The 112,906-nt window shown below is 58.8% G+C and carries 106 protein-coding genes, 1 tRNA gene and 1 pseudogene (1 of these 108 running past the window's edge); 61 read left to right on the plus strand and 47 right to left on the minus strand.

Annotated features, from left to right (window positions below; all coding sequences use genetic code 11):
- The 4 genes in view from ACR0L1_RS13870 to dnaQ are tightly spaced (each overlapping or abutting the next) and all read left to right on the plus strand, a layout consistent with a single transcriptional unit that may run on beyond the window.
- Positions 1-490 carry the 3' portion of a Maf family protein gene (locus ACR0L1_RS13870; RefSeq protein ID WP_480505381.1) on the plus strand. 110 nt of this gene lie to the left of the window's left edge, so the window shows 490 of its 600 coding nt (coding positions 111-600); its start codon lies off the left edge, out of view; it ends in the stop codon at positions 488-490.
- On the plus strand, positions 487-1,320 hold the full coding sequence (locus tag ACR0L1_RS13875) for a shikimate dehydrogenase (RefSeq protein ID WP_480859437.1): 834 nt from the start codon (positions 487-489) through the stop codon (positions 1,318-1,320). The genes ACR0L1_RS13870 and ACR0L1_RS13875 overlap by 4 nt, the downstream gene beginning before the upstream one ends.
- The gene (gene coaE / locus ACR0L1_RS13880) at positions 1,317-1,910 is read left to right on the plus strand and encodes a dephospho-CoA kinase (RefSeq protein WP_170786191.1); all 594 of its coding nucleotides are present in this window, start codon (positions 1,317-1,319) and stop codon (positions 1,908-1,910) included. The genes ACR0L1_RS13875 and coaE overlap by 4 nt, the downstream gene beginning before the upstream one ends.
- Positions 1,903-2,625, plus strand: coding sequence for a DNA polymerase III subunit epsilon (dnaQ, locus tag ACR0L1_RS13885; RefSeq protein ID WP_170790198.1), 723 nt, complete (start codon positions 1,903-1,905; stop codon positions 2,623-2,625). Before coaE ends, dnaQ begins: the two co-directional genes overlap by 8 nt.
- Before the next feature lie 27 nt (positions 2,626-2,652).
- On the opposite strand, the gene secB is transcribed toward dnaQ, so the two are convergent.
- Together secB and ACR0L1_RS13895 are read right to left on the minus strand one after the other, a co-directional pair.
- Positions 2,653-3,156, minus strand: a complete 504-nt coding sequence (gene secB / locus ACR0L1_RS13890; RefSeq protein ID WP_170771325.1) for a protein-export chaperone SecB — start codon at positions 3,154-3,156, stop codon at positions 2,653-2,655.
- A 64-nt stretch (positions 3,157-3,220) separates the two neighbouring features.
- Positions 3,221-3,712: an FxsA family protein gene (locus ACR0L1_RS13895; RefSeq protein WP_170771323.1), complete on the minus strand. Its 492-nt coding sequence runs from the start codon at positions 3,710-3,712 to the stop codon at positions 3,221-3,223.
- A 108-nt stretch (positions 3,713-3,820) separates the two neighbouring features.
- Here ACR0L1_RS13895 and ACR0L1_RS13900 point away from each other — a divergent pair, with 108 nt between their 5' ends.
- The 3 genes from ACR0L1_RS13900 to ACR0L1_RS13910 are packed head-to-tail and all read left to right on the plus strand — an operon-like array spanning position 3,821 to position 6,098.
- Positions 3,821-4,480, plus strand: a complete 660-nt coding sequence (locus ACR0L1_RS13900; RefSeq protein WP_170771321.1) for a Tim44/TimA family putative adaptor protein — start codon at positions 3,821-3,823, stop codon at positions 4,478-4,480.
- Entirely contained in the window at positions 4,477-5,511 is a 1,035-nt protein-coding gene (gene mltA / locus ACR0L1_RS13905) for a murein transglycosylase A (protein WP_480859440.1), read from the plus strand. The genes ACR0L1_RS13900 and mltA overlap by 4 nt, the downstream gene beginning before the upstream one ends.
- Positions 5,511-6,098, plus strand: coding sequence for a Smr/MutS family protein (locus tag ACR0L1_RS13910; RefSeq protein ID WP_170771317.1), 588 nt, complete (start codon positions 5,511-5,513; stop codon positions 6,096-6,098). Before mltA ends, ACR0L1_RS13910 begins: the two co-directional genes overlap by 1 nt.
- Here the strand turns inward: ACR0L1_RS13910 and ACR0L1_RS13915 are convergent.
- The 3 genes from ACR0L1_RS13915 to hslU all read right to left on the minus strand — a co-directional run bounded on the left by ACR0L1_RS13915 (position 6,095) and on the right by hslU (position 9,816).
- A complete protein-coding gene (locus tag ACR0L1_RS13915) occupies positions 6,095-7,312 on the minus strand; it encodes an MFS transporter (RefSeq protein WP_480859442.1) in 1,218 nt (405 codons plus the stop codon). The two genes, ACR0L1_RS13910 and ACR0L1_RS13915, sit on opposite strands and share 4 nt — an antisense overlap.
- Positions 7,312-8,436 (minus strand): alpha/beta hydrolase, encoded by a 1,125-nt coding sequence (locus ACR0L1_RS13920; RefSeq protein ID WP_480859444.1) that lies wholly within the window; start codon positions 8,434-8,436, stop codon positions 7,312-7,314. Before ACR0L1_RS13920 ends, ACR0L1_RS13915 begins: the two co-directional genes overlap by 1 nt.
- 72 nt (positions 8,437-8,508) lie before the next feature.
- Positions 8,509-9,816: an ATP-dependent protease ATPase subunit HslU gene (hslU, locus tag ACR0L1_RS13925; RefSeq protein ID WP_480859446.1), complete on the minus strand. Its 1,308-nt coding sequence runs from the start codon at positions 9,814-9,816 to the stop codon at positions 8,509-8,511.
- A gap of 172 nt (positions 9,817-9,988) precedes the next feature.
- Here hslU and ACR0L1_RS13930 point away from each other — a divergent pair, with 172 nt between their 5' ends.
- Positions 9,989-11,230: an MFS transporter gene (locus tag ACR0L1_RS13930; RefSeq protein WP_480859448.1), complete on the plus strand. Its 1,242-nt coding sequence runs from the start codon at positions 9,989-9,991 to the stop codon at positions 11,228-11,230.
- Here ACR0L1_RS13930 and hslV read toward each other — a convergent pair.
- Positions 11,219-11,779, minus strand: coding sequence for an ATP-dependent protease subunit HslV (hslV, locus tag ACR0L1_RS13935; RefSeq protein ID WP_170771306.1), 561 nt, complete (start codon positions 11,777-11,779; stop codon positions 11,219-11,221). The genes ACR0L1_RS13930 and hslV overlap by 12 nt on opposite strands.
- Before the next feature lie 197 nt (positions 11,780-11,976).
- On the opposite strand from hslV, the gene ACR0L1_RS13940 reads away from it, so the two are divergent.
- Complete coding sequence (locus tag ACR0L1_RS13940) at positions 11,977-12,171, plus strand: DUF1127 domain-containing protein (RefSeq protein ID WP_170771304.1); 195 nt, start codon at positions 11,977-11,979, stop codon at positions 12,169-12,171.
- 136 nt (positions 12,172-12,307) lie between these two features.
- Here ACR0L1_RS13940 and trxA read toward each other — a convergent pair whose 3' ends face one another.
- The 8 genes from trxA to regB all read right to left on the minus strand — a co-directional run bounded on the left by trxA (position 12,308) and on the right by regB (position 24,134).
- Positions 12,308-12,628 carry a thioredoxin gene (gene trxA / locus ACR0L1_RS13945; protein ID WP_170771302.1) on the minus strand — a complete coding sequence of 107 codons (321 nt, stop codon included), beginning with the start codon at positions 12,626-12,628 and terminating at the stop codon, positions 12,308-12,310.
- Between the two features lie 60 nt (positions 12,629-12,688).
- On the minus strand, positions 12,689-16,048 hold the full coding sequence (addA, locus tag ACR0L1_RS13950; protein ID WP_480859450.1) for a double-strand break repair helicase AddA: 3,360 nt from the start codon (positions 16,046-16,048) through the stop codon (positions 12,689-12,691).
- On the minus strand, positions 16,045-18,972 hold the full coding sequence (gene addB, locus ACR0L1_RS13955; RefSeq protein ID WP_480505363.1) for a double-strand break repair protein AddB: 2,928 nt from the start codon (positions 18,970-18,972) through the stop codon (positions 16,045-16,047). Before addB ends, addA begins: the two co-directional genes overlap by 4 nt.
- Positions 18,965-19,651, minus strand: coding sequence for a nucleotidyltransferase family protein (locus ACR0L1_RS13960; RefSeq protein ID WP_480859452.1), 687 nt, complete (start codon positions 19,649-19,651; stop codon positions 18,965-18,967). The genes addB and ACR0L1_RS13960 overlap by 8 nt, the downstream gene beginning before the upstream one ends.
- Complete coding sequence (locus ACR0L1_RS13965) at positions 19,648-20,652, minus strand: aminoglycoside phosphotransferase family protein (protein ID WP_480859454.1); 1,005 nt, start codon at positions 20,650-20,652, stop codon at positions 19,648-19,650. The genes ACR0L1_RS13960 and ACR0L1_RS13965 overlap by 4 nt, the downstream gene beginning before the upstream one ends.
- Positions 20,649-21,122: a tRNA (adenosine(37)-N6)-threonylcarbamoyltransferase complex ATPase subunit type 1 TsaE gene (gene tsaE / locus ACR0L1_RS13970; RefSeq protein ID WP_480859456.1), complete on the minus strand. Its 474-nt coding sequence runs from the start codon at positions 21,120-21,122 to the stop codon at positions 20,649-20,651. Before tsaE ends, ACR0L1_RS13965 begins: the two co-directional genes overlap by 4 nt.
- Before the next feature lie 41 nt (positions 21,123-21,163).
- A complete protein-coding gene (locus ACR0L1_RS13975) occupies positions 21,164-22,672 on the minus strand; it encodes a PAS-domain containing protein (RefSeq protein WP_480859458.1) in 1,509 nt (502 codons plus the stop codon).
- A gap of 64 nt (positions 22,673-22,736) precedes the next feature.
- Positions 22,737-24,134 carry a sensor histidine kinase RegB gene (gene regB / locus ACR0L1_RS13980; RefSeq protein ID WP_170790184.1) on the minus strand — a complete coding sequence of 466 codons (1,398 nt, stop codon included), beginning with the start codon at positions 24,132-24,134 and terminating at the stop codon, positions 22,737-22,739.
- Between the two features lie 93 nt (positions 24,135-24,227).
- On the opposite strand from regB, the gene ACR0L1_RS13985 reads away from it, so the two are divergent.
- The 4 genes and pseudogenes from ACR0L1_RS13985 to ACR0L1_RS14000 all read left to right on the plus strand — a co-directional run bounded on the left by ACR0L1_RS13985 (position 24,228) and on the right by ACR0L1_RS14000 (position 26,484).
- A complete protein-coding gene (locus ACR0L1_RS13985) occupies positions 24,228-24,848 on the plus strand; it encodes an SCO family protein (protein WP_480859459.1) in 621 nt (206 codons plus the stop codon).
- A gap of 86 nt (positions 24,849-24,934) precedes the next feature.
- Positions 24,935-25,489 carry an ActR/PrrA/RegA family redox response regulator transcription factor gene (locus ACR0L1_RS13990; protein ID WP_170771283.1) on the plus strand — a complete coding sequence of 185 codons (555 nt, stop codon included), beginning with the start codon at positions 24,935-24,937 and terminating at the stop codon, positions 25,487-25,489.
- A 91-nt stretch (positions 25,490-25,580) separates the two neighbouring features.
- Positions 25,581-26,011 (plus strand): annotated as a pseudogene (locus ACR0L1_RS13995) (DUF2199 domain-containing protein); the annotation flags it as partial.
- Positions 26,012-26,112: 101 nt separating this feature from the next.
- Positions 26,113-26,484: a VOC family protein gene (locus ACR0L1_RS14000; RefSeq protein ID WP_170771279.1), complete on the plus strand. Its 372-nt coding sequence runs from the start codon at positions 26,113-26,115 to the stop codon at positions 26,482-26,484.
- Here ACR0L1_RS14000 and ACR0L1_RS14005 read toward each other — a convergent pair.
- On the minus strand, positions 26,481-27,074 hold the full coding sequence (locus ACR0L1_RS14005; protein WP_170771277.1) for an HD domain-containing protein: 594 nt from the start codon (positions 27,072-27,074) through the stop codon (positions 26,481-26,483). The two genes, ACR0L1_RS14000 and ACR0L1_RS14005, sit on opposite strands and share 4 nt — an antisense overlap.
- Before the next feature lie 205 nt (positions 27,075-27,279).
- Between ACR0L1_RS14005 and ACR0L1_RS14010 the strand changes: the two genes are divergently transcribed.
- From ACR0L1_RS14010 to ACR0L1_RS14020, 3 genes are all read left to right on the plus strand, one after another.
- Positions 27,280-27,600 carry a hypothetical protein gene (locus ACR0L1_RS14010; RefSeq protein ID WP_170771275.1) on the plus strand — a complete coding sequence of 107 codons (321 nt, stop codon included), beginning with the start codon at positions 27,280-27,282 and terminating at the stop codon, positions 27,598-27,600.
- A 101-nt stretch (positions 27,601-27,701) separates the two neighbouring features.
- Positions 27,702-29,090 carry an adenosylhomocysteinase gene (gene ahcY, locus ACR0L1_RS14015; protein WP_170771582.1) on the plus strand — a complete coding sequence of 463 codons (1,389 nt, stop codon included), beginning with the start codon at positions 27,702-27,704 and terminating at the stop codon, positions 29,088-29,090.
- A 13-nt stretch (positions 29,091-29,103) separates the two neighbouring features.
- The gene (locus tag ACR0L1_RS14020; RefSeq protein ID WP_480859462.1) at positions 29,104-29,850 is read left to right on the plus strand and encodes an extensin-like domain-containing protein; all 747 of its coding nucleotides are present in this window, start codon (positions 29,104-29,106) and stop codon (positions 29,848-29,850) included.
- Between the two features lie 32 nt (positions 29,851-29,882).
- Here ACR0L1_RS14020 and ACR0L1_RS14025 read toward each other — a convergent pair whose 3' ends face one another.
- Positions 29,883-30,959 carry an L-dopachrome tautomerase-related protein gene (locus ACR0L1_RS14025; RefSeq protein ID WP_480859464.1) on the minus strand — a complete coding sequence of 359 codons (1,077 nt, stop codon included), beginning with the start codon at positions 30,957-30,959 and terminating at the stop codon, positions 29,883-29,885.
- 92 nt (positions 30,960-31,051) lie between these two features.
- On the opposite strand from ACR0L1_RS14025, the gene ACR0L1_RS14030 reads away from it, so the two are divergent.
- Both ACR0L1_RS14030 and ACR0L1_RS14035 read left to right on the plus strand, forming a co-directional pair.
- Entirely contained in the window at positions 31,052-31,927 is an 876-nt protein-coding gene (locus ACR0L1_RS14030; protein WP_480505345.1) for a LysR family transcriptional regulator, read from the plus strand.
- Positions 31,928-32,051: 124 nt separating this feature from the next.
- On the plus strand, positions 32,052-32,393 hold the full coding sequence (locus tag ACR0L1_RS14035) for a DUF2853 family protein (protein WP_170771266.1): 342 nt from the start codon (positions 32,052-32,054) through the stop codon (positions 32,391-32,393).
- A gap of 204 nt (positions 32,394-32,597) precedes the next feature.
- Here the strand turns inward: ACR0L1_RS14035 and ACR0L1_RS14040 are convergent, their stop codons facing one another.
- The 4 genes from ACR0L1_RS14040 to tsaD are packed head-to-tail and all read right to left on the minus strand — an operon-like array spanning position 32,598 to position 35,338.
- Complete coding sequence (locus tag ACR0L1_RS14040) at positions 32,598-33,020, minus strand: EVE domain-containing protein (RefSeq protein WP_170771264.1); 423 nt, start codon at positions 33,018-33,020, stop codon at positions 32,598-32,600.
- Positions 33,020-33,289, minus strand: coding sequence for a YciI family protein (locus ACR0L1_RS14045; protein WP_480859466.1), 270 nt, complete (start codon positions 33,287-33,289; stop codon positions 33,020-33,022). The genes ACR0L1_RS14040 and ACR0L1_RS14045 overlap by 1 nt, the downstream gene beginning before the upstream one ends.
- A gap of 1 nt (position 33,290) precedes the next feature.
- The gene (locus tag ACR0L1_RS14050; RefSeq protein WP_480859468.1) at positions 33,291-34,247 is read right to left on the minus strand and encodes an NAD(P)H-dependent glycerol-3-phosphate dehydrogenase; all 957 of its coding nucleotides are present in this window, start codon (positions 34,245-34,247) and stop codon (positions 33,291-33,293) included.
- Positions 34,244-35,338 carry a tRNA (adenosine(37)-N6)-threonylcarbamoyltransferase complex transferase subunit TsaD gene (tsaD, locus tag ACR0L1_RS14055; protein ID WP_480859470.1) on the minus strand — a complete coding sequence of 365 codons (1,095 nt, stop codon included), beginning with the start codon at positions 35,336-35,338 and terminating at the stop codon, positions 34,244-34,246. The genes ACR0L1_RS14050 and tsaD overlap by 4 nt, the downstream gene beginning before the upstream one ends.
- A gap of 97 nt (positions 35,339-35,435) precedes the next feature.
- Between tsaD and ACR0L1_RS14060 the strand changes: the two genes are divergently transcribed.
- From ACR0L1_RS14060 to ACR0L1_RS14070, 3 genes are read left to right on the plus strand one after another with little or no spacing between them, the layout of a single operon-like run.
- Positions 35,436-36,149, plus strand: a complete 714-nt coding sequence (locus ACR0L1_RS14060) for a uroporphyrinogen-III synthase (protein WP_480859472.1) — start codon at positions 35,436-35,438, stop codon at positions 36,147-36,149.
- A gap of 54 nt (positions 36,150-36,203) precedes the next feature.
- A complete protein-coding gene (locus ACR0L1_RS14065; protein WP_480859473.1) occupies positions 36,204-37,424 on the plus strand; it encodes a COG4223 family protein in 1,221 nt (406 codons plus the stop codon).
- Between the two features lie 10 nt (positions 37,425-37,434).
- Entirely contained in the window at positions 37,435-38,931 is a 1,497-nt protein-coding gene (locus ACR0L1_RS14070; RefSeq protein WP_480859475.1) for a heme biosynthesis HemY N-terminal domain-containing protein, read from the plus strand.
- 39 nt (positions 38,932-38,970) lie between these two features.
- On the opposite strand, the gene ACR0L1_RS14075 is transcribed toward ACR0L1_RS14070, so the two are convergent.
- The 5 genes from ACR0L1_RS14075 to ACR0L1_RS14095 all read right to left on the minus strand — a co-directional run bounded on the left by ACR0L1_RS14075 (position 38,971) and on the right by ACR0L1_RS14095 (position 43,960).
- Entirely contained in the window at positions 38,971-39,744 is a 774-nt protein-coding gene (locus ACR0L1_RS14075; RefSeq protein ID WP_480859477.1) for a citryl-CoA lyase, read from the minus strand.
- The gene (locus ACR0L1_RS14080; protein ID WP_480859479.1) at positions 39,741-40,928 is read right to left on the minus strand and encodes a CaiB/BaiF CoA transferase family protein; all 1,188 of its coding nucleotides are present in this window, start codon (positions 40,926-40,928) and stop codon (positions 39,741-39,743) included. The genes ACR0L1_RS14075 and ACR0L1_RS14080 overlap by 4 nt, the downstream gene beginning before the upstream one ends.
- On the minus strand, positions 40,918-42,429 hold the full coding sequence (locus tag ACR0L1_RS14085; RefSeq protein ID WP_170355570.1) for a tripartite tricarboxylate transporter permease: 1,512 nt from the start codon (positions 42,427-42,429) through the stop codon (positions 40,918-40,920). The genes ACR0L1_RS14080 and ACR0L1_RS14085 overlap by 11 nt, the downstream gene beginning before the upstream one ends.
- A 1-nt stretch (position 42,430) precedes the next feature.
- Positions 42,431-42,913, minus strand: a complete 483-nt coding sequence (locus ACR0L1_RS14090) for a tripartite tricarboxylate transporter TctB family protein (protein ID WP_480859481.1) — start codon at positions 42,911-42,913, stop codon at positions 42,431-42,433.
- Between the two features lie 66 nt (positions 42,914-42,979).
- A complete protein-coding gene (locus ACR0L1_RS14095) occupies positions 42,980-43,960 on the minus strand; it encodes a Bug family tripartite tricarboxylate transporter substrate binding protein (protein ID WP_170355568.1) in 981 nt (326 codons plus the stop codon).
- Positions 43,961-44,068: 108 nt separating this feature from the next.
- Between ACR0L1_RS14095 and ACR0L1_RS14100 the strand changes: the two genes are divergently transcribed.
- The 12 genes from ACR0L1_RS14100 (at position 44,069) to ACR0L1_RS14155 (ending at position 56,243) form a co-directional block, all read left to right on the plus strand.
- A complete protein-coding gene (locus ACR0L1_RS14100; protein ID WP_170771245.1) occupies positions 44,069-44,737 on the plus strand; it encodes a response regulator transcription factor in 669 nt (222 codons plus the stop codon).
- Positions 44,727-46,094, plus strand: coding sequence for a sensor histidine kinase (locus tag ACR0L1_RS14105; RefSeq protein ID WP_170790171.1), 1,368 nt, complete (start codon positions 44,727-44,729; stop codon positions 46,092-46,094). Before ACR0L1_RS14100 ends, ACR0L1_RS14105 begins: the two co-directional genes overlap by 11 nt.
- Positions 46,073-47,077 carry an ABC transporter substrate-binding protein gene (locus ACR0L1_RS14110; RefSeq protein ID WP_480859483.1) on the plus strand — a complete coding sequence of 335 codons (1,005 nt, stop codon included), beginning with the start codon at positions 46,073-46,075 and terminating at the stop codon, positions 47,075-47,077. The genes ACR0L1_RS14105 and ACR0L1_RS14110 overlap by 22 nt, the downstream gene beginning before the upstream one ends.
- 188 nt (positions 47,078-47,265) lie before the next feature.
- Positions 47,266-48,351 (plus strand): MHYT domain-containing protein, encoded by a 1,086-nt coding sequence (locus ACR0L1_RS14115; protein ID WP_170786549.1) that lies wholly within the window; start codon positions 47,266-47,268, stop codon positions 48,349-48,351.
- A 140-nt stretch (positions 48,352-48,491) separates the two neighbouring features.
- Entirely contained in the window at positions 48,492-49,325 is an 834-nt protein-coding gene (locus tag ACR0L1_RS14120) for an FAD binding domain-containing protein (RefSeq protein WP_480859485.1), read from the plus strand.
- A 14-nt stretch (positions 49,326-49,339) separates the two neighbouring features.
- The gene (locus tag ACR0L1_RS14125; protein ID WP_170355562.1) at positions 49,340-49,834 is read left to right on the plus strand and encodes a (2Fe-2S)-binding protein; all 495 of its coding nucleotides are present in this window, start codon (positions 49,340-49,342) and stop codon (positions 49,832-49,834) included.
- Positions 49,831-52,248: an aerobic carbon-monoxide dehydrogenase large subunit gene (locus ACR0L1_RS14130; protein WP_170786254.1), complete on the plus strand. Its 2,418-nt coding sequence runs from the start codon at positions 49,831-49,833 to the stop codon at positions 52,246-52,248. Before ACR0L1_RS14125 ends, ACR0L1_RS14130 begins: the two co-directional genes overlap by 4 nt.
- Before the next feature lie 100 nt (positions 52,249-52,348).
- The gene (locus ACR0L1_RS14135) at positions 52,349-53,215 is read left to right on the plus strand and encodes an AAA family ATPase (RefSeq protein WP_480859488.1); all 867 of its coding nucleotides are present in this window, start codon (positions 52,349-52,351) and stop codon (positions 53,213-53,215) included.
- On the plus strand, positions 53,215-54,402 hold the full coding sequence (locus ACR0L1_RS14140; protein ID WP_480859489.1) for a vWA domain-containing protein: 1,188 nt from the start codon (positions 53,215-53,217) through the stop codon (positions 54,400-54,402). Before ACR0L1_RS14135 ends, ACR0L1_RS14140 begins: the two co-directional genes overlap by 1 nt.
- A gap of 12 nt (positions 54,403-54,414) precedes the next feature.
- Positions 54,415-55,191, plus strand: a complete 777-nt coding sequence (locus ACR0L1_RS14145; RefSeq protein ID WP_480859491.1) for an XdhC family protein — start codon at positions 54,415-54,417, stop codon at positions 55,189-55,191.
- 97 nt (positions 55,192-55,288) lie between these two features.
- Positions 55,289-55,741 carry an SRPBCC family protein gene (locus tag ACR0L1_RS14150; protein WP_480504260.1) on the plus strand — a complete coding sequence of 151 codons (453 nt, stop codon included), beginning with the start codon at positions 55,289-55,291 and terminating at the stop codon, positions 55,739-55,741.
- Between the two features lie 148 nt (positions 55,742-55,889).
- Positions 55,890-56,243: a hypothetical protein gene (locus tag ACR0L1_RS14155; RefSeq protein ID WP_480859494.1), complete on the plus strand. Its 354-nt coding sequence runs from the start codon at positions 55,890-55,892 to the stop codon at positions 56,241-56,243.
- 410 nt (positions 56,244-56,653) lie between these two features.
- Here ACR0L1_RS14155 and ACR0L1_RS14160 read toward each other — a convergent pair whose 3' ends face one another.
- The 3 genes from ACR0L1_RS14160 to ACR0L1_RS14170 all read right to left on the minus strand — a co-directional run bounded on the left by ACR0L1_RS14160 (position 56,654) and on the right by ACR0L1_RS14170 (position 60,018).
- The gene (locus tag ACR0L1_RS14160) at positions 56,654-57,676 is read right to left on the minus strand and encodes an aspartate-semialdehyde dehydrogenase (RefSeq protein WP_170771216.1); all 1,023 of its coding nucleotides are present in this window, start codon (positions 57,674-57,676) and stop codon (positions 56,654-56,656) included.
- A 111-nt stretch (positions 57,677-57,787) separates the two neighbouring features.
- On the minus strand, positions 57,788-58,822 hold the full coding sequence (locus ACR0L1_RS14165; RefSeq protein ID WP_480859495.1) for a glycosyltransferase family 4 protein: 1,035 nt from the start codon (positions 58,820-58,822) through the stop codon (positions 57,788-57,790).
- 23 nt (positions 58,823-58,845) lie between these two features.
- On the minus strand, positions 58,846-60,018 hold the full coding sequence (locus ACR0L1_RS14170; protein ID WP_170790163.1) for an MFS transporter: 1,173 nt from the start codon (positions 60,016-60,018) through the stop codon (positions 58,846-58,848).
- A 141-nt stretch (positions 60,019-60,159) separates the two neighbouring features.
- Here ACR0L1_RS14170 and ACR0L1_RS14175 point away from each other — a divergent pair, with 141 nt between their 5' ends.
- Positions 60,160-61,302 carry a DUF3095 domain-containing protein gene (locus ACR0L1_RS14175; RefSeq protein WP_480859497.1) on the plus strand — a complete coding sequence of 381 codons (1,143 nt, stop codon included), beginning with the start codon at positions 60,160-60,162 and terminating at the stop codon, positions 61,300-61,302.
- A gap of 4 nt (positions 61,303-61,306) precedes the next feature.
- Here ACR0L1_RS14175 and ACR0L1_RS14180 read toward each other — a convergent pair whose 3' ends face one another.
- Positions 61,307-62,077 (minus strand): HpcH/HpaI aldolase family protein, encoded by a 771-nt coding sequence (locus ACR0L1_RS14180; protein WP_170786270.1) that lies wholly within the window; start codon positions 62,075-62,077, stop codon positions 61,307-61,309.
- Between the two features lie 10 nt (positions 62,078-62,087).
- The gene (locus ACR0L1_RS14185; protein WP_480504272.1) at positions 62,088-63,500 is read right to left on the minus strand and encodes a pyridoxal phosphate-dependent decarboxylase family protein; all 1,413 of its coding nucleotides are present in this window, start codon (positions 63,498-63,500) and stop codon (positions 62,088-62,090) included.
- Positions 63,501-63,705: 205 nt separating this feature from the next.
- Between ACR0L1_RS14185 and hpaR the strand changes: the two genes are divergently transcribed.
- On the plus strand, positions 63,706-64,140 hold the full coding sequence (gene hpaR / locus ACR0L1_RS14190; RefSeq protein WP_480504255.1) for a homoprotocatechuate degradation operon regulator HpaR: 435 nt from the start codon (positions 63,706-63,708) through the stop codon (positions 64,138-64,140).
- 458 nt (positions 64,141-64,598) lie between these two features.
- A complete protein-coding gene (locus ACR0L1_RS14195) occupies positions 64,599-65,297 on the plus strand; it encodes a fumarylacetoacetate hydrolase family protein (RefSeq protein WP_480859498.1) in 699 nt (232 codons plus the stop codon).
- Between the two features lie 3 nt (positions 65,298-65,300).
- Here the strand turns inward: ACR0L1_RS14195 and ACR0L1_RS14200 are convergent, their stop codons facing one another.
- Complete coding sequence (locus tag ACR0L1_RS14200) at positions 65,301-66,512, minus strand: winged helix-turn-helix domain-containing protein (RefSeq protein ID WP_480859500.1); 1,212 nt, start codon at positions 66,510-66,512, stop codon at positions 65,301-65,303.
- A 4-nt stretch (positions 66,513-66,516) separates the two neighbouring features.
- Complete coding sequence (locus ACR0L1_RS14205; RefSeq protein ID WP_170790159.1) at positions 66,517-67,542, minus strand: LacI family DNA-binding transcriptional regulator; 1,026 nt, start codon at positions 67,540-67,542, stop codon at positions 66,517-66,519.
- Between the two features lie 114 nt (positions 67,543-67,656).
- On the opposite strand from ACR0L1_RS14205, the gene ACR0L1_RS14210 reads away from it, so the two are divergent.
- The 6 genes from ACR0L1_RS14210 to ACR0L1_RS14235 all read left to right on the plus strand — a co-directional run bounded on the left by ACR0L1_RS14210 (position 67,657) and on the right by ACR0L1_RS14235 (position 71,608).
- Positions 67,657-67,733: transfer RNA gene (locus tag ACR0L1_RS14210), tRNA-Arg, on the plus strand.
- 417 nt (positions 67,734-68,150) lie between these two features.
- Positions 68,151-68,639: a hypothetical protein gene (locus ACR0L1_RS14215; RefSeq protein ID WP_480859501.1), complete on the plus strand. Its 489-nt coding sequence runs from the start codon at positions 68,151-68,153 to the stop codon at positions 68,637-68,639.
- Between the two features lie 103 nt (positions 68,640-68,742).
- Complete coding sequence (locus tag ACR0L1_RS14220; protein ID WP_480859502.1) at positions 68,743-69,474, plus strand: metallophosphoesterase; 732 nt, start codon at positions 68,743-68,745, stop codon at positions 69,472-69,474.
- A 266-nt stretch (positions 69,475-69,740) separates the two neighbouring features.
- Positions 69,741-70,835 carry a glycosyltransferase gene (locus tag ACR0L1_RS14225; protein ID WP_480504250.1) on the plus strand — a complete coding sequence of 365 codons (1,095 nt, stop codon included), beginning with the start codon at positions 69,741-69,743 and terminating at the stop codon, positions 70,833-70,835.
- Between the two features lie 90 nt (positions 70,836-70,925).
- Positions 70,926-71,195 carry a spike base protein, RCAP_Rcc01079 family gene (locus ACR0L1_RS14230; protein WP_170771188.1) on the plus strand — a complete coding sequence of 90 codons (270 nt, stop codon included), beginning with the start codon at positions 70,926-70,928 and terminating at the stop codon, positions 71,193-71,195.
- The gene (locus tag ACR0L1_RS14235; protein WP_480859504.1) at positions 71,192-71,608 is read left to right on the plus strand and encodes a phage head spike fiber domain-containing protein; all 417 of its coding nucleotides are present in this window, start codon (positions 71,192-71,194) and stop codon (positions 71,606-71,608) included. The genes ACR0L1_RS14230 and ACR0L1_RS14235 overlap by 4 nt, the downstream gene beginning before the upstream one ends.
- Before the next feature lie 45 nt (positions 71,609-71,653).
- On the opposite strand, the gene ACR0L1_RS14240 is transcribed toward ACR0L1_RS14235, so the two are convergent.
- From ACR0L1_RS14240 to ACR0L1_RS14260, 5 genes are read right to left on the minus strand one after another with little or no spacing between them, the layout of a single operon-like run.
- The gene (locus tag ACR0L1_RS14240) at positions 71,654-71,944 is read right to left on the minus strand and encodes a hypothetical protein (RefSeq protein ID WP_170771156.1); all 291 of its coding nucleotides are present in this window, start codon (positions 71,942-71,944) and stop codon (positions 71,654-71,656) included.
- Positions 71,934-72,980: a hypothetical protein gene (locus tag ACR0L1_RS14245; protein ID WP_480859506.1), complete on the minus strand. Its 1,047-nt coding sequence runs from the start codon at positions 72,978-72,980 to the stop codon at positions 71,934-71,936. Before ACR0L1_RS14245 ends, ACR0L1_RS14240 begins: the two co-directional genes overlap by 11 nt.
- A complete protein-coding gene (locus tag ACR0L1_RS14250; RefSeq protein WP_480504236.1) occupies positions 72,977-73,387 on the minus strand; it encodes a hypothetical protein in 411 nt (136 codons plus the stop codon). The genes ACR0L1_RS14245 and ACR0L1_RS14250 overlap by 4 nt, the downstream gene beginning before the upstream one ends.
- Positions 73,384-74,871 (minus strand): FAD-binding oxidoreductase, encoded by a 1,488-nt coding sequence (locus ACR0L1_RS14255; RefSeq protein ID WP_480859508.1) that lies wholly within the window; start codon positions 74,869-74,871, stop codon positions 73,384-73,386. Before ACR0L1_RS14255 ends, ACR0L1_RS14250 begins: the two co-directional genes overlap by 4 nt.
- Entirely contained in the window at positions 74,868-75,860 is a 993-nt protein-coding gene (locus ACR0L1_RS14260) for an alpha/beta fold hydrolase (protein WP_480859510.1), read from the minus strand. Before ACR0L1_RS14260 ends, ACR0L1_RS14255 begins: the two co-directional genes overlap by 4 nt.
- Before the next feature lie 321 nt (positions 75,861-76,181).
- Here ACR0L1_RS14260 and ACR0L1_RS14265 point away from each other — a divergent pair, with 321 nt between their 5' ends.
- The 8 genes from ACR0L1_RS14265 to ACR0L1_RS14300 all read left to right on the plus strand — a co-directional run bounded on the left by ACR0L1_RS14265 (position 76,182) and on the right by ACR0L1_RS14300 (position 88,654).
- Positions 76,182-77,762, plus strand: a complete 1,581-nt coding sequence (locus tag ACR0L1_RS14265; protein WP_170790142.1) for an ABC transporter substrate-binding protein — start codon at positions 76,182-76,184, stop codon at positions 77,760-77,762.
- Between the two features lie 127 nt (positions 77,763-77,889).
- Positions 77,890-79,455 carry an ABC transporter substrate-binding protein gene (locus ACR0L1_RS14270; protein ID WP_480859512.1) on the plus strand — a complete coding sequence of 522 codons (1,566 nt, stop codon included), beginning with the start codon at positions 77,890-77,892 and terminating at the stop codon, positions 79,453-79,455.
- Positions 79,456-79,459: 4 nt separating this feature from the next.
- The gene (locus ACR0L1_RS14275; protein ID WP_480859513.1) at positions 79,460-80,407 is read left to right on the plus strand and encodes a glutathione S-transferase family protein; all 948 of its coding nucleotides are present in this window, start codon (positions 79,460-79,462) and stop codon (positions 80,405-80,407) included.
- Positions 80,408-80,455: 48 nt separating this feature from the next.
- Positions 80,456-81,433: an ABC transporter permease gene (locus ACR0L1_RS14280; protein ID WP_480504231.1), complete on the plus strand. Its 978-nt coding sequence runs from the start codon at positions 80,456-80,458 to the stop codon at positions 81,431-81,433.
- Positions 81,430-82,380 (plus strand): ABC transporter permease, encoded by a 951-nt coding sequence (locus tag ACR0L1_RS14285; RefSeq protein ID WP_480504230.1) that lies wholly within the window; start codon positions 81,430-81,432, stop codon positions 82,378-82,380. Before ACR0L1_RS14280 ends, ACR0L1_RS14285 begins: the two co-directional genes overlap by 4 nt.
- A gap of 4 nt (positions 82,381-82,384) precedes the next feature.
- Positions 82,385-84,094, plus strand: a complete 1,710-nt coding sequence (locus ACR0L1_RS14290; protein ID WP_480859515.1) for an ABC transporter ATP-binding protein — start codon at positions 82,385-82,387, stop codon at positions 84,092-84,094.
- A gap of 117 nt (positions 84,095-84,211) precedes the next feature.
- A complete protein-coding gene (locus ACR0L1_RS14295; RefSeq protein ID WP_480859517.1) occupies positions 84,212-87,478 on the plus strand; it encodes an adenylate/guanylate cyclase domain-containing protein in 3,267 nt (1,088 codons plus the stop codon).
- A gap of 12 nt (positions 87,479-87,490) precedes the next feature.
- Entirely contained in the window at positions 87,491-88,654 is a 1,164-nt protein-coding gene (locus ACR0L1_RS14300; RefSeq protein WP_170771131.1) for a hypothetical protein, read from the plus strand.
- Here ACR0L1_RS14300 and ACR0L1_RS14305 read toward each other — a convergent pair.
- On the minus strand, positions 88,647-92,432 hold the full coding sequence (locus ACR0L1_RS14305) for a flavoprotein (RefSeq protein ID WP_480859519.1): 3,786 nt from the start codon (positions 92,430-92,432) through the stop codon (positions 88,647-88,649). The genes ACR0L1_RS14300 and ACR0L1_RS14305 overlap by 8 nt on opposite strands.
- A 202-nt stretch (positions 92,433-92,634) precedes the next feature.
- On the opposite strand from ACR0L1_RS14305, the gene ACR0L1_RS14310 reads away from it, so the two are divergent.
- Positions 92,635-93,741 carry a saccharopine dehydrogenase family protein gene (locus ACR0L1_RS14310; RefSeq protein WP_480504226.1) on the plus strand — a complete coding sequence of 369 codons (1,107 nt, stop codon included), beginning with the start codon at positions 92,635-92,637 and terminating at the stop codon, positions 93,739-93,741.
- Positions 93,742-93,759: 18 nt separating this feature from the next.
- Positions 93,760-95,256: an L-piperidine-6-carboxylate dehydrogenase gene (gene amaB / locus ACR0L1_RS14315; RefSeq protein WP_480504271.1), complete on the plus strand. Its 1,497-nt coding sequence runs from the start codon at positions 93,760-93,762 to the stop codon at positions 95,254-95,256.
- A 37-nt stretch (positions 95,257-95,293) separates the two neighbouring features.
- Here the strand turns inward: amaB and ACR0L1_RS14320 are convergent, their stop codons facing one another.
- A complete protein-coding gene (locus tag ACR0L1_RS14320; protein WP_480859521.1) occupies positions 95,294-96,871 on the minus strand; it encodes a DUF5928 domain-containing protein in 1,578 nt (525 codons plus the stop codon).
- Positions 96,872-97,012: 141 nt separating this feature from the next.
- Between ACR0L1_RS14320 and ACR0L1_RS14325 the strand changes: the two genes are divergently transcribed.
- Together ACR0L1_RS14325 and ACR0L1_RS14330 are read left to right on the plus strand one after the other, a co-directional pair.
- Entirely contained in the window at positions 97,013-97,831 is an 819-nt protein-coding gene (locus tag ACR0L1_RS14325) for a sulfotransferase family protein (RefSeq protein ID WP_170790131.1), read from the plus strand.
- A gap of 130 nt (positions 97,832-97,961) precedes the next feature.
- On the plus strand, positions 97,962-98,384 hold the full coding sequence (locus ACR0L1_RS14330) for a DUF7684 family protein (protein ID WP_480859523.1): 423 nt from the start codon (positions 97,962-97,964) through the stop codon (positions 98,382-98,384).
- A gap of 107 nt (positions 98,385-98,491) precedes the next feature.
- Here ACR0L1_RS14330 and ilvD read toward each other — a convergent pair whose 3' ends face one another.
- Entirely contained in the window at positions 98,492-100,324 is a 1,833-nt protein-coding gene (gene ilvD, locus ACR0L1_RS14335; RefSeq protein ID WP_170353840.1) for a dihydroxy-acid dehydratase, read from the minus strand.
- A gap of 108 nt (positions 100,325-100,432) precedes the next feature.
- Between ilvD and ACR0L1_RS14340 the strand changes: the two genes are divergently transcribed.
- From ACR0L1_RS14340 to ACR0L1_RS14355, 4 genes are all read left to right on the plus strand, one after another.
- Positions 100,433-100,984, plus strand: coding sequence for a helix-turn-helix domain-containing protein (locus tag ACR0L1_RS14340; protein ID WP_170771112.1), 552 nt, complete (start codon positions 100,433-100,435; stop codon positions 100,982-100,984).
- Between the two features lie 22 nt (positions 100,985-101,006).
- Positions 101,007-101,276 carry a CBU_0592 family membrane protein gene (locus ACR0L1_RS14345; protein WP_170786337.1) on the plus strand — a complete coding sequence of 90 codons (270 nt, stop codon included), beginning with the start codon at positions 101,007-101,009 and terminating at the stop codon, positions 101,274-101,276.
- Between the two features lie 80 nt (positions 101,277-101,356).
- Positions 101,357-102,211 (plus strand): 3-mercaptopyruvate sulfurtransferase, encoded by an 855-nt coding sequence (sseA, locus tag ACR0L1_RS14350; protein WP_480859525.1) that lies wholly within the window; start codon positions 101,357-101,359, stop codon positions 102,209-102,211.
- Positions 102,211-103,395: an amino acid aminotransferase gene (locus tag ACR0L1_RS14355; protein WP_480859527.1), complete on the plus strand. Its 1,185-nt coding sequence runs from the start codon at positions 102,211-102,213 to the stop codon at positions 103,393-103,395. The genes sseA and ACR0L1_RS14355 overlap by 1 nt, the downstream gene beginning before the upstream one ends.
- 108 nt (positions 103,396-103,503) lie before the next feature.
- On the opposite strand, the gene ACR0L1_RS14360 is transcribed toward ACR0L1_RS14355, so the two are convergent.
- Complete coding sequence (locus tag ACR0L1_RS14360) at positions 103,504-104,808, minus strand: ammonium transporter (RefSeq protein WP_170771102.1); 1,305 nt, start codon at positions 104,806-104,808, stop codon at positions 103,504-103,506.
- 32 nt (positions 104,809-104,840) lie between these two features.
- Positions 104,841-105,179, minus strand: coding sequence for a P-II family nitrogen regulator (locus ACR0L1_RS14365; protein ID WP_058273036.1), 339 nt, complete (start codon positions 105,177-105,179; stop codon positions 104,841-104,843).
- A gap of 258 nt (positions 105,180-105,437) precedes the next feature.
- On the opposite strand from ACR0L1_RS14365, the gene ACR0L1_RS14370 reads away from it, so the two are divergent.
- Positions 105,438-107,624, plus strand: coding sequence for a transglycosylase domain-containing protein (locus ACR0L1_RS14370; protein WP_480859529.1), 2,187 nt, complete (start codon positions 105,438-105,440; stop codon positions 107,622-107,624).
- A 57-nt stretch (positions 107,625-107,681) separates the two neighbouring features.
- On the opposite strand, the gene leuB is transcribed toward ACR0L1_RS14370, so the two are convergent.
- A complete protein-coding gene (gene leuB, locus ACR0L1_RS14375) occupies positions 107,682-108,785 on the minus strand; it encodes a 3-isopropylmalate dehydrogenase (protein WP_480859531.1) in 1,104 nt (367 codons plus the stop codon).
- 91 nt (positions 108,786-108,876) lie between these two features.
- Between leuB and ACR0L1_RS14380 the strand changes: the two genes are divergently transcribed.
- A complete protein-coding gene (locus ACR0L1_RS14380) occupies positions 108,877-109,404 on the plus strand; it encodes a redoxin domain-containing protein (RefSeq protein ID WP_170786347.1) in 528 nt (175 codons plus the stop codon).
- Positions 109,405-109,428: 24 nt separating this feature from the next.
- Here ACR0L1_RS14380 and ACR0L1_RS14385 read toward each other — a convergent pair whose 3' ends face one another.
- Complete coding sequence (locus tag ACR0L1_RS14385; protein ID WP_480859532.1) at positions 109,429-110,052, minus strand: LysR substrate-binding domain-containing protein; 624 nt, start codon at positions 110,050-110,052, stop codon at positions 109,429-109,431.
- Between the two features lie 54 nt (positions 110,053-110,106).
- Positions 110,107-110,283 carry a helix-turn-helix domain-containing protein gene (locus ACR0L1_RS14390; protein ID WP_480859534.1) on the minus strand — a complete coding sequence of 59 codons (177 nt, stop codon included), beginning with the start codon at positions 110,281-110,283 and terminating at the stop codon, positions 110,107-110,109.
- A gap of 182 nt (positions 110,284-110,465) precedes the next feature.
- On the opposite strand from ACR0L1_RS14390, the gene ACR0L1_RS14395 reads away from it, so the two are divergent.
- Positions 110,466-110,864, plus strand: coding sequence for a hypothetical protein (locus ACR0L1_RS14395; protein ID WP_170771090.1), 399 nt, complete (start codon positions 110,466-110,468; stop codon positions 110,862-110,864).
- 97 nt (positions 110,865-110,961) lie between these two features.
- Here ACR0L1_RS14395 and ACR0L1_RS14400 read toward each other — a convergent pair whose 3' ends face one another.
- Together ACR0L1_RS14400 and ACR0L1_RS14405 are read right to left on the minus strand one after the other, a co-directional pair.
- Complete coding sequence (locus tag ACR0L1_RS14400; RefSeq protein ID WP_480859536.1) at positions 110,962-111,990, minus strand: endonuclease/exonuclease/phosphatase family protein; 1,029 nt, start codon at positions 111,988-111,990, stop codon at positions 110,962-110,964.
- A complete protein-coding gene (locus tag ACR0L1_RS14405; RefSeq protein ID WP_480859537.1) occupies positions 111,987-112,817 on the minus strand; it encodes a hypothetical protein in 831 nt (276 codons plus the stop codon). Before ACR0L1_RS14405 ends, ACR0L1_RS14400 begins: the two co-directional genes overlap by 4 nt.
- Positions 112,818-112,906: the final 89 nt, after the last annotated feature.

A 112,906-nucleotide genomic window follows, 5' to 3' on the forward strand; every position in this document is an offset into this window, starting at 1 on the left:
CAAACGCGCCCTTCTGGCCGAAGGTGCCTCGCCCCGTGATGTTGCGGATGCTCTGGCCGAAATGAAGGCCCGCAAGGTCAGCGACAAACATCCCGGCGCGATGGTGTTGGGATGCGATCAAGTGCTGGACTTCGACGGTCAGCTTTTATCGAAACCACAAACGCCTGACGACGCGCTGGCGCAGCTTAGGACCATGCGGGGGAAACGGCATATGCTGCTATCGGCGGCCGTGATCTATCAGGATGGCGAGCCAATCTGGCGGCATGTGGGTCAGGTTCGCTTGCGGATGCGGATGAGCTCGGACGCATATCTGCGGGGCTACGTGGATCGAAGCTGGGACAGTATCCGTCACGCTGTTGGGGCCTATAAGCTGGAAGAAGAAGGTGTGCGCCTGTTCGCCACCATTGACGGAGACTATTTTAACGTCTTGGGTATGCCCTTATTGGAGCTGTTGAATTTTCTGGCCGTCAAAGGGGTGATTGATCAATGAGCAAGGCAAAGATTCCTCTGGCCGGGGTGATCGGGCACCCAGTGGCGCATTCGAAATCACCTCAGTTGCATGGGCATTGGTTAAAGACCTATGGGTTGTCGGGTCACTACGTGCCGATGGATGTGTCCCCGGACGATTTACAGGATGTGTTGCGCGCTTTGCCCAAGGCTGGGTTCGTGGGAGCCAATGTCACCGTTCCGCATAAAGAGGCTGCGCTACGTCTAGCCGATGAGGTCACGGACCGAGCGCGCAAGATTGGCGCGGCGAATACGCTGGTGTTTCAGGACGATGGCCGAATTCACGCCGACAATACCGATGGCTATGGATTTCTCGAGAACCTGCGCAGCGGCGCGCCGGATTGGTCCCCGACGGACGGACCTGCGGTTGTGTTCGGGGCAGGCGGTGCCGCGCGAGCGGTGCTTCAGGCTTTGGTCGAGGCAGATGTGCCCGAGATTTTGCTAACCAACCGTACCCGGGAGCGGGCCGAGACATTGCGAGATGAATTTGGGCCCAGCATCACGGTTGTCGATTGGGTTCAGGCCGGAAATGTGATCGAGGATGCCGAATTGGTGGTCAACACCAGCTCTTTGGGGATGCAGGGGCAGCCCGAGTTACGCGTGCCGCTGGACGGGTTGCAGCCCGGTGCGGTTGTGACGGACCTGGTCTACGCACCGCTGAAAACGCATCTGCTGAAAACCGCCGAAGAGGCCGGCTGCACCACCGTCGATGGTTTGGGCATGTTGCTGCACCAGGCTGTGCCGGGTTTCGAAAGCTGGTTCGGTGTCCGCCCTGAAGTCAATGTAGACCTGCGCGCGGCTGTTTTGTCATGAGTTTCGCGCTTGGCCTGACGGGCTCGATCGGAATGGGCAAAAGCACCACAGCGCAAATGTTTGTCGATGAAGGCTGCGTGTTATGGGATGCTGATGCAGCAGTGCATAGACTCTATTCAAGGGGCGGTGCTGCAGTTGAACCGATGCAAGCTACTTTTCCCGCCGCAATCGTTGACGACGCGGTCAGCCGCGATGCGCTGAAACAGATCATCACAAATGACCCGGCTGCGCTCAAGCAGATCGAAGGCATCGTGCACCCCTTGGTTGCCGCAGACCGCGCTGCGTTTCGAGCAAACGCTACCGCGGATATTCTGGTTTTCGACATTCCCTTGCTATTCGAAACCGGTGGAGATGCTGCGATGGATGCCGTGGCTTGCGTGTCGATCCCGGCGGATGAACAAAAACGCCGCGTCATGGCGCGGGGAACGATGTCTGAGGCGCAGTTCGAGCAGATCCGCGCCCAACAGATGCCGAATGACGAAAAATGCGCACGATCTGATTTCGTGATCGTGACGGACAGTCTGGACCATGCCCGCGCGCAGGTGCAGGATGTGGTCAGGCAGATACGGGCGGGTTTGGCAGATGCGTGAAATTGTACTGGATACCGAAACCACGGGGTTCGATCCCGAAAGTGGCGACCGCATCGTGGAAATCGGCGCGGTCGAGCTTTGGAACCACGTGGCCACGGGCGAGACCTATCACGTCTATATCAACCCCGAACGTTCGATGCCGGAAGAGGCGTTTGGCGTTCACGGTATCGGCCCGGACCTGCTGGAAACTCCGCGACCACCGGAAAAAGGTGAAGTAACACTGAAGGACAAGCCGGTTTTTGCCAAGGTCGGTCAGGGATTTCGCGACTTCATCAAGGATTCGAAACTGGTCATCCACAACGCCTCGTTCGACATGAAGTTCCTGAACGCCGAGTTGAAATGGATGGGCCTGCCGCAGATTCCGATGGATCAGGCGCTCGATACGCTGGCCATCGCGCGCAAACGCTTTCCGGGTTCACCCGCCTCGTTGGATGCGCTGTGCCGGCGGTTCAATATCGACAACTCGAACCGAACGCTGCACGGAGCGCTGCTGGACTCTGAGATTTTGGCCGAGGTCTATCTGGAGCTGATTGGTGGACGGCAGCCGGATTTCGGCCTTTCGACTGTCGCCTCTGCGGCAGGTGCGGGCGGCGAAGAGTGGCGACCCACGGCACGACCGACACCCTTGGCGTCAAAGATCACCGATGAAGAACGCACAGCACATGAAATATTTGTGGAAAAACTGGGCGAAAACGCCCTGTGGACCCGCGCCTGAGGGATTATCCGGCGCGGGTCGAATGGCTTAGGCTTCGGCTTTTTGTGCTTCGGCCTGACGACGCATCAACTCGTTGCGGTACAGGGCGACAAAGTCGATATTGTCCAGGTTCACCGGCGGATAACCACCGTCGCGGGTTACGTCGCTGACGATGCGGCGCAGGAACGGGAACAACATCCGCGGGCATTCGATCATCAGGAACGGATGCAGTTGGTCATCGGCCACACCTTCAACGTGGAACAAGCCGCAATAATCCAGCTCGCACAGGAACAGGATATCTTCCATGCCCTTGGCTTTGGATTTGAGGTTCAGTTTGACCGAAACCTCATACTGATGCTCAGTCGGGCGCTTTTTTGCATCAAGATTGACCTGAACGGAAATCTCGGGCTGCACGTCGCCGGATACGCCCTTTTGGGCCATCACGTTTTCAAACGACAGATCACGAATGAATTGTCCCAGAACGCGCATCTGGATCTGCGGTGCCGCCTGGGCTGCGGCGGCTGTGTTTTCTTTGGCGTCTTCTTCGGCCATTTATCTACTCCGAAACTAAAATTTGCCTTTGCTTAGCAAGTTGGGCGCGGCACCTCAATGCAGGTCACGGACCTTCGACCCATTTCGATGGTTTTGATGGGTCACGGCGGGGGTGAACCTCGGTGTATTCCCCGTCGATCACGTCGTCTTGCGGTGCAGGGTCAGGACCGGTGCGGAACTGCGCGCCACCACCCATCTGAAACTGGGTGATGGTTACCCTGGACTTAAGAAAATTGAAAACGGCCACCCGAACTCCGGGAATAAGCAAAGCAAAACCAATGGCATCGGTGAAAAACCCCGGTGTCAGCAGCAATACGCCAGACAAGAGGATCATGGCGCCATGGGCCAGCGGCTCGGTCGGGTCGTCCAGTTCGGCAAAGGATCGCTGCAGATTGGCCAATGCCATGCGACCTTGTGTCCGTACCAAAGCCGTGCCCAAAACAGCCGTCAGAACGACAATCGCAAGTGTTGGCCACAGGCCGATCAGGCCGCCGACCTGAATGAACAGTCCGATCTCGATGATCGGGACCAGCAAAAAAGCGAGGAACAGATACATATGCGTTATCCTTTAACCAGGCTCGGGCAGTAGACTTGTCCCGAACTGTCACCTACATAGTGGCAAGAGGCTGCGTATACAAAGTCGCGGTCCGATAAAGAGGATGAAATGAACGAACCGATGATCCAGTTGCTGGTCCTGGCCGGAATTGCCGTTTTCCTGATCCTGCGCCTGAAAAGCGTGCTGGGGACGCGTGAGGGTTTTGAAAAGCCCCCCGTTCAGCAGCAGCCAGACGGGCAGAATTCGCGCCGTGACTTCGAGGTGATCGAAGGCGGCCCGGATCACGACATCACCGACCACGTTGCCGAAGACAGCGAACAGGCCCAGACCCTGACCGCTATGAAGCGGGTTGAGCCTAGCTTTTCGGTGTCCGAGTTTGTTCAAGGCGCGCGCGGCGCGTATGAGATGATCGTGATGGGGTTCGAAAAGGGCAATCTGGACGAAATCCAGCCCTTCCTGTCCGAAGAGGTGTTTGACACTTTCGTCGATGTCGTCGCAGCGCGTGAGGATCAGGGTCTGACGATCGAAGCTGAATTCATTGGGGTGAGAGAAACCGCGCTGGCCGATGTAAAGTTCGACAAGGACACCAACGAGGCCGAGATTACCATGCGCTTTGTGGGTGAGCTGACCTCGGTCGTGCGGGATCGCGGTGGGGATATCATCGAAGGCAACCCCAACACCGTCAAACGCCAAAAGGACAGCTGGACCTTTGCCCGCGTCATGGGCAGCGACGATCCGAACTGGCTGCTTGTTGCCACGGACGCATGATTGCTGCGCTTCGGTTGCTTTTGCTGGGGGCTGTGATGGCAACCTCTGCCAGCGCCGAAGCGACGCGGTCCATTCTGTCGTTTGACGATCTGGATGGCTGGGCCGCCGATGACCACGGGGCGGCTCTTTCGGTTTTTCTGAACACGTGTGGCGATCTGGATGACCCGGATTGGCGCGCACTCTGCAGTGTCGCGCAGACCTATGAAGCCGATGCCGCCCGATCTTTCTTTGAGCTGTTCTTCCGCCCCGTTCTGGTCGAAGACGGCAAGGACGCGTTGTTCACCGGGTATTTTGAGCCAGAATTGGACGGATCGCGCACTCGATCGGATCGGTTCCGATATCCGCTGTACAAAATGCCGCCCGAGGCGCGTGGGGCTGGGCAATGGCTGTCACGTCGGGACCTGTTGACCAGCGATGTTTTGCAAGGTCGCGGACTTGAGATCGCTTGGGTCGATGACCCGGTCGAGCTTTTCTTTCTGCAAATCCAGGGCTCGGGCCGTATCCGCTTGCCGGATGGCGGCGCATTGCGGGTGGGTTATGGGGGCGCAAACGGGCATCCCTTCCGCTCAATCGGGTCGGAGTTGATCCGAAAGGGAGCGTTAGCCGCCCATCAGGTCAGTGCGCAGATGATCAAGACGTGGGTGCGCAAGAACCCCGAGGCCGGGGCCGAGCTGCTGTTTCACAACCCCTCATACGTGTTCTTCCGCGAAGTCACCCGCATCGCGCCCGAGCTTGGGCCTTTGGGCGCCATGAACCGATCCGTCACCACGATGCGCAGCATTGCAGCCGATCCGGGCTTCACGCCGTTGGGCGCGCCGGTTTGGGTTGAGAAGGACGGCAAAAACCCATTGCGACGGTTGATGATCGCGCAGGATACCGGTTCGGCTATCAAGGGCGCGCAGAGGGCAGATATTTTCTTTGGTACTGGTGATGAAGCGGGCCGCGCCGCGGGGCGTTTGAAAGACCCCGGACGCATGATCGTTTTACTGCCGATCCAACGCGCCTATGCACTGGCACCGGATTCGTCCTGATGGCACGGCGCAAACTCACCTCGGACGAAATCGAACTATGGCGAAAGGTCGCCAAACAGGCCGAGCGGATGCACCCCGAGATCCCGCAAACGGTGCATCCGACTACCCTGCCGAAACCGAAGCCCACCAAAACGCCAAAAGCGCGGATCGACACGTTTGAGCTTGGCCAGACCGCACCTTCTAAACCATCGCGCCATGCGCTGAAACCCTCTATTGCGGAAAGCCTGCGCGCTAGCCCGGTGCAGATGGACAACAAAGCGTTTGGTCGGATGAAGCGTGGCAAGCTCAAGCCCGAAGGCAAGCTGGACCTGCACGGAATGCGCGTGGATACGGCCCATCCGGCGTTGGTGCGCTTTGTTCTGACCGCCCAAGCGCAAGGTAAACGTCTGGTTCTGGTCGTCACCGGAAAAGGCAAGGACCGGGACGAGCCCGGCCCCATCCCCACCCCGCGCGGCGTATTGCGCAACCAAGTGCCGCATTGGCTGAGCATTCCGCCGCTGGCGCAGGCCGTGCTGCAAGTAACCCCTGCCCATATCAGCCATGGTGGCGACGGGGCGTATTACGTTTACCTGCGGCGTATCCGTTAAAAACTGCGCGCGGCGCGGGTGATCCCGATCCAGACCAACGCGCTGGCTGCGACGAAGAACGCTCCTATCCACAGGAATTGCTGATCCAGCGCGACGCGATGGTCGATCAACACTCCGGTCAGTCCCGGCCCGATGGCCGAGCCCAAGACCATCAGGGCGGTTGCCATGGCCTTGATCGCACCGATGTGGCGGGTGCCATAGAACTCGGCCCAGAACGCGCTGGGCAGTGTGCTATTGGCCCCCACGGTCAAGGCCAGAAAAACCAACGCCAAACTGGCCCCCACCAACCCTGTCACAAACGAGACAAGGGCAAACCCGATCGCCATGGGCAATAGGAAATAAGGCATCATCCGCGCGGTGCCCCATTTGTCCAAAGCCCAGCCGGTTGCAAACATCGCCAGCAGGGACACAGCGGTGTAGATCGGGAACAATGCAACCAGTTCGATATGCTGCCAGCCCTTGATCTCGGCCAGATGCACCTGATGAAAGAAAAACGCGGTGATGAAGGCGGATGGTCCCAGCAATGCTGGAGCCATAAACCAGAAAAGTGGACTAAGTAGAGCCTGTTTTCGCGTCCAATGGCGCCCTTTCATACCGGTTGAGGAATGCTCAGACGCCAGGCTTTGCGGCGTGCGTTCCTGTCGCAGCAAACGCACCAGAACCGGGATCCCTAACAGCACCATTCCAGCTGAAATCACCCAAAGTATCCGCCAATCCAGCACTGCCATCGCGGCGACGAAAATGACCGGCAGCAGCGCCTCGCCGACCGAGAACCCGACCGAGGCAATGGACAGCGCTTTGCCCCGCGTGGCGGTGAACCAGCGTGTCATTGCCACCAGGGCCAGATGCACAGACATCCCCTGCCCGAACAGGCGCAACAGAAAGATGATGATGGGTAAAAGGAACAGCCATGCGTTCAGCGCCATCGCCATCGCGGCCAAGGCCAGACCGACCAGGACAACCGGCCCCAGAACGCGCACGCGAAACATATCGGTCAGCGCCCCGGCCCAGATCATGACCACGGCCGACACTGTCGTGCCCAGCGAATAAAGCCCGCCCCACGCCCCATGGCTCAGGCCATACGCGGCGCGGATTTCGCCGGAAAAGATCGAGATGAAGAAGGTTTGCCCAAAGCTGGACAGAAGTGTCAGCAAAAACCCCGCGCCCAGCCATGCTGCGTTGTCGCGCAGAAACCCGCCGGGCCGATGCGACATCACGGGGCGCTTACCTGTGCCTGTCCGGTTTCGGTCAGAACGATCTCGGTCGCGCCGGTTGGGTTGCGCACATTGGCCGGGGCGATGACGTCAATCCCCCGCTGCTCGGTACCGAATGTGTCGCTGACCCGGCGGGCCGATGCGATAATTGCCAGCAACGCTGGCGAGGTCGCGGCCACGAAATGCGAGGATTGCGCATCGTCATTGAAAGCGGTCGTGTCCAGAATGCTGATCTTGTATTCAGACAGCGCCTCGGCCGAACTGATATTGCCCAGACGCTCACCCTTGGTGGTGCCGCGCAGCCGGGCCGAGATATTCAGCAACTTGTCCTTTTGCGAGGTGATGACGATGAACGGATCCGGCGGTGTCTTGATCACATCCATCTGCGAGCGGAACAGATCCACGTCCAGATCCGGTGAAATCAGCACCACGCCTTCCAGATTGCGACTGGCCCAGCCTGGTTCGCGCAATTCGGCCTGTCGCATCATCTCCATCGTCAAGGCAGTTCCCATGGAGTGCGCCACCAGAACCACACGTTTGACTCCCATGGTTTTCAAGTGGCGGACGGTCTGCTCCAACCCGTCGCGGGCAAACAGCATACTGTCCAGATCATAGGCATAGCCATATCCGGTCGCCTGGCTGGGCCAGGAATAAACCATTGTGGCACCGGGAATATTCAGATCGTGTCTAAGCTGCGCGGCGCGAAACGTAGTTTCGGACTGTGTTGTGTTGTAGCCGTGAATGAAGATCGACACCTCATCCACGTTGCCCAACCGGGCTTTCAGATCGCCGGGCCCTTGTAACTCATCCACGGCTGCCATCACGAACTGCTTTTCGGGGTTTGGATTGGCGTAAGAGAAATCCAACGTTCCGGGTGTGTGATTGGGCGGGATCGAGACGGTCATTTCCAGAAACTGCAACCCATCTCCCCGCTTGAACCCGTAAGAACCATCAGCTTCGCGCGCGCGGGTTGTGGTGGCGTAGATGGTTTGGGGTGTGCCCACATCCAAAGCCGACGGCACTGTATCCGAGATGGTACGGTCGACGCAGGCTGTCAGAAGAGATGCAATCAAAAAAATGGAAATATAGCGCAGCACGAAAATAGCCCTCGAGGGTTTGCGCATAAGCTAACGAATTCCTGCCGCGGGTCCAAGCGCGACGGGTTCAACCAAGCAGCGAAAATCAGCCAGTGTCTGTTACAGGACGTATCGGCTCAGGTCGGTGGATTTGGTCAGCTCACCCAGATTGTCATCCACGAACTGCGCGTTCACAGTGATTTCCGCCCCGGCCTGATCGGGTGCAGTGAACGAGAGTTCTTCGAACACACGCTCCATCACCGTATAAAGCCGCCGCGCGCCGATGTTTTCGACGCTTTGGTTCACATCTGCCGCGATCTTGGCCAAAGCGGCGATGCCGTCATCGGTAAAGCTGACCGCAACCTCTTCAGTACCCATCAGCGCAGTGTATTGGCGGGTCAAGGCGTTGTCGGTCTCGGTCAGGATGCGGACGAAATCCTCTTCGGTGAGCGCTCGTAGTTCCACCCGGATCGGCAGACGCCCCTGCAATTCCGGCAACAGATCCGAGGGTTTGGCGATGTGAAACGCGCCAGACGCGATGAACAGGATGTGGTCGGTTTTCACCGGACCATGTTTGGTGGATACGGTGGTGCCTTCGATCAGGGGCAGCAGGTCGCGCTGCACCCCCTCGCGACTGACATCGCCACCGCGCGCTTCCGCGCGCGCGCAGACCTTGTCGATCTCATCCAGAAACACGATGCCGTTCTGTTCAACCGATTCCAAAGCCACGCGGTTGACCGTTTCATCGTCCAGCAGCTTGTCGGCTTCTTCCCCGATCAGCGCGTCATAGCTTTCGGCCACGGTCATGCGTTTCTTGACGGTGCGCCCGCCAAAAGCCTTGCCGAAGATATCACCCAAATTCATCATCCCCATCTGACTGCCCGGCTGTCCCGGCACGTCAAACATCGGCATCGGGTTTGAGCTGTCCGACAGTTCCAGTTCGATCACCGTATCGTCCAGTTCCCCCGCTTTCAGCTTTTTGCGGAACATCTCGCGCGTGCCCTCGCGGGCGTCTTCGCCGGCAATGGCGGTGATGACGCGATCCTCGGCGGCCTGATAGGCACGCGCTTTCACGTCCTCGCGCATATACTCGCGGGTCTGGATGATCGCCGCATCGGCCAGATCGCGGATGATCTGTTCCACGTCGCGGCCCACGTATCCGACCTCGGTGAACTTTGTGGCCTCGACCTTGATAAAAGGCGCGCGGGCCAGCTTGGCCAGACGGCGGCTGATCTCGGTTTTGCCGACACCGGTGGGGCCGATCATCAGGATGTTTTTGGGGTAGACCTCATCGCGGATATCATCAGCCAGCTGCTTGCGCCGCCAGCGGTTGCGCAGCGCCACGGCCACCGCGCGTTTGGCATCTTTCTGACCGATAATGAAACGGTCCAGTTCCGAGACAATCTCGCGCGGGGTCAGGTCGGTCACGGGTTGGGTCCTTTCGATCAGCGGTTTGGCTTACGTAGTCACCGCACAGGCGAAAACAACTGCGGCAGCGTTGGTTAGCAATGCGCCTGCCGGTTTGCAAATGCTTTCCATAGGTGAAACGTTTGTGCTCTGATACAATCATTTCAATATGTTGAGGGTCAGGAGCGCGCGAATGACGAAAATTGCCAAGATCACCCTGTTGTTCGTGGTGTTTGTGGACCTAATCGGACAAGGTTTGGTCTTTCCCATCATCAACTCATTGATCATGGAGACGAAATCCGGCTTCCTTCCCGACAGCACGCCGATGGGGCAGCGGCATTTCTACTATGGGCTGGTGATCGGGTGTTTCTTTTTGTCTTGGTTTCTGGGTGTGGTCTATGTCTCCAAAGTCTCGGATTCCATAGGGCGCAAGAACGCGCTTCTGGTCTGTCTGGCCGGGGCGTTGGCGGGCTATGCGCTGACGATTGCGTCGCTTTACCTCAACAGCCTTCTGCTGCTGATCATCGGGCGGTCAATCACGGGGTTCACGGCTGGCAACCAGCCCATCGCGCAGGCGGCAATGATTGATGGCAGCACGGATGCCGCCGATCGCGACCGAAACATGGGCTATATCGTGACCGGTGTCAGCTTTGGTCTAGTCGGAGGGCCCATTATAGGCGCCGTCCTGTCTGACGCGGCCCTGCTGGGCAGCGTGGCCACCCTTAATACGCCGTTCTATGGCGCGTTTGCTCTGGTCCTGATCGCCATTTTCCTGGTGATCAACTTCTTCAAGGACACCCGCACCGAACGTGAACCCTTTGTCTTTCGCCCGCGTGATATCACCGATAGCCTGTTCGCTGTGCGCGGGCATCCGATGGTTCTGAAAATCTTGCCGGTCTATTCCTTCTTCATGATCGCCAACGTCACCTTTTACGTTTTTGTCGACAACTACCTGACCAGCCGGTTCGGCTATGGCGTGATCGGCGGCAGTATGGCGATGGTTGTGATCGGCTTTGCACTGGCCTTTTCCAGCACCTTCCTGGTGAAACCCGCGCAGGAAAGGTTCAGCAAGCACAAGATCATTTATGTCTCGCTGATCACGATGGTAATCTGCGGGCTAGCCTTTGCCTTCAGTCCTATCGGATGGCTGAGCTACGTGCCGGTGTTCTTCTTCTATTTCTTCTTCGGCGTATCCTACCCGACGCTACTGGGCCTGTTTTCCGCAAGTGTCAGCGAAACTGATCAGGGCTGGGTCATGGGCGTGACGACAGCCGTCTTCTGCCTGGCCGGAGGGGTCATGTCTCTGATCGGCGGCGGATTGATGAGCATCGACATCCGTGTGCCCTACTACATCGTCATCCTTGCGGCGATACTGGGCCTGATCGGCATGCACCGCCGCTGGAAAGGGAAGGAGATTAAGGTTTTATTGGCCTGAGATTTCCTCGACCGTCAGATTGCCGTTGGTGTAGACGCAGATATCGGCGGCAATCGCCATTGCCTCGCGGGCGACGGTTTCGGCGGGTTTGTCGCTGTCCATCATCGCGCGGGCGGCGGCCAATGCGAAATTGCCGCCCGATCCGATGGCGGCGACGTTGTGTTCGGGCTCCAGCACATCCCCTGCCCCGGTGATCACCAACAGGTCTTTGCCGTCGGTCACGATCAGCATCGCCTCAAGCTTTTGCAGGTATTTGTCGGTACGCCAATCCTTAGCTAGCTCAACCGAGGCGCGGGCCAACTGACCCGGTGTGGCCTCAAGCTTGGCTTCCAGCCGCTCGAGCAGAGTGAATGCGTCGGCGGTTGATCCGGCGAACCCTGCGACGACCTCAAACCCACCGGGGGACAGGCGGCGCACCTTGCGGGCGGTGCCCTTGATCACCGTCTGGCCCAGGCTGACCTGACCATCCCCGGCAATCACCACCTGGCCGCCTTTCTTGACGCCAATAATTGTCGTGCCATGCCAACCGGGAAAATCGCTGTCTGCCATTGGGGCCTCCGTTCTTCACTGGCCCCCTATATGGGCCGGGCGTGCGTTCAGCGCAACTCTTCTCAAACTGCTCAAAAGATATGCACTAATTGCAATTCGGGGTTACCAGACTAGCAATTGTGAGACTCGGGTATTGATCCTACATGAGCCTCACAACCGACAAGAGGTCGGCTGTTTCAGTTAAAAGGAATGCGCAAATGGCAACCACCGCAAATATCCATGCGCCGCTCGGAGCAGCTACCATCCTGCATGTAGTGGACGCATTTTTCGGAACCTACGAAAAAGCACTAGCGTGGAATGAATCCCGCAAGACCCGCAAGCTTTTGTCGAACCTCAGCGACGCCCAACTGGACGATGTTGGCCTGTGCCGTGCGGATATCGCAAAGCTCTGATCTTTGCACCGACCACACCGTCAAGATGAGCCGCTCAGCCCCTGAGCGGCTTTTTCTTTGCGCATCCGTTTCTTTGGCTACCCATGAAAAAAGGCGCCCCGAACGAGGCGCCTTTGAATTCCGTTCGAAACCCGGGTCAGATCGAGTCTTCGATCCAGCTTTGCAGCGCGGCTTTCGGTGCCGCGCCAGCGCGGTTCGACACAACCTGACCATCCTTGAAAATGAACAGCGCAGGAATACCGCGGACGCCCATTGCAGCAGCCGAGTTGGGGTTGCTGTCCACGTCCACCTTGGCGATTTTCACCTTGCCGCCATATTCCGACGCCAGTTCTTCCAGCGCGGGGCCAATCTGCTTACAGGGGCCACACCATTCGGCCCAGAAATCGACAACAACAGGGATGTCGGAATTCTTGACTTCGGCGTCAAAGGTTTCGTCGGTTACGGCTACGGTCGACATATTCTGTCTCCTGAATGGGGTAAACTCGGGAACAGAACGTAGGGGCGCGACTTGGCAAGGTCAAGATATGTGGGCGCGTGTCAGTGCATCCGTCACAATATCGTGTGGCAACCACATAAGCTGCGCGGTACGCGTCCACAGGATCGCGGTTTTGATATTCCGACCGGGACAGATCTGCGCCAGCGCGTGCGCATAAGCTCCCATCTGCCGCAACAACCCATCCGGGCAGGTTTCGGGGCTGTTTGGTACGCTCATATTTGTTTTGAAATCAATGATCTGCACCTCGGTATCCGAGATGATCAACCGGTCGATGACCCCATGCAAACGCCGCCCGTTCAGCGTGGCCGTCACCGGAACTTCGGCCAGCGTGTCCGGCGCAAAGACTGGGCGCAGATGATCTGCGGTCAGGGCGGTTTTGGCCTCGGCCAACAGCACGGACCTGTCTGCGTCGGACATATCCGGTAGAATGCGCGCGCAAAGCTGTGGCCAGTTTTCCGGCGGAGTCGACGGCAAATGCTCCAGCAGCAGATGCAGGCGCGTGCCGCGCAGCTTTGCGGCCTCTTCATCTTGCCCCGCATCTCCGAACAACGCCTTTGGCCCACCCAAATCTGATGGGCTGAGAATGTCCGGTTCAACCTCAGGCGCGTCCGGGTTCGAGCGGAACATATCGGGCAAGATCTGCTCTGCTGCACGGGTGTCTTTGTGTTCGGTTTCTGGCAATCCGTCCCAGTCCCCATGCGCCAATCGCAGGATCTCCGTGCCTTCGATGGCAACAGCCCCTGCCCGTTCCATGGCAGCCTGCACCATTTGATACCAGCTGGTTCCATCCGTTCCGACATCTCCCGCTGCGGCCACGATTAACCACTTCTCCGCCCGTGTTAGAGCCACATAGAGTAGGCGCAACCGTTCATTCTCTTCCCGTTCCCGAGCCTGCGCCCGCGCGCGGGCAATCAGGCTGGGTGAGGCATCGGCTGGTAATTTCCAGGCAGGAACACCGTCGCCCACCATAATCTCGGCATCGCGCGGGGCCTGTCGTTTGCCCGTATCTGGCAGGATCACGATGGGCGCCTCCAGCCCTTTCGAGCCATGCACCGTCATGACGCGGATCATATTGCCGACGCCGCTCATCTGTCGTTTGATTTCCAGATCGTCGGTCTGCATCCAGACAAGGAATCCGGTCAGGCTCGGAATATCCGTGCGCTCATAGGCCAGCGCCTGCGACAGCAGCGCATTGATGCCATCCTCGGCCTCGGCCCCCAGACGACCCAGCAATTTGCGCCGCCCGTCATGGCGCGTCAGGATGCGTTCGATCAGGTCATAGGGGCGCAGAAAGTCGATCTGGCGGCGCAAATCGTTGAGAACCTCAAGCGTTTCAGGAAAGTCATCCGCGCGATGGCGCAAAGCCGCCCATAGAAATTGTTCCTGCCGCCGATGGGCCAGATCAAAGAGCTGTTGCTCGCTCCACCCGAATAGCGGAGATTTCAGCACGGTCGCCAGCGAAAGGCTGTCCTCGGGCGTGGCCAGAAAGCTCAGCAAGGCGGCAAGGTCTTTCACAGCCAGCTCTGCGCCGACCTTCAGCCGGTCCGCCCCTGCGATGGGCAGGTGCAGGGATTTGCAGGCGCGGATGATCTCGGCAAACAGGTCGGATCGGCGTTGTACGAGGATCAGGAAATCGCCCGGCTGCACCCTGCGGCGCACGAAGGTGCCGGGGATGTCGCCATCCTCGGGGATGGTTTCGCCCGAGTCGATCATGGTTTTGATAGACTGCGCAACCTGCTCGGCCAGGATCACCGTGTGATGGCGCGCGCCAGGTCGGTCGACCGGGTCGGTCCAGTCGGCATCCTCATCCGCTTCGACCTTTTCCACCACGGGCCACAGATCTACGCGCCCCGGTAAATCGGCCTTAAACGCCCGGTGCTGGCTGTCTTTGTGAAACCCGGCCTCGGCCCGGTTTTCGAACAGGATATCGACCAGAGACAAGATCGCACTGGAGGACCGGAAGGAATATTCCAACGTCGAATCCCAGAGTTTAGAGCCTGATTCTTTCAGCCGCCGCCCAAACTCTCGCTGCATGCGATCGAACGCGGCAGGGTCCGCGCCCTGAAAGGAATAGATCGACTGTTTCTTGTCGCCGACCACAAAGATCGTGCGCTCGACCCCGGACCGGGCACCTTCCCCGCTGGTGAATTCCAGCGCCAGTTTCTCGACCACGTCCCATTGGTCGGGGCTGGTGTCCTGTGCCTCGTCCACCAGAATATGGTCGATGCCGCCGTCCAGCCGATACAGCACCCATTCGGCCACTGCTGGGTCGTTCAGTACTTGCCGCGCACGCAGGATCAGATCGTCGAAATCCAGCCAGCCGCGCAACTGTTTGCGACGCTCATATTCCGGCAGGAAGGCGGAGGCAAACCGGTGCAACACATGGGTCTTGCGCGCGGCGACCAGCGCCAACCTCTGTTCGCGCGCGTCCTCGATGCGCAACATCAGCGACTCAAGCTGTGGCATTCGGTCGGCCAAAGCGCCTTCGCGCAGGGCCTTGGTCGGAAAGCTGTTGATCTTGGCCGAAAACGGTTCCTTGGCGGACTTGCCCGTCAGGAAAACGCCTTCGAGGATTGGCAGGCTGTCCAATCGCGGCTCGGTAAAGGCGGCCAGTTTTGCGGCAGCCTTGGCGTTGTTGCCGCCGCTCTCGGACAGTGCCGGCAGGATCGAGCGGATCAGATCGACCTCACCTCCCAGAAAGACCTTGCGCAACAATGCGTCTTCGTCAAACCCGTCGGGCAGGTCAAATTTGCCCAGAATGTCGCCCCAGCCCAGCGCGTTTGCGAAAAGGTTCCGTTTCTGGGTCACGGCGGCTGTCAGAGCGTCAAATCCAGAGTCGGTTACAAACCGGGCCACATCCTCGATCAGTCCGGCCTGCGGTCCCGTGGCGAAATCTTCGACGATTTCCTCACGAAGTAAGGCGGCGGCGCGGTCTTCCATCTCAGAGAACTGCGGGCTGACCCCGGCCTCAAGCGGAAATCGGCGCAGCAACGCCGCGCAGAACGAATGGATCGTCTGGATCTTCAACCCACCGGGCGTTTCGATGGCGCGGGCAAACAAAGTACGCGCCTGCGCCAGGCGATCCGGGTCGATCATTCCCGCCACGCCCAGATCGGTCAGCTGCCTGCGCAACGGGTCATCACCCAGCATCGCCCATTCGCCAAGGCGCTTGAATAGGCGGTTCTGCATCTCGCTGGCGGCAGCTTTGGTGTAGGTCAGGCACAAGATGTGCTGCGGCTGCACGCCGTCCAACAAAAGCCTCGCCACCCGGTCGGTCAGAACCCGCGTCTTGCCCGAACCCGCATTCGCGGCCAACCAGGTCGAGGCATCAGGCCGCGCTGCCTGCACCTGCCGTTCGGTGGCGTCGTTGCGGGCGCTCATGACAGATCCTCGGGCTTGGTCTCGGCGGTTCGGTCCCACTCGCCAAAACGGGCAAGGTGATCGTAGTCCCCGATATCCGTATCCTTGTGCAACATTCGCCGTGACGAGAACCCCTGATCAGGCTCTAAATAGGCAGAAATCAACTCTTTTAGTTCAGCCAACACCTTGTCAGTCGGTTCCTTGGCCAAGGGCGCAGGCACCTCTTTGTAGCTTCCGCCCATGCCGATAAACACTGCTTCGGCCACGGGCAGAGGGTCAAACCCTTCGATCCCGCCCTGCTCGGCCATGGCGGCTTCGATCAACAATTGCTTGTCGAACTTGGCTTGCTGACTTTCGGTGGGAGGTGTCCCGGTTTTATAGTCGATCAGTCGCACCGCACCGCGCGTGTTCAGGTCGATCCGGTCGGCCCGACCAACGATCGTGACATCCATCGGGGCGAGGACCAGTTTCATCGCCGCTTCGAACGCCACCGGCCCGCCATCGCCCCTGCGCGCGGTTTCAGCAGTCAGAAAATCGTCGGCAATACGCTCCAAACGCGCCAGCCACAATTTGCGTGCGGTTGGCCAGGCGACATGCTGGTCCAAGAGCATCTCGGCACGTTTCAGAAAGTTCTCACGGTTCAGTAGGGCTGTGTCCAAAACGCTGTCTTTCACGAAATGTTCGAGGATTTCATGAATCACGATCCCGCGCAGCAAGGCATCCGGTGCTTGCACTAATGGGTCCAGAGGTTTCAGCCGCAGTACATGTTTCGCATAAATAGCGTAAGGATCGCGGATCAGGCGTTTGATCTCGGTGACGCTCAAGCGACGAGGCCGCGACGCGACGGGCGGGCGCGGTGAGGGGCGCGCTGCCGCTTTGATCTCAGGTGCATGCTCCAGCTGTTCCGACCAACGCAACCATTGGCCGCCCCGGTCGCGCATCTTTGTAAGCGCCGAGCGTCCGCCCTGATCCGGCAAGCCCTGCAGCAGATTGGTCAACCGGTTCAACCAGCGCGACGGCACAGTTTCGGCGTCGTCCGAGCGGGTGGCGCGGGTCAACCAGACCTCGGGCGCGCCGATGGCCTGCTGGAAATCGTGTGCCGACAGCCCGATCCTCCGTTCCGGCAGCAACAAACCGACCTTGTCACGCATCTGCCGGTTCAACCAAGGGTCCGGGGCTGGGGCCTCGGGCCAGCTGCCCTCGTTCAAACCGCCCAGGATCAGAAGATCAGCCCCCTGAACCCGCGCCTCAAGCGTCCCCCAGATCATGATCCGGGGATGCGGCGCGTCACGGTCGCGAACCTCTTCCCCAGCCAGCAGCGCACCCAACAGATCGGCGAAATCATGCGCCGTCATCTGGCCGCCATGGCCGGACTCATCCTCAAGCGCAGTCAGAACGGCCAGTGCTTTTTGACCTGCGTTCTTGTCCCAAAGCGGACCGCTTTCGCCGGAGCTGCCGGTCGAGATCGCCTCGGCCAGACGACGCAAACGAGTGACCCATTCGGACAACGGCAATTCGCCCGAGATCTGTTGATCGCAGAAATGCCGGATCAACCATTGGATCCAGCCCTCAGACACTTCTTTGCGGATCGCAAAGGCGGTCAGGCTGGGCCCGTCTGGAAAAGGAGGACCATGGCGACGCAAATCCAATTCCAGATCGCGGGTGTGCAGCAAATGCGCACCCCGCTCATCACCACCGTGGCACAAAGGATGTTTCAGCAGCGTCAAAAGCGCCTCACCATCCAGCCGCCGGGTAAACAGGCCCGCCACATGGCGCAGGAACCGACCGGGCGGGGACAGTTGCAAGGGCAGACCCGCACTGTCGTCGGGTGTGATGTTCCAACGATCCAGAGCAGCGCTGACCTGTCGGGTCAACATCCTGTCCGGCGTGATCAGCGCCGCAGTTTGACCCGTTTCTGCCGCCTGTCGCAGCCGAAGCGAGATGGCCAAGGCTTCGCTGCGCGGAGATTGCGCCTCAACCAGGGTCAGGTCTGCGGTGGCCTCGGCCAAATCCGTCAGTTGCGGACCCTCGGTCATCCACGCATCCGTTATTGGCGCTGGGCGCAATGCCAGTGACACCAGCCGATTGCGCGGGGCTGAGGGTGGGGCATCCCGCGTCCAGCGTTCAATCTGATCGGGCCGCAGACCCAACATCGTCATCAGTTTACGGAATCGGTATTGCGGGTGATCTTCCGAGGTCAGCGCCTCGTCCAGCCGGGTCCAGACGGCGTCGGGTTGGTCAAAATCATATCCGGGCAGAATCAACGCGCCTTGCGGCAGGCGAGCGATTGCCTCCATCAACATCAGCGTGGTCCCACGCGACCCGGTTGACCCCGCCAGAATGACCGGATGTTGCGGCGGTTCCACCTGCCAACGGGCGATCAGATTTTCGACAACGCGCCGCTGACGCGCCTGTGCGTCCAGCGCGTTATCGCCAGTGTCCACGAACCTGTCGGCAATCCCGATAAACGCCTGCGCGCGGGCCCAATGGCCAGACATGTCGCTGACATCCAACTGCCGGATCGCCTCGGGGGAAACGCCTTCGCCCTGCATCTCGTCAATTAAGGCGGCCAGGCTGTCGGACAGATCAAACAGCGAGGACCGCGCCGCCAGATCGGGCTGTTGTTCCAGCAGTTTTGAGACCAGTTGAGTCAGTTCCAACCGTCGTCTCAGTGCTGGAATCGCGGGCGGAATCTGCGCAAGATTAATGCTTTCGCCCAGATCCGTGACCAGCGAAAGTCGCGGTAGCAAGCACGCGGGCCCTTTATCGAACAGGTCGCGAACCCGTCGCGCCATCCGCCGCGTGTTGACGACAAGTTGTACGCGAGCCAGCGCCTCGGGCGGTTGGCCGGTGCTGCGTGAGTGCAATCCCGCCACCAGCGCCTTGGGAAAATCCGAACCCGGTGGAACGGCAAAAACGCGCGGAGCCGTGGAGGGGTCAAACATCGGCAATCAACCCTTCGGCCAGCGCGATACCCTCTGGATGGCCTACATCGCACCATCGGCCAGGATAGGTCAGTGAAAACAGACGGTTGTCGCTGTGCATCCGGTCCCACAGCAGGTTCAGGGAAAAGGATGTCTGAGGGATATCCATCAGACCTTCAGTTTTCAAAATCTGCGCCCCGCCATAGATCAATCCGGGCCCGCGCGAGATGCGCCCATCCGCATCTGCGGTGAAATCTCCAGTGCCGGTGTAGCCCAAGGTTTGTGCCACAGGTACGCACATCAACAGCGCGTCCATTCGATCCGGGTCCCAAGCTTCCAGCAAGAGCCTCAACGGGTTCGGACCCGACCAGATTGCGTCAGGGTTCAGAGTGAACACCGGCCCCGACCCCAGCATCGGCAGCGCGGTGCGCAATCCGCCCCCTGTTTCAAGGATTTCGTCTGTCTCGTAAGACAGCAGCACGCCTTTCGGTGACAAATGCGCCTCAAGCTGCTCGGGCAAATAGTGCAGGTTGGCGACGATCCGCTGAGGGTTGATCGCATCAACCAGCTCGAGTGCGTGGTCGATCAGCGGCCGACCCGAAACCTCGATCAGCGGTTTGGGTCTATCTTTGGTCAGCGCGCCCATACGGGTCCCGAACCCGGCGGCGAATACCATCACAGCGTCGGGTGATTGCGTCATCTCTGTCGTAGCCTGTTCAGGTTTTCTTCGGTGGGCGCGGGCAGGGCGCTGCGCAGCAGATCAGCCACGCCGACCAGCGCGGGATGCTCTAGATCGCGCATTAAATGCGCCCATGTGGCCGGGATCAGGTCCACGTATTGGGGCTTGCCGTACTCCGTGGCCAGCCGGGCAAAACCACCCAGAATACGTAGGTTTCTTTGCGCCCCCAGCACCGTATAAGCGGTGCGGAAGTCATGATCGTTCACTCCGGTCTGCGAGATATAGTGATCAATCATACGCATCTCGGTTCCCAAGGATACGTCGCGACGAATGTCTTGCAACAAGGACACAAGATCATAAGCCGGATGCCCCAGCATCGCGGTTTGGAAATCCAGCAGGCCCACGCGTTTTACCCCGTTTCGATCGGGCAGCCAAATCAGATTCTCGGCGTGGTAATCGCGCTGGACCACGACCTTTGGTCCCGATGTTTCCTGGTGCAGGATGTCGGCAAAGCGATGCTCAAACCGACTACGCGCGTCTTGATCATGCGCGCCAAGAATGGCCTGCGCGTATTTGGTAAAAGACAGCGCCGACAACTCGGCCATCAGCGAGGGGCCGTAAGACGGCAGGGACAGTGTTGGTGCCGCGTGCAGTGTGATCAGAACGTCTGTCGCAGCCTGATAGAGCTCCCGTTCCATCTCGGGGCGGGTTTCTAGGACACGCGCGAATAGGTCATCGCCCAAATCTTCCAACAGAAGGAACCCGAACTCGGTGTCCTCAGCGTAGATCTCGGGCGCGCTTAGCCCGGTCGCGCGCAGGTGGTGCGCCATCCGCACAAACGCTTCGACCGGTTCGGCTTGACCGGGGGGGGAATCCATCAGAACGGCCGTTGCCCCGGTCTCGGGATTGGTAAGCCGCTCGTACCTGCGGTTCGAGGCATCCCCGGCCAAGGGCGCACGCAGGGCATTCGCCCAAGGTGTCTGCGCGATCAGCGCCTCGGCTAGAATGGCGCGGTTTGTCATGTGATCGCCTCCGGCAATTCAGCCCAGCGCGGGTCCGACCAACTGATCGTCAGATGGCGTTTTTCCAATGTATCAGGGTCTGTTTTGAACTTTAGTGTCAGCGCTGAGGCCGGTTTCAAGGGCCCCAGTTTGTTTGGCCATTCGATCAGGCTGATCGCGGTTTCGAACGCGTCGGTCAGGCCCAGTTCCTCGACCTCTTCCAGTGCGCTTAGCCGGTAGAGGTCGCAGTGCCAAATCTCGCCCAAGGAGGTGTCATAGACCTGCACAAGCGTGAAGGTGGGCGAGGGGACATCTTCGGGGTGGGTCATCACGGATTGGATCAGACTGCGCGTGAAATGTGTCTTGCCGCTGCCGATCTCGCCGTCCAGCAACAGAACGTCGCCGGGGCGCAGCACGCGGCCCAGTAAAACCGCCAATCGGGCGGTTTCCTCGGGCGAATTCAGGGTGATTACATGGGGCGCACTTGTCATGGCGCCACAATGGCCTTGCGCCCGGTTGGCTGCAACCCGGTTCAGGCGCTGATCTGGTGAATATCCTGACTTATCATCGCGTCCGTATCCGGTGAAAACCGCACGATCGTCGCGCTGTTCTGCATCGGGCACAAGGTGCAGATCAGGCGCGTGCCATTACGCAATCGCAGGTCCGCGGACCACTCGGATCGGTTTTCGCGCATGGCTACGAAATCTCGGATTCCGCCAAGGACCGGCGTTGCCAGGCATTGATCCTGCCAGCCCCGGGTCACATCAAGGATCGAGTCAGGCTCGAACCCGCTGTCGTCGGTTTCACCCCACAATTCCTGATAGGCGTAATTGGTGAAAGCTAGGGTTCCATCCGCACCAAACACAGCGATTGCATCCGCCAGCTTGTCCAGAATGGATTGCATCAGGTCCATCTCGGACCGGAAGCGGCGGGTCAGGGTGATCTCGGCCGTGATGTCCTCGAACAGAAAGGCGACGGCACCGTCAGGGTGCGGGCGGCCGCTGACCGAATAGACCGAGCCCGAGGGCAGGGACCATGTTTCCTGATAATTCCCGTCCTCGGCCGCTTCGAGAAGATCGTTCATCTGGCTGCGCCAACCGCGATAATTCTTTGGTTCGGGCATCATGTGCTGATCGCGCAGCCGGTCGAAAAAGCTGGACAGGCTGGGGCGACAACTGAGGAAATCGGGCGGCAGGGTGGTCAGGTCGATCAGGGCGGGGTTGAACAGGGCCAACTGACGGTTTCGGTCGAAGATGGCCAGTCCGATGGACAGCTGCGCGAAGGTCTTGGTCATCGTCTGCACAAATTTGCGCTGAGCGGTTTCGGCGTCGACGATGGCATTGATATCGACTGCATAACACAAATGCCCCTCGGGGTGATCGGACAGCGTCAGATCGAACCAAAGCTTGCTGTCGCTACCCTCGGTCGAGATCGAAACGCGCGACTTTCCTGACGGTTTTGCGTCGTCTTCAAGGCCCGGAAAGAGCGGTGCGGTCAGGTCCGTATCCTGCCCGCGCACTTTGCGTACCAATGCAATATAGGCCGCATTGCACCAGCGCACATTGGATTGGTGATCCAGCAACCAGACCGGGTAGGGCGCACGTTCCATGGCCAATCGGATTGGATCGTTGGTTTCGCGATGAACAGTCGAGGGACACCCGCCACTGTCACGCAACTGAACCCGTACAATCCCATCGATCCATTCGCACAGGACATCGCGTTCTACCGTGCAATCAATCGCGGGGATCACCATGTTGCCTTCCTGCCGGATACGTTCGGGCGTTTCGGGGAACGAAGGGAAATCCCGCTGCAACAGACGGCGCAGGTCCGGCCAGTCGCGCAGGTCGTCGAACCCTTCAAGCGCGATGTCCGAATGGCTGATCAAACGATCCCCATCAAACAGAAACACCGCGTCGAACAGCGACGAGGGCGAGGACAGACCGAAATTGTCGCCCCTTTGCCTGCGACGTGGCAGCAGCCATTGCACCGCAAGGCTGGCAGAAACCAGACCGATAACAGCCAGAATGATCCAATCGACCATGAGTGCCTCGCAGGGTTGCTCGTGGCGTCGGATAATGGGTTGCAATGGTTAACAGGGTCTTAACTCAGACCTCAATGCGCTGATTGGCACCCGATGGCACAGGGGTGTCGCCGGTCTGGGCATCCAGCAATTTGCGGGGCCATGTGACCCTGACGATTGCCCCCCGGTGATCGGGATTATCGGAATAGGTCTGATAGGGGTCCGAGCCATTGGCAAAGTCCAGCTCGGCCCCGGTCCGTTCCAGCAGCGTTTTGGCGATGAACAGACCCAGCCCCATACCCTCATATTCCGGGCGCGCGCGCTGGTCCGTCTCGGCGCGGCGGCGGCGCATGAACGGGTCACCGATGCGGCCGATCATCTGCGAAGGATACCCGCGCCCGTCATCCATGATGTGAACGGTAATCTGATCGGCCGTCCACTCGGCCTCGACCCAGACATTGGCGCGGGCGAAATCCACCGCGTTCTGGATCAGGTTGCGCAGCCCGTGAATGATCTCGGGTTTGCGCAGGATCGAGGGTTGCTGCACATCGCCGTCATCGGCGGGCCCTTCCAGGAAATGAACGCTCTTGCCTCGGTTGATATGAGGCTCTGCGGCTTCATGCACCACGGTGGATAGCGGGGCTTGCCGCAAATGCAGGTCGTCCTTGCCTGCCCGACCCATGTCACGCAGGATATCGCGGCACCGGTTGGCCTGTTCGCGGATCAGGGCGGCGTCTTCCTTCAGGTCGGGGCGGTCGTCCAGTTCCTCATAGAGTTCAGAGCTGGTCAGCTTGATCGTGGCCAGCGGCGTCCCCAGCTCATGCGCGGCGGCGGCGACCACGCCGCCCAGATCAGTCAGCTTCTGTTCCCGCGCCAGCGCCATGTGCGTGGCGGACAACGCGTCAGACATGGATTGCACCTCAGAGCTGACCCGATGGGAATAGGCCCCCAAAAAGACGATGGCGATCACTATGGCAGCCCAGTTGCCGAACAGCAGGATGTCGGGGATATCCAGATCCATGCCCACATCCGTGCGCAGCGGCACATGAAACTCGGCCAGCAGGGTGGTCAGCGCGATGGCCACACCGCCGATGATCAGGGTCGAGCGTGTGCTCATCACGCTGGCCGAGATCGTGACCGGCCCCACCAACAACAGGGCAAACGGATTGTTCAACCCGCCCGTCAGATACAAAAGGATGGTCAGTTGCAGCAGGTCGAACAGCACCATCAGGAAGTTTTCGAACTCGGACAGGCGCTTGTTGCGAGGAAAAACAAGGATCGCCGTCAGGTTTCCCATGACCGAAACACCGATCGCCAGATAACACAGCATCACGTCAAGCTGCACACCATAGGTCTGTTGCGCGACGGTGATGGCGGTGATCTGGCCGATGATGGCCACCCAGCGCAACAGGATCAGTGTGCGCAGCCTGATCCAGCTGCTGCGTTCCTGTCCACGCCAGAATGTGATGTTGGAATTGGCCATGGGTCCATTTTGTCCTGTTGCATCGGCTGACCATCTTGATAGGTGTCCGGGCCGAAACGATCAACAACCCCTCTGATCTTTAGGATTGATGCCATGGTACGCCTTTACGCCATTCTCGCTGCTATTGTTCTAGCCATAGGTCTGGGGGCTATGTGGTTGCTGACGCGCGGAGCCGGTTCGGACGACAAGTTCGCGCAATGCCGGTCCAGCCAGATCGCAGGCGGCACCGCCGCCATTGGTGGACCGTTCGAGCTGATCAACGGCGAAGGTCAAACCGTGACCGATACCGACGTGATCACCGAACCCACGCTGGTCTATTTCGGCTACACCTTCTGCCCCGATGTCTGCCCCTTCGATATGTCCCGCAATGCCGAGGCCGTGGATATTTTGGAAACCCGCGGCCAGTCGGTGACGCCGCTGTTCATCTCGATCGACCCTGATCGCGACACGCCCGAAGTTGTGGCTGACTATGCTTTCAACCTGGGTGGAAAGACCATCGCTCTGACCGGTTCGGCCGAACAAGTCAAGGCTGCGAGCCAAGCTTACAAGACCTATTACAAGGCCCATGACAAAAGCGACGAATACTATCTGGTCGATCATTCCACCTTTACTTATCTGGTCACCCCTCAGGACGGGTTTATCGAGTTTTTCAACCGGAATGACACAGCCCAGCAGATGGCGGATAAGGTCGGGTGCTTCCTGGACAAGATCTAGGACTTAATGGCCTGTTTGACCTTTGCCTTGGCGCTGCTATTACTCAGTACCAAGCCAACGGCGTGAAATAGCGGAAAGAATAGAATATGGCGGACAGCTCTGACCTGGATATCGGCCCGGATAAATCCCTGCTTCTGGTGGATGATGACGAGCCCTTTCTGAGACGTCTGGCCAAGGCCATGGAAAAGCGCGGTTTCGAGGTTGAGACCGCAGGCTCGGTCGCCGCAGGACGGGCCATTTCCACCGCCCGCCCACCTGCCTACGCGGTTGTGGATTTGCGGCTTGAGGATGGCAACGGGCTGGACGTGGTCGAAGTGCTGCGTGAAAAGCGCCCCGACAGCCGGGTCGTGGTTCTGACCGGCTATGGCGCTATTGCTACTGCCGTGGCCGCCGTAAAGATTGGCGCGACCGACTACCTGTCGAAACCCGCCGATGCCACCGACATCACCAATGCGCTGCTGACCAAAGATGACGAGCTGCCGCCGCCCCCGGAAAACCCTATGAGCGCCGACCGCGTACGTTGGGAGCATATCCAGAGGGTCTATGAACTGTGTGACCGGAACGTCTCGGAAACCGCGAGGCGGCTGAACATGCACCGCCGGACGTTGCAGCGAATTTTGGCGAAGCGCAGCCCGCGGTGAAGCGGATTTTTTTGAATGTCATTCAGCTTTTAAGTGTAAAACTTGCGGCGAGAGACATGAAGGTCTTCCGAGTTTCGGGCCCGAGGCTCCACTAAGCTACGCGGTTTTGGATGAAGAAGACCAAAAATCACGCGCCGAGCTTGGCACTGATGATTGCATCATTGATGATCAATACTATTTTGTTCGGGCTAGGTTGCAGCTCCCTATCATAGGACAAACTGAACCCTTTGTATGGTTGGTCTGGTGTTCATTAAGCCTAGACAGTTATGCGCAATGGCGAGAAATGTTTGGTGAAAAAAGCGAGCGCATGTTGGCCCATTTTTTGGTTGGTTGAATGTTCAGCTCCCCTTTTATGAGGACACTTTGAATCTTGCTACTTCTGTTCAATTGGTTGACGCTGGATCCCGACCGCTCGTCACAGTTCACGAAGCAGACAACCAGCTGTACTTCGATCAGCGTGACGGGCTGTCCCAGGCAAAGGTGGAAATGATGGTCCACGACCTTTTGCATCCAGAACTGTAATTTTCAGAAACCTCATGTCACAGCTTCGTGACTTGCACCTCTGCGCCCTGAGACCAAGTGTTCGCTTCTGGAAAACACTTAACAAGACAGGAACTTCATAGATGATCGGCTATGTGACCATCGGCGTCTCGGATATGGAACGCGCGAAGAAATTCTATACGGAACTGCTTTCGGATCGCGGCGCAAAGGTGGTCAACGATGTAGGGCGCATCGCGTTTATCGGAACCAAACCCGGAGAGGCGATGTTGGCCGTCTGCGAGCCCTATGACGGAAATGAATGCTCTGTTGGCAATGGCGTCATGATCTCGTTTGCCGCCGAATCCGAGGATGAGATCAAAACGCTCTATAATAAAGCCCTCAGCCTTGGTGCAACCGATGAAGGCGCGCCGGGTGTCCGTGTGCCGGGTCGGTTCACTGGCGCTTATGTGCGAGACCACGACGGCAACAAAATCTGCTTTTATATGTTTGCTTAAAGCTGTGCCAAGAGGGCGGCGTGTCTGTCCGTGTAAGCACGCCGTACCTCGATCGGGGGGCGCAGAACGATGTTCAGCCCCTCCATCGCGGTCTTGTCGGGGTGTCCAAAAAACTTCGTCGCCTCGGCCTCGGAAAAGCCTGCGATCTGCGTGGCCTCCATCCAGGCGCTGATCTTGTCGGCCTTTTTTATCTGACGCTTCACCGTTTTCGGCATGGCGGCGGGCAGGCCGAACCGAATGTGGATCGCCGCGGCCAACCGGTCATCCAGCGCGCCATAGTCGGGACCGACGGCGGATTTGACTGGAGAAATCATATCTCCAATCACGTATTCGGGGGCGTCATGTAACAAAGCAGCCAACCGCCATTTGACCGGAGCCTTCGGGGCGATGCGGCCATAGAGTTCTTCGACCAGCAGCGAATGTTCGGCCACGGAATAAGCAAAATCCCCCGCCGTCTGACCGTTCCAGCGCGCCACAAAGGCCAGTCCATGGGCGATATCTTCGATCTCGATATCCACCGGGGTCGGATCCAGCAGATCCAGCCTGCGGCCAGACAGCATCCTCTGCCATGCGCGGGGTTGTGTTGCCATTATACCATGCCTTGTCCGAACAGCCGCGATTGCGCCGCAATTTTGTGGTATGGTTTACCTGTCAAGATCACCAGCTGCCAACTTTTTCTTGAGCATTCGTGCTTTGAACAAGTGCGCGGTGATACCGACATGAAGTACCGAGGGGGGCGCATGCTTCTCCCGGTGTGCCCCTCTCGATTGAAACCAGAATCGAAAGGAGCTTGTTATGTTCAAGCGTTTGTTTGGAATTGCACTGGCCTTTGGCATGGCCGCCACTGCCCCTCCGGCGTTTGCCCAGCAGCAAAGTTGTGCGCAGCGTGACCACGTGATCGCCAAGCTACAAGACAGCTATTCGGAACAGCTGGCGTTTGGCGGATTGCAGAAATCACGCGGCGGGCAATCGGTGATGGAGGTTTGGACCTCACGGGAAACGGGAAGCTATACCGTTTTGGTGACCCATGCGAACGGCCTGAGTTGTATCGTCGCCGTTGGCACCGATTTTTTCGAAGCGATCCCCAAGATCAAGGTAGAAGGCACGCCTAGCTAAGTTTGGCGCATAAAATCCCGTTTCCGGCCATCTGCGTTGCCACGTCCCCAAAGGGATGCTAGGGGCAACCCGGACCAAGATTTACCGGAATGGAGTACTTGATGGCCGGGGACTATATCGTCAAAGACATTTCATTAGCCGGGTTCGGCCGCAAAGAGCTGGATATTGCCGAAACCGAGATGCCGGGGCTGATGTCCCTGCGTGCGGAATATGGCGAAAGCAAGCCGCTAAGCGGCGCGCGGATCGTCGGCTCTCTGCACATGACTATCCAAACCGCTGTTCTGATCGAAACGCTGGTGGCGCTGGGCGCGGATGTGCGCTGGGCGTCGTGCAACATCTTCTCGACCCAAGACCATGCTGCCGCTGCGATTGCCGAGGCCGGTATCCCCGTCTTCGCCATCAAAGGCCAGACGCTGGAAGAACATTGGGATTATCTGGACAAGTCCTTCCTGTTCGACGAGGGCCCGAACATGATCCTGGACGATGGCGGCGACGCGACGCTGTACATCCTGCTGGGCGCGCGTGCCGAAGCGGGCGAAGACATCATCCCCGTTCCGGGTTCGGAAGAGGAAGAGGTGATCAAGAAGCAGATCGCCAAGCGCATGGCCGCAAGTCCGGGCTGGTTCACCAAGATGCGCGATCAGATCCAGGGTGTGTCTGAGGAAACCACCACCGGCGTGAACCGGCTGTATCAACTGGTCAAAGACGGCCACCTGCCGTTCCCGGCAATCAACGTCAATGACTCGGTCACCAAATCGAAGTTTGACAACAAATATGGCTGTAAGGAATCGCTGGTTGACGGTATCCGCCGCGCTACCGACACCATGATGGCCGGCAAGGTTGCCGTCGTCTGCGGCTATGGCGACGTAGGCAAGGGGTCGGCCGCCTCACTGCGCGGTGCCGGTGCCCGGGTGAAAGTCACTGAGGTTGATCCGATCTGCGCGCTACAGGCCGCGATGGACGGGTTCGAGGTGACACTGCTGGAAGACGAAGTTTCCAGCGCGGATATCTTCATCACCACCACCGGCAACAAGGATGTGATCCGCATCGAGCATATGCGCGAGATGAAGGATATGGCCATCGTCGGCAACATTGGCCACTTCGACAACGAAATTCAGGTGGCCAGCCTGAAGAACCACAAGTGGACCAACATCAAAGAACAGGTGGACATGATCGAGATGCCCTCGGGCAATCGTCTGATCCTGCTGTCCGAAGGCCGGTTGCTGAACCTCGGCAACGCCACGGGCCACCCCTCGTTCGTGATGTCGGCGTCCTTCACCAACCAGGTTCTGGCGCAGATCGAGCTGTTTACCAAGGGTGATGAGTACGAAAACAAGGTCTATATCCTGCCAAAGCATCTGGATGAAAAAGTCGCGCGTCTGCATCTGGACCGGATCGGCGTGAAGCTGACCCAGATGGATAGCGAACAGGCGGCCTATATCGGCGTGAAACCCGAAGGCCCCTATAAGCCCGAGCACTACCGCTATTGATCACGGATCGGGTATGACGAAACGCACAGGACGCCGCCGGTTCACGCAACTGGCGGCGTCTTTCTTTTCCATCATCGTATTTCTATTTCTTGTTGGCTCTGCCGGATTCCTTCTGGTGACACACCCGAAGTCACCCTTGCCTGACCATTGGAACCCCCTGCGCGATCTGTCGATTACGGCCCCGGTTACTCTGGTTACGCGGTTTCAGTTGAACCGTGCTCTGGCGGATGGGGCGCAATGCAAGGCGGTACTGTCTGCGGACGAAGTGGCGTTTGCTGAGATGGAGGATTTGGTCGTCGATCAGAATTGCGGGATCAGCGGACGGGGCCTTCTGTCGCGCGTTGTTACCGCAGATGTGCGAGGGGTCGAAACGCGCTGTACCACAGCTCTGCGTCTTGCCATGTGGGAACATCACGTGGTTCAGCCTGCTGCGCGGGACATTTTGGGTACTGAGGCGCGTGCTCTGCGGCACCTGGGCAGCTATAACTGCCGCCGGATGCGGACCGCGCAGGGGCAGGACAGCCGATGGAGCAGTCATGCAACTGCAGATTCCATTGATATCGTGGGGGTCGATCTGGCCGATGGACGCACACTAAACCTGTTGCGCGACTGGCCAACTGAAGGGCCCGAATCCGAATTCCTACGCCAGATCGGGCAGGGCGCTTGTGATTGGTTCCGGGTGGTGCTGAGCCCCAATTTCAACAAGCTGCACGAGGACCACTTCCATTTGCAGGGGCCGGGCTGGGGCTATTGCAGATAATCCGGCCCCGAGAACCGGGGCTGGAGATTGGCTTAGCGTCCGCTGACCGCATCAGCCAGCGATTTGAACCGAACGATCTTGTAGATACCCTTCGAGGCATCCTCGCCATTGTTCAGTACGGGCGAGCGGTGCAGCTCGTTAATCGTGGCATAGACATACCCGTCAGCACCGATCGAAAACCCGTCTGGCCACGGCAATTCATCATCCGACTGGAACAGCACTTCATAGCTGCCATCCGGCTTGGTGACGCCCAGCGCATTGTCCGTCATCGCGGTGATATAGACATTGCCGCCGGTATCCACGGTCGACCCATCCGAAATCGGCTTGTCGCCATAGCGTTCAACCTTGGCCTCAAGATCGGCATCTGACAGGCTTTCATCCAGCAGCGCGGCGGTGGGGATGCGGTACATCGCACTTGCCGTCATTGGGGCGAAATAGACCCATGTGTTGGTCGGATCGACTGTGATCGGGTTGATGCCAATCTTGGCCGGATTGCCGCCCAGCGTGATCTCGCGCCCGTCAATCACCATCGGCGTATCTTCGGGGATCGTGTATTGCGACCCCTCCAGAACGCGCCGCGCGCGCCCTGTATCCAGATCAACCACAATAATGGCCGAGTTCTGCCCGTCGCCTGTATCTGAAATGTAGATAGCCCCGTGATCGCGGTCTACAGCCAGATCATTCAGGAATGAGGTCGGCCGCGCCACAGGCGCACCGATATAATGGATCGCGTGCAGGGTTTCGGTTTTGGTGTCCCAGCCGACGACGCGCCCGGTCTGGTTTTCGCCCTGACCATCCAGCATCCAAAGGATACCATCCCGATCCGCACGCAGGCCCAAAACGCCGTTCAACCCATCCGCATCGTCGTTGGGTGCGCGGGCCCAGTCTTCGGTCGGGTAAGGCTTGGTGGAGCCATCAGGCATCACCTCAACCACGCGCAATTCAGGGCCGTAGAATTCATGCACCGACATGAACATGCGCCCATCTGGGCCAATGGCCAAATTGCCCGGAGGCATGGCCTTTTCAAACTCAAGATAAGTTTCCAACTCGGCTGCTGCGGCGGGCAGGGCCAGCGCAAGCGCGCATGTGGCTGCGTAAAGTGATTTCATCAGGTCCTCCTCTGGTCGTGATCCAGCAGATACCATTTGAAATTTTCCGCGATAACTGGCTCAATCTTGAAACCAGCGTTAGGAAATTTCGAATGTATCATGTGAATGACCTACTGACCTTTGTCTCGGTCGCAAAAACCGGCGGCGTCGGGTCCGCGGCCAAGGCGCAGGGGATCTCGGCGGCGACGGTCAGCCATCGCATCACGAAACTTGAGGAGGTTCTGAACCTCAAACTCTTTCACCGTAACAGCCGCAAAGTCCAACTGACCGATGAGGGGTTGATCTTTCTGGACCGGATCGAACCACTTTTGGCCGATCTGCGCGAGGCCGAACTGGATGCCGGCAGCGGCAGCGGAGCATTGCGCGGGCATCTACGCGTCACGCTTTCCCCATGGATTCTGTCGCGCTTTATTATGCCGGTGATGAGCTCGTTTCAGGCCGAAAACCCGGACCTGACGGTCGAGTTTCTGGCCGTTGACCGCTATGTCTCGCTGGTGGATGAGGGGATAGACTGCGCGATCCGGGTGGGGCGGCTGGCTGACAGCACGCTAAAGGCGCGCAAGCTCAGCGACAATGACCGGATCATCTGTGCTGCGCCCTCGTTTTGCGACACGCATGGCATGCCGCGTTCAGTCGAGGACCTGCGCGTGATGCGCTGGGCATGCCTGCCGTGGCAGACGCGGCTGGATATAACGGACGGACATAGCGCCACATTATTCACGATCCCGCGCGGCATTGCCGTGTCAAACTCGGACATGCTGACCGAGGCGGCAGTACAGGGGTTGGGACTGGCCGTTAAGTCTCGGTTGGCCGTGCAACGTGAACTGGAAAACGGCGCTTTGATCGAGGTTCTGCCCGGGTGCCTGCGATCCCCCGATGCGCCGATTTCCTTCGTGCATGCGGGCAGCGCCACCGCCGGGCGCAAGGTGCGGGCGTTCTCGGAATTGGCAAGCCGCGCCTTCCATTAAAGCGCTGCGGGGGGAAACCCGCTAAATTTCCCCTTTGTGGCCTGCATCCGACATATTAACCTATCTGCACGTGTTTCAAGGTTTCACACAACAGCGGCCCTGCCGCCTTACCGGAGAGTTATTCATGGGAAAACGCGACGAGTTGATCGCCAAATATGCCGAAGATCTGAAATCCAAATGCGGTATGGATGCCGATATGGATCTGTTGACCAAGGTCACGATTGGCTGCGGCCCGGCGATTTACGATGCAGATGCCTCGACCGTGGCGGCAACGCAGGACGGTGAGATCGAGACGGTCAAGAACAATTTCCTGATCAAGAAACTGGGCCTGTCGGACGGCCCTGCGCTGGACGAGGCAATTCAGTCGGTGCTGGAGACCTATGGCCAGTCCGAGCGTAACAAATACCGCGCGGTCGTCTACTACATGCTGACCAAGCATTTCGGCAAAGAGTCGGTCTACGGCTGATGACAAACGCGCCCGTCCCTGTGACGGGCGTTTTCAATTTTAGGTACTTGGTGTTTGTATGCGCGGCTGCAAACGGCTAATGTCTGGATGTGACCAGGACGGTCAGAACCAATAGATTTCTATACGCGTGTGGTGAGTCGGGAGCACGCGGGGTAGGGAAGGTTCTGCATCGTCGGAACCTTCCCTTTATTATTCCGCCTGCGACTATTCGGCCGGGGTCTGCCCCAGATCGCAGATCACCTGCCATTCGGCATCTGTGACCGGTTGAACCGACAGGCGCGAGTTCTTGACCAGCACCATCGCGCCCAATCGTTCGTCGGCCTTGATCTGGTCCAGCGTGACCGGCGTTGCAAAGGGCCGAACCGCTTTGATATCCACACATTCCCAGCGTTCGTCATCGGTGGTGCTGTCGGGATGGGCGGCGGCGCAGACCTCGACAATGCCGACGATCGCCTTGTCCTTTTGCGAGTGGTAAAAGAACCCCCGGTCGCCCACTTCCATCTGACGCATGAAATTGCGCGCCTGATAGTTGCGCACGCCGTCCCATTCCTCGCCAGCGTCCCCTTTGGCGACCTGCTGGTCCCAGCTCCAGGTCGAGGGTTCGGACTTGAACAGCCAATATGCCATCAGCCGACGACCTTCTTCCAGGCAATCAGATCGACGGACTGGAACAACCCCGCCTTGGCATAGGGATCATTGTCAGCCCAGCTTTGGGCGGCAGCCATGTCTTCCACCTCAAGGATGATCAGCGAGCCTATCATTGCGTCGCCATCCAACAGGGGTCCAGCCTGTGCAACGACACCGGTTTCTTCGATGTAAGCCAGGTGGTCGGTGCGATTGTCCAGCCGGGTTTGCAATGCGCCGTCTTTGTCACGGGCGATCAGAGCGATGAGCATATTATTCCTCCTTCAGGGGTCTGTTGAGCAGGGTTTCGATGGCTTGCATGACGCTGTAGGTGCCGTGGCTAAGATCTGCCACCGTGGCGCTGATGGGCATGTCCAGACCTTCGGTTTTCGCGATATCCGACATCGCGCGGGCGGTGGCGACACCTTCGACCGTGGTGGTACTGTCAAATGGCTGTTTTCGACCTAAACAAAGGCCAAATCGGTAATTTCTGGACAGTTCAGATGAGCAGGTCAATACCAGATCGCCCAGTCCAGACAGGCCCATCAAGGTCTCGGACCGCGCGCCACGCATCAGGGCAAAACGCTGCATTTCAGCAAATCCCCGTGTCATCAGCGCAGCGCGGGCGCTGTCGCCCAAACCGGCTCCGATCGCTGCTCCGCAAGCGATGGCCATGACGTTTTTCAACGCGCCGCCCAGTTCCGCCCCGATCAGATCTGTGGTGCGGTACAGGCGCAGGTTCGCCGTGGTCAGGTCATGCTGTAGCTCATGCGCATCCTCAGCGCAGGCCAGCGTCAGCGCGGTGGGCAATCCGCGTGCGATATCATCGGCAAAGCTCGGGCCGGTTAGCAGGGCAGGGCGCGCGTCGGGAATGGTCTGGCGGATGACCGAGATCGGACCCAGCCCTGTGGACAGTTCAATCCCCTTGCAGCAAGCCACCAGCGTTTTCCCGGTCAGAACCTCGGCGTGATCCTCTAATGCGCCACGCAGTTTCTGCATCGGAACCGAGACCAGCAATATCTGGCTTTCCGCAGCCTGCGTGATGTCAGAGGTTACAGTGATCGCATCTGGCAAAGCCACACCCGGCAGTCGTGCCGCGTTTTCACGCGTAGTGAGCATCGCCCGCGCCAGTTCCGAGTCCCGCGCCCACAGCGTCACCGGTCCGTTCCCCGCCAATGAGATCGCCAGCGCTGTGCCAAACGCGCCCGAACCCAGAACGGACACGCTCATGCCTTGGCCCCTTTCTTGCCGCTGCCCAGCATGGCGGGGCTGGTCTGGTCCAGGGGCCAGCGGGGTCGCGCGGTCAGGTCCAACCCGTCGCGCGCGCCGGTGCGAAACCGCTCGATCCCTGCATAGGCGATCATGGCGGCGTTGTCGGTGCACAGGGCCAGTGGCGGTGCGGTGAAACGCGCGCCTTTCTCAACACAAACAGCCTCTAACGCGGAGCGAATGGCTGAATTTGCTGCGACGCCTCCGGCCACGGCAATCACCGGCTCCGCGGGGTTTTCGTCCAAATACAGATCCATCGCGCGGCGGGTTTTCTCGGCCAGTGTATCCACGATGGCTTGCTGAAATCCGGCGCAAAGGTCGGCGCGGTCCTGACGGGTCAGCCCACCTTTCTCGGCCACGACCTGATCGCGCATCCGCATCAGTGCAGTCTTCAGGCCCGAAAAAGACAGATCACATCCGGGGCGGTCCAACAAAGGCCGCGGAAAGCGGAACCGTTTGGGATCACCTGCGCGGGTCTCGGTTTCTACCGAAGGGCCACCCGGTTGCGGCAGTCCCAACAGGCGGGCGGTTTTGTCGAACGCCTCACCCGGCGCGTCGTCGATCGTGCCGCCCAAACGGGTAAAGCGGTCCGGCCCGTGGGCGATCAGGTATTGGCAATGCCCGCCCGAAACCAGCAGCATTAGGTAAGGAAACGCGATCCCGTCGGTCAGGCGCGGCGTCAGCGCGTGGCCTGCCAGATGGTTCACCCCGATCAAAGGCAACCCGGTTGCCGCACTGATCCCCTTTGCGCACATGACGCCAGACATGACGCCTCCGATCAGGCCCGGCCCAGCGGTGACTGCGACGGCATCCATGTCGGACAGGCCCAGCCCGGCATCCGCCAGTGCCTGCACGACGCAGGTATCCAGCTTCTCGGCATGGGCACGGGCGGCAATCTCGGGCACGACGCCGCCAAAGGCGCTATGCAGCTCGGTTTGGCCATGCACGACAGACGACAAAACCTCGGCCCCGTTTTCGCCATGGCGCACAACGGCGGCGGCTGTGTCGTCACAGCTGCTTTCCAACCCGAGGACAGTAAGTGTTTGCACCATTGGCCTGATCCGTTACACCTTGGTTGCCAAGCGGGGTATCACCCTGCGCGGATGCAAACAATCCCAAGGCCCAAGGCGCCGAACGTTGTATTTGTTGATGACCCGCCCACGCGCGGCCTCTGAAAGGTTCGTCGCGCAGCTTCCGACCCGCGTCAGGTCTCGGGTGCAGGTCATCTATTCCCCAATTCTGGAAATCAAACCCCTGCCGGTGAGCACGGATATGCGCGGCGTGCAGGGTCTGATCTTTACCTCGGCCAATGCGGTGAACGCGGCGGCCTCAATGGGGGTTGATCGGTCGCTGCCGGCTTTTTGCGTCGGACCGGCGACAACCGGGACGGCCAAGGGCGTCGGATGGGACGCGCAATTGTTGGGCCAGACCGCCGAGGAGTTAATCGCAGTCCTTTTGCAAACCCGCCCGCTCAGTCCGCTACTGCACCTGCGCGGCGAGCACAGCCGGGGCAATATTGCCGAGCGGCTGACCGAATCCGGCCTGACCGTGCGCGAACAGCCCGTTTACCAGCAAAACCTGTTACCGCTGACACCGGAGGCGACTGCCGCAGCAAACGGCAAATCCGCTGTTTTGGCTCCGATATTTTCGCCCAGAACGGCGCGACATTTTGCCGACATCTGGCGCGGTTCTGCCCCGCTTTGGGTGGCTGCCATCAGCCAGGCCACCGCCGAACCCCTTTATTCTTTGCCCTATGCGCGGTTGAAGGTCGCGAAAGAGCCGACACCAAAGAAAATGCGTAAGGCCGTTAAAAAACTTGTGAAACATGCGTTGCGGGTTGAGGGCGACGTGGCCACCGACTAACTTAACTGGGTCTGTTGTTCCAAGCATTTCGGATTCGATAAGGGGAATATTGCGGTGGCTGGTAAGAAGAATTCCGATCAAAAACCGGTGGATGACCCCAAGGTGGAGGAGGCGGTCGATGCTGTTTCCGTATCTGACGAAGCATCGGTTGACGAGGTCGCAGCGCTAGACGAGGCCCCTTCCGAAGCCGAAGCCGAAGCCGAAGCCGAAGCCGAAGCCGAAGCCGAAGCCGAAGCCGAAGCCGAAGCCGAAGCCGAAGCCGAAGCCGAAGCCACCCTTGAACGCTTCAAGGAAAAGATGGCTGATCGTAAGGCGGAAAAACAGAGCGGCTTTATGCCCGCTGTGATCGGTGGGGCCGTCGCCGCAGCGATTGGTTTTGCGGCGGGAAGCGCGGGTATGTTCGGTAGCGGTGACACAGATGCTGTAGCCACGCTCGAGGCCAAGCTGGCCGATCAGGCCAACCAGATCGAAGCTTTGACCAAATCTCTGGCAGATGCGCCGGATGTATCGGCAAAGATCGACGCGTTGACTGGGCAGATTGCGCCGATCACGGCGGATCTTGATGGGGTGAAATCCAGCCTTGATGGCCTGGCCGGGCAGATCGACCCGTTGACCAAACGGCTGACCGATTTGGAAAGCGGGGCCCTGACCCAAGGCGCTACGCCCGAGGCGACAGCTGCTTTTGAGGCCGAGTTGAAAAAGCTGCAAGACTCGCTGGCTGCGCAACGGGCTGAGGTTGAAAAGATGGTTTCGGACGCGCAGGCGCTTGAAATGAAAGCCTCGGCGGAGGCACTGGCAGCGGCCAATGCCGCGATTTTGTCAAAACTGCACGGTCAGTTGAATGCGGGCCAACCCTATGACGATTTGTTGTCCGAACTGTCGGCCGGAGGGGTTGATATTCCCGATGCTTTGTCGGCGTCGGCAGATAAAGGCGTGGCGGCAGTTGCAACCCTGAATGAAACCTTTGCACCTGCGGCGCGCGCTGCTTTGGCTGATGCGCGTGATGCGGATAAGGGAACGGGGATTGTCGCTTTCCTCCAACGTCAGACTGGAGCGCGTTCTGTGACGCCGCAGGATGGTGACGATCCCGATGCGATCCTGTCGCGCGCGCAGGCGGCGCTGTCAGGTGGTGACGTCGCGGGGGCGTTGAGCGAAATTCAATCCCTGCCTGATGCGGCCCGTGCCGCGTTGGCCGAATGGGAACAGGCGGCGCAGGCACGGGTTTCTGCCGTGGATGCCGCAGATGCGCTTTCCTCTGGCGCGAACTCGAACTGAAGGACCTGCCATGCTGTGGTCACTGTTAAAAATCCTAGTTTTTGTTGCTATTGTCGGCCTGCTGGCCGTTGGGGCCGGGTTCCTGATGGAAAGCAGCGGTGGTATTCAGATCACCGCTGGCGGCACGGAATACACGTTGGGGCCGTTGCAATCGGTCATTGCTCTGGGTGTGCTGGTCCTTGCGATCTGGCTTTTCTTCAAATTGCTGACCCTGCTGGTCGCCACGCTGAAATTTCTCAACGGTGATGAAACGGCCCTGTCGCGTTATTTCGACCGCAGCCGCGAGCAGCGCGGCTATCAGGCGTTGGCCGATGGGCTTATGGCACTGGCCTCGGGCGAGGGGCGGATTGCCATGTCCAAAGCCGCCAAGGCCGAAAAACTGCTGAACAAGCCTGAACTAACCAATCTGCTGGTGGCACAGGCGGCCGAGATGAATGGTGACACCAAGAAAGCCTCGGATACCTATAAGAAACTGGTGACGAACAACGCCACCCGGTTTGTGGGCGTGCGTGGTATCTTGAAGCAGAAACTGGCCGAGGGTGATGACGATACCGCCCGGAAGCTGGCCGAAAAGGCGCTGGCAATCAAACCGCGCCACGCCGAAACACAAGACATCCTGTTGGGGCTGCAAACCAAGTCGCAGGATTGGACAGGCGCGCGTTCGACTCTAACGGCCAAGCTCAAGGCTGGTCATCTGCCGCGCGACGTGTTCAAACGCCGTGATGCAGTGCTGGCTCTGTCCGAAGCCAAGGGCATTCTGGAAGAAGGTGCCACGGTCGAACAGCAAGAACACGCGATCGAGGCCAACCGCTTGTCGCCTGATTTGGTTCCTGCCGCTGCGATGGCCGCGCGGGCCTATATCGAAAAGGGCAAGCCGCGCGCCGCGACCAAGATCCTGAAAAAAGCGTGGGAGGTGCAGCCGCATCCCGATCTGGCTCATGCCTTTGCGGAAATCGCGCCGGATGAAACGCCGGATGCGCGGATCAAGCGGTTCGCCGCCCTGACCCGTATCCACCCGGAAAACCCTGAAACGCGCCTGATCCTGGCCGAGTTGAATATCGTGGCCGAGGATTTCCCCGAAGCTCGCCGTGCGCTGGGCGATGTGGTCGAAAAACAAGCCGATGCCCGTGCCTATACGCTGATGGCGGCGATTGAACGGGGCGAGGGCGCCTCGGACGCGGTGGTGCAGGGATGGCTGGCCAAAGCGTTGAACGCCCCGCGCGGGCCGCAATGGGTCTGCGACAACTGCCATGATATCCAGCCCGAATGGGCGCCGGTCTGTCAGAACTGCCACAGCTTTGACACGCTGAGCTGGCAAACCCCGCAAACGCCCGAGATCGCCTCGGCGACCGGTGTTCACATGCTGCCCCTGATCGTTGGCGCGCTTGAAGACAAGGTCGAGCCGGAGGTTGAAGAGCCGGAAGAAGAAGTTGCGCCCGACGTGATCGAAATGGAGGCCGAACCCGTGCGCCCCGATGTCGAGCCTGCGATCGAAGAGAAGGTCTGAGGACTCGGATCAACGGACACTTTAGAACCTTGATGCCACTTACGTGTCGCTGGGCAAGTACGTCCAGCGATACTTTGGCGGGGTCGGTCCCTTGTTTCGGCCACCCTGCTGAGACTGTTCCCACGCATGTGCAAGAATGCCGACAGAACGGGACAGGCAAAACAGGCCACGCGCCAATGGCGCGTCAAAACCAAGCTCGGCATAGATCACCGCTGTGGCTCCGTCGATATTCATCGGAACGGGTTTGCCTTTGCGCTGCGCCAATTCGCCTTCGATGTCGATCGCGACAGATTTGTAGCGCCCATCACAGGCACCTGCCTCAATCGCTTCGTCCACAAGGCTCATTAAACGTGGTGCGCGTGGATCCGTTGGGGTGTGAAAGCGGTGGCCGAATCCGGGCAGAATTTTCCCTTGCGCGGCAATCCAGTCATCCAGCGCCGGGCCAACGGCGGATGGGTGAGCATTGACAAACTGATACAGGGTCACCGCTTGTTCACCAGCGCCGCCGTGGATGTCCCCTAGCATATTCACCGCGCTTGCCATGGCATTGTTGAGCGGCAGTCCACACGTTACTGCCATGCGGGCCGTAGCGATCGAAGGGGCTTGTGGCCCGTGATCCACGGCAGCAACCAAGGCGGCCTCGAACAATTTCAACTGCGCGGCGGATGGCCTGTCTCCGCGCACCATGAACCAGATCATTTCCGCGAAACCAAGGTTGCCGATAAGGTCCTGAATAGGTGTGCCCCGCAGGTCTATTCGTCCGGGTTCCATGTCGATGATGGATGTTGACCACCAGTCAGCGACATCGCTCATATGATCCCCTCCTTCGTCAACGCATTTATTTCATCGTGGCTCAGACCAAGCTCAGACCAGATCACAGCATTATCTGCCCCCAAGTCCGGCGGGGCGGTCCGGGGCATTCTGCGTTGACCATCCATCACAACAGGGCTGCCGGTCAGTTTCAGCTCCTCGCTGTGGGACGGCAAAGATCCAATCAATCCGCGGCCTGTAAGCTGTTCGTCGGCCAGCGCTTCGGGCACGGTCATCACCTGCCCGGTCGGAACGCCAATCGCGTTCAACTCGCGAACCCATTCCCGGGAGGGTCGGGTGCGTAGCGTGGCTTCAAGATCGTCCCTAAGGTTATGGCGGTTCCTCTTGCGATCTTCACGCGAGGCATAGTCAGGGTTGCCCAGCAAATCTTCCCGTCCAAGGTGTCGAGCAAGCGCCTGCCATTGTTCGTCACGATTGGCCGCGATATTGATCGGGTTGTCCGCAGTGGCAAAGGTTCCTGACGGGGCGGACGTGGTGTTTTCGTTGCCATGCGCTGCCGGTGTGACATCCCCGATCAGGTAGTTCGACACCACCCAGCCCATGGTGGAGATCACCGCCTCGGACATTGCGATATCCAGAAACGTGCCGCGTGGTCTGGCGTTCAGGGCCGCACTGATCGCAAAAGCGGCCGTTACCCCCCCGACGGTATCGGCCAGCGGGTAGCCGACGCGATAGGGCGCTGTATCGGCTGCTCCGGTGATCGACATGACACCGCTGATACCCTGAACGATTTGGTCGTAGGCCGGGTCTTTTTTGCGAGGACCGTCCTGCCCAAAACCGCTGATTGCACAATAAATCAGGTTGGCATTTTCAGCGCGCAGAACGTCATAGCCAAGGCCAAGCCGGTCCATTACACCGGGCCGGAAATTTTCGACCAGCACGTCGGCGGTTTGAACCAGCTTCTTCAGCAAGTCTTTGCCCTTTGCGGGCTTCATATCCAGCGTGACGGATTTCTTATCCGCGTTCTGGGCGAGAAAACTGATGCCCATCCCGGCCTTGTTGCGGTCTGGGTCTGCCCCCAACACTCGAGCAAGGTCGCCGCCCTCAGGCCGTTCGACCTTGATCACCTCGGCCCCCATCAAGGCAAGCTGATAGCAGCAATACGGGCCCGCCAGAACGTTCGTCAGGTCAAGAACCCGTATTCCTGCCAGAGGCTCAGTCGCCATCGGCGATACCGGCAGCCCGTGCCCGTGCGCGGCGCGCGCGATAGCTGGGCAGCAGCACCAGCAGCGCGGCGATGACCAGCAGGCCCAGCGTCATGGGGCGTTCCCAGATAAACCCGATTCCGTCATAGAGCTGCATGGACCTTGCAAAGTTGTCTTCCATCATTCCGCCAAGGATGAACCCGATCAGAAGCGGGGCCAGCGGATAATCGGCAAATTTCAAAGCCGTGGCACAGACGCCGAACCCAACAAGGATCAACAGCTCCGTTGCATTGTTCTGTCCGATGTAAGCGCCCATCAACGTAAAGAACAGAATGAACGGTATCAGGTAGTTGCGCGGAACGGATAGTACCTTTGCGATGTAGGGGATCAGCGGCAGGTTCAGGATCAACAGGACAAGGTTTCCGATAAACATGGACATGATCACAGCCCAGAAGATCTGAGGCTCATCCAGCATCAGACGCGGACCGGGTGTCACGTTCAAAGCGATTAGCGCGCCCAGCAGGATCGCCGTTGTGCCGGAACCTGGAATGCCCAAAGTCAGCAGTGGAACAAATGATCCGGTGCAGGCTGCGTTGTTTGCTGTTTCCGGGGCTGCCAGACCCTTGATCGAGCCTTTGCCAAATTCTTCTTGTTCCTCTTTCGGAGCGATGTTGCGTTCAACGGCGTAGCCGAGGAAACTGGCGATCGTCGCACCGGCGCCAGGAAGAACGCCGATGAAGAAACCTTGTACGGACTGCCGTCCCACAACTGGTGCAATTGCCTTGGCTTCTTCCTTGGTGATGCGCAGGTCTTTGATCTCGCCATCATCACCTTTCAGATCTTTTGGCTTCAGGACCAGAAACAGCGCCTCGGGCAAGGCAAACATGGCCATGGCCAGTGTGATGAAGCCGAAGCCCGATTGCAGGTCCATGATTCCCATGGTGAACCGAGGCAGGTTGAACAACGCGCCCTCACCGACAGTTGCCATGATCAGTCCAAGGACTGTCATGATGACGGCCTTGGCGACTTGACCGCTTCCGGCGAAGGCAGCGATGGCTGAAAGACCAACGACCATAAGGGCGAAATACTCGGCCGAGTGGAACAGCAGCGCAACAGAAGACAAAGCCGGTGCAAACACCATAAGCAGGACGGCACCCAGCGTACCGCCTGCGAAACTGGCGATTGCGGCGATTGTCAGTGCTTTCCCAGCCTTGCCTTGGCGGGCCATCGGATAGCCATCAAAACTTGAGGCCACCGTACCGGCGACGCCCGGCGCGTTCAGCAAGATGGATGACGTGGAACCGCCAAAGATCGCTCCGTAATACACCCCAGCCAAAAGGATCAGTGCGGCGGATGGGTCGCCCATCGAGATTGCAACCGGGATCATGATGGCGATGATCGACATCGGTCCAAGACCAGGCAACATCCCGATGAATGTGCCGATCAGACACCCAGCGATGACCATCAGAAGGTTTTGGATTGAGAATGCCGTTTGCAGGCCGATCAGAAGTCCTTCAAGCATATCAGCCTCCGAAAATGCCCGGCAGCGGGCGCATGTAAATGCCAAGAACTTCCTGAACCAGATACCAGACGGCCCCAGTAGCGATGAAGGCAACAGGCAGCATGATGTGCCACTTGCGCTCACCCAGAATAAAAGAGCCAAGGATCAGGAATGCCGATGTGGAAATCAGGAAACCAACAGGACGCAGGCACAAAGCGTAGATCACCATCAAAGCCAGCAGCATCAGCGCCTGATCCAGATGATAATCACCCAGCCGGCGATAATTGATGTCGGCTTCCTTGATCTCGGACTTTTCAAAGCCCAGCAGGATAATTGTCGTCGTGATGATACCCAGAATGGACAGCACTTTGGGGAAGGTGCTTGGCCAGATGGGATTTCTTTGCATGAAGGGGGGGAGGCTACCGTCCATCGTGAACCAGGCGGCGTAGCCATATGTTAAACAAACACCCAGCAGAACGAGCGCGATCCAGCGATCCAACGCCATGATGCCCCCTCCTTTTTTGTTGTATTTGGGGAAGGCAGAGCGGCGGTCCGCTCTGCCGATTTTCAGTTAGAGGAAGCCCAGCTTCTTCATCAGATCACCGATCTGCTGTTCCTGCTGCTCAAGGAACGTCTGGAAGTCAGCTCCCGAGTTGTGGATGTTGACCCAACCGTTACGCGCCCGAACTTCTTCCCATTCAGGAGTGTCGTACATCTTGGCGATTGCGTCTTGATATGCCGCCAGCTTGTCTTCCGGCAGGCCGGGTGCTGCGAAGAAACCGCGCCAGTTGACGAAGGTGGTATCAATACCCTGTTCCTTCATGGTCATCGCATCAGGAGCAGCGTCGACGCGTTCTTCCGATGTGACACCGATGATTTTGACTTCGCCCGCGTTCGACAGGTCAACTGCTTCTGAGAAACCGGTCGACAGAGCCGCGATTTCACCGGACAGAAGCGCCGCCATGGCTTTACCGCCTGCGTCATACGGAATGTACTTCACGCCCAGAGCGTCTTTTCCAGCGGCTTCCATGACCATGGCTGCAACCAAGTGATCCATGCCGCCCGGTACCGAGCCACCACCAATTGCTGTGGCCGAGGGATCAGCGTCAAAAGCTGCCAACAGATCGTCCATCGAGTTGATCGGGCTGTCTTTGCCTACGACGATCGCCGCATAGTCACCGATGGTGCCTGAAACCAGAGTCAGGTCGCGGAAGTTATGCGGGAAAACACCGGTCAGCGAACGTATTACGATGGGCGTTGAGTTCACCATCAATGTGCCGTGATTGCTGTCAGCGTTTTCAATCAGAAAGCCGATGGCCTTACCGCCGCCGCCACCTGACATGTTCTCATAGGATGCAGTGCCAACAAGACCCGCATTCGTAAGGGCTTCACCCGTGCCGCGGGCAGTTCCGTCCCAACCGCCACCGGCACCACCGGGGATCAGAAAGTGGATGCTGTCCACGACTTGATCTTCGGCCAATGTCGGGCCGGTCAGGCCGATTGCGGCCACAGCTGCGATTAGGGCGCGACGGCCCAGTTTAATCGTTGTCATGATTTCCTCCCGTTTGACAACCGGCCGCATGGCGGCTCAGATTGGATGGAACAAAAACACACCAACCTGACATCAACCTGTCACGCGGCAAAATACTGAAAAAGCCTGATGAAATTTCTACTTGTCGAAGACAACCTGGACCTCGCGAACGCGGTCAGTTCGCGCATGCGACTGGACGGTCATGTCATTGATCACGCAGCGAATTTGGAGGACGCAACCGCCTTTGTCGAAACCGAAGAATATGACCTGATCCTGCTGGATATCATGCTTCCTGATGGGGACGGGCGAGACTTTCTGAAACGACACCGGGCAAGTCGACTGGATACACCCGTGATCGTTTTAACCGCGCGCAGTCAGGTTTCGGATCGAATCGGTTCACTTGATCTGGGGGCGGATGACTACGTGACCAAACCGTTTGATCATGCCGAGCTTGAGGCCCGTTGTCGCGCGGTTCTGCGGCGTAAATCCGGCAGCGCGAAGTCCACGATCGAGATCGGCGGTGTCGTGTTTGATCCGGTGGCCGGACATTTGACCGTCGCCGGAGAAACCCTTTCGCTGCGAAATCGGGAACTGCGCATGATGGAGTTATTCATCAGCGCGCCTGGTCATGTATTCTCGAAACAGAAGCTGGCCGACCGGTTGTTCTCTTACGACGACAGCGTTTCGGACAACGCGATCGAGGTCTATGTGGGGCGGCTCCGCAAACATCTTGAAAAGTCGGACTTAAAGATAACGACCTTGCGCGGTCTGGGATACAGGCTGGATCATGACCGCTAATCCAACGGTTTCCGGGTCACTGCGCAACAGGCTAGTGCTGGCCTTGATTGGTGGCGCGGCGGTTCTGGCAGTCTTGTTGTTCCTTGCAGTCAGGAACTATGCGGCTCAGGTAGCGCAGCAGGGACAGGACAACATCCTCGAAGCATCCGTTACATCAATTCTTGATGCCGCCGCGCTGAGGGACGGGGTGCTTGAAGTGGATATTCCCTACGCGGCCTTTTCGATGTTGACCACCCCGTCAGATGACCGGGTGTTTTATGCCATTTATCAGGACGGTGCGTTTTTATCGGGATACGAAGATCTTCTTTTGGCAGGGGCGTCCGGACAAAGTGATTGGTTATTCACGTCGGGCGAACTGCGTGGGGAACGCATTCGCCAGGTCAGCGCAAGTCGAACGCTTGTCGGGTTGGGGAGGCAGACGGAAATTGCAATCGTGCTGGGTCAGACGCAGGATGCGCTTTCGCAGACTTTGGACCAGATTTCGCGCAATGCCGCATTTCTGGGTCTTGGCTTCTTTCTTTTGACTGCCGCGCTTTCTTTCTGGATCACATCGACCACTATTGGCCAACTAAACCGACTGACAACCTCGGTCACAAGACGGGGGCCGCAGGATTTGAGTCCCTTCAAGAAGCCGGTGCCCCGGGAAATGGCGCCGCTTGTCTTGTCCCTGAACTCACTGATGGGGCGCTTGGATCAATCGCTCAGCCAGTCAGAGGATTTTATTGCCGAAGCGGCCCACCGTGTCCGCACGCCGCTGGCGACTGTACGGTCCTATGCCGAGGCAACTCTGCATAGAGTTGAAAAGAAAGAAAACCGAGAGGCACTCCGTGCGATGGTTCGGGCGATAGATGAAAGTTCGCGCGCTGCGGGACAGTTATTGGATCATGCCATGATCACCTTCCGCGCCGATCATCTTGAGAGGGAAGATGTCGATTTAGTTGAACTGATCCGGGAACTTGTGCAGCGTTTGACGCCGATTGCGGAAATGAAGGAACTTTCGCTTTCTCTGAGAGGCGATACTGAGGTTCTCTATTCCGGCGACCCCATTCTGATTCAGAATGCAGTCCGCAACATGATCGACAATGCACTAAAATACGCGCCTGCTGACAGCGTGGTCGATATCGAAGTTACCGCCACACCTGATGTTGCAGTCAAAGTGAGCGACTCGGGCCCGGGCTTTCCAGCAGAAGAGATTGAACAGCTGACGCGCAGGTTCGAACGCGGCAAGAATGCAGCTGGGACGATTGGATCAGGTTTGGGTTTGACCATTGCCCAGGATGTGGCGACGGCCCATGGCGGAACCTTGGTTTTGAATAATAAGCCTACGGGGGGAGCATGCGTAGTCTTGTCACTTTAGTTTTTCTTGCGTTCCCCTGTTTTCTTTGGGCGCAGGATTGGGAAGACCAGTTGGTTTTCAATGATGGCGCAGAAGGCGCGCACCTACGTATCATCTCGAGCACTGACACAGTTCTCTTCGCGCCATTGATAGAAGGCTTTGTTGCGCGCAATCCCTCAATAAGTGTCGAATACTTCGTTTCGGGCACGGCGGATATCGACCGACGCGTTCGCGCGTCGCCGGACGCTTTCGACATTGTGGTATCCAGCGCAATGGATCTGCAACTGAAGTTGGCGAATGATGGCTTTGCGCTGGCGCTTAAGGATATCGAGGCTCCGCACTGGACGCAGTGGCACCAAAGCTTGTTTGCATTCACGACCGAACCTGCTGCTATCGTCATCAATCGCGAAGCGTTTGAAGGTCAGGACATTCCGCACACCCGGCAGAGTTTGATCGAGGCGCTGCGCGAGCGACCGGAGGAATTTCGCGGCAAGGTTGGCACATACGATGTACGTGAATCCGGGTTGGGTTATCTTTTCGCTACGCAAGATGCGCGCGCCTCGGAAACCTATTGGCGGCTAATGGAGGTCATGGGTGGTCTTGATGTGCGACTGTATTGCTGTTCGGGAGAAATGATAAACGATCTGGCAGATGGAAAAATTCTGGTAGCCTATAATGTCCTTGGAAGTTACGCAGCTGTCCGCGCCGAGCGCAAGGATGCGCTTGAAGTGATTTTTCCGACAGATTTTCAAACAACGATGATGCGGACAGCGTTAGTGTCTGAAGAAACGCAGGAGCCGGACGCAGCCGAAGCGTTTATCAACTACTTGATTACTGAAAAGACAGTAGCACAGGACAGCCCGTCTTCGCTTCCTCCACTGGTGTTGCAGAACGGCGCAACAGACCGAGAAACAATAGGATTAAACCCGTCACTGCTGACATTTTTGGATGACCTAAAGCGAAAAAAGTTCCTGTCAGCGTGGGAAAACGCGGTCATTCAATAGCAAAAGGACCACTAGCTTTACGTCGGTAGCGATTGGTTCAGTGTCGGGGCGGTCAGCGAAACCCAACCTATACAGAGATGGCCACAATAGTGGACCAGTAAACTGATATTCGCCGTCTACAGCCAATTGTCCCAATCAAATCCGTTTGCTAACGTCGCCCTCGCGTCGGGGAGGGCTTGCAGACCAAGATGCTGGACTATTCGCATAACGCCTGGCTTGTGGCGGCCTCACTGGCCGTGGCGCTGATGGCAGGCTTTACCGGCCTTTACCTGACCCATGGCGCGTCCAAGCTGGACGACCAGAAGCGCAAGATCATAGTGGCGCTGGCAGCGGTGGTTCTGGGCGGCGGCATCTGGTCGATGCATTTCGTGGCCATGCTGGGGCTGCAACTGCCAATCCTGTTCTACTATGACGCGCTGATCACGCTGATCTCGGCCCTTGTGGCGATCCTGATGGTCGGGCTAGCGCTACTGTTGTTGCATTTCCGGCCACGTTCGGTGCAGACGATCATTGGCGCAGGCGTGATCGTCGGGCTGGGCATCGTGGTGATGCACTATATCGGAATGGCTGGGATGGAACTGTGTCGCCCGGTCTACAACGCGTGGGACGTGCTGTTGTCGACGCTGGCCTCGGTCGTGCTATCGGTCGTGGCGATCTGGGTGGCCTATGACAACCGCACGCAGCGTAACATCTTGCTGGGAACGGCCTGTTTCGGTTTGGCCGTATTTACCATGCATTTTGTGGCCACCGGCCTGACGGATTTCACGGCCAGCGACAGCGCGGGGGGGGCCGGTCCGGCGCTTAACAATCAGGTGCTGGCGATGGGTGTGACGGTGGCCGTGTTCTTGATCTGCGGTGCATTCCTATTGACCGGCGTTAGCTTTCTTGAACCTGCCGCAGTTGCGGCGCCTGCTCCACTCAGCCCCGAACCCGCGACTCTGCGGGCGGGCATCCCGTTTGAGCGCGAGGGCCAGACCTTTTTCGCCGCCCCGACCGAGATCGCCGCAATCCGGGCCGAGGGGCATTACACCGTTCTTTATATCGGGGCCGAGAAATTGTTTTGCCCCTGGTCCATAACCGAGGCCGAAACCCGCCTGACCCCCGATGGCTTTTTGCGTGCCCATCGCAGCTATCTGGTGAACCCCAAACATGTCTCGGGGTTCGAACGTCACAAGGACAATGGCACGTGTTATTTCGACGGTGTGGATGCGTTGACTAAGGTGCCGGTCAGCCGGTCGCGCCTGTCCGACATTCGCGACGCGCTGGGTCTCTGATCGCAACTCGTGCAGCCTATTCGCGTTTCGTGAAACAAGCTACGCGCCCCGTTCCCCTTGGCTGGAACCCCTGATGTGACCGTTCTTTTCTGAGTGCAGGTACCCCAAGGCATATTGCTTCGGACCCAGGGAGGAAAATTATGATACCAGCCGGTTTTGAGTATCACCGGCCAGGCGACATCGCCTCGGCCATCGGCATTCTACAAGAACACGGAGACGAGGCGCGCGTGATCGCGGGCGGGCACAGCCTGATTCCGATGATGAAGCTGCGCATGGCCGAGATGGGCCATCTGGTCGATCTTCAGGCCATTGAAGAACTCAAGGGCATTGAGGTCGGGTCCGACACCGTCACCTTGGGTGCGATGGTCACGCAGCAAGAGTTGATCACTCATGACGGTCTGGCCGCTGCCATTCCGCTGATCCGCGAGGCCGCGTTGCAGATCGCTGATCCGCAGGTGCGCTATGTAGGCACTGTGGGTGGAAATGTGGCCAATGGTGATCCGGGCAATGACATGCCGGGGTTGATGCAATGCCTGAATGCCACGTTTGATCTGTCCGGTCCCGATGGCAATCGCAGCGTCGCCGCGCGTGAGTTTTACGAGGCCGCGTATTTCACCGCTCGCGAAGATGAGGAAATCCTGACCCGCATCTCGATCCCGGTGCCCGGCGCGGGTGTCGGTCAGGCCTATGAAAAGCAAAAGCGCAAGATTGGCGACTACGCCACGGCTGCGGCTGCTGTGATGGTGGGTAACGGAACGGCCTCGGTCGCGATGACCAATCTGGCTGACACGCCTGTGTGGTCCGAAAGCGCAAGTGCTGCACTGGCCGATGGCGATGTGAATGGCTGCGTTGCCGCGATGCTGGATGCGATCGAGCCCGTGGCCGACAATCGCGGCCCCGTCGAATTCAAGAAACATGTGGCAGGCGTCATGCTGCGCCGCGCCATCGACCGCGCACAAAGCCGCGCGGGTTGAGGGGAGGAGAACCCATGTCAAAAATGCACGTCAAACTCACCGTGAACGGCAAAGAGGTCGAAGGTCTGGCCGAGCCACGCACGCTGTTGATCCACTTCCTGCGGGAAGATCTGAAAATCACTGGCCCTCACATCGGGTGCGAAACCAGCCACTGCGGCGCTTGCACCGTTGATATCGATGGCAAGTCTGTCAAGTCCTGCACCACCTTCGTGGCGCAGGTGAACGGCGCCGATATCACCACGGTCGAAGGGCTTACCAACGATGATGGTAGCCTTGGTGTGTTGCAGGAGATGTTCCGCGAACATCACGGGCTGCAATGCGGTTTCTGCACGCCGGGCATGATCACTCGCGCGCATCGTCTGCTGCAGGAAAACCCGAACCCGACCGAGGAAGAAATCCGCTTTGGCATGGCCGGTAACCTGTGCCGCTGCACCGGCTATCAGAATATCGTCAAAGCGATCTCGGCCTCGGCTGACATGCTGAACGCTCAGAAGGAGGCTGCGGAATGAACGACCAGACACTGACCCCCGAAGAACGCGCCGCCAATCTCAAAGGCATGGGCAGCTCGCGCAAACGCGTCGAGGATGTGCGTTTTACCCAAGGCAAGGGCAATTATGTCGATGACATCAAGCTAGATGGCATGCTGTTCGGCGACTTTGTGCGCTCCCCCTACGCACATGCCCGCGTTGTCAGCGTGAACAAAGAGGCCGCGCTGGCGCTGCCCGGCGTGATCGCTGTTCTGACTGCCGAAGACTTGTCGCCGCTGGGCTTGCATTGGATGCCGACACTGGCGGGTGACAAGCAGATGGTGCTGGCCGATGGCAAAGTGCTGTTCCAAGGTCAGGAGGTCGCTTTCGTTGTGGCCGAGGATCGCTATATCGCGGCGGATGCTGCGGAACTGGTCGAGGTTGAATACGAGGAACTTCCTGTTCTGACCGACCCGTTCGAGGCGCTGAAATCCGATGTGGTCCTGCGTGAAGACCTTGAGGGTCAGACCGAAGGTGCGCACGGGCCGCGCAAGCATCACAACCACATCTTCACCTGGGAACAGGGCGACAAAGACGCGACCGAGGCTATTCTGGCCGAGGCCGATGTGGTGGCTGAAGAGATGGTCTATTACCACCGGACCCATCCGTGTCCGCTTGAGACCTGCGGGTCCGTGGCCAGCATGGACAAGGTGACCGGCAAGCTGACTCTCTACGGTACGTTCCAAGCCCCGCACGCGATCCGTACGGTGGTGTCGCTGATCTCGGGCATTGCCGAGCACAATATTCGCGTGATCAGCCCCGATATCGGTGGTGGCTTTGGTAACAAAGTTGGGGCCTATGCGGGCTATGTCTGTTCGGTCGTGGCGTCCATCGTGACCGGCAAGCCGGTGAAGTGGGTCGAGGACCGGATGGAGAATCTGATGTCCACCGCCTTTGCCCGCGACTACTGGATGCAGGGCAAAATCGCGGCAACGAAGGACGGTAAGATCACTGGTCTGTGGTGTCACACGACGGCGGATCACGGCGGGTTTGACGCCTGTGCCGATCCAACCAAGTTCCCGGCGGGGTTCATGAACATCTGTACCGGGTCCTATGACATACCGACCGCTTATCTGGCCGTGGATGGGGTTTATACCAACAAGGCTCCGGGCGGGGTAGCCTATCGCTGTTCCTTCCGTGTGACCGAGGCGGCCTATTTCATCGAACGGATGATCGAGGTTCTGGCCATCAAGCTGAACATGGACGCGGCCGAGCTGCGCCGGATCAACTTCATCAAGGCCGATCAGTTCCCCTATCAGTCCGCACTGGGCTGGGAATATGACTCGGGCGACTATCACACCGCTTGGGACAAGGCGCTGAAAGCGGTGGATTACGAAGGTCTGCGGGCCGAACAGGCGCAGCGGGTTGAGGAGTTCAAAGCCGGTAAGACTCGCAAACTGCTGGGCATTGGTCTGACGCATTTCACGGAAATCGTTGGGGCCGGACCGGTGAAGAACTGCGATATCCTCGGGCTTGGCATGTTCGACAGTTGCGAAATCCGCATCCACCCGACCGGGTCCGCTATTGCTCGGCTGGGGACAATCTCTCAGGGTCAGGGTCACGCGACGACCTTTGCGCAGATCATTGCCAGTGAGATCGGGTTGCCTGCCGATGACATCACGCTGGAGGAAGGCGATACCGACACCGCTCCGTATGGTCTGGGAACTTACGGGTCTCGGTCGACGCCTGTTGCAGGTGCGGCAACGGCAATGGCCGCGCGCAAAATCCGTGCCAAGGCGCAGATGATTGCGGCCTATTTGCTGGAGGTCCACGACGACGATGTTGAATGGGATGTGGACCGGTTTGCGGTCAAAGGTGCGCCCGAGCGGTTCAAGACCATGAAGGAAATCGCCTTTGCTGCCTATAATCAGGCGATCCCTGGCTTGGAGCCAGGTCTTGAGGCTGTGAGCTACTATGACCCGCCGAATATGACCTACCCGTTCGGGGCCTATATCTGCGTCATGGAGATCGACGTCGACACCGGCGAGTGGGACGTTCGCAAGTTCTATGCGCTGGACGATTGCGGCACGCGGATCAACCCGATGATCATCGACGGGCAGGTTCATGGCGGCGTGACCGAGGCGTTGGCCATCGCGATGGGGCAGGAGATTGCCTACGACGAGATGGGCAATGTGAAGACCGGCACGCTGATGGACTTCTTCCTGCCGACCGCGTGGGAGACGCCGAACTATATCACCGACTATACGGTGACGCCGTCCCCGCACCATCCGATTGGCGCGAAGGGTGTTGGGGAAAGCCCCAATGTGGGTGGTGTGCCCTGTTTCTCGAACGCGGTGCATGATGCGTTCCGGCCCTTTGGGTTGGTGCAGAGCCATATGCCGCATGATCATTGGCGGATCTGGAAGATCGCAAATGGGTTGGGGATGCACGGGTGAATGGGTTCGGACCGGCCTGAGCCGGTCCGACTAAGCAAGGGGGCTCTGCCCCCTTGGACCCCCGGGATATTTTTGGCCAGATGAAGAATGGATCCTGGTTTTGACTTTGAGTGATGTGCAGAACGGATTGGCCGCGCAAGGTTATGTTGCTGATGATCGGTTGGCGATGGCGTTGCATTTGGCGCAGGCGCTGGGGCGACCTTTGCTGCTGGAAGGGCCGGCAGGAGTTGGTAAAACCGAGGTGGCCAAGGCGATGGCGGCTTGGCGGGATGCCAGATTGATCCGGTTGCAGTGCTATGAAGGGCTGGATTCCAGTCACGCGATTTATGAGTGGAACTATCAGCGGCAACTGCTGGCGATCCGGGCGTCGGAGGCGCAGGGAGGAGTTGGCGAGGCGCAGTTGTTTTCCGATACGTATTTGCTGAAACGGCCTTTGTTAGAGGCTATTTCACAGGATGCTCCTCCGGTTTTGTTGATTGATGAGATTGATCGGGCGGATGAGGAATTCGAAGCATATTTGCTGGAAATCCTGTCTGACTTTCAAATCACCATCCCTGAGCTTGGGACGGTCGTGGCAAAGACTCGGCCCATTGTGATCCTGACCGCCAATGGGACACGGGATTTGTCAGATGCTTTGCGGCGGCGGTGTTTTTACAGTTTCCTTGATTACCCCTCGAAAGAGGTTGAAATGGCGATCCTTCGGGCGCGGATGCCCGAGGTCGAAGGCGTGCTGGCGCGACAGATCATTGAGGTCGTACAGGCGTTGCGCAAGGAAGATTTGGAAAAGACGCCGGGCATTGCAGAGATGTTGGATTGGGCTGCGGCGCTGTCAGGTTTGGGCGTCAGCGACATGGCGCAATCGCGCGACGCTGTGCAGGCAACGCTTGTGTGCTTGTTGAAAACCGCCGCCGACTATGACGCCGCCCCGCCCGAGGTGATGGACCGGTTGATCGGGAAGGTAGCGTGATGCAGGTCACGCGGTTTCCTTCTCGGGCCGATGGGTTGGCAGATCGGATGTCTGGCTTCATTACGCATTTGCGATCGAACGGATTGCGGGTTGGTCCGGCTGAGACAGGCGATGCATTGGCCGCCTTGACCGCGGTACGCGCGACGGATGCGCGGCAGGCAAGGCAGGCTCTGTGCGTTTTGTTGACGGGAGATGCTGATGATTGGCGTCGGTTCGACGATCTGTTTGATGCCTATTGGTTCAACACCGGCAAACAGCGGGGCGGTGTGGCGGAAACCAGCCATGTGCGGGTGCAGTCGGCAAAACCGATGATCTGGCAGCAGGAAACGCAAACGGAAACCGAGGCCGGAAATGGCTCGGATCAGGATGGGTCGCCGGATTCGGGTGACGGTGAAGCAGAAGGCAAAGACGGCCAGCTCGTCGCAACGCGCACCACCAATCTATCGCGCAGGGATTTGCGGGAGCTGATGGATGAACAGGCTCTGATGGAGGCCGAAAAGGCTGCAATGACTTTGGCACGCGCCATTCGGGATCGACGCTCGCGTCGGCGGAAACGGGCATTGCGCGGGCCAGCACTGGACATGAGACGGATCCAGCGCGCCAGCCTGGCGCGTGGGGGTGAGCCGATGGACCTGTACCGACGGGCGAAACCGCCGCGTCCTATGCGGATCGTGGCGCTGTGTGATGTCAGCGGGTCGATGACTGTGTATTCGCGGGTGTTTCTGGCCTTTCTCAAAGGCCTGATTGGCAGTGGGACCGAAGCGGATGCTTATCTGTTCCACACGCGCCTGATGCGGGTCACAGACGCTTTGCGCGATCACGACTCTATCCGCGCGGCTGGGCGGTTGTCCTTGATGGCTGAGGGGTTTGGCGGCGGCACCGACATTTCAGGGAGCCTAGAGAGCTTTCTGAACGGCTATGGCGCGCGTGCTTTGAACGGGCGGACCATCGTGCTGATCCTGTCAGACGGCTATTGCAGTTCCGACCCGCAAGCGCTGGGCGCAGTCCTGGCGCGCATCCGGCGCAAGGTCCGGCGGATCGTTTGGCTGAATCCGCTGAAGGGATGGAAAGACTACCAACCCATCGCAGCGGCGATGCAGGCGGCCGAACCCCATTTGGACGCGCATTTGCCTGCCAACACGCTCGAGGCGCTGGCAGCGCTTGAGCCGCAGTTTCGCAAGTTGTGAAAGGAGTCTGATATGGCAAATTTCGACATATTCGACACGATCGAAACCCTGCGCCAAACCGGTGAGCCGTTCTGTGTCGCCACGGTGTTGCGGACAGCGGATGCGACCTCGGCCAAGGCGGGGGGCAAGGCGGCCATTACCCGCGACGGGCGAATTTTGGGCCATCTGGGTGGTGCCTGTGTGCAGCGCGCGGTGCGCAGTTCAGCGACACAAGCGCTGACCAGCGGTGCGCCGCAGATGATCCGCGTGAAACCCTCGGACAAGGTGGTCGATATGACGGACCCGGATGGCGTGCAAACCTTCAAAAGCGGTTGCCCCTCGGGCGGGACGGTGGATTTGCTGGTTGAACCGTATCAGCACGCGCCAAGATTAGTGATCTTTGGCACCTCGTTGATTGCCAAGGCGCTGGGCGACCACGGGACGCTGGCTGGGTTTCGGGTGACGAGCAGCACGCCCGAGACGGTCGAAGACTTGGGTATCGAGGCGCGCGACTTTGTTGTCGTGGCCTCGCAAGGTCAAGGAGACGGCGCAGCCCTTGGGGCCGCGCTGAACACGCAAGCCGCGCGGGTGTCGATGGTGGCCAGCCGCCGCAAAGCTGAAACACTCATGGAAAAGCTGATTGGACAGGGTTTGGACCCAGCCCGCGCGGCGCGTCTGAAATCCCCAGCCGGGCTGGACATTCAAGCCATTGATCCGCACGAAATTGCCCTGTCGATCCTGGCCGAGATCGTGATGTGGCGGAACACGGATAAATCGACGGAGGTCACTGAAGATGAAAAACTGGCTTAAAAGTCTGTGGCCTGCGCGCCCGATACAAACACCGGAACAGGCGACCGAAACCGCCCTTCTGGTCTTTCCCAAGTGTTGTTGAACAAAGGAAACATGAATGGAACTGAGTGACGAAATCCGCATCGCCGCCCCGCGCGACGTGGTTTACAAGGCGCTGAATACGCCCGAGATTTTGCAGGAGTGCATTCCCGGTTGCGAAGAGCTGATCCAGAACTCGCCCGAGGATCTTGAGGCCAAGGTGGTTCTGAAAATCGGTCCGGTCAAAGCCAAGTTTGCCGGGCAGGTCACCTTGGACAACTCCAACGCTCCGGGCGGGTTTTCCCTGACCGGAGAAGGTAAAGGCGGTGCAGCCGGGTTCGCCAAGGGCGGTGCCGAGGTTACGCTGACCGAGGATGGGGCCGAGACAGTTCTGGCCTATACCGCCAAGGTCGATGTCGGCGGCAAGATCGCTCAGCTGGGCAGCCGTCTGATTGCCGGAACGGCCAAAAAACTGTCGGGCAAGTTCTTCACCCGCTTTGGTGAGATCGTGGCTGAACAGGCTGTGTCCTGATCATTTTTTCGGGTCGGTTTCCGGACTGGCCCGAATTTTACTGTGCGAATTGATCCCGCGCAAAAAGCTTTGTTCTTTGCGCACATGGTGCAAGTCGCTAAGTTAGCTTGATGTTTTATGTGCAAAGTTAAGCAATTTGGCGGCGAAAATGATTGATGAAAATGACCCTTCGGGGCGGGATTCCCATGTCTGGATTTCTACGACTTGGAACAACAAGTCCGGCGTAACTCCGATGACGCGGAGGGAATATGAACGGCATTGGTTGGCCGCCCAATCCAAAGATGTTCAAGAAAAATATGACAAGTTGTTTGACGGGACTTACGAGAAAGTCCGTAAAGGAGAGCGGTTGACCGACGCCGAAGTCGGTGATGTCTGGTACTATGGCTCGCAGGACGGCAATCCTGCTCCGAGCTTCATGAACGGAGGCGGTCTGCCGGTGCTGTCGGATTCGGCCAAAACGGTTCTGGAACAGTTCGATCTGGGCGAAACCTATTTCCACTAGATCAGATTGCAGGCCCCGGCGGGACATGCAACCACGGATGAGCCGTACTACATCCTGAATGTGTGCAATAAACGGTCGATGGGGAACTACTTGGCGTTGGGGCCCGAGGGTGATCTGACGGCTCCAATGAACAATAGATCCGGGAAAAGGTTCACACCAAGGTCGGGGTGGGAGCACAAATTGGTCGTTGCCCCCGAGGCGCTGGGTGGCCCAGACATCTGGATTGATCAAAAAACGCCCAGAATTTTTTCCTCTCGGAACGTCTCGTCTCAGCTTTGAAGGCGGCCGGAGTCGATGACGGTTGGGGTTTAGTCCGCTGCCCTGTTGGGGTTCTGTGGCGCAAACGGTGCGTCGGAACAAAAAACCCCGCTGCATCGACAGCGGGGTTTCTCTGTGACAGCAGACTGACCTTAGCCCTTTTTCAGAACCTCACGGCCCAGCAACTCAGCAATCTGCACCGCATTCAGGGCTGCGCCTTTGCGCAGGTTATCGGACACGCACCACAGGTTGATGCCGTTCTCGATTGTCGAATCCTGACGGATGCGGCTGATGAAGGTGGCGAAGTCACCCGCGCATTCGATGGGCGAGACGTAGCCGCCGGGTTCGCGCTTGTCGATCACCATGATGCCGGGGGCCTCGCGCAGGATGTCGCGGGCTTCGTCCTCGTCCAGGAATTCCTCGAACTCGATATTCACGGCCTCGGAATGGCCGACGAACACGGGAACGCGGACGCAGGTGGCTGTGACCTTGATCGACGGATCGACGATCTTTTTGGTCTCGACCACCATCTTCCACTCTTCCTTGGTCGAGCCGTCTTCCATGAAGACGTCGATCTGCGGGATGACGTTGAAGGCGATCTGCTTCTGGAACTTCTTGGGTTCAACCTCGGTTGTGGGGTTGTAGACCGCTTTGGTCTGATCCCACAGCTCATCCATGCCCTCTTTGCCCGCGCCCGAGACCGACTGATAGGTCGAGACGACAACGCGCTTGATCTTGGCGCGGTCATGCAGCGGCTTCAGAGCGACAACCATTTGCGCGGTCGAGCAGTTGGGGTTGGCGATGATGTTCTTGTTCTTATAGTCGTGGATCGCCTGCGGGTTACATTCCGGCACGATCAGCGGAATGTCGGGGTCGTAGCGATAGAGCGACGAGTTATCGATCACCACACAACCCGCCGCAGCCGCCTTGGGCGCGTAGACTTTGGTTGCGTCCGAGCCGATGGCGAACAGCGCCATGTCCCAGCCGGTGAAGTCGAAGGTGTCGATGTCCTGGGTCGTCAGTGTCTTGTCGCCAAAGCTTACTTCGGTGCCCAGCGAACGACGGCTTGCCAGCACGGCAAGTTCATCGACGGGGAACTGGCGTTCCGCCAGAATGTTCAGCATTTCGCGGCCCACGTTACCCGTGGCGCCGGCGACAACGACGCGATAGCCCATTTCATGTCTCCAAAGTTAAGGACGCGCGTTCATAGCTGCGTTGCGGCAAAGAAAAAAGGGTTTTTGGGTCGGATTCCGCCCGATGACACCGATTTGACGCGGCGCATCGCCTCAGGTGTCGGTCAAAAGCCGCTCGTAGAGGGCGACAAGGGTCTTTGCTTCGCGATGGATGTCGAAATTCTGCTCGACATGCGTACGGGCGGCGAGGCCGGATTGCGCAAGGGAATCGCGGTTTTCCAGCATCCGGGCGGCGGCATCGGCCAAGGTCGGGATATTGCCGGGCTCCACCACATGGCCCAGTGACGGATCGGTCACGATCTCAGAGAACGCACCGACATCGGTGGCCACGACGGGCACGCCGCAGGCCATCGCCTCCAACGGGGTCAGGCCGAAGCCTTCCCACCGCTGGGGCGCGATGAAAAGGTCCAGAACCTGATACCATTCGGCGATCTGGTCGACTGTAACCTCGGGCATGAAGAGGATGCGGTCGGACAGGCCCGCCACCGCGACCTTGTCTTTCAATTCGGACAGAAAGGTGGTGTGTTGTTCCGTAGCGCGACCCATGACGATGCCATGCACATCGTCAAAGCGGCCACACAGGTCGATCATTGCATCCACAAAGGCGTCAGTACCCTTCTGGTGGCGGATGCGGCCATAGCAGCCCAGCAGCAGGCCATCAGGCAGGCCCAACCGGGCGCGCACGGCCGCTTTATCCTCGGGCGGGGTAAAATCCTGCAGGTTGATGCCATGCATGATCACCTGTGCATCCCGATCCAGATACCCGGCGGTTTTGCGCGAGGTGGCGACCACGGCGTCCATCTTGTCGATCAGCCATTTGGTATAGCCCGTATGCGCCCGTTGCGACGCGCTGGTGAACAGCAGTTTCAGTCGCAACCGCAGGATGTTGCGCAGGAACAGGCCCAACAGCATCTCGGTATTGCGACGCGCGTGCCAGACGCGCAGCGTTCTACGCGACAGAAAGGGCAGGCGGCCAAGCGGGATATGTGGGATATCGTCCGGCAGGCCCGGACCGGTGGCTGCAATGTCGATCCATTGCACCTGCAGTGGCACCAACCGCGCAATCGTCGCCGTCACGCCCGAAAGCCTGCGTTTGAGATTAGGGGCAATGACGCGCGGGTCGGACATGAGGTCTCCTGTCGAGGTCAGCTTCAGTCGACGCTGTCCCGGCTGAATAGATAGATCACGCAGCCAATGGCAAGCGAGATGGCAAAAAAGCCGAATATCGCTGTGTAGGGCGCAGAGGGGCTGATGTCCACCGTGGCCGCATGGACGCGGCCGGTGACAAATTGGGCAAGGCCGACACCTCCGATCCCGAACAGGTTCAGCAGGGTCACGCCTCGGCCCACCAGGTGTGGAGGAACAAAGGCGCGGCCATGGGCCATGATGACCGGAAAGCTGGCCCCGGTGAACCCGATGACCGAGATGAGTACCACCGATAGCCAGACCGCATTGTCGATCCACAGACACAACAGGGTCAGGGCGACCACGCCCAGCGCATTGCCGCCAAAGATCACCCATTTCCGCGTCCCCAATATCCGGTCAAGCGGCCCATAAGCGAAGGTGCCCGCAATCATCGACGCGCCCATGATCAGAGTGGCGGTTCCGATCTGTGTGGTGCTGAGGGCGAAGATATCACTCAGATATGGTCCGGCCCAAAGGCCGCGGGTCGCAGCCGACGGTGCATAGGCCACCAACATCAGGGGCAAGATGGCCCAGAGTGCGGGCTGCTTCAGCAGATCCAGAACCGATCCCTTGTGGTCGGTTTCAACGCGTTTGGGATCATGAACTGTGAACAGAATGCCGATGGCGATCACGCCCGAAAACAGGGCCAAAGTGACCATCGTAGCGCGCCAACCCATCAGCTCAACGGCCAGCGCAGTGGGGTAGGAGGCGACCAAATTGCCAACCGACCCAACACCCAGCATCAGGGCGGCCAGCGTGGCAAAACGGGCCGGAGGGTATTCACGGGCGAAGATAAAGTACGAGGCCATCAGGATCGGCGAGCATCCCACTCCGATCAGCCCCATGGCCACGGCGACATGAAAAGGCGTGCTGGCCACGGCAAAGATCAGTGCGCCGCCTGCGCCACCGACCAGCAACAAAACGGTCGAGGTCAGCCGCGGCCCGACCCGATCCAGCGCCCAGCCAACCGGGAGTTGCATGGCGGCAAAGACCAGAAACCAAAGGCCCGAGGCAAAAGCGAGGTCCTCTGGCGTGGCGCCGATATCACGACCCAGATCGACGCTGAGTACGGCCAAAAAGGCACGAAAAAACTGGCTGAGCACATAGCCCAGACACAACACGACCAAACCTGCCTTCATGAAATGCCCCTTTTGCCATCATCTGACCGGACATGCTTGGCACGGGACACCGCTGCGCACAAGCACGTGTGTCTTGACGATTTCGCGGGACTTGGGCCGCATTCGGGCTATGTTAAATCATGATTTGAGACCGAGGTATTCATGAAAGACGCCCAGGCCGCCTTCTATGACAGCCTACCCCTTTTGCGCGATTTTTCACGGCTGACCGATCCCGCGCAGTTCTCGGCGCTGCCTGATGATTGGGTTGTGGGGGTTGCGGACATTGTCGACTCGACGGCTGAGATCGCCAAAGGCCGCTATAAGACGGTGAATATGGTTGGCGCGGCTGTGATTTCGGCCATGATCAACGCCATGAAAGGCGCCGAGTTTCCCTATGTGTTTGGCGGCGACGGGGCCGGATTCGCCGTGCCCGCAAGTGCGATGGATGATGCGCGGCAAGCACTGGCAGACCTGCGCCGCTGGGCCGAGGATGAGTTTGGGATCAAGTTGCGCGCCGCATTGACGACGGTCGCCGAAATCCGGCAGGCGGGGAAAGAGTTGCGAGTCGCCCGCTATGCCCCGTCCAGCGGGGTGAATTACGCCATGTTCTCGGGCGGCGGGCTGGCCTGGGCCGAGACGCAGATGAAATCCGGGTCGTCTTCCGTCGATCCGTCCGGGCCGGGCGCGCTGCCGGATTTGAACGGCTTGTCCTGTCGATGGTCGAATGTACGGTCGCAGAACGGGCAGATCGTGTCTTTGGTGGTCGAACCCACGGCGCAGGCTACCGAGAGCGATTTTGCCGATCTGGCGCAATCGGTGCTGCGTGCCTCGGAAGAGTTGGAACGGGCGGGCCATCCCGTCCCGGTCGGGGGACCGCCAATGCGCTGGCCACCTCCGGGTTTGGATCTGGACGCGCATGTTTCACGGGCTGGGCGGAATGTAGCTGTGCAAAAGCTGCTTCTGTTGGTCCAAAACCTGCTGATCGCGCTTTTGTTCCGGCGCGGCAAGCCGCTGGGAAATTTCGAGCCTGTCCACTATCGCAACATGGTCAGCAGCAACGCGGATTTTCGCAAGTTTGATGACGGGCTGAAAATGACGCTGGATTGCGACCCGGCCACGCTGGCGCAAATTCGCACGATGCTGGAGCAGGCGCGTGGCCAGGGAAAGATCAAATACGGCCTGCATGCGCAGGATGAGGCGATGATGACCTGTTTTGTGCCGTCGGCCACCCGCGACGACCACGTGCACTTCGTGGATGGTGCTTCGGGCGGCTATGCACAGGCGACGGCTGCGATGCAGGGCTGAAGGGTTACTTCGCTTTCCACTTGGCTGAAAGCGCCCGCGCGGCTTGCGTCAGTAGCATCACGTCTATGCCAACCGCCTGAAACTGCGCGCCCATGTCCTGAAATGCCTGAGACGACTCGTCCGTAACTCCCAGAATCCCCGGGGCTTTGCCTGCTGCACGCGTTCGCGCAATCGCATCCGCAATCGCCGCCCGCACCTCGGGCGCGGCACTGTTGCCCTGATAGCCCATGTCGGTGGACAGATCGGCTGGGCCAATAAAGACCCCATCAATACCGTCGACCTTCAGAATATCGTCCAAGGCGGCCAGACCCGCGCGGTTTTCAACCTGAACCAGCAGGCAGATCTGGGCATCTGCGGTGGGAATGTAGTCCGGGATCGTCCCATACATCGTCGCGCGCGAGGCCATGGCGCCGACGCCGCGCACGCCTTCGGGCGGATAGCGGCAGGCACGCACCAGGTCCCTTGCCTGTTCGGCGCTTTCGACCATCGGCACCAGAATTGTTTGCGACCCCGCATCCAGCACCATCTTGATCAATGCGGCATCCCCAACCGGGACACGAACCACAGGATGGGTCGGGCTGGCGGACAGGGCCATCAACTGATCCCGGATAGACCGGATATCGTTGGGCGCGTGCTCGCCATCGATGACTAGCCAGTCGAACCCGGCGCTTCCCATGATCTCGGCGGTGACGGCCTCGGCAAAACTGGTCCAGCAGCCGATCAACCTTTCACCGTTTATTAGAGCCTGTTTGAACGAATTTAACGGTGCGGGCATGATCAATCCTTTAGGTCAGAGAGCGGGCGATTTCGGTGATGACATCGTAGGCCACGCGTACATCATCTTCGGTCGTTTCAAACTGTCCGGCTTGGAACCGGATGGTCAGGTTGCCGTCCACTCGGGTTTGGGTCAGGTAAATACGACCGTCGTCATTGATGGCGTTTACAAGCCGCAGGTTCAGATCGTCCAGATCAACCGCACCGTCCGGGGCATAACGAAAGGTCCATAGCGACCACATCGGTTTCGTGGTGATTTCGAAATCCGGCTCGGTGGCCAGACGGTCATGCAAGTCCACAGACCAGTTTACATGATTGCGCAGTCGGGTGCGCAACCCCTCAAGCCCATAGGCGCGGATCACGAACCAAAGCTTCAGCGCCCGGAATCGCCGCCCCAAAGGCACCGACCATTCCGAATAGTTGATGATCCCGTCCTTGCCGTGGGTTTTCAGAAATTCTGGGCTGATCGCCAAGGTCTGCACCAGATCTTCAGGGTTTTTCAGAAAATGCGCGCAGCAGTCGAATTGGACGCCCAGCCATTTATGCGGGTTGAACACGATGCTATCGGCGCGCTCGACCCCCTGCCAATAGTGGCGGTATTCCGGGCAGATCATCGCCGACCCCGCCCACGCCGCATCTACATGGGTGTAGAGCCCGTATTTGGCGGCGACCTTCAGGCATTCTTCGACCGGGTCGGTACCGCCGACACTGGTGCCGCCAACCGACAGAATGACCCCCGCCGGATGCAAACCGGAGTCTAAATCAGATTGAATCGCCTGTTCCAACGCCACAGGATCCATGCCGCGCCAGTCACCTTTGGTCAGGACGCGCACCAAATTCTGCTGCCCGATCCCTGCGACCCAGATCGCCCGGTCAATCGAGGTATGCACCTCGGCCGAGCAATAAACGCGCAAGGGTTTCTGTGCAAACAGCCCCTGTTGATTGCCCTGCCACGACAGGGCCTTTTCGCGCATGGTCAGCACCGCAGCCAGCGTCGCGGATGAGGCGGAGTCCTGGATCACGCCGGCGAACCCTGTGGGCAGGTCCAGCGCGAGACGCAGCCATTCCATCATCCGCGTTTCCATCTCGGTCGCCGCGGGTGAAGTCTGCCACAGCATGCATTGCGCTGCGATCGCGCTGGTCAGAAACTCGGCCAGCACCGAGGGCGGAGAAGTGTTTGCGTTGAAATATGCGAAAAACCGGGGATGTTGCCAATGTGTGATGCCCGGCATGACGATCTGTTCGAAGTCCTGAAAGATGTCCTCGATAGGCTGCGCTTGCTCGGGCGGAAGTTCTGGCAAGGCATTCAGGATGTCGCCTGGCTCGGTCTGCGCGCGTACTGGCTTATCTTTGACGGTTTGGTGATAGTCCTGCGCCCATCTGGCGGCTTTCTCGCCCCACTCTGCAAAGGAATCCCAATCCATTTCCTGCCCCATGTGATGTACCATCTTCGGGTTTTCGTCGGAAAACCCGCGATGCCAGTGGTGGCTATCGGGCGAAAAAGGTCAATCCAAATCGCCGAAAAAAGGGTTGCGAACTTTTCGTCTAGAGTGGAGTTTGCAAATAAATTCAATCATCTTAATTATTGAGTTTGGTTGCAGTTTTTGGGAATTTCGTTCAAGATTTCATATGTCCAGAGATTTGCCACTGACTTCCCGCTCTTTGCCGATTGCGCTGCTTCGGGCGCGTGAAAGGGTCATGGGGCCGATCCGTCGCATGTTGGCGGATGTCGGCGTGACCGAGCAACAATGGCGTGTGTTGCGTGTTCTCAAGGAAGATGGCCCGCAAGAACCAACCCATATCGCCGAGCGAGCCTGTCTTCTTCTGCCCAGCCTGACCCGCATCCTGCAGAAGCTTGAGGCCAAAGGGCTGATCCTTCGACACGTGCACCCTGTCGACAAACGCCGCCAGATTGTAGAGATCACGGCAGCTGGGGATAAGATCATCCAGGACAATATCAACCTCATCCTGCAAGAGGCCGAAGGCATTCGCATCCAACTTGGCCCCGAGCGCCATGAGGCTTTGCTGGACTTGTTGAACGACCTGCACGATCTGAAATCCTGACCTCAAAAAACGCAGTCCCGCCAGAGGTATGGGGGGCGCCCTCTGGCGGGGTTGGCCAGACCAAGACTGGACTGCGTGTCTGGCCCACAAGCAGATGCCCCGGGACGATCCGGGCGATCGGCTTGTGTTTCGGATAACCTGTCAACCTAGAATAAGGTGTACGTACGGTCCTGAGACCCTTGGGTGAGTAGCCTCTGACCGAGGCGATCCGAAACTAGTCTACCGCAAATGTGTTAGTGCGGTGATCTTGTGTTGCGCGAGACCCGCCCATCCCATAGCGCGGCGCTCAGGCGCATCGTATTGATGTCATGCGTTTATACGCATAATCTAGCCTATCTCGGCGGATTTCCAAGATGTGAAACCGGATTGTGAACCGGGTTGAGTTGACGGCAGTCATCTGCTTGCCCTGCGCGTGGGGTCGCCTAATATGCCCGAAACCAAGCAGACCCGAGACTCATATGGCCGATACTTTGTTTTCCCTGCCCAAGCCGGTTGTTATACCGGTTCAGCGGCTTTCCACCCCCTATCCTGTTGGCCGGATATTCTGCGTTGGGCGCAATTATGCCGCCCATGCCGCAGAGATGGGCCATGAAGTGGATCGTGAGGCACCGTTCTATTTCACCAAATCCGCGGCAAACGCGATCCTGACCGGCGCAACCGTGCCATATCCACCGGGAACTGAGAATTTCCATCATGAGATGGAATTGGCGGTCGCCATTGGTGCGCCCGTGTTTCAAGCGTCGAAATCCCAAGCGACCGAGGCGGTCTATGCCTATGGATGCGCGCTGGATATGACGCGGCGTGACCTGCAAATCCGGGAGCGGAACAAGCAGCGCCCTTGGGATTTGGGCAAGGACCTAGAAAACGGCTCGGTGTTTGCCCCTCTGACCCGCGCCACGGACTGGTCGCCCAGCGATGACAAGCGGATCCATCTTAAAGTCAACGGCGAAACCCGTCAGGATGCCACACTGCATGAGCTGATCTGGAAGATCGACGAGATCATCGGCCATCTTTCCGGTTACTACCATCTGCGCCCAGGTGATTTGATCATGACCGGAACACCGGCAGGGGTAGGACCAGTTCAGGCAGGCGACGTGCTGGAGGGCGGCATTGACGGGCTGCATCCAATCCGCCTAACGCTAACTGAGGCAGAATAGATCTTAAACAGGGTCTTTCAGCCATTCACCGACAAACTCGATCCGCGTCAGACCGGTAAATCTGCGCACTCTGTCCAACTCGGCCTCAAGGCGTCGGGTGCGCGCATCCGTCCAACGCACGCCACGTTCCGGCCACAGCGCGGTGACGCGCAGGACATCCTGATCCCGATGAGCTTTCATATCGATCCGACCCACCATCCTGTCCCCTTCAAGCAGGGGAAAGACGTAATAGCCATATTTGCGTTTGGGGGCAGGCACGAAAACCTCGATCCGATAGTGAAAATCAAACAGTCGCTCAGCCCGGTTGCGATCCCGTAACATTGGATCAAACGGGCTGAGAACCCGCATCCGACCAGGGGCCGGGGGCAGGTTTGTTGGATCGGGCCATTCTGGCCGTGTTATCACTTTGCGCGCGCGCCCGTCGGCGCAAGTGACTTCGATTTCCTCGGCATGGCCTTTGATTAGAGCCTGTTTGACCCATTCCCGAGCCTCAGACGCGCTGACCGTATCCCAGAATGCAGCCAGTTCCCCGGATGTCGCAAAGCCCAATCGGTCCAGCGCGGCGTTGCACAACCAGTCGATGGTCTGCTCTGCGTCACAAGGCAGGTTGCCAGGACAAAGATGGGTTTCGATCACCCGCTCAGTCAGATCATAGCGCTTCTGAAACCCCTGACGGCCCACAACGGCCAGTGCGCCGGACCGCCACAGGAATTCCAGCGCCGTTTTCGAGGGGTGCCAGTCCCACCATCCGCCCGAGCCTTTTTTCTCGTCCTTGCCGACATCCGAGGACGAAACTGGCCCGTGGTTGCGGATATGGGTCAGCACCGATTCAAACTGTTGCTCGAAACCATCCCGCCGCCAGTTCCTCCAGCGCGATTTCAACAGGGCTGCGTCACGTTGAAACCGCAGGTGCCAATGGGGGTAGAACGCCATCGGAATTACGGCGGCGTCATGGGTCCAGTGCTCAAACAGGGCACGATCTTGTTCATACAGCCGACTGAGGTTGCGCGCCCGATAGCTGGGCCTGCGCGAGAACAGGATCATGTCATGGGCGCGTGCGACGGTGTTGATGCTGTCCAGTTGCACAAAGCCCAGACGCTGGATCAACTCCAGCAGGCCCGCACCCTTGGCATTGCCCGAGGGCCGTTCCAGCAATGCGTGCCGATCCATGAACAGCGCCCGCGCTGCGCGGTTGTCCAGCCGTCGCAACGCCACGGCGTCAGCGCCGCTTCAGAGTGTCGCCAAAGCTGATCTTGGGGGTCAGGGTCACACGGGTTTCAACGTCAGCCTCTGGATCAGCCAGTTGCGAGGCGATGATTTCGGCAGCTTTGCGCCCGATCTCAAGCCGGCAGGCATCCATCGTGGCCAGCTTGCGTGGCAGGCCCTGCAACAGTTCGACATTGTTGAACCCGGCCAGCCCGATCTGCCCTGGCACGTCGATGCCCTGATCCAGCAGGTATAGCAACCCGCCCGCGCCGATCATGTCGTTGGAATAGTACAGAAAATCTAGCTCGGGTGAGCGTTCCAGCATTGTTTGCGTCATCTCGCGGCCCTTGGCCAGAGCCGAACCACCTGAATAGAACTCGCGGTCTTCAATCTCGATTCCGTTCTTGCCCAGCACTTCAGTGAAGCCTTCGAACCGTTTGCGGGCGCGGTGGTCCAGCGGCATCTTGGTGCCCATAAATCCGATATGTTCATACCCCGCCTTCAGGATCGCCTGCGCCATCTCGCGCCCTGCACGCCGATGGGAAATACCCACCATCGCATCTACGGGCTTACCGTCGGTATCCATGATTTCAACAACCGGAATCCCCGCAGAATCCAACATCGCGCGGGCTGCCTCTGTATGTTCCAGCCCTGCAATGATCACGCCCGAAGGTCGCCACGAGAGCATCTCGTACAGTACTTTTTCTTCTTTCTCGGGCAGATAATCCGTGACGCCGACAACAGGCTGCAACTCGGTATCTTCCAGCACCTGGTTGATCCCTGTCAGCACCTCGGGGAAGACCATGTTCGACAGCGAGGGGATGATCACTGCCACCAGATTCACCCGGCTAGAGGCCAGCGCGCCCGCGATTTTGTTGGGCACGTACCCCAACTCTTTCGCCGCAGCCAGAACGCGGGTGCGGGTTGCATCGGACACATCGCCCCGGTTGCGCAGAACCCGGCTGACCGTCATCTCTGACACCCCCGACGCTTCTGAGACATCACGAAGGGTAAGCGGGCGTTTTGTTTCTGTTGTCACGAGGGCACCTGCGTCGTTGTTTTGAAGAATGGTAGCGTGAACAGGGCGCAATTTTCAACTGCCCATCAAAGCCCATGACAACCCCGAAAAACCAAGCTAGAGAGAGGCTTGCGCGGCCCCGTGGCTCAACTGGATAGAGCAGCCCCCTCCTAAGGGGCAGGTTGCAGGTTCGAATCCTGCCGGGGTCGCCAGCCAGTATTATGAACGAACATACCTCTCGCTTTGGATGATTTCGCGTGATGAGCGAGCATTGAAAAACCTTCGGAGACTGCAGTGTAACCGGACTTAGCGGCCGAGATTGCCAGGCATGATTTGGAGGCCAGCTGCTTTTTTGGCGAGCCAGTTCATGCGTCTTTCGATCAAGATGGCTCCACACCAGAAATTGTCACCCAACTAGGCTAAAGGCCGGTCTTTTTGCCAACAATTGAACCGAACTGCCAAATTGGACCTGATCAGAAATCGACAGCACTGAATTGTTACAAAGCGTTTAGACAAAATCGCGATAACTTGTCCGCAAAAGGCACATTTACGCCCCAGGCCACACGTCAAGACGACGATGTCCCTCCTTAGCACTGTTCCCAACTACCAACGGGAATGGAGTGCGGCTAATGCGATTTCTGAGTTTGAGGCTCTGCAAATGGAAGAGACGGTTTGCAGGTTATGTGATGGGGCTTTCTGTCCTGTTATGCGTGCTTGCAGTGCCTGGCGCCGGATACTCGGAACAACCTTTGGTGGTTGGCAGTGATCGAGGCGGTTTCTTGCATGATCGTTTGGTCGAATTGGAGAACCTTCAAAGAAATGGCATACGTGTCGAGCTGCGCGGGCGGATCTGTTATTCGACCTGTACGATGTTTCTTGGCCTGCCAGGGACATGTGTAACACCGGACACAATATTTGGATTTCATGGTCCGTCGCGTCATGGCCGGCCGCTCAGTGCCTCAGATTTTCAGTATTTCAGCGAAGTGATGGCGGAGTTCTACCCCGAGCCCATCAAGACTTGGTTCATGGAAACAGGACGAAACCGAATTCGCGGCGTACACAAAATCAAGGGTGCAGAGCTTATTAGATTGGGTGTTTTTGCTTGCCGCACGGCGTAGCGTCGCGCTTGTCTTCAAACCTCTAGATAGGTATGAGTGTATTGTATGAGCACAATCATAGCGTGTGCTTTGACGGGTAGCCTTGCATAGGAAATTAGTCTGGTTGATTTCGGGACTCCTTCATCGAATTCATGGGGGCAAAGCGCGCAGAGCTCTTGCGCCGACAAAGCCGATCTGCGTCATAGGGGATGTCCATGGCTGCATCGGGCTTTTGGAAAAGCTCTTGTCCCAAGTACCGCATGACGCCCAGATCATTCTGGTTGGAGATTACATTGACCGAGGCGAACACAGCTCGGAGGTTTTGCGGATGATGCAAGCTTGCCCTGAATTTATGTGTTTGATGGGAAATCATGAGCAAATGCTACTGCGTTTCCTGGCCGATCCGAAGAAACACGGTCGTCAGTGGCTACGAAATGGGGGCTTGCAGACACTGGCGTCGTTTCGCATCCCAGCCGCTCGGCCAGAAATGACTTCCGAGGAACTGACCAAGTGTCGGGATAGTTTGCGGCGCGCTATGGGTGATGAACTTGTTGGCTGGATCGCAGATTTGAAGACCAGTTTCCATAGTGGGAATATCTTTGTCTCGCATGCTGGGGCAGACCCCACACGTCGGCTTGACCAGCAATCTGAGCACGACCTGCTTTGGGGCAACAAACATTTTCAGACCAAAGACAGGAAAGACGGTCAGTGGGTTGTCCATGGCCATACAATCGTGAGTCGCGCTGCGGTTCGGGGCGGCCGAATTGCTGTCGACACGGGCGCGTTCGCGACCGGCGTGCTCAGCGCAGTCTATCTGGACGGTTCTGAGCCAGAGTTTCTGACGGCGCTTGGTTAGTATTGGTTGTTTTTGCAACACTGAAAAAACAATCTAAGGCAGAATACATCGAAACATTGTTTCGCGAAAAGAGAGTGAATTAGACCTGAGATAACTAGGTATTTCGAGCGTTTCATGTGCACCCTTCGGATCCCATTTTACGGCGTTCTGCAGATTGGACGTCGGCTGTACCCTTCAGGAGATGACTTGGGCCTCATGGCATTGCGGGGTGGTGGCAACACGGGCTTACAAATCAGGCCCGCGGTGACAGCGGAGTGTTGGGCAGATTGAAAGTTGCCATCGTACATTATTGGCTAGTTGGAATGCGCGGCGGTGAAAAAGTCTTGGAGGCGCTGCTGGATCTATTTCCGGGCGCAGTGATTGTGACTCATGTCTATGACCGCGAAAAGGTCAGCGCCAAGGTCAGAAAACACGAGGTGCGAGAGACCTTTATCGGGCGCTTGCCCGGTGCGCGAAAGCACTATCAGAAATACCTGCCCCTTATGCCCCTGGCGCTTGAACAGATGGACATGCAGGAATTTGATCTGATTCTGTCCAGCGAATCCGGTCCGGCAAAGGGGATCGTGCCGCGCCCCGATGCGTTGCATGTCTGCTATTGTCATTCACCGATGCGCTATATTTGGGATCACTATCACAGCTATCGGCAACAGGCGGGGGGTGTTGCGCGGATGGCGATGCCCTTCCTAGCGCATAGGCTGCGCGTTTGGGATGTCACGACTGCTGCTCGCGTGGATCGTTTCGTGGCCAATTCGTCCTTCATTCGTGACCGAATCCAAACCTATTATCGGCGCGAAGCAGAGGTTATTTTTCCTCCGGTCGAGACGCAGGCGTTTCAGATATCGAACCATGTTGAAAACCACTACCTGCTTGCAGGTGAGATGGTTTCTTACAAACGGGCCGATCTGGCGATTGATGCGTTCAACGCGTCTGGCCGTAAACTGGTGGTTGTTGGTGATGGTGAGATGCGCGGCGTGTTGGAAAAGAAATCCTGCCCCAATATCACTTTTCTTGGCCGGGTTGATAATGCCGAGCTAAAGCGTCAATTCGCCACCTGTCGCGCGCTGATTTTCCCCGGTGAGGAGGACTTTGGCATAGTTCCGGTCGAAGTGATGGCCAGCGGACGACCGGTGATCGCATATGGGCGCGGTGGGGCATTGGACACCGTCATCGAGGGTGTCAGCGGTGTTTTGTTTCATGAACAGACCGCCGAAGCCCTAAACCTGGCCATCGACCGGTTCGAGAAGAACCCGGATTTGGTGAAGGATCCAGCGACGATCAGGGCGTTGGCGGATACATTCGATGTTGAGGTCTTCAAGCAAAAGATATGGGCACTAATCGCTGACGCGCGGGCAAACGCCTGACGCGGACGCAACGCACGCAGGACTTGTAGGTCATTAAGCGGTTTTTCCTAACGTGCCGCTGATTGACACACAGACAGCGAGTCCTGACCCATGACCACCAATCCTTTCGTAAACCGAGTATCCAGCCTGTCCGGTCCTGCCCGAGATATTGCACCCGTGACGCCTTCGGATACTGCGGACCTGCCAGATGTGGCGATCGGGCTATACGTTGAATCGGGCGGGACGATTGTGTTGACGACTGTTCGCGGGGAAATCCGCACGGTGCAGGTTCTGGACTTTTCGATCCTGCCAGTGGGCGTCAGCCGTGTTCATGCCACGGGCACAACAGCCAGTGGAATCCATGCAATGGTGCTGGCATGAAGCTGACCCGCGACCTTTCTGTAACGTCGCACCCTGCGCGCCGGGTATCTGGCCCAGCCCTGTCACTTGATTTCGAGCGGCAGGAGTACCGGCGGTTCGGGCGCCCCATCGCGTTGAGCGAGGCGATGACCTTCGCGCGTGCCTCTTCGGCCCGGCAGGCCGGGGCCTCGGGCATGATCGAGACGGTGGGCAATGGCGTATTGCGGCGAGATCATGTGGTCGGAACCGGAGCGTTCCGGGGGGCCTTGTTCGAAGGTCAGGCCACCAATCTGCTGCACTATTCAGATGACTTTACCCAATCCTACTGGAACGGATATGCGCGTAAGCCCAGTTTCGTCGGCGGGCAGCTTGCGCCGGACGGGACGGCTTCGGCCCTGACATGGAATTGCGCGGATATACGCAAAGCAGCCTGATCAAACGTGGGTTTTTAGCATGGAGGAAGGCACGAGACCGAGATGTCAGGCCTTGGGCAGTGGCAGACAGCCCGGCAGGCCCGCAGGGAGCACCAGGCGAGCGCCCATATTATATAGGGATTTTACAAATCCCTCGCTTTCTGACGCGACGGTCAGGCTGAAGGGCGAGGCCGCAAGGACCGAGACGTCGCCGGGCAGCGCCTCAAGCATCTGCGTTTTGGGCAGGACAACCACATAGGCCGGGGCGTCGTCTGTCAGCAAAGCCACAACAACAAGCGTGGACAGCCACCCCAGAAACATCAGCGGCAGGGCAATCAGAACCGCCCTAATAGTCATGGATATGTTCCAGTGCCAGGCCTGACCCCGGAAGTTGGCGCAGACGTTCGGCCAGATCGGACACTTTGACGACGATCAGATGTCGGTGGTCGCCGAACCCTTGGCGAGGCGCGCTGTAGATCGCGTCTGCCCGCGTGGGCTGATCCGAAATTGCGGTAAACAGGATGTCGTCATTGCCTGCGATCTCGACCACGTTCACACCGTCACCGGCCATCTGCACCAGCAGATTGGTCAGGGCGCGGTAGCGTGGCGTCTCGATCTCAATCCCTTCGGGGCGCTGGGCGATGACTTGCATGTCGGGATAGGCGGGCAACTCGCCCTCTGAGGTGACGATCATGCGAAGGGTCAGCTCATCCTGACCGACCTGCTCAACGGCCTGTTCAATCACCCTGGCATAGCCACCCTTGGCGGTGTATTCCAGACCCAGAGCTATTGCGCGTTCAGTGTCGCGGATCGAGCCGCTGGACTGGTCAATCAAGCTTTGGGCATCGTCGTCAAAGCGCCACTTGTACCATGGCACCTGTTGCAGGAATTCAGCGTAATCTGATGCCTGCTGCGCCGACAGTTCATCCAGGGGAGCCCGTTCCGGGCCGCGCAGGGCGGTAAACAGGCGGCCGACTGTCTCTTCGTACAGTGCCTTCAACGCCAGTTCCGCCGTGAAACTGGCCCCGATCACATAGATCGTTTGCTTGGTCTCACCGCCAATCTCGCCATGGGCAGCGGCTGTTTCGGACAGCGCGCAGAGCGAGCTCCAGAACCCCGTGATCCCTTGCCAGAAGCCGTAGTCATGTGGATCGCCTTGGCTCAGAACCTCGGCATAATCCTCATAGGCGTGGACGATGTGCCATTCAGGATAGGTCATCAGGCTGCGGGTTTCGGGGCGGTGATGCTCGGCCGGTAGCAGGGCGTCATAGGGTTGCGCCTGCGCAGTGCCCTTGCAACTTGTTTCGACATAGATGATAGGGGCGGCCAAGCCGATCCCGACCAGCACCAACAGCAGAACCAGCCTGCGCAGCCATCTCAGCAGAAATCTCATGTCGTCCTCCGTGCGTCACGCAGACCGGCCCAGGCGGCCACCCCTCCCAGCGCCAGATGCGGCAGGTTTGCCAGCACGCGTCCGAGGGACAGGTCCATCCCGGCTGAGTTGTTCGTGAAGATCCCCAGATCCAGATAGCCATAGCCAGTGAAGAACCCGAAAACTCCGTCGCCCAGATAGGCCAGCCCGAACAGGATCAGAAAGGTGCGCGCAGCGCGATGGGACCAAAGCCCGGCAATCAGCGCCCAGAAGGCCGACGCCACATGCAGCGCGTCGTCATAGATATCCAGGGCAAAGATGCCAAAAGCCAGACCGTTTTCATCCGTCAGACCGGGTATGTAATTCAGCGACGCGGCAATCATCAGTGCCACAAAATACCCCATACAGAGTTTTTGAAGATTGGTCATAGCTGCCCCAAATAGCTGTCCCAAAGGTTGTTTCTTAACACCAGTTGCGGATCTAACGCGCTTTTGGCCTGCGCAAACTCTCGCGCGCGCGAATAGGCGGCGGACAGTTGATCCAGCCGCGCGTGCGGGCGGTAGGGCAGGTAATAAGCCCCGCCGATCGCGGTGATCCGGTCGATCAGCTCTTGCGTCATACGGGCCATGTCGGCCTCGGCGCGGTCGGTCATCTCCTGACTGAAGGACATAACCGCAGCGATGCGTGGTTCCGAGGCGAAGGACAGAACCGCCTGATCGTCTTGCGCCACATAGCGCAGGGTCACGTTCAGAAACTCCTGATACGAGGCCGGGATCACCTCGCGGCAGGCGGTCAGGAAATCGTCAAAGGCGTCGAAGCCCACGAAATATTCGTGCAGGATATCGGTGCGGTCCGGGTTGCGGTCGTCCAGCGTGACAACCGGTTCGTTGATCAGGGAATTCCGCGTTGCCTCACCCCCGCCCAAGGCTGGGCCTAGCGTGGTTTCGTTCCACCAGCGAAAGGACTTGAACGCCTCGTTGCCTAGCTGCGCGCGGTAGAGACGACTGGCGGCATGCGACATCCATCCCGAGCCGGTTGCCGGCGGCAGGTCCGATTGATCCTCGGTCTCGCGGTAGGTGATCAGCAAGGCTTTTTCAAAGAAGGACGCCCTTTCGACATTGAGCCTGCCATAGGCCATCGACACAGCCGGGTCAGCCACGGCCTGGCGGAAAGCGTTGGCAAAGGCGCTGGCTTCCATCAATTTGAAAGTAGGTGATAGCCGTGTATTAGAGACCATTTCGACTTCTAGATCGACGATGATGCCGATCAGCCCATAGCCTCCCATGCCCAGATTGAACAGGTCGGCGTTTTCCGTGGGCGAGCATGTCACAAGCTCTCCGTCCGGTAGGATCATGCGCAGGGATCGCACGGTTGCGCCCATCGGTCCGAACGGAACCGGCCAGCCATGGGCGTTGACGGAATAGGTCGCGGCGACGCCGAAATCGTGGTTCGATTGCATCACCTTGGGCGACCATCCTGCAAGGTCCAACGCCGCAATGACCTGAGACCAGCGTGCCCCGGCATGGGCGCGGTATGTCTGCGCTGCGCTGTCAATCTCGACCGAGCCGTTGTCAAAGGTGATCGCTGTGCCATCGCGCGGGATGGCTTGCGCCCCCATCGAATGGCGCGCGGCACCGACATTCACCGGGCGGCCCTCGGCCTGTGCCTGCGCCAGTTCCTGACGGATGGCCGTGATCAGGGCTTCATCAGCATTCTCGGTCATCACCAGATGCTTGTGTACCGGCGTCGGTGACAATCCGCTGGCGTCATTCAGGATCGTGGCATCCGACACGGCAGGCGTGTAGCGGGTGCCGTCATAAACGGGCAGGTCTGGTCCCAACCAACGAGACAATCCCCAGCCCGCCACTCCACCGGCGGCGAAAAGTGCGGCGCGTCTGGTGAAAATCGTCATACGTCTTCCTTTGATAGCGTCGGCCCGGGCATGGCCTTCAGCACGTCAATTAATGCGGTTTGAAACTGCTCTGGGTCCTCGATTTGCGGGATGTGACCTACATCGGGCAAGACGATCAGCGGTGCTTCGGATAGCAGCGCGTGCAAGGCGTGGGCTTGCGCGACCGGGGTCACGGTATCTTCCGCGCCCCAGATCAATGCGACCGGCAGGTCGAGCGTACGCCAGCTTTCTGCCCGTGTGCTGCGCGCGTTCTGCGGCGGCACAAGCAGGTGCGGCAACCAGTCCGCAACGGCCTTGGTATATCCTTCGCGGGCCATTGGATTGCGCAATATCGAGACGATTTCAGGCGTTGCAGCCAGTTTCACATGCAAAAACGCGCGAAGGAAATGGCGCGTTAGCAGTGGATTAGAGACTGTTGTGGCGGCTATACCCTGTCGCAGCAGCCCATTTCGCAGGTAAATGGGCTCAGAAGTTGGAGAGTCATGCGCCTCAAGCGCAATCGCCCCACAAACTATGACCAACCCGGACACCAAATCGGGGCGCAGCATAACAGCCTCGGCCACGGGCCCTGCGCCGATGGAATGCGCGACGGCGATCGGAGGGCTGTCCAGCTCTTCGAGAAGGGCGATAATGCGTTCGGCCTGACGCGTCCGACTGTAGTCCTCATCCTGTGCTGGTTCCGACCAGCCGAAAGGCGGCATGTCAAAGGCGATCGCGCGAAACCCGGCGTCGGACATGTGGGAAAGCGTGGGTCGCCACAAACCCGACCACGCCGCTGTTCCATGAGCAAACAGAACCGGCGGCGCCGAAGGGTCGCCGACGTCCAAAGCAAAGATCGCACCCTCAGAGGTTTCGATCATCCGGCCTGTGTCATCAGGCAAGTGGCCCACCGGAACAGTCTCACGGTTGCTGGCTGCCACCCAAAACCCGGTCAGCACAACAGTGACAAGCAACAGAGCTGAAAAAATGAACCTGAAAAATACCTTCATTGCCCGGATAGTTGTGCGCGCCAGACGGAAATGCAACCGCCGGAAATCCTTACCGGGCAAGGGTGCTGCAATTCGGACGCACAGCAGAATCCGGGTGATGACACTGCATTCAGCGCTCTAAACTTGACCAAGCGGTCAACTAATTTCTATACAAAACAGTCTCTAATCAATGGGAAAACCAAGAGTCGAGATAAACATTTCAGTTGGCTCACAATCTAGTGTTGCAACTGTGAAAATGATCTGGATGATCAGGACCACCAAGGCCGCGACAACGGCCTGCCGTCTGGGATGGCGGCGCTAACAATAAACGGGGAGATTATAATGATCCTAAGAAATCTGATGATTGCCGCCAGTGCGACCGCAATGATGGCGGCAGGTGCATCGGCTGAAACTCTGCGCTGGGCGCGCGCGGGTGACGCGCTGACGTTGGACCCGCATTCGCAAAACGAAGGTCCGTCGCACACCATTCGCCACCAGATGTATGAGCCGCTGATCATCCGCGACGTGACCGGCGCGTTTGAACCCGCGCTAGCGACCGAGTGGGGACCAAAGGCCGATGATCCGAACGTCTGGGTCTTCAAACTGCGCGAAGGTGTGAAGTTCCACGATGGCGCGGATTTCAACGCAGAAGACGTGGTGTTCAGCTTTGAGCGCGCCAAGCAGCCGAACTCGGACATGAAAGAGCTGATTGGCTCGATCACCGAAGTGCGCGCGGTTGACGATTACACCGTCGAGATCGTCACCGATGGTCCGAACCCGATCCTGCCGTCGAACCTGACCAACCTGTTCATTCTGGACAAAGGCTGGGCCGAGGCGAACAACACCGTCAACGTTCAGGATTTTGAGGGCGGCGAGATCACCTATGCCACCACCAACGCCAACGGCACGGGGCCATATAAGCTGCAAAGCCGCGAGCCTGACGTGAAAACGGTGATGGTGCGCAATGACGACTATTGGGGCATCGACCAGTTCCCGATGGAAGTGACCGAGATCGTCTACACGCCGATCCAGAACGCTGCGACCCGCGTGGCTGCGATGCTGTCGGGTGAAGTGAACTTCCTTCAGGATATGCCAGTGCAGGATATTGAGCGCGTCAACGGTGCCGATGGCCTGATGGTCAAGCAGGCGCCGCAGAACCGTGTGATCTTCTTTGGGATGAACCAGGGCGCAGATGACATCGAAGCGGATAACGTGGACGGCAAGAACCCCCTCGCCGATGTGCGTGTGCGTCAGGCCATGTCGATGGCGATCAACCGCGATGCGATCAAGCAGGTCGTGATGCGCGGCCAGTCGCAGCCTGCGGGCATGATCGCACCGCCCTTTGTCAACGGTTGGACTGCTGATATGGACGGCGAATCCTCGACCGACCTGGAAAAAGCCAAGGCCCTGATGGCCGAGGCAGGCTATGGCGACGGTTTCTCGCTGCGGCTGGACTGCCCGAATGACCGCTACATCAACGATGAGGCGATCTGTCAGGCGGCTGTCGGTATGCTGGGTCAGATCGGCGTGACTGTGAATCTGGACGCCAAGCCCAAGGCACAGCATTTCCCGCTGATCACCGACAGTAAGACCGACTTCTACATGCTGGGTTGGGGTGTGCCGACATATGACTCGGAATACATCTTCAACTTCCTGGTCCATGGTCGCGAGGACGATATCGGAACTTGGAACGGCACCGGCTATCAGGACGATGCGCTGGATGCGAAGATCAAGTCGCTGGCCTCGAACACCGATCTTGATGCGCGGAACGCTGACATCGCCGACATCTGGCGCGTGGTGCAGGACGAAGCGCTGTACATCCCGATCCACCACCAGGTTCTGAACTGGGGTATGGCTGATGGCGTGGGCATCGAAGTGGATGCGGAAGACCAGCCGAAGGTCAAATACTTCACGATGAACTAAATAGGTTCGATTGCGAACAAGGCAGGGCGCGGATTTCGCGCCCTGTTTTTTGTTTCGCCCTGAGATTTCCTTGCGTGCAAGCGAAAAACCAAGAAAACTCAGGCGCAGAGAACAGGGAGAGATAAAAATGATCCTTAGAAACAGTGCCATCGGCCTGGCCCTGCTGGCTGCGACCAGTGTTCAGGCGGCCGAGTTCAAATGGGCCTCGACCACCGATCCGCAGACCATGGACCCGCACGCCGTCAACTCGGCCCCGGTTCTGGGTTTTCTCAACAATGTCTACGAAGGGCTGGTGCGCCGCGGCAAGGACATGACGGTCGAACCCGCGCTGGCCGTAAGCTGGGAGCCGATCGGAGAGGGTGAAGGCTGGCGATTCAAGCTGCGTGAGGACGTGACCTTTCACGACGGCAGCACCTTTGATGCGCAAGACGTGCTGTTCAGCTATCAGCGGGCCTCAGGCGAGGCGGCAGATACGCGCAGCTGGTTTGCGCCGGTCAGTGAAGTGATCATAGTCGATGACTATACGGTCGATATCATGACCTCGGCGCCGAACCCGCTGTTCCCGTCCTCGATCGCCAACTGGATGATCATGGATCAAGGCTGGACCGAGGCGAATGACGCCGTGGTGCCCGACAAGGAAACCGGCAACTACGCCACGATCAATGCCAACGGCACCGGCGCGTTCAAGGTGACGGCCCGCGAACCGGGGCTTAAGACCGTGTTAGAGCCGCATGGCGACTGGTGGGGCGAGGTCGAACACAACATTACTCGCGCCGAGTTCAACCCGATCCAGAACCCAGCGACTGCTGTTGCGGCGCTGCTGTCGGGTGATGTGGACATGATCAATCCTGTCCCGATCCAAGACGTTGCACGTCTGAAGGAAAACGCCGACGTGGACGTCATTCAGGGGATCGAGGCGCGCGTGATCATGTTGGGTTTCGATCATGAAGCCGAGACGCTGAAATACACCGATGATGCGGGCAAACCGAACCCGTTCCGTGATGTGCGGGTCCGTCAGGCAGTTGCGCAGGCGATCAATGTGGACGCTATTCTGGCCACGATCATGCGTGGCAACGCCGAAGCCGCTTCGCAACTGGTCAGCCCGGCCATGAGCGGCTATTCTGCAGCCAATGCAGACCGCTCCGCCTTTGATGTCGAAGGCGCCAAGGCGCTGCTGGCCGAGGCAGGCTATGGCGATGGGTTCTCTTTCGGGCTGAAGTGCCCCAATGACCGCTATCTGAATGACGAACCGGTCTGTCAGGCCGTCGTCACCATGCTCGCGCAGATTGGGATCACGGCGGAACTGGATGCCATGCCCGTCCGCAACTACTGGCCAGAGCTGCGCGAGGATAACTACGACATGTATATGCTGGGCTGGAGCCCCGGCACATTCGACGCCGAACATCCCGTTCGCTTTCTGGTAGCCACGCCGAACGAGGAGAAAAAGCTGGGCAGCTGGAATTTCGGCGGCTACTCGAACGAACGGGTGGATGAACTGTTGCCGATGATCCAATCCGAGCTGGACGCGACGAAGCGTCAGGCCATGCTGGATGAGGTGACGGCCATCTATCAGGACGATCATGTCTATGTGCCGATGTATGTTCAGCCTCTGGTTTGGGGGACCGGCAGCAATATCGACCTGACACAACGCCCGGATAACTTCTTCATCCTGCGTTGGGTCACGGTGAACTGACCGCATGGGCGTCATGATTGCCGGGGTCTACCACGTGGACGACCCCGCCCCCGATACATCGCTTGACGGCGCATACCGTCGTCAGGCGTCGTCCATCCGCAACGCTCTGCCAAACGGTCCTTATGAGCCGGGGCGGTTCCACCTGTATGCCGCGTGGAATTGCCCTTGGGCGCATCGGGTCCTGCTGACGCGCGCCGTTAAGGGATTGGAGGAGTTGATCACCGTCGCCTATGCCCGCCCGCGCCGCACGCCGGACGGTTGGGTGTACGACACCGATGGTGACTATGCCGATCCTCTGTTCGGTGTCACCGCGTTGCATCAAACCTATGCAAAGGTTGATCCTGCTTATACCGGGCGCATCACCGTGCCTTTGTTGTGGGATCGCGCCGAAAACCGCGCGGTGTCGAATGAATCCGCCGATCTCGTGCGTATGCTGGGCACGTTAGAAGGCTATGGCCCCAATCTGGCCCCGCCAGACAAGTTGGATCAGATCAATGCCTGGAACGACAAAATCTATCCGCGCCTGAACAATGGCGTCTATCGCGCCGGGTTCGCCCGCACGCAAGAGGCGTATGAGGCCGGGTTTCACGATGTCTTCACCATGCTGGACGAGATCGAGGCGCATCTGGCCACCAACCGATACCTGTGCGGCGATGATCTGACCGAGGTCGACCTGCGCCTGTTCCCGACCCTGGCGCGGTTCGATGTGGCTTATCACTATGCCTTCCGCTGTAATTTGTGGCGTTTGGTCGACTATCCGCATCTGTGGGGTTATGCGCGGGACTTGTACTCTCGACCGGAGATTGCCCGGACAGTGAAGCCCGAGATATACAAGGCCGGGTATTTCTCACCCTCCGAGCTGCGAAACCCGCTGGGGATCGTGCCGTTGGGGCCAAAGATAAACTGGGCTGAGCCACAGGACCGGGCGGCGTTGTCCTCTGCGACATCTTGACCATTCGGGCGGGGCATGCGTAGAGAGGCAGATCAACGGGGAAACTAAATGTTCGCATATATCGTCCGAAGGATGTTCCAATCCGTGATCGTGTTGCTGGTCGTGGGTCTGGTCGCATTTTCCATGTTCCGCTTTGTCGGCGATCCGATCGACAACATGCTGGGGCAGGAACGCACGCAGGCTGATATCGACCGCCTGCGCACCGAGCTTGGGTTGGATAAGCCCTTCCCGGTCCAGTATTTCAAGTTCCTGCAAGGGGCCGTTCAGGGCAATTTTGGCGTCTCTTACCGCCAGGGTCGTCCGGTTTCGACCATCATCGCAGAACGTGCACCCGCGACGCTGGAACTGGCCTTTGTGTCAGGTTTTCTGGCCATCACAATGGGTATTGCTCTGGGCGTCTTCACAGCGATCCGACGACAAGGGATCGCGGCGAATGTGATTATGACCGTCAGTTTGATTGGGGTTTCGTTGCCGACCTTCCTGATCGGGATACTGCTGATCTATATCTTCTCGGTCGAGCTTGATCTTCTTCCTAGCTTCGGGAGGGGCGAAACCGTTATGATTGGAAACTGGTCAACGGGCTTCTTGACGTCGTCGGGCCTCAAGGCGTTGATCCTTCCCGCGATTACGCTGGGCCTGTATCAGATGACACTGATCATGCGGCTGGTCCGATCCGAGATGCTGGAAGTGTTGCGCGCCGACTACGTTCGTTTTGCCCGTGCCCGCGGATTGTCGGACCGGGTGATCAACTTCCGCCACGCGCTGAAGAACACACTGGTGCCGGTGATCACCATAACCGGTTTGCAATTGGGGTCGATCATTGCGTTCGCCATCATCACCGAGACGGTGTTCCAATGGCCGGGCGTTGGCCTGCTGTTCATCAACGCGATCCAGTTCGTCGATATCCCCGTCATGGCCGCCTATCTGATGCTGATTTCGGTCATGTTCGTGACGATCAACCTGATTGTCGATCTTCTTTACTATGCTATTGACCCGCGCCTGCGTGTCGACGCGAGGGCCACATGACCGATATTCTCGATACCCCCAAAGCGCCGGAAAAGTCGCGGTTCGCCAAGTTCTGGGACGGCGACTTCGCATGGTCCTTTCGGCATTCACCTGTGGCTATTGTCTCGACTCTGGTTGTCGCCATACTTGTGCTTTCGGCGATCTTTGCGCCGCTGATCGCGCCCTATAATCCGTTCGACCCGTCCTCACTGAACCTGATGAACGGGTTTACGCCGCCCGGAACACCCAACGCCTTTACGCAGGAAACCTTTCTGCTGGGCACCGACGATCAGGGGCGCGACGTATTCTCGACCATCCTCTACGGGATGCGCGTTTCCCTGTTCGTGGGCGCATCTGCCGTGCTGTTGGCCTTGATCATCGGTATCGTTCTTGGGCTGGTCGCTGCTTATTTCGGCGGCTGGATTGAAACCCTGATCATGCGGGTCGCTGATGTGCAGCTGACTTTCCCGGCCATTCTGGTCGCTATGTTGATCTTTGGTATTGCCAAAGGCGTCACCCCGCCGGAATACCGCGATGAGATGGCGATCTACGTCCTGATCGTCGCCATTGCGCTGTCTGACTGGGTCCAGTTCGCCCGCGTGGTGCGCGGCGCGGCTCTGGTCGAGAAAAACAAGGAATATGTTCAAGCGGCCCGTCTGATCGGTCGTGGGTCCTTCCCGATCATGTTCCGCCACATCCTGCCCAATGTTCTCAGTCCGGTTTTGGTGATTGCCACCATCTCGCTGGCTCTGGCTATCATCGCCGAGGCGACGCTGAGTTTCCTTGGCGTCGGCGCCCCACCGACCCAGCCTTCTCTGGGGACATTGATCCGCATCGGACAGGGCTTCTTGTTCTCGGGTGAGTGGTGGATTCTGTTCTTCCCGGCCTGCACCCTTCTGGCGCTGGCTTTGTCTGTGAACCTGCTGGGCGACTGGCTGCGCGATGCGTTGAACCCCAAGCTGCGGTGATTTCATGAGCCTTCTGACAATCAATGACCTGACGGTCGAATTCCCGACCCGCCGCAAACTGTTCACTGCCGTGGACCATGTGGACCTGTCGGTTGAGCCCGGCGAAATCCACGGGCTTGTCGGTGAATCCGGGGCCGGTAAATCCACAATCGGAGCCGCCATTATGGGTCTGCTCGACCGACCCGGCCGTATCGCCAGCGGTACGATCAAGCTGAGCGGTGACCAGATCAGCGGTATCGACGCCGAGGCGATGCGTGGGCTGCGCGGCAATAAGATCTCGATGATCTTTCAGGACCCGCTGACCTCGCTGAACCCGCTGTTCACCGTGCGCGAGCAACTGGTCGAGACCATTCAGGCGCATCTGGGTGGTTCAGATAGTGAGGCCAACAAACGCGCCCGCGATCTGATTGACCGGGTTGGTATCCCTGACCCCGATACACGGCTGGACCAGTACCCGCACCAGTTCTCGGGCGGGATGCGGCAGCGTGTGGTGATTGCTTTGGCGTTGTGTACCGAGCCCGACGTGATCATCGCGGATGAACCGACGACAGCCTTGGATGTATCCGTTCAAGCGCAGATTCTGGACCTGATCAAAGAGCTGGCGACCGAGCGGCAGGTAGGGGTTATCCTAATTACCCACGACATGGGCGTGATTGCCGACACCACCGACAAGGTGACGGTGATGTATGCGGGTAAAGTGGTCGAAAGCGGCCCTACGTCTCAGGTCATGGGCCAGCCGACCCACGAATACACCAAGTCCCTGATCGCCGCCGTACCGCGCCCAACACTCAAACTGCATCGCTTTCCGCAAATCAGCTATGGCGGGCGCGAGACCCGCTTTGCGATCGAAGACATGGCCCGCCACTGGCCCAAAGTGGACAATGACACCAGCAAACCGGTGTTTGAGATTCGCAACCTGACCAAGAAGTTCCTGCAAAAGCGAGGGCTTCTGCCGTGGGACCGCACCTATTTCACCGCTGTGGACGATGTCAGCTTTGACATCCGCGCGGGCGAGGTGTTTGGCGTCGTGGGGGAGTCCGGCTCGGGCAAGTCCACCGTCGCGCGGATGATTGCGGGGCTCTATCCGGTTGATGGCGGCACGATCACATTCGAAGGGCAGACAGTCAGCGATCTGACCAACAAAGCCGCGCTGGATGCGTATCGCAAGAACATCCAGATGATCTTTCAAGACCCCTATTCCTCTCTCAACCCCCGGATGCGCGTGGATGAAATCGTGGCAGAGCCGATCCGCCATCACAAGCTGATGGACGGGGCTGATATCAAGCGCCGCGTGGATGAGCTGTTGGATCAGGTTGGGCTGGGTCATGAGGCCGGGCTGAAATACCCGCATGAATTCTCGGGCGGTCAGCGTCAGCGGATTTCCATTGCCCGCGCGCTTGCCACGCAGCCCCGCTTTTTGATCTGTGACGAACCGACCAGCGCGCTGGACGTGTCAATTCAGGCCCAAATCCTGAACATCCTGAAGGATTTGCAGGAGCATCTGGGTCTGACCTTGCTGTTCATCAGTCACGATTTGCCAGTTGTGCGCCAGATGTGCGACCGCGTGGCCGTGATGAAACAGGGCAAGGTGGTCGAGCTGCAAGAGACCAACGACCTGTTCGCCAATCCACAGACCGAATATGCGAGCGAGCTGTTGCGGTTGATGCCCAAACTGGACGATCTGTCCACGGAAGGGTTGAACGCCGAAACCTAACTCTCGCAATCCGTGCAAATATGCGAAAATAAACATTAAATTCGTTAACCATTGCAGACTCGGGCGTGTCTGCCGTGCTAGTCTCACCTTTGGAGTTGGGGGCTTCAGAGGGGCGACATGTCTCAGGACCTTAGGGACTGGCTGAGCGCGCTTGGATTGTCTGACTATGCGCAAGCCTTTTTGGATAACAAAATTGATTTCGCCATTTTGCCCGATCTAACGGGCGAAGACTTGATCGAAATCGGAGTGACCGCAGTCGGTGATCGCCGACGGCTTCTGCGTGCGATTTCGGAACTGGACGTGGCCGAAATGGTCTCGGCCTACACGCCGCAGGCCCCGCTCGAGCCTGCCAAGCGGCAAGTCACCGTCATGTTCGCGGACCTGACCGGATTCACGCGCCTGTCCAGCGAGTTGGATGCAGAAGACATGCACGCGCTGCTGAACGAGTTCTTTCAAAAGGTCGATCACGTGGTCGAGAAATACGGCGGGCGGATCGACAAACACATCGGCGACGCGGTCATGGCCGTGTTTGGCGCGCCGATCTCGCACACCAACGACACCGAACGGGCGGCGCGGGCGGCGTTGGAAATTCACGCGGTCCTGCCCAGCCTGACGCGGCCTTTGACTTGCCATATCGGCATCGCCTCGGGGCAGGTGATCGCCAGCACGACCGGCAGCGAAGCGCATACGGAATACACGGTGACGGGAGATGGGGTGAACCTGGCCTCGCGCGTGACAGATATGGCGGGGGTTGGCGAGACGCTGGTGTCCCACGACATTCAGCGCGCGCTGGGGCCCTTGTTCGTGGGCGAGTCGATGGGCGAGAAGGCGATCAAGGGTCTGAATGACCCGGTCGAGCTGTGGCGGCTGGAGCGTCTGGCGCAAAACATCCGGTCGCGCCGTCACCGCTTTGTCGGGCGCGAGCGCGAGATGTCCATCTTCGAGGCCACATTCGACCGGTGCAAGCGCCACGGCAAGGGCGAGGTGCATATCATTCTGGGCGAACCCGGTATCGGCAAAACACATTTGTCGGAACAGGTGGCCGAGCTGGCCAGTGGGCTGTCTTATTCCACGCATACAGGCGTCGTGATGGATTTCGGCGCGCGCGAGGGGCATTCCGCCATTCAATCCGTCGCGCGGAGCATTCTGGGATTAGAGCCTAGCGCCGATGCCGCCACCAGCGCCGACGCTGCCAAGCGGGCAGTTGCGAAAGGGTGGGTGTCGCCCTCCAATGCCGCGCATCTGAATGCCTTGCTTGAGCTGGAACAGGACCCCGGTCTGGCGGAAGTTTATGCCGTGATGGACAACGCCACGCGCCTGCGCGGGCGGCGTAGTGTGATCGATGAGTTGATCGCCGGGCGCAGCCGGGACAACCCGCTATTGATCCAGATCGAGGATATCCACTGGGCCGCGCCAGATATCCTGACCGCATGCGCGCATATGGCGGCGGCGACGCGTGACTTGCCCTGTGTACTATTGATGACAAGCCGCGTTGAAGGCGACCCGATCGACCGGGAATGGCAGATGGGCACGGAGGGTGCCTTGATCTCCAAGCTGGAACTGGCGCCGATGGGAGATGATCAGGCGCGGCAATTGGTCGAGGAATTCACCGGAATAGACCCTGAATTGCTGGAGGCCTGCGTAGAACGGGCCGGTGGCAACCCGCTGTTTCTTGAGCAGCTTCTGCGCAATATCGACGTGCTGAAACGCGAATCCGTGCCCGGCAGCATACAGGGCATCGTTCAGTCGCGGCTGGATTCACTGGACCGCAAGAACCGGGCGGCAATTCAGGCGGCCTCGGTCCTGGGGCAGCGGTTCTCGCCCGAGGTGCTGAATTTCGTGCTGGGTGAGGGGCATCTGGATGTGTCCACCCTGATCCGCTCGGCCCTGATCCGCGAGGCGGGGCAGGATCTGATGTTTGCCCATGCTCTGATCCGCGACGGGTCTTACGCCACGCTGGTCAAATCCGAACGTGCGCGGCTGCATCGGCAGGCAGCAAAATGGTTCGAGGATCGCGACGCCACCCTACGCGCGCAACATCTGGACCGGGCCGGGGCCAATAACGCTGCGCAAGCCTATCTTGAGGCTGCGGACAAGCTGATCCAGGCCTTCCAGTTCGACGATGCCAGCCCGCTGATCGAACGGGCACTGGAACTGCCTGCACCGGCCGGAGTGCGGTTTGATCTGCTTTGCGCGCGGGGGGAGACACACCGCCTACAGGGCTTGTCTGATGAGGCCCTGCGCGAGTTTCATGAGGCCGCATCGCTGGCCGATACCGACGAACAGACCTGCCGCGCCCATATCGGGTTGGCGCAGGCCGCGCGTCAGGCCAGCCGGTATACCGAGGCTTTGGAAAGTCTGGCGACAGCCGAGGCCGCCGCCAAGCGCTGTGGCTCGGATCGGGACATCGCCCAGATCAACTATGTGCGCGGCAATGTCTATTTCCCGCTGGGGCAGGTCGATAAGGCACTGGCCAGCAATGAAACGGCTCTAACACTGGCGCGTAAGCTGGATTCGGTGCGACTTGAGGTTGGGGCGCTCAGCGGTTTTGGCGATGCCAATTTCATGAGCGCCACGATGCAGACGGCGGTCGGGTTCTATACGCAGGCCGTAGAGCGGGCGCGTGAGAAGGGCCTTGTTCGGGACCTTGCGGCGAACCTGCACAACCTCAGCGTTGCGCGCAGCTATTCCGGCGATGTGGCGCAGGGCAAGATGGACGCGCAAGAAGCCATTGAGGTGTCGCAAAAGTATTTTGCCTTTGTGCCGGAATGCGTGGCCCAGACCTGTCTTGGCGTGGCGCATACCTTTCTGGGTGAGCTGGATCAGGCGTCCGAGGCCTTTTCGGTTTCCGCCGAGATTGCCAACCGGGTCGGGGCCAAACGGCTTGAGGCGCAGGCGCTAGAGCATCTGGCCCGCACACAGGTTTATACCGGGCAACTGGATCAGGCCCGGAAGACGGGCCAGCATGCGGTTGAGATCGCGTTGGAACATGGCCGGAACTTTGTGGGCCCCAAGGCGCTTTCGGCGCTGGCCATGGCCGAGCCGGACGCTGATGCGCAGGATCGTCATCTGAAACTGGGGGCCGAGATCATCGCCGAGGGCTGCGTTGGCCATAGCCATTTGCATTTCTACACCGATGCCAGCGCGGTGATGTTGGCCCGGCAGGAATGGGACCGGGCCACGGCCTATGCCGATGCCCTGGCGGCCTTTACTGCGAAAGAGCCGCTGCCCATGGTGGACCTGTCCATTCAGCAAACCAAAACGCTGGCGGAATGCGGTGCGTGGGGCATCCCGCTAACCGCACATGAAGGGCTGGAGGCCCTGCGCGCCGGGTTCCGCGACATGGGCATCACGCAGACGCTGGTCGGGCGGCTGGACGATTAGGTAAGGGGTTGGATGAGTATCGAACGCAAAGTCTGGCGCATCTCAGGTGTATTGACGGTTCTGTTGTCCGTTTTGCTGATCGTACTTTGGAACGCGCTGAACCATTTCGAAGGCGATCCGACGCAATTGCCCGATCAGGCTTCGGTCGAGGATTATCTGAAAGACCTTGAGACCGTGCCCGAATATCGCGTTAAAACCGGGATATTCATCAAGTCCTTTGTCTTTACCGGTGCCAGCGACGTTCATGTGACCGGCTATGTTTGGCAGCACTACAAGGATGGCGTGCATGATGCGATCAAACCGGCCAAGGACGATGTCGGGTTTGTTTTGCCCGATGCCTCGGACGCGGCCAGCGGGACGATTGAAGAGGCGTATCGCATTGATCAGGGCGACGAAGAGCTGATCGGCTGGTATTTTGAACAGACCCTAAGACAGAGTTTCGATTACACCAGCTATCCGTTCGACCACAAAACCGTCTGGGTGCGGTTCTGGCCCGCCAGTTTCGACACTGCCGTGGCGCTAATCCCCGATTTCGACGCCTATCCCGCCACAGGGCCCAGGGATATTTTCGGCATCGACAAGCGCATCGTCATGGGCACGTGGGAGCGTGAGAATACCTATTTCGATTATCGCCTGTCCGATCTGGGCACCACGATGGGCCTGAAGGATATCGACTTTCAGACCAACCTGCCCGAGCTGCATTATAACTTTGTCATCAAGCGCAATTTCGGCAACGCGTTCATCGTGCATATGATACCGCTGATCGTGGTGACGATGCTGCTGTTTGGCGCGGTGATGACCGTGACCCGTCGCCCCGAATTGGTCGAGAGGCATGATTTCAGTACCTCCAGCGTGATCGGTACCTGCTCGGTTCTGTTCTTCGTGATCCTGCTGGCCCATGTGCAACTACGCGAAGGCTTTGCCGGTTCGCCGGTGATCTACATGGAGTCGTTCTTTTTCCTGATGTATTTCCTGCTGCTGGCCGTGTCGGTGAACACCTATCTGTTTGCGTCCGAGGCCGTGCCATCCCTGCGGTTCATTCACTACAAGGACAACCTGATCCCCAAGGCCGCGTTCTGGCCCTTTGTTCTGCTGTGCATGGTGGCGATCACGGCCTACAACCTCAGCCTCAAGGCGGACCCCGAGGATGAGGCCGTGATCGAGATGCTTAACTAGGGGGCGTAAAACCCGGCTTTGGCGTGCCGGTCGCCATATCCAGCGTGTATTCCGCCACCACCCCGGCAGACCCATCGGCCCATTGGTCCAGATATTTGGTCGGATGCGCGATCACATAGACATAGGCGGGTTTCTTCACCCCATCCAGCAGCACATTGATCCGCTTGCGGACATAGACATTCTCGGGCGAGCCGGGACCGTGATACCCTTCGAGCTTGTCCAGATCCTTCAACCCCGAGGATGACACGCGATAAACCTCGCCCTGGATCGGTTCGCCTCGGCCTTTCTGATCGACCAGCGTGGCCATCCGGTGCAGATAGCCGCAATTGGGATTGTCGCAATGGGGTTCGTGCGGAACGATCAGTGGCATCCGTTGCCGCGTCACCGCCTGCCCGACGAAATCATCCAGCACTTCGGCATGGGCGTCGTGGTTGGGGAAGCCTTTCTTCAGCGACCCGTAGGTGAAATACAGATAAGTCCGCTCGCGGTCGTCGATCAGATCGTCTTCGTCCACCTCTTCGGGGGCGATGACCGTGTGCGCATTGGCCCAATCGTCCAGCATCGCCGCAATCTCGGGCTTTACCTTCCGCACGTCCCTTGCGTTCTTGGGATCGCGCAGGAAATTGATGCAGGAACTGGCGTCGATCCCCGGCGCGCCCAGTAGAACCTTCACCATCTTGGCCGAGTTGTTCATTACCGCCACATGTAGGCTGGTAAAGCCGTGATCGTTGGTGGCATTGACGTCGATCCCGCGATCTATCAGCTCTTGCGCTGCTTCAAGGTCGGGCTTGCCAAGGTCTTGCCCGTTCTCGTGCAACTCGCCCTCACCACCGGCCGCATAGTGCAGCAGCGTGTCGCCATTGCTGTCATCGACGATGTCTATCCCAGCCATGCCTCGGTCGATGGCATCAAAGACGCGCCCCCATTGGGCGAACTCGTCCGAGGCTGCGGCCTCCTGCGCCCATTTGCAGATATTGTGCTCCTGATCGGCTAGTTCTTCGAAGGCTTCGTCCAGGACCTCCATGATCTGATCCGGGGTGGCCATCATGCCGATCCCCATCATGCCGTTCGAAAGCCGTCCCCGGCGCGGTCCGACGATATCGACCCCCAGATCCCGCAGCTTTTCAACATTGTTCTGGGTTGTGACATTGTTCCACATATTCGTGTTGCAAGCAGGGCAGAGGATCACCGGCTTGTTCCGGTACTGCCACGCCACAAAGACCGAGGTCAGCAGATTGTCAGCAATACCATTAGCGATCTTGCCCATCGTGTTGCACGTCACCGGCGCCACGATCACGCAATCTGCCCAGTCGCACAGCGCCAGATGCGAGGCCCGCAGGGGCATTCCGAACTCGGTATAGCGGAAATTCCACTCATCATCGTCGCGGTAGTAATCATGATGCGAGATGTAATCCTCGATCGTTTTGGGGCGCATGGTTCTGGGGCCGTCTGTTTCGTCCTCGACCTCGATATCGCGAAAGAATTTCTCGGCCGAGACGGATGGGATCAGCTTGACGTTATGGCCCGCATCCTTGATCCGTTTGACCAGATCCGGCACCTTATCCGCCGCCGAGGACCCGCAGGCACACAGCAGTACATTGCGCTTTTCGCTGGGCGCATCGGTCAGCCCGCCTTTGGGATAGCCGAAGATATTCTTGTCGAGGCTGGGGGATTCATGGCGCAGCAACACCGGCAGCCCGGCATCTTTGACGCTTTGCTGAAAACTGCCATCCAGAACAACATCGACGATATCCTTGCGCCGCCCCAGACATTCGCCCTGAAAGAACAGGTAGGGCGCGGTTTCCTTGCCGGTCATCATCGTCAATTGCCGCCGCATCTTCATAACGTTGGCCCCGTGGCCTTCGATGTCGATCAGACGGGCGGTGGTGATGCCAATATTGGCCAGCATACTGCGCAGCATATAGGACCACGGGTCCTCATCCGCGTAGAACAGGACGATCGGATTCTCGCGTACGATCCGTTCCACATCAGTGGGGTCCTCGGGCGGCTCGTGTTCCTCGATCACCAGCATCGCAGGGTTTGACAGGTCGCGTAGGCCGCGGAACAGATGCCCGCGCGGCGCTTGCCAGACTTGCGAGGTCGCTGGGCTCATATCCACCACGGTCACCAGATCGGTTGCCTCATCATAGGCGATGCACAGGCACCAGAATTCTTCCAGCAGCGCGGTCTCGCGATACACATTCGCAGGGGGGCGGATCACTTCGAACCCCAGCACGCGGTTGAAGTCGATATTGATCATCAAATGCCGGTCTTTTTCGATGTTCAGACTATGCAATTGAGCGCGAAACCACTCTTGCGGCGTTGGGTTCCCCTTTCCGGGGTGTTCGGCAAAGCTGCGGAAAGTGCTGCCCAAATGCACATCGGGGGATTGTCCCAGATAGCGCTGCGCCAGCAAGTGCATTTCCTTGGCCGTGGACACCCGGTTGAGTTTGTCGGTCAGATTGGTCTGCGTGGCGATCAACAGCTTGTCTTCATCCACCTGTTCATCCCCGAGGATGTTGAGGCTTTCCGCCAGAACCCCCAGCGAGTTCATGTTCGGGCTGGCCCGCCGGAACAGGTTGCGGCGTTTCTTGGGGTCTTTCGCCAGATATTCGGTGCTGTCCACATAGTTGCAATCCTGTTGCAGCGTTTGCAGCGTTGTCTTCACCGCCTCGAGCGCCGAGAACCGCAAAATCCCCCGCGACCGCATCGAGGTTCCGTCGCGGTCGGACATGCCCGCCCATAGTCGGTCAATCGTCGTGACCCAAAGCTTGCCGTATTTCTCGGGGTGGACATCCATCATATGCACCAGACCGGTGCTGGGGTTGCATTTGGCGATGATCGCAAAATGCCCGCCCGGCATGTTCTGCTTGCCATGGGCCACGCCGACCTGAAAATTGGCCACCAGAATGTCGTTGTCGCCGCCCACCCGGTTGGATTCATCAATCGCCTGCAACAGCAACTCGACCGAGGTTGTGGCCTCATCCATGAAATAGGCCTGAACCTGTATCTTCTCACGCAGGTCCTGCGTGTTGATGAATGTGCAAGCGACGTCGTAAAGCTCGCCCAGCGAAATCCCGTCATTGACCACAAAGGATGTGGGCAAGGCGCATTCGCGGAAGATGTCGTTGACCTCGTAGCTGAACCCCAACGCCGACATGCTCAGCGCTGCCGCTGTCACGCTGCAACAGTTGATGGGTTGCTGAAAGTTGTGCAGATGCACGCTGACCAGATCCCCAAACAGGGTGTCGTAACAGTGTTTACGGATCGCAATAGGGATTTCCAGCCATTGGCTGCTGGACAAATAGGCCAGCCTGGTCCCCGCCGTGGCCAGCGCCTGAAGGCTGACGGGGATATCGAAAATCTCAAGATGTTCTTCATAGAAATAGTCACCGGCGTCAGCTGCGGCCAAAACCACCTCATCCTGCTGCAACTGGACCAGACCGGACAGAACCACATACATGCCTTCGGGTGACAGGATGGTGTCGGCTTCAACCTCGAAGCACTCGAAATGCGGTTTGATGGGTTTGTCTTCCGATGCGGACAGGATCGCATAGATCACTGACCAGTCAGACTCGGATGGATTGAATGTACGGAAATTCTCAATCGGATCTTTAGGCACGCCTGTTCCCCCCTGAACGTTGGCTTCAATGCATTTCAGGACCGATGTCGGGATCAACCAGAACAGGCGCATTGGTCCGGTAATTGGGCGCAATGCGTTTCCCGACAGGGTCAGGGCCACGCGTGACGCGGAATTGGCGCGGACAAAATGGCCCAATAGCCTGCACCTTACCTTAGGTTAGGCGGAAAATCACGGAAGTATTTGGATAGTTGCATATCTACTCGGTATTCGTGTGGTCCGTCTAAAAGACGAAACAACCGACATTATGACGGATCAATTGGCTATTTCGTCAAGATTGCCTCTGCGGATCGAACAACCGCGCCTTCATACTTTTCCAAAACACTTGAGGAGGCGCACTATGAGCTGGAATATCTGTGTCATCGGAGCAGGCAAGATCGGTCATATGATCGCCGCCCTGCTGAAATCGTCATCCAACTATTCGGTCACCGTGGCCGACCGCGACTTGTCGGCCCTTTCGGTGCTGAACCGGCAAGGTATCTCGACCCGGCAGATCGACGTCGGCGATGAAACGCAATTGGCGCAGGGCTTGGCGGGGTTTGATACCGTGATCTCGGCCGCGCCGTTTTTTTTGACCCCGCAGATCGCCAAGGCGGCCAAAGCGGCAGGGGCGCATTACTTTGACTTGACCGAGGATGTGGCGGCCACCAATGCCGTGCGCGAACTGGCCGACGGCAGCGAAACCGCCTTCATGCCGCAATGTGGTCTGGCACCCGGTTTTGTCGGCATCGCTGGGGCTGCACTGGCGGTCGAATTCGACACGCTGGACAGTTTGCATATGCGGGTGGGGGCGTTGCCTCTGTTCCCGACCAATGCGTTGAAATATAACCTCACATGGTCCACCGACGGGTTGATCAACGAGTATTGCAACCCTTGCGACGCCATCGTGAATGGTGAGCGGATCAAGACCGCGCCGCTGGAAGATTACGAACTGCTGGGCCACGACGGGGTGGAATATGAGTGTTTCAACACCTCGGGCGGCTTGGGCACTTTGCCCGAAACGCTGGAGGGCAAGGCGCGCGCGGTGTCCTATCGCTCGATCCGGTATCCCGGCCATTGCGATATCCTGAAGCTGCTGCTCAAGGATCTGGGGCTGGAACGCCGGCGCGATCTGCTCAAGGATATTTTCGAGACCGCCCTTCCGCGCACGGATCAAGACGTAGTGCTGGTCTATTGCACAGCCAAAGGCATGATCGAAGGAAGCTTGCGCGAGAAATCCCTGATCAACAAAAGCTATGCCCGCAAGATCAACGGACAGGTCTGGAGCGCCATTCAAGTCACCACTGCCGCAGGCGTACTGGGCGTGGTCGATCTGATGCGCACCGGTGCGCTGCCTGCCAAGGGCTTTGTCCGGCAGGAACAAGTGGCCCTGTCCGATTTCCTGAACACCGAATTTGGCCAGCTTTATCGCGCTGGCGATGCAACCCAACAAAACAAGGCGGCCTAAGATATGAAAGACATCGTGATGACTGCGCAAACCACCCTTGCCAATCTGGACCTGACAGCGGCTGAGCTGACCGGCGGCTCGCTGACCGTGCGCTCGCCCATCGACGGCAGCCTGCTGGCCGAGGTGCATGAAACCCCGGCGGGCGACATGGAGACTGTGTTTGCCAATGCCAAAACGGCATTCAATGCCTGGCGCACCGTACCCGCTCCGCGCCGGGGTGAATTGATCCGTCTGCTTGGCGAGGAACTACGCGCCGCCAAAGAAGATCTCGGCGCGCTGGTGAGTTGGGAGGCGGGCAAGATCACCTCCGAAGGGCTGGGCGAAGTGCAAGAGATGATCGACATCTGCGACTTTGCCGTGGGTCTGTCGCGCCAGCTATACGGCCTTACCATCGCATCCGAGCGCCCAGGCCACCGGATGATGGAGACATGGCACCCGGCGGGGCCAGTCGGCGTGATTTCGGCCTTCAACTTCCCGGTTGCGGTTTGGTCGTGGAACGCGGCGATCGCGCTGGTTTGTGGCGATACGGTGATCTGGAAACCATCCGAAAAGACACCTCTGACCGCGATGGCTTGCCAGAAGATTTTCGAACGGGCACTGGCTCGGTTCGGTGATGCGCCGGATCACCTGCTGCAAACCCTGGTCGGCGGTGCCGCGCTGGGCGAGGCGTTGGTGGCCAGCGAAGATGTGCCGGTGATCTCGGCGACCGGTTCCACCCGCATGGGTCGCGCAGTGGCTCCTGTGGTGGCATCCCGCTTTGGCAAGTGTATTCTGGAACTGGGCGGCAACAACGCGATGATCGTTGGCCCCTCGGCCGATCTGGAAATGGCGGTGCGCGCAATTGTCTTCTCAGCCGTGGGAACAGCCGGTCAACGCTGCACCACGCTGCGCCGCCTGATCGTGCATAACTCGATCCGTGAGGAACTGGTGGGTCGCTTGAAAAAGGCCTATGCCGGTCTGCCCATCGGCAACCCGCTGACCGAGGGCACGCTGATTGGCCCGCTGGTCGATGAGGCCTCGGGCGCCGCCATGACCGCAGCGTTGGACGCGGCCAAAGCCGAAGGGGGCACCGTGTTCGGCGGTCAGCGCGTCACCGAGGGCGTGCCGGATGGCGTCTATATGCAGCCCGCCATTGTTGAGATGCCCGACCAGACGGCCACCGTAAAGACCGAGACCTTTGCGCCGATCCTCTATGTGATGGGCTACGACGATTTTGATAACGCCATCGAGATCCAGAACGATGTGCCGCAAGGCCTGTCGTCTTGCGTGTTCACCCTGAACATGCGCGAAGCGGAACAGTTCCTGACCGCAGCCGGATCAGATTGCGGTATTGCCAACGTCAATATCGGTCCGTCTGGGGCCGAGATTGGCGGAGCCTTTGGTGGTGAAAAAGAAACCGGCGGCGGGCGTGAAAGCGGATCGGACGCGTGGAAGGCCTATATGCGGCGCCAGACCAATACGGTGAATTACTCGGCCGAACTGCCGCTGGCGCAGGGTGTGAAATTCGACATCTGATCGTTGTCCCGGCGGCCTTTTCGGAGTGTCGCCGGGATTAATCTGCAAACAGGTAGTCCAGACGCAGAATGCGTTCCGCAATGTCCGTCGTGGCGTTCAAAAACCCGGCAACAGCCACCGCATTCTCGTCTTTTGTATTGGTTTCACGGATGCGGAAATAATCGTCCGAGGCAGCCGCGCGGATCATTTCGGATTCGTAGGCCAGCGAATGGCGCAGAGTGGGGATCAGGGGCGCGACCGTCTGTTCGGGGCTTTGCGCGCCTGCCAAACCGACCCGACGGGCGTGCCCGATCAAGTAATCGTTGGAATACTCGCACTCGACCTCAAGCACATGGGTACGCGCTTGATCGGCGCAGAAGTCCTGAACGATGTCCAGATTGGCTGGGTCAACGCACAGAACCAGCTTGTCGGTGTTGAAACTGTCGAACAGCATACCCACAATCGCCCGCCTGTGGCGTGAGCGTTTCAGCAAAGTGGTCTCGATCCCGCCCAGATCAGGTAACGCAGTGTCTTGTTCGTTGAACAGATATTCGACGCAGGCCATGTCAGTTTCCGAGACGATCTGATCAATCAACCGCTTGGCCACGTGCCACTTTTTGCACACCACCAGGTACAGGTCACGATCCGGGCCTAGCGTATTGGCGGCCTCCCAGAACCTTTGGCCGTGGCGACGTCCGACTCGGCCACGCCCGGTTAGGAAGCCGTAGAGATTGCGCCCCTCATCCGAGATCTGAAACTCCACCCCCTCAGCCGCGTAGAGCGCGCCAAGCCGGTCCTTCAGCTCATGCGCCTCGGGGCTGATTTTGCGGGCAAACAGGTAATCCTGCCCCAGCAACATGTCATAGTGGTCGTTGTAGAACGTGACCGGCATCCCGTAGTCCGAAAACATCAGGAAAGTGGGCGTTCTGTTCTCGATCTCGTCGCGGGGAACCAGGTGGCGGACGAGGGTCTGAAAGAAGGTCTCATCCGGAATCCATGTGGTCGAGAAGAACCGTTTCACGTCCGGCCGTTGGCGCAGGAATTCCAGGATCATCTCAATCGTGCGGCGGCGCAGGCACCACCATTGACTGCCGATCATCACTTGGATGTCTGCCGGAACATCGCGGGTCAGGCCAAAGCGTTTCTGCAATTCGTATGAGGTGTAGAACGACCAGCTTTGGGTGCGCTCGTTGAAGAAATGACGATAGATCAGCCGGTCTTCCTTCATCCCGGTCTTGATCCAGTTGCTGTCAAAGAAATCGTGGCTTTCGACAAAGTCGTGGTCGCGTTCGTCCAGAAAGTTGTGCGTGTACTCGGCCGTCTTGATCGCCATGCAATCGCCCGAGACCATGTAGAAATGCGTGGCGCGTGGAAAGGCTGTAACGGCGGCTTCGATCGCATTGAGGGTGGCCTGAACCAACGACCATTCCCCCCAGCCGCATTTGATGCGCTTTTTGGCAAAGGTGACGTTCGGGTTGCCCTTTAACGCGTCTTGAATGCGCTGAAAGGCGTCCTTGCTGGCGCGCGCGTCGAAATGGATCGCCATGCAATCGCCTGCGGCCGTCAGTTGTTCAGCCTGCGCGATGATCGCATCAGGGTCTTTGTGGCACAGCAAAATATAGGCAATCTTTGCCATTTGTTTCACAATTTCCGTTTCTGCCCGTTTGCAACCGTGATACTGAGGATGAGCGATTGAATAAACAGAATATTTTTGGTTCTCTGATTTGAAAATGCGGACAAGATTTCAAGGTTCTGATCCGCGCAGGAGGCATAGCAGATGGGTTTTCCCGGTACATGGATGACCGAGAGTGAAAGCATGGTGTACCGGGTGGTGCCGAAATGTGCCTGCTCGACCATTGGCCAGATCATGTATTACTCGGATCATGGCCGCTTCTTTGACGGTGATATCCATGACGCCAAGGATGGGATGCACAAATGGGCCTTTGATGGCAGTCAGGGGCCGATCTCGGACAATGTCAGGTCTCATGCGTCTTATGCGTTCACATGCGTGCGCAATCCCTACACGCGGATTCTCAGCTCGTTTTTTGACAAGATCTGCGGGATTCAGCGCAACGGCAAGCGCTATCGCGGCAATCTGGTGCCGACGCTGATCTATAATTATGGGATTGAGGTTGGCGGCGATGACGGCAAGGGTGAGTTCGACCAGATCGCCAGCTTCCGTCGGTTTTTGCTGTTCGCGCGTGATACGATCCGCTGGCGCAGACCGATGGACCCCGATATTCACTGGTCGGCCATGTCAGGCCATGTCTCGACCTTTATCGTCAACGGCGGGCGCTATGACCGGATTTTCTGGACCGAAGCCTTCAACGAAGGGATGCAGGATGTCCTGAACCATCTGAACACGCCGCACTCTGTGGACCTGTCCCAGATCCCGCGCTTCAACGAATCCGAAGGGCATGGGCCAAAGCGAGCGCACCCGGTCGAGGATTATTTCGACGATCTGTCGATGCATCTGGTCTACGAAATCTACAAACAAGATTTCGAGCTTTTCAAATACGATTTCGAGAACCCTGCGAACAAAATGCCAACCGGCGCGATTGATCTGGACGAGGTCCACGCCAAACTGGGGGATTGAGGGGCTCTAGGTGCGTCGCGCAGAGGTGCATCTGCCTAGGGCAGGATTTGCAAGTCAGGGTCTGCTTTGAGCCCTAAAGTTACCAGATACTCAATTTGACACGTTGCCACAAATCGAGTTGCTTGTTCGCATGTTCATTTATCAATTCGTGCCGTCTGACACACTCGTTTTAATCCCTTCCCATCTTGGAAAATACAAATGCCTTTTGCTGATCGAGAGACCCGTTGGAGAAGAATTTCGACATGAATTAAGTCGGTTGTTGGTTAGTAGTGGATGCCTTTTTACCATGGCGTGGGGTTTGGACTGCTCTCTTTGGGATGACAGTGTAGACTATGCGAACATTGAAAAATTCGACTATCGCGGCATTCCTGATGATCAAGTCGTCATGACGACTTGGCATGAAGAGGATACACTAGAAGAAGTGCTCAGGTTTGCAAAAGTGGACGCCGTTGTTTCGTATGCAGATGAACCGTTTCACAATCTTCTAGTTCTCGACTTCGTAAAGGAAAATCGAGCCGAGCTCATCGAAGCAGCTTACAACCGAATAATCTAAAAACCGAGAAGTTCATCGCTCGGCGAACGGCAGCAAAAGGTCCGCACAACAGAACAAAAAACGGCCCACCGTAAAGGCGGACCGTTTCCTGTTGAGCGGTGTCCAACTCAAACCTGACGCACAGCCCCTTTGGCCGCGCTTGTGGTCAGTTTGGCATAGGCCTTCAACGCCGTGGAGACTTTGCGTTTGCGCGGGGCGGCAGGTTCCCAGCCTTTTTCATCCTGCTCGGCGCGGCGGGTGGCCAGTTCTTCGTCCGAGACCGCCAGATGGATCGAGCGTTTGGGGATGTCGATCTCGATCTTGTCACCCTGACGCACCAGACCGATAACACCGCCCTCGGCCGCCTCGGGTGAGACATGGCCAATCGACAGACCCGAGGTGCCGCCCGAAAACCGACCGTCGGTTAGCAGCGCGCAGGCTTTGCCCAGACCTTTGGATTTTAGATACGAGGTCGGGTAGAGCATTTCCTGCATCCCCGGCCCACCGCGCGGACCTTCGTAGCGGATGACGACCACGTCGCCCTCTTTCACCTTGCCGGTCAGGATGTCGTTCACCGCCTGATCCTGGCTTTCGCAAACATAGGCCGAGCCGGTAAAGGTCAGGCTGGCCGGGTCCACACCGGCGGTTTTCACAATACAGCCGTCGCGCGCGATATTGCCGAACAGAACGGCCAGACCGCCATCTTGGCTAAACGCGTGTTCCTTGGACCGGATCACGCCGCCCTCGCGGTCGGTGTCCAGCTCTTTGTACCGGTTCGACTGGCTGAAGGCCTGCGTGGTGCGCACGCCGCCCGGCGCGGCTTTGAACAGGTCTTGCGCCTTGGGGTTGTTGGCGACCTTGATGTCCCAGTTGGCAATCGCCTCGCCCATGGTGCCGGAATGTACGGTGCTGCACCCCTCGTGTAGCAGACCAGCGCGGCTGAGTTCGCCGAGGATTGAGAATATGCCACCGGCGCGGTGGACGTCCTCCATATGCACATTCTCGGTATTGGGCGCGACCTTGCACAGGCACGGCACTTTACGGCTGAGCCGATCCATGTCGGACATGTCGAAATCCACGCCGCCCTCATGCGCAATGGCCAGCAGGTGCAGCACGGTGTTGGTCGAGCCACCCATGGCGATGTCCAGCGACATGGCGTTCTCGAACGCGTCAAACGTGGCGATTTCGCGGGGCAGGAAGCCCTTTTCGTCCAGATCATAGTGGCGCTTGGTGATCTCGACGATGCGGCGGCCTGCTTCAAGGAACAGCTCTTTGCGATCCGAATGGGTGGCTAGCGTCGAGCCATTGCCCGGCAGGGCCAGACCCAGCGCTTCGGCCAGACAGTTCATCGAGTTTGCAGTGAACATGCCGGAACACGACCCACAGGTGGGGCAGGCATTTTCTTCGATGTGCTGAACCTGTTCGTCGGTGAACCGGTCATCCGCGGCAGCAACCATGGCGTCTACAAGGTCGATTTTCTTGGCGTCCAGATCGGCGATGTCGATCTTGCCGGCCTCCATCGGCCCGCCCGAAACAAAGATTGCAGGGATGTTCAGGCGCATGGCGGCCATCAGCATACCCGGCGTGATCTTGTCACAGTTCGAAATGCAAACCATCGCATCGGCGCAGTGTGCGTTGACCATATATTCGACCGAATCCGCGATCACCTCGCGCGAGGGCAGCGAATACAGCATCCCGTCATGGCCCATTGCGATGCCGTCATCCACGGCGATCGTGTTGAATTCCTTGGCGACGCCGCCGGCTTTTTCGACCTCGCGCGCGACCATCTGGCCAAGGTCTTTCAGGTGAACGTGACCGGGCACAAATTGCGTGAACGAGTTGACGATGGCGATGATCGGTTTGCCGAAATCGTCATCCCCCATACCTGTTGCGCGCCACAGGCCGCGGGCTCCGGCCATGTTACGGCCATGGGTAGAGGTTCTGGATCGGTAGAGTGGCATGACGCTGTTTCCCTATTGCCTCGGGTTGCATGTCTTGGGGTTCGTACGTTATAGCGCACGTATCACATGTGCGCTATAACGCACAAGAGGATTCGAAAGACGAACGACATGGCACCGGATGAAATAACGCTGAAACTGCGGGACGTGCGCGCGGCCTCGGGGCTGAGCCTGTCGAAGGTGGCCGAGATGACAGGCGTCAGCAAAGCCATGCTGGGCCAGATCGAGCGTGGCGAGTCCAGCCCGACCATCGCGACCCTATGGAAGATCGCCAAAGGGTTTCAGCTGCCGCTCAGCGCGTTGATCGGATCGTCCGTTCTGCGTGACCCGGCGGATGCCAGCCTGTTCCGAACCGTGACTTTCCCCGGCAGCATCGAGGTCAAGATTGTCTTTCCTTATGACCCCGCCCTGGGAGCCGAGACCTTTCACGTTGATCTTGCCCCAAACCAAAGCCACGAATCCGCCGCCCATGCCGCAGGGGTGACCGAAGAGGTATTTGTTCTGAATGGATCGCTTGAAATTCTGCGCGATGGCGAATGGGTGCCTTTGCGGGCCGGGCAGGGGCTGCGTTTTGCCGCCGACTTGCCGCATGGCTATCGCGCCGGGCCCGAGGGGGCCGCGTTTTTGAATATGCATCACTACGCGCGGGTCGCATCCGTCTGAACGTCGTAGAAAAGGGGCTCTAGTGGCAGATTTCATCACCTCACTCACGCTGGCGGATGCCATCGGGTCTTTCGGGGCGCTTGTCGTCGTGGCCGCGTATTTCGCCACTCAGATGCGGATGATGAATTCAGACGATCTGGCCTTCCCGATCCTGAACCTGGCCGGGTCCATCCTGATCGTCTATTCCCTGCTCGAGAATTTCAACCTCGCCTCGATGTTGATCGAGACATTCTGGATCTTGATCAGCCTGATCGGTATTGTGCAGTTTTTCCGCCTGCGCCGCACAAGGTAGCTGTTCTGCCGCCCATCCAGCCTTGAACCCGCATTCGCGCGCGTATAGGGAGAACGCAAGCGCGCGCAGCGGAGGCCCAGATGCAGGACGATCCGAAAACCCTCGTTTCCACCGAATGGCTTGCAGCCCATATGAAAGACCCCGATCTGCGGGTTTTGGACGGGTCGTGGTACCTGCCGCAACAGCAGCGCGACGCCAAGGCTGAATATGATGCGGCCCATATCCCCGGTGCGCGGTTTTTTGATATCGACGAGATTTCGGATGCGCGGTCCGACCTGCCGCACATGGCTCCTCCGGTCGAGAAATTCATGTCGCGGATGCGGGCGATGGGTGTCGGCGACGGGCATCAGGTCGTGGTCTATGACGGCGCAGGCCTGATGTCGGCGGCACGGGTCTGGTGGCTGTTCCGCCTGATGGGGCAAGAGAACGTGGCCGTTCTGGACGGCGGCTTTCCCAAATGGCAGGCCGAGGGTCGCGAGATCGAGGATTTGCCTCCTGTGATCCGGGACCGTCACATGACAGTGCGCGTGCAGAACCATCTGGTGCGGGATGTGACGCAGGTCTCGGCCGCAGCCAAGCTGAACGATCACGAAATCATCGACGCCCGCGCGGCCGCCCGCTTTGCAGGCACCGCGCCCGAGCCGCGCGAAGGGCTGCGTTCGGGCCATATTCCGGGGTCGCGCAACGTGCCTTTTGGCGAATTGCTGAACAAAAATGGCACGATGAAATCGCCCGAGGAGTGCCGCGCTGTGTTCGAGGGCGCTGGCGTTGATCTGTCGAAACCCGCCATCACCTCATGCGGGTCGGGCGTGACCGCCGCGATCCTCAGCCTTGCGTTGGAACGCATGGGCAAGAAAGACCATTCGCTTTATGACGGCTCCTGGGCTGAATGGGGTGCCTTCCCGACCCTGCCCGTCGCAACCGGAGAGACCTGATGTTCGAGAACCTCAAACCGCAGCCTGCCGACAAGATCTTGGCGCTGATGCAGATGTACCGCGACGACCCGCGCGATCAAAAGATCGACTTGGGTGTGGGCGTCTACAAGAATGCCGAAGGCGTGACCCCGGTGATGCGCGCCGTCAAGGCCGCCGAAAAGCGCATTCTGGAAGAGCAGGACAGCAAAGCCTATACCGGTCTGGCTGGTGATCCGGCCTATGCCGATGCGATGATCGGCCTGATCCTTGGCGATGCCGTGCCGCGCGGCAATATCGCTGCCGTGGCGACCCCCGGGGGCACCGGTGCCTGTCGTCAGGCGTTTGAGATGATCCGCATGGCCAACCCTGAGGCCCGCGTGTTCGTGTCGAACCCAACATGGCCCAACCACCTGTCGATCCTGAGCTATCTGGGCATCGAAACCGTCCCGTACCGCTACTTCGACGGCGAGACGCGCGGCGTCGATTTCGACGGCATGATCGCCGATCTGAAAACGGCCAAGGCGGGCGACGTGGTGCTGCTGCATGGCTGCTGCCACAACCCCACCGGTGCAAACCTGAACATGGTGCAGTGGCAAGAGGTCGTGGACTTGATCAATGCGCAAGGCCTCGTGGCGATGATCGACATCGCATATCAAGGCTTTGGCGATGGTCTGGAAGAGGACGCGCAGGCGACTCGTCTAGTGGCCTCGTCGGTCAAGCGTTGCCTGATCGCGGCCTCCTGTTCCAAGAACTTCGGCGTCTACCGCGAACGGACTGGCCTGCTGATGGCGATCAGCGATGACGCGGCGCAGACATCGCTGAACCAATCGACGCTGGCCTTCCTGAACCGTCAGAACTATTCCTTCCCGCCTGACCATGGCGCGCGCGTTGTGACCACGATCCTGAATGACGACGCCCTGCGCGCCGACTGGGCGGCAGAACTGGAAGAGGTGCGCCTGTCGATGCTGGGTCTGCGCCAGCAACTGGCGGACGAGCTGCAACGCCTGACCGGTTCTGACCGCTTTGGTTTTGTTGCTCAGCACCGAGGCATGTTTTCGCGCCTGGGTGCCGCGCCGGAACTGGTCGAGCAACTGCGGGTCGATCACGGCATCTATATGGTGGGCGACAGCCGGTTGAACATCGCCGGTCTGAACGCAACGACGGTGCCGATTTTGGCTAAGGCGATTGTTGACGTCGGCGTCTGAGGCCCTTTCAAAATCAAGCAAAGCCGCGCTTTCCTGCGCGGCTTTCTTTTTGGGAAAACAAAAAAACCGGGCGCGAACGCCCGGTTTTGATTTGAATACTCTCGAGTCTTAGCCCTTCGAGAACTCGGGGTAGGCTTCCATACCCAGCTCTGCCATGTCGAGGCCGTTGATCTCATCCTCTTCGCTAACGCGGATGCCAACGGTGGCTTTCAGGATACCCCAGAGAACCAGTGCACCGACAAAGGTGAACACACCGTAGGCCGCGATACCCAGCAGCTGTGTGCCCAGCGAGGCCTCACCGTAGAAGATCACGGCGATGGTGCCCCAGATGCCTGCGAACAGGTGAACCGGGATGGCACCGACAACGTCGTCGATCTTGAACTTGTCCAGCATCGGAACCGCGAATACTACGATGATGCCGCCAACCGCACCGATCCACAGCGCGCCGAACAGGGTCGGGGCCAGGGGTTCAGCGGTGATCGAGACCAGACCGGCCAGCGCGCCGTTCAGCACCATGGTCAGGTCAGGTTTCTTGTACAGAACCTGCGTCAGGATCAGGGCTGCTACAGCACCCGAGGCTGCGGCCATGTTGGTGTTGGCAAAGATGCGCGACACGTCCGATACGTCACCCACGGTGCCCATCGCCAGTTGCGAGCCGCCGTTGAAGCCGAACCAACCCAGCCACAGGATGAACGTCCCCAAAGTGGCCAGCGCCAGGTTCGAACCGGGCATCGGGTGCACTTTGCCGTCCTTGTACTTGCCGATACGCGGGCCAAGGATGATTGCACCGGCCAGTGCCGCCCAGCCACCGACCGAGTGTACTACGGTCGAGCCTGCGAAATCCGAGAAGCCAGCCTCAGACAACCAGCCGCCGCCCCACTGCCACGAGCCCGAGATCGGGTACAGGATACCAGTCAGAACAACGACGAAGATCAGGAAGGGCCACAGCTTGATCCGCTCGGCGACGGCACCTGACACGATCGAGGCGGTTGCCGCAACGAATACAAGCTGGAAGAAGAAATCCGAGCCGATCGAGGCATAGTCAAGCGCCGCTGCATCGGAACCAATACCCACTGGATCAAGTACGGTCGGACCACCAATGGCAAAGAAACCATTGAAGTCGCCGGGATACATCGTGTTGAAGCCGACCAACCAATACATGATCGCCGCTATGGAAAAGAGCGCGATGTTTTTGATCATCTGCATCGCCACGTTCTTGGAACGCACAAGGCCGCCTTCCAACATGGCAAACCCGGCCGCCATGAAGAAGACCAGGAAACCGGCCATCAGGAACAGCAGAGTGGTGAAGATATAGCCCACGTCCTCCATCGAAGAAGGCGGGTCATTCGCGAATGCAGCCGCCGGAAAGGCGACCAGCACAGCGGCTGTGGCGAGAATTCGGTTTAGTTTCATTTGATATCTGTCCTTTTACGGATGGGCGCGGATTACAGCGCTTCCTCGTTGGTTTCCCCGGTCCGCACGCGCAGGGCCTGCTCGACGTCGAGGACGAAAATCTTGCCGTCGCCGATCTTGCCGGTCTTGGCGGTTTTGGTGATGGTTTCGACGATCTGATCGGCCATCGTGGCGGGCACCACGATCTCCAGCTTGATCTTGGGTACGAAGTTCACGGCATATTCTGCGCCGCGATAGATTTCTGTGTGACCCGATTGCGAGCCGAAGCCCTTGATTTCGGTCACCATCATGCCGCGCACGCCTGCTTCGGTCAGTGCCTCGCGCACCTCCTCGAGCTTGAACGGCTTGATTGTCGCAATGATCAGTTTCACGTTGATCCCCTCTGCTTCCCCGGTCTGTCCGGCTTGTTTGCACTCGCAGCAAAAAAGCGTGCTCGGGTGCTGTAGGAAACGTCCCGGGTCTGCGAAGAGGGGGAAAATTGTGGCAAGGTGCACAATTTTTGCACAAATAATGCAAAACGATTAAAAATTATGCATTCAAGAGAGGGAATTTACCAGTAATTCTGACCTCAACTTCATCGGTACGGCAGGGTATGGTGCGTCAAAACGATAATCGGGCAGAGTTCGGAAATGACTGAGTCCAGGCGCCGCAAGACCCCTCTGGTCGCGGATAAAAGATACCCGTCCAAGGGCCGCAAGCCCAAGACGACCAAGCGCGCGGCCAAGCCAGCGGGCAAGAAATCTGTTGCGCGCAAAACCACCTCGCGCAAGGCCACGCGTAAGAAAACACGAAAGAAATCCGGTGGCGGGGGTGGCGGAATCTTCCGCCGGATGTTCCGCTGGCTGTGGCGTCTGGTCTGGGGCGTGACCTGGCGCGTTGGGGCTGTGTGTGCGCTGCTATTGGCGCTGGCGATCGGCGTTGTCTACTCAACGCTGCCCAATGTCGATTCGCTTTTGGACGGTCGTGCGCGCGGTTCGGTCACGATGCTGGACCGCGATGGTAAGGTTTATGCGTGGCGCGGGGATCAGTTTGGTGGGGTCATCACCGCCGATACCGTGTCGCCGCATCTAAAACACGCGGTCATCGCGACCGAGGACAAACGCTTCTATCGCCATTTCGGCGTCAGTCCCCGTGGCGTTGCCAGTGCTGTGCGCATCAACCTCAGCGAAGGGCGAGGGCCGTTGTCGGGCCATGGCGGGTCGACCATTACCCAGCAGACGGCCAAGCTGTTGTGTCTTGGCGTGCCCTACGATCCCGCCGAGTGGGAGTCCGAGGCCGCGTATGAGGCGGATTGCCGTCAGGGTTCGCTCTGGCGCAAGGCAAAAGAGGCCGTCTATGCGATGGCGATGGAGGTCAAGTATTCCAAAGACGAGATTCTGACCATTTACCTGAACCGCGCTTTCCTTGGGGCCGGTGCCCGTGGGTTCGAGGCTGCCAGCCAGCGTTATTTCGGGATCTCGGCGGCCGAGGTTTCGCCGTCCGAGGCAGCGATGTTGGCAGGGTTGCTGGTCGCGCCCACACGCTATGCTCCGACGAACAACCTGCAACGCTCGCAGGATCGGGCGCGACTGGTCGTCGGGCTGATGGAGGACCAGGGATACCTGTCCACCGCGCAGGCTAGCGAAGCCCGCGCGCGCCCGGCGGTTTTGTCGGATGCTGCTGCTGCCCGCGCAGGGGGGTATTTCGCCGATTGGGTCATGGCCAGCGGACCTGAATTCTTTACCCGTAATACGACCGAGGATGTGGTGATTCGCACCACGCTGGATCAGCGCATCCAGACATCGGCAGAAGAGGCGCTGAAATACATCTTTCAGGAAAAGGTGCGCGAAGGGTCCAAGGCGCAGGCCGCCATTGTTGTGATGTCGGCCGATGGGGCGGTGCGCGCCATGGTTGGCGGGCGCAAGACCCGCGTGTCGGGGGCGTTCAACCGCGCCACGCAGGCGCTGCGACAGACCGGGTCATCGTTCAAGCCGTTCGTCTATGCCACGGCGCTGGAACTGGGCTATTCGCCGTTGGATACGGTGATGGACGAGCCTTACTGCATCGATATCCCCGGCTCGGGCCAGTGGTGTCCCAAGAATTACACCAACAAGTTCTATGGTCGGGTGACACTGGCGGATGCCCTGAAGAACTCGCTGAACATCCCGGCGGTGAAAGTGGCCGAGATTTCAGGGCTAGAGAATGTGCGCACCGTTGCCAGCGAATTCGGTATCGCCAGCGATCTGGCCGAAGGCCCGGCACTGGCATTGGGCGCGTCTGAGAGCACGCTGATCGAGATGACGGGCGCCTATGCGGGTATTTTGAACGGAGGCTCTGCGGTTGAACCTTATGGCCTGACCGAGCTGAAGCTGTTGGGTGACGATACCCCTGTCATGGTGACGACAACCGGTATTGGTGAGCGTGTCATAAATGACAAGGCGGCCAAGCAACTGACCTGGATGATGGAGCGTGTGGTGTCCGAGGGCACCGGTGGGCGCGCCAAACTGCCGGGGTGGCAGGTGGCAGGCAAGACCGGCACCACGCAGGCGGCGCGGGATGCTTGGTTCATTGGCTTCACGGCGGATTATGTGACCGGTGTCTGGATGGGGTATGACGACAACACGCCGCTGTCTGGCGTCACAGGCGGCGGCCTGCCCGCCGAGATCTGGAAAGAGACGATGGTGCGCGTGACCGAAGGGATGACACCCACCCCACTGCCCATGCTGGCCCCGGACCCGCCGGTGCGAACCGAACAGCCTCGGCAGCAGCGCCGCAGGCAGAACAACGGGTTTGAGAAGGCCATCAACAACCTGCTGAACAATATATTCGGCAACTAAGTCACAATAAAAGGCGGTGCGCTGGGCACCGCCTTTTCTACACGTGGTGAGGCGAAATCAGACGCTTTCGTTCAGTGCGGCCAGAATGGCGTCGCCCATTTCTGTGGTCGAGACCGGCTCAACGCCCTCTTCGGCCAGCAAGTCGGCGGTGCGGACACCATCGGCCAGAACCTTCTCGATCGCGGCTTCCAGGCGATCGGCCTCATCCCCTTGGTCAAAGCTGTAGCGCAGCGCCATGGCAAAGCTCAGGATACAAGCAATCGGGTTGGCCTTGCCCTGACCCGCGATATCGGGGGCCGAGCCGTGGACGGGTTCGTACATCGCCTTGGGGCGGCCGTTGGCCATGGGCGCACCCAGCGAAGCGGATGGCAGCATACCCAGCGAACCGGTCAGCATCGCCGCGCAATCCGACAGGATATCGCCGAACAGGTTGTCGGTGACGATCACGTCAAACTGCTTGGGTGCGCGCACCAGCTGCATCGCGCCGTTATCGGCATACATATGGGACAGCTCGACCTCGGGGTAGTCCGCTGCGACACGGTCCACGACCTCGCGCCACAGGATGCCCGATTCCATCACGTTGGCTTTCTCCATCGAGCACAGCTTCTTGTTCCGGCGCATCGCCAGTTCAAAGGCCGAGCGCGCGGCGCGTTCGATCTCGGACTCGGTATAGCGCTGGGTGTTGATGCCTACACGCTCATTACCTTCGTTGAAGATGCCGCGCGGCTCGCCGAAATAGACACCCGATGTCAGTTCGCGCACGATCATGATGTCCAGACCGGCGACGATGTCTTTCTTCAGCGACGAGAAATCCGCGAGTGCGTCAAAGCACTGGGCCGGGCGCAGGTTGGAAAACAGGTCCATTTCCTTGCGCAGGCGCAGCAGGCCGCGCTCGGGCTTTACGCTGAAATCCAGATCGTCGTATTTCGGGCCACCCACGGCGCCCAGCAGAACCGCGTCCACCTCTTGCGCCTTGGCCATGGTTTCGTCCGTCAAAGGCGCGCCATGCGCGTCATAGGCGGCACCGCCGACCAGATCCTCGCTCACGTCAAAGTGAAGGCCGCGTTTTTCGCCGAACCAGCCGATGATTCTGCGCACTTCGGCCATAACTTCCGGGCCAATTCCGTCTCCGGGCAGGATGAGGAGCGAGGGGTTGGACATGAAAGGTCTCCTTGCGTTTCGTCGCACAGGCCCTAGCGTCTGCATCGCATCGGGTCAATGAGACGATCCCGCCAAACCACGAGGAAAACACATGCTGACACCCGGAAACCCGGTTCCCGCACTGAAAATTGAAACCGTCGCCGGTGGGGACTTCGATCTTGAGCGCGACAAGGGCGAAAACGGCACGTTGGTGATTCAGTATCGCGGGTTGCATTGCCCGATCTGCATTCGTCAGATGGGCGAGGTCGAAGCGGCGCTGGATGACTTTGCCGAACTGGGGATCGAGGTGGTGATGATCACCACGGACACCGCCGAGCGCGCTGCTGAAACGGTTGAAAAAGCGGGCGTGTCGCGCCTGCGTGTGGGTCACAGTCTGCCTATGGCCGAGGCGCGGGAAGACTGGGGGCTGAACATCTCGGAAGGACGTGAAGGGACTGCAGAGGCCGCGTTCTTCGCCGAGCCGGGACATTTCTACATCTCGCCCGACCGCAACCTGTATTTCGCCTGGCAGCAGACCATTCCCTTTGCACGCCCCGCCATTGCCGATATTGCCGGAGGCATCAAATTTGCGCTGAACAACGGCTATCCCCCGCGCGGCACCTATACCGGTGCCCTGTAGGTGGTGGTAGATGGACCTTCTGGATCAGCCAGAGGGCCCAAATGCGTCCGAAAAGGCGGCGCGCAGCCATTCGACCGTGACCTGAACCCGTTTGTATCCGACTGTGTCGGGGTTGAGATAGAGGTTCAGGCTTCGGTTAAATTCGGGCCGGCCTGTGCCCACACGCACCAGATCGTTGCGCCCTTTGGCCAGACACATCGGCAACAGACCCTTGCCGACCCCTGCGGCGACGGCTGAAACCAGAACGCTGGCATCGGTGGCGGTGACGCGCATGGTTTCGGTACTTTTGCTCAGCCGCTCGACAGCCCGGCTGATGATCGGGCGACTTGCGTCTTCGTCAAAAAAGGCGACCCAATTGGCAGGGGGTGTGTCCAGATGCGCCGCACGGTATACGGCATATGGCACCTGACCAAGCGTAACGGTGTATTCCGCAGCTTCGGGTGGAACCTCGAACCACATCTGGATCGATGCTTCACCCGAGACACGCGCAGACGGTGCGCGGGTCATCAGTCGCAGATCCAGTCCCGGATTGGTGGCCAGAAAGCGATCCATGCCGGTCATTGCCAGCCGTTGCATTGTCCATGAATTTCCAACCAGCCGCATCACGCCTACGGCGCTGGCCTGCGATTGCGAAATCTGGTCGGTCATCTGGTGATAATGTGCCTCGATTTGTTCTGCCTGCCGGATCGCGATGACGCCCGCCTAGGTCGGGACAAAGCCGGATTTAGAGCGCACGAACAGGATAACTCCCAGCTCTTTTTCAAGCGCAGTCAGACGCCGCCCCATCGTCGTCGCGTCGACGTCAAGCGCGTGCGCCGCGCCGGTCAGTGAACCGGCCCGACCAATGGCCAGAAGCACTTTCAGATTGTCCCAATTCATGTCAGTTACCTGCAAAATTGCATGATCTTGATGCAGTTTAGTGCCTTTTTGTCAGCAGAAATCAAATCTAAATTCAAGCAATCCAGAAGAGGCACTGCACTTTCCAAAGTTCACAGTGGGTTATGAGTTTTCTTTTTGGGGTGTTGGGGTCTGTTCTGGATCCCGTGATAAAGGACAAGTGAATGCAAGTTTTTTCGAAAGTTTGGACTACGGCGGTCTGCCTGACATTTGTGGCGGCGTGCAGTCAAACCGAGGCTCCGCAGCCCATTCAGGCTGAGCCGATTTTCAACAAGTATGGTGACGTTATCGGATGCTCGGACGGTTCATCACCCGCAGGTACGGCAACCGAGCCCTGTGTGCCGCCGCCGCCTCCACCGGAAGGCTGTGATGATTCCTCGGTTGCTGGAACGGCGTCTGTTCCTTGCACCCCTCCGGGGGAAGAGCGTGACCCAAGCGACAGTTCGACATCCGGCGGTGGGCGTGACCCTGACGGAGGGCGCGATCCAAGCGACAGCACCTCGACCGGAGATGGGCGTGACCCAACGGGGGGGTCGTCCGCACCCGGCACGCCGCGCACGTAAGTTTTTCGATTTTTAAGTCTGTATAGTAACGAGTCTGTCCGGGTAATTGACAATCCTCGACCTGAAATTGGGCCACCGCTTGGTGGCCCTTTTTTCTTCAGTTCATGTCTATGTCGACCCAGACCAGCCGGTGGCGGCTGGCTTTTTCGGCCGCGTCCCGCTCTGGCGTGCCCAGTTTGGGCCAGTACACGCCCGCGCGCTGCACGGTCCAGTGGGCCGAGGGCAGAACATAGTCGACCCTCAGATCCCCGACCGCTTTCCATGTGACCGTAGTCAATGCACCGGTAGGGTCCTGCGGACGCGGGTCGGTCAGGCGCAGGTCGGTCAGCAGGCTGTGGATCGCCAGTTTGAGACCTTCACCCTGCGTCGGATCCTGGTTTGCATCCCCGGCGATGATGAAAGGGCCATTGGGGGCCTGTCCCAGATCGCCATCCAGAACTGCGCGCCACAGCATGATCTCATCATGATTGCGCAGACCATTGCGGTCCTCTGGCCCATCAAACACCGGAGGGGCAGCATGGAAGGTCATCAAAGTTAGCGGCCCTTGTGGGGTTTCTATTGGGACCGCCCAATGGGCCACGGACGAAAGTCGCTGGATGTCCTGCGCGTTGGTGGAGGGGAAGGGTCGCCCATCGACCAGCGGCAACTTGGCATTCGGCAGGTCGCGCCAGCGCAGCGCGGTAAATTCCTGCACCTGATCCGTGGTGATGGGATAGCGCGACAACACTGCCATCCCCGCTTGACCGGTGAACCGGCCCCAGCCCTGGGCATCACCGGGCCCTGATGTGCGGCCATCGCCATCCATATCCAACCCGGTTTCCAGGCCAGAGTTCGGCTGGGCGGCATAGATATGTGGATAGCTCAGCCCCTGTGATGACACTTGCGTGGTCAGCGCCCGGATCGTCTTACCGTTCAGGTCCCAGTCGATCCCCTGCAACGCGACGATATCGGCCTGAACCGCCAACAGGACCTCTACCACCGCTTGAACCTGTGCATCGCCGCGCTGGATATCGCGCAGCAACAGTCCGGGCCCGTCGCGGCTGAGTTCGGTGTTGAAGGTGGCCACGCGTAAAGGTTCTGCCTGCGCCATGATCGGCAGCAGCAGAAGGATCAGGGCACGGATCATGCGGCCTGAGTGGACTCGGTTGTGGAATAGGCGCGGCGTTTTTCGACGATCAGGTTGGCAATCCGCAAAGTCGCCATCCCGCGCATGATCATGCTAGCGGGCAGGAAGGCCCATGCGCTCATCGTCCAGATCAGGGTTTGCGGGTTATTAAGCGAGATGGGATCGGCGTATTCCGTCAGTATCTTGATCAACGCCGGGATCAGGAAGGGCAACAGCACCCCGATCGAGATGTTCAGCCGTCCGTCCCGTTGCAGCCGGGTGACGACGTCGCCGCCCTTGGTCGGGTCGAATAGCGGTAGATTTGTCCAGACATTGAATGCACCGTTGCCGGTTGGCCAACCACGCAGCTTCACCGCATAAGCAAAAGCCGCGATGGTCGCCAAGGCGGCGACATAGGCGACGCTGGCGGAAATACGCACTAGCTCGGTCAGTGGCGCACTTGCCCCTGACGGCAGGATCAGGACGATCAGGCGGACCGGAGAATAGGGGAAGTCCACGATATTCGCGATACCTAGGCCGACCGAATAGAAAACCTCGGTCAGGCTGGTGGGCATATAGGCGTTCTTGCAGATCAGCGTCAGGAAGGTGACCATTGTAACTAACCCGACAAAGCGCAACCGGTTCACCGGCGGCGCATCGCGGAATTCGATAAAGCTGGGAAAGGCCGAGTTATATTCGGCAAAGGTCAGAAAAAATGTGAGAATGGCGAGAAAGACGACGATCTCGGTCCCATTCGTTGACGATACGGGCAGATACAACGCGGGGGTCAGCACCACAAGTGCAACAAGAATGCCCCGAATTGCCGCCCCTGTTGTGCGCGCAATCACTTTCCGAACCCTTTCAAACTGGACGGGCCGATCTTTGCCGACTTCATTCCAACTTGTGCCCGTCATTGATTATTTTGACGGATGCCTCA

The organism is Ruegeria sp. J8 (assembly GCF_056531925.1).

Bases quoted from the DNA above. Each gene is read 5' to 3' on its own strand.
- ACR0L1_RS14105 (WP_170790171.1), top strand. From the start codon at position 44,727: ATGACCGCTAATCCAACGGTTTCCGGGTCACTGCGCAACAGGCTAGTG.
- coaE (WP_170786191.1), top strand. From the start codon at position 1,317: ATGAGTTTCGCGCTTGGCCTGACGGGCTCGATCGGAATGGGCAAAAGC.
- ACR0L1_RS14030 (WP_480505345.1), top strand. From the start codon at position 31,052: ATGTATCATGTGAATGACCTACTGACCTTTGTCTCGGTCGCAAAAACC.
- ACR0L1_RS14130 (WP_170786254.1), top strand. From the start codon at position 49,831: ATGAACGACCAGACACTGACCCCCGAAGAACGCGCCGCCAATCTCAAA.
- ACR0L1_RS14115 (WP_170786549.1), top strand. From the start codon at position 47,266: ATGCTGGACTATTCGCATAACGCCTGGCTTGTGGCGGCCTCACTGGCC.
- ACR0L1_RS14385 (WP_480859532.1), bottom strand. From the start codon at position 110,052: ATGACCGACCAGATTTCGCAATCGCAGGCCAGCGCCGTAGGCGTGATG.
- ACR0L1_RS14250 (WP_480504236.1), bottom strand. From the start codon at position 73,387: ATGACCAATCTTCAAAAACTCTGTATGGGGTATTTTGTGGCACTGATG.
- ACR0L1_RS14175 (WP_480859497.1), top strand. From the start codon at position 60,160: ATGAAAGACGCCCAGGCCGCCTTCTATGACAGCCTACCCCTTTTGCGC.
- hslV (WP_170771306.1), bottom strand. From the start codon at position 11,779: ATGGCAGACAGCGATTTTCCCGGTTGGCATGGCACGACAATTATTGGC.
- ACR0L1_RS14095 (WP_170355568.1), bottom strand. From the start codon at position 43,960: ATGACAACGATTAAACTGGGCCGTCGCGCCCTAATCGCAGCTGTGGCC.
- ACR0L1_RS14285 (WP_480504230.1), top strand. From the start codon at position 81,430: ATGACCGATATTCTCGATACCCCCAAAGCGCCGGAAAAGTCGCGGTTC.
- ACR0L1_RS13960 (WP_480859452.1), bottom strand. From the start codon at position 19,651: ATGACGCAATCACCCGACGCTGTGATGGTATTCGCCGCCGGGTTCGGG.
- ACR0L1_RS13965 (WP_480859454.1), bottom strand. From the start codon at position 20,652: ATGACAAACCGCGCCATTCTAGCCGAGGCGCTGATCGCGCAGACACCT.
- ACR0L1_RS14075 (WP_480859477.1), bottom strand. From the start codon at position 39,744: ATGAGCGATGTCGCTGACTGGTGGTCAACATCCATCATCGACATGGAA.
- ACR0L1_RS14340 (WP_170771112.1), top strand. From the start codon at position 100,433: ATGGCACCGGATGAAATAACGCTGAAACTGCGGGACGTGCGCGCGGCC.
- ACR0L1_RS14325 (WP_170790131.1), top strand. From the start codon at position 97,013: ATGGGTTTTCCCGGTACATGGATGACCGAGAGTGAAAGCATGGTGTAC.
- ACR0L1_RS13940 (WP_170771304.1), top strand. From the start codon at position 11,977: ATGGCAACCACCGCAAATATCCATGCGCCGCTCGGAGCAGCTACCATC.
- ACR0L1_RS14145 (WP_480859491.1), top strand. From the start codon at position 54,415: ATGGCAAATTTCGACATATTCGACACGATCGAAACCCTGCGCCAAACC.
- ACR0L1_RS14290 (WP_480859515.1), top strand. From the start codon at position 82,385: ATGAGCCTTCTGACAATCAATGACCTGACGGTCGAATTCCCGACCCGC.
- ACR0L1_RS13920 (WP_480859444.1), bottom strand. From the start codon at position 8,436: ATGCGCAAACCCTCGAGGGCTATTTTCGTGCTGCGCTATATTTCCATT.
- ACR0L1_RS14400 (WP_480859536.1), bottom strand. From the start codon at position 111,990: ATGATCCGTGCCCTGATCCTTCTGCTGCTGCCGATCATGGCGCAGGCA.
- ACR0L1_RS14320 (WP_480859521.1), bottom strand. From the start codon at position 96,871: ATGGCAAAGATTGCCTATATTTTGCTGTGCCACAAAGACCCTGATGCG.
- ACR0L1_RS13910 (WP_170771317.1), top strand. From the start codon at position 5,511: ATGGCACGGCGCAAACTCACCTCGGACGAAATCGAACTATGGCGAAAG.
- ACR0L1_RS14045 (WP_480859466.1), bottom strand. From the start codon at position 33,289: ATGCTCATCGCTCTGATCGCCCGTGACAAAGACGGCGCATTGCAAACC.
- ACR0L1_RS14245 (WP_480859506.1), bottom strand. From the start codon at position 72,980: ATGAGATTTCTGCTGAGATGGCTGCGCAGGCTGGTTCTGCTGTTGGTG.
- ACR0L1_RS14355 (WP_480859527.1), top strand. From the start codon at position 102,211: ATGTTCGAGAACCTCAAACCGCAGCCTGCCGACAAGATCTTGGCGCTG.
- ACR0L1_RS13900 (WP_170771321.1), top strand. From the start codon at position 3,821: ATGAACGAACCGATGATCCAGTTGCTGGTCCTGGCCGGAATTGCCGTT.
- amaB (WP_480504271.1), top strand. From the start codon at position 93,760: ATGACTGCGCAAACCACCCTTGCCAATCTGGACCTGACAGCGGCTGAG.
- ACR0L1_RS13975 (WP_480859458.1), bottom strand. From the start codon at position 22,672: ATGGTCGATTGGATCATTCTGGCTGTTATCGGTCTGGTTTCTGCCAGC.
- ACR0L1_RS13915 (WP_480859442.1), bottom strand. From the start codon at position 7,312: ATGTCGCATCGGCCCGGCGGGTTTCTGCGCGACAACGCAGCATGGCTG.
- sseA (WP_480859525.1), top strand. From the start codon at position 101,357: ATGCAGGACGATCCGAAAACCCTCGTTTCCACCGAATGGCTTGCAGCC.
- ACR0L1_RS14125 (WP_170355562.1), top strand. From the start codon at position 49,340: ATGTCAAAAATGCACGTCAAACTCACCGTGAACGGCAAAGAGGTCGAA.
- ACR0L1_RS14380 (WP_170786347.1), top strand. From the start codon at position 108,877: ATGCTGACACCCGGAAACCCGGTTCCCGCACTGAAAATTGAAACCGTC.
- ACR0L1_RS14280 (WP_480504231.1), top strand. From the start codon at position 80,456: ATGTTCGCATATATCGTCCGAAGGATGTTCCAATCCGTGATCGTGTTG.
- ACR0L1_RS14080 (WP_480859479.1), bottom strand. From the start codon at position 40,928: ATGGCGACTGAGCCTCTGGCAGGAATACGGGTTCTTGACCTGACGAAC.
- ACR0L1_RS14195 (WP_480859498.1), top strand. From the start codon at position 64,599: ATGGCCGATACTTTGTTTTCCCTGCCCAAGCCGGTTGTTATACCGGTT.
- hpaR (WP_480504255.1), top strand. From the start codon at position 63,706: ATGTCCAGAGATTTGCCACTGACTTCCCGCTCTTTGCCGATTGCGCTG.
- ACR0L1_RS14110 (WP_480859483.1), top strand. From the start codon at position 46,073: ATGCGTAGTCTTGTCACTTTAGTTTTTCTTGCGTTCCCCTGTTTTCTT.
- ACR0L1_RS14020 (WP_480859462.1), top strand. From the start codon at position 29,104: ATGACGAAACGCACAGGACGCCGCCGGTTCACGCAACTGGCGGCGTCT.
- ACR0L1_RS14370 (WP_480859529.1), top strand. From the start codon at position 105,438: ATGACTGAGTCCAGGCGCCGCAAGACCCCTCTGGTCGCGGATAAAAGA.
- ACR0L1_RS14260 (WP_480859510.1), bottom strand. From the start codon at position 75,860: ATGAAGGTATTTTTCAGGTTCATTTTTTCAGCTCTGTTGCTTGTCACT.
- dnaQ (WP_170790198.1), top strand. From the start codon at position 1,903: ATGCGTGAAATTGTACTGGATACCGAAACCACGGGGTTCGATCCCGAA.
- ACR0L1_RS13985 (WP_480859459.1), top strand. From the start codon at position 24,228: ATGGTACGCCTTTACGCCATTCTCGCTGCTATTGTTCTAGCCATAGGT.
- ACR0L1_RS14100 (WP_170771245.1), top strand. From the start codon at position 44,069: ATGAAATTTCTACTTGTCGAAGACAACCTGGACCTCGCGAACGCGGTC.
- trxA (WP_170771302.1), bottom strand. From the start codon at position 12,628: ATGTCGACCGTAGCCGTAACCGACGAAACCTTTGACGCCGAAGTCAAG.
- ACR0L1_RS14005 (WP_170771277.1), bottom strand. From the start codon at position 27,074: ATGGCAACACAACCCCGCGCATGGCAGAGGATGCTGTCTGGCCGCAGG.
- ACR0L1_RS14050 (WP_480859468.1), bottom strand. From the start codon at position 34,247: ATGAGCGTGTCCGTTCTGGGTTCGGGCGCGTTTGGCACAGCGCTGGCG.
- ACR0L1_RS14000 (WP_170771279.1), top strand. From the start codon at position 26,113: ATGATCGGCTATGTGACCATCGGCGTCTCGGATATGGAACGCGCGAAG.
- tsaD (WP_480859470.1), bottom strand. From the start codon at position 35,338: ATGGTGCAAACACTTACTGTCCTCGGGTTGGAAAGCAGCTGTGACGAC.
- ACR0L1_RS14180 (WP_170786270.1), bottom strand. From the start codon at position 62,077: ATGCCCGCACCGTTAAATTCGTTCAAACAGGCTCTAATAAACGGTGAA.
- tsaE (WP_480859456.1), bottom strand. From the start codon at position 21,122: ATGACAAGTGCGCCCCATGTAATCACCCTGAATTCGCCCGAGGAAACC.
- ilvD (WP_170353840.1), bottom strand. From the start codon at position 100,324: ATGCCACTCTACCGATCCAGAACCTCTACCCATGGCCGTAACATGGCC.
- ACR0L1_RS14235 (WP_480859504.1), top strand. From the start codon at position 71,192: ATGAAGCTGACCCGCGACCTTTCTGTAACGTCGCACCCTGCGCGCCGG.
- ACR0L1_RS14300 (WP_170771131.1), top strand. From the start codon at position 87,491: ATGAGTATCGAACGCAAAGTCTGGCGCATCTCAGGTGTATTGACGGTT.
- ACR0L1_RS14360 (WP_170771102.1), bottom strand. From the start codon at position 104,808: ATGAAACTAAACCGAATTCTCGCCACAGCCGCTGTGCTGGTCGCCTTT.
- ACR0L1_RS14170 (WP_170790163.1), bottom strand. From the start codon at position 60,018: ATGAAGGCAGGTTTGGTCGTGTTGTGTCTGGGCTATGTGCTCAGCCAG.
- ACR0L1_RS14310 (WP_480504226.1), top strand. From the start codon at position 92,635: ATGAGCTGGAATATCTGTGTCATCGGAGCAGGCAAGATCGGTCATATG.
- ACR0L1_RS14165 (WP_480859495.1), bottom strand. From the start codon at position 58,822: ATGTCCGACCCGCGCGTCATTGCCCCTAATCTCAAACGCAGGCTTTCG.
- regB (WP_170790184.1), bottom strand. From the start codon at position 24,134: ATGGCCAATTCCAACATCACATTCTGGCGTGGACAGGAACGCAGCAGC.
- ACR0L1_RS14265 (WP_170790142.1), top strand. From the start codon at position 76,182: ATGATCCTAAGAAATCTGATGATTGCCGCCAGTGCGACCGCAATGATG.
- ACR0L1_RS14120 (WP_480859485.1), top strand. From the start codon at position 48,492: ATGATACCAGCCGGTTTTGAGTATCACCGGCCAGGCGACATCGCCTCG.
- ACR0L1_RS14395 (WP_170771090.1), top strand. From the start codon at position 110,466: ATGCAAGTTTTTTCGAAAGTTTGGACTACGGCGGTCTGCCTGACATTT.
- ACR0L1_RS14010 (WP_170771275.1), top strand. From the start codon at position 27,280: ATGTTCAAGCGTTTGTTTGGAATTGCACTGGCCTTTGGCATGGCCGCC.
- ACR0L1_RS14060 (WP_480859472.1), top strand. From the start codon at position 35,436: ATGACCCGCCCACGCGCGGCCTCTGAAAGGTTCGTCGCGCAGCTTCCG.
- ACR0L1_RS14035 (WP_170771266.1), top strand. From the start codon at position 32,052: ATGGGAAAACGCGACGAGTTGATCGCCAAATATGCCGAAGATCTGAAA.
- ACR0L1_RS13990 (WP_170771283.1), top strand. From the start codon at position 24,935: ATGGCGGACAGCTCTGACCTGGATATCGGCCCGGATAAATCCCTGCTT.
- ahcY (WP_170771582.1), top strand. From the start codon at position 27,702: ATGGCCGGGGACTATATCGTCAAAGACATTTCATTAGCCGGGTTCGGC.
- ACR0L1_RS14295 (WP_480859517.1), top strand. From the start codon at position 84,212: ATGTCTCAGGACCTTAGGGACTGGCTGAGCGCGCTTGGATTGTCTGAC.
- ACR0L1_RS14085 (WP_170355570.1), bottom strand. From the start codon at position 42,429: ATGCTTGAAGGACTTCTGATCGGCCTGCAAACGGCATTCTCAATCCAA.
- ACR0L1_RS13895 (WP_170771323.1), bottom strand. From the start codon at position 3,712: ATGTATCTGTTCCTCGCTTTTTTGCTGGTCCCGATCATCGAGATCGGA.
- ACR0L1_RS14255 (WP_480859508.1), bottom strand. From the start codon at position 74,871: ATGACGATTTTCACCAGACGCGCCGCACTTTTCGCCGCCGGTGGAGTG.
- ACR0L1_RS14090 (WP_480859481.1), bottom strand. From the start codon at position 42,913: ATGGCGTTGGATCGCTGGATCGCGCTCGTTCTGCTGGGTGTTTGTTTA.
- ACR0L1_RS14160 (WP_170771216.1), bottom strand. From the start codon at position 57,676: ATGGGCTATCGCGTCGTTGTCGCCGGCGCCACGGGTAACGTGGGCCGC.
- ACR0L1_RS14070 (WP_480859475.1), top strand. From the start codon at position 37,435: ATGCTGTGGTCACTGTTAAAAATCCTAGTTTTTGTTGCTATTGTCGGC.
- ACR0L1_RS14270 (WP_480859512.1), top strand. From the start codon at position 77,890: ATGATCCTTAGAAACAGTGCCATCGGCCTGGCCCTGCTGGCTGCGACC.
- mltA (WP_480859440.1), top strand. From the start codon at position 4,477: ATGATTGCTGCGCTTCGGTTGCTTTTGCTGGGGGCTGTGATGGCAACC.
- ACR0L1_RS14025 (WP_480859464.1), bottom strand. From the start codon at position 30,959: ATGAAATCACTTTACGCAGCCACATGCGCGCTTGCGCTGGCCCTGCCC.
- ACR0L1_RS13930 (WP_480859448.1), top strand. From the start codon at position 9,989: ATGACGAAAATTGCCAAGATCACCCTGTTGTTCGTGGTGTTTGTGGAC.
- ACR0L1_RS14215 (WP_480859501.1), top strand. From the start codon at position 68,151: ATGCGATTTCTGAGTTTGAGGCTCTGCAAATGGAAGAGACGGTTTGCA.
- ACR0L1_RS14140 (WP_480859489.1), top strand. From the start codon at position 53,215: ATGCAGGTCACGCGGTTTCCTTCTCGGGCCGATGGGTTGGCAGATCGG.
- ACR0L1_RS13875 (WP_480859437.1), top strand. From the start codon at position 487: ATGAGCAAGGCAAAGATTCCTCTGGCCGGGGTGATCGGGCACCCAGTG.
- addB (WP_480505363.1), bottom strand. From the start codon at position 18,972: ATGTTTGACCCCTCCACGGCTCCGCGCGTTTTTGCCGTTCCACCGGGT.
- ACR0L1_RS14330 (WP_480859523.1), top strand. From the start codon at position 97,962: ATGTTCATTTATCAATTCGTGCCGTCTGACACACTCGTTTTAATCCCT.
- leuB (WP_480859531.1), bottom strand. From the start codon at position 108,785: ATGTCCAACCCCTCGCTCCTCATCCTGCCCGGAGACGGAATTGGCCCG.
- ACR0L1_RS14230 (WP_170771188.1), top strand. From the start codon at position 70,926: ATGACCACCAATCCTTTCGTAAACCGAGTATCCAGCCTGTCCGGTCCT.
- ACR0L1_RS14150 (WP_480504260.1), top strand. From the start codon at position 55,289: ATGGAACTGAGTGACGAAATCCGCATCGCCGCCCCGCGCGACGTGGTT.
- secB (WP_170771325.1), bottom strand. From the start codon at position 3,156: ATGGCCGAAGAAGACGCCAAAGAAAACACAGCCGCCGCAGCCCAGGCG.
- ACR0L1_RS14275 (WP_480859513.1), top strand. From the start codon at position 79,460: ATGGGCGTCATGATTGCCGGGGTCTACCACGTGGACGACCCCGCCCCC.
- addA (WP_480859450.1), bottom strand. From the start codon at position 16,048: ATGAGCGCCCGCAACGACGCCACCGAACGGCAGGTGCAGGCAGCGCGG.
- ACR0L1_RS14040 (WP_170771264.1), bottom strand. From the start codon at position 33,020: ATGGCATATTGGCTGTTCAAGTCCGAACCCTCGACCTGGAGCTGGGAC.
- ACR0L1_RS14185 (WP_480504272.1), bottom strand. From the start codon at position 63,500: ATGGATTGGGATTCCTTTGCAGAGTGGGGCGAGAAAGCCGCCAGATGG.
- ACR0L1_RS14390 (WP_480859534.1), bottom strand. From the start codon at position 110,283: ATGAATTGGGACAATCTGAAAGTGCTTCTGGCCATTGGTCGGGCCGGT.
- ACR0L1_RS14240 (WP_170771156.1), bottom strand. From the start codon at position 71,944: ATGACTATTAGGGCGGTTCTGATTGCCCTGCCGCTGATGTTTCTGGGG.
- ACR0L1_RS14155 (WP_480859494.1), top strand. From the start codon at position 55,890: ATGATTGATGAAAATGACCCTTCGGGGCGGGATTCCCATGTCTGGATT.